Consider the following 113,028-nt stretch of genomic DNA (forward strand, 5'->3'; position numbering starts at 1 on the left):
GAGAAAGGACCAGAGCATTGCTTCTCCCTATTGACCAAAAATGGTGACAGTTCCTGAAATACTCCTGTCAGTCTAGGTTACGCCAGCCTGATGTGACAATCGGTCAACTCTGGTTGTATGCTTTAGCGCGCCATGTACGCCATCTGTAACCTGAGAAACGTTGGGATATTATGAAACCACCGCTACTTTTTATCATTGTGCTGGCTGTTATCGCCGTTTTAGCGACTCGCCAGTTCATCAAACAGCGGCGTGAAGCCGCCGTCAACGATGCCTCGCCGGTTCGCACCCTGACAGTCGAAGTGAAAACCAAACGTGAGTTTTCTGTTTCCAGCCGGCGCTCGCGTGAACGGGAAGTGATCGCCGGTGATGAAATGCGCTATGAGGCCTGGTTTCATCCGCTGAACGGCGAAAGCGATATTAAGATGCGGGTAAGTGAAAGCGACTACCATCTGATGGACAAGGGCACGCAAGGGGAACTGACTCTGCAGGGCTCGCGCTTTATTCAGTTTACGCCCGCCCGGCACTGACGGCGGGCCAGGTGCCCGCCGTGACGACTTACTTACGTGGAAAGTTTTTTTTCTGCCACGCGACCAGTTCGAATACGCCAAACAAAAAGACTTTTATCTGGGTGACACGATCGATCGGCGGCGCATCTTTACCTTGGGTGGTGCGCAGCAGGACCAACTGCAGACCATGCATCAGAATCATAAATATCAGAGCCACATTGATAAACCAGGTCAGTGGCTTAGGATAAGGATGAATCAGGTTAAACAGTAAAAAACCCCATACGCACAGCATCAGCAGGCGTCCTAAATTAAGTAACATCGTGTGTCTCCTGTTGGCGCTGATATAAGCGATAGGCCACCTGGCCGGCAATTTTTTCGCGGTATAGATCCCAGTGTGCTGGAACCGGGGGAGCACCGCGTTCAACTTCACTTTCAACGTAGATGAGTGCGTCAGCAGTCAGCCAGCCGTTATTCTCCAGCAGTTGCAGCGTTTGTTCCAGCAGGCCCTGACGAAACGGCGGGTCGATAAATACGATATTAAACGGCTTACCGCTCTGCGCCAGCCATGTCAGCGTATTGGTCTGCACAACCTGGCCGTTGGCGGCCTGAAGCGTCTGTAAATTTTTGGCCAACTGCTGCGCCACCGGGCGTTCCAGCTCCAGTAACGTTGCCGACGCGGCGAAACGCGACAAGGCTTCCAGCCCCAGCGCACCACTGCCGGCAAAGCAGTCCAGACAGTTGGCCGCCTGAATAGAGGGCGCCAGCCAGTTAAACAGCGTTTCACGCACTCTGTCGGTAGTCGGACGCAGTCCGGCGCTGTCCGGCACCGGCAATTTGCGGCCGCGCCACTGTCCGCCAATAATGCGGATTTGGCCTGCACCACCAGTCTTACGGGGAGGTTTTATCATCTTGCTCACAAATCTTCATAATTTGTTGCGTAGTTTAACGGGCGAAACGATGAGAAGAAACGTTAAAAAAGGGTGCTGTGGTGAGCTGGCTGGAAAGTGTTAGACTACAGCGTTGCTGCTGTTATGCATAATTCTGCGGTTTGACGCTCATCTGGCGTTTATCACCAATACTGTTTTTAACCCTGGGAACATTGTGCTACCGGGATGAAGCCATCGAGGAGTGTGGTTACACAATGGCAAAAGAGAAAAAACGAGGCTTTTTTTCCTGGCTGGGATTTGGCAAAGAAGAAGAGAAACAACCCTCAACGGAAGCGCAGGCATCACAAACTGCACAACCGGAAGTCCAGCAGCCAGAACAGGAAGCCCCGGCAATAAGTCAGGCGGAGATCCACGCGGAAGAGACCGTTGCAACGACTGAAAAAGTCGTTGAACAGCAACACACAGCGGATCCCGATAGCGAAGTAAAGCTGACAGCAATTACCCCATCGGCTGAAAACGTGCCTGATCCGCATGATGGCGTTATCACGCCCGCAGAACCTGCGTCCGAGCCTGTGGACGATGAGGCACCGCTCAGCGATGACGAACTCGCCGCACTGGCGCTGGCCGATGCAGAGATCGTGGAGGTTACGCCGCACGAGCCTGAAATTCTTCAGCACGAACCTGTCCCGGTGGCAGACAAGGCGCCGCTCAGCGATGACGAACTCGCCGCACTGGCGCTGGCCGATGCGGATATCGTGGAGGTTACGACGCACGAGCCTGAAATCCTTCAGTCCGAATCTGTCCCGGTGGCTGACGAGGCACCGCTCAGCGATGACGAACTCGCCGCGCTGGCGCTGGCCGATGCGGATATCGTGGAGGTTACGCCGCACGAGCCTGAAATCCTTCAGTCCGAACCTGTCCCGGAGGCAGACGAGGCGCCGCTCAGCGATGACGAACTCGCCGCACTGGCGCTGGCCGACGCGGATGCCGTTCAGGATGTTCCAGAAAACGCCGATCGGGTGGAGCCAACAGATACCGTCAGCGATCTTCCTTTAGCCGCCGCGCCACTGGTGACGCAGGAGCAGGATCGTCCGACAAAAGAGGGCTTCTTTGCCCGCCTGAAACGCAGCCTGGTGAAAACCCGTCAGAACCTGGGATCGGGTTTTATCGGCCTGTTCCGTGGCAAAAAGATTGATGATGAGCTGTTTGAAGAGCTCGAAGAGCAACTGCTGATTGCGGATGTGGGGGTCGAAACGACGCGCCGTATCATCACCAGCCTGACGCAGCATGCCGACCGTAAACAGCTTCGCGATGCAGAGGCGCTTTATGGCCTGCTGAAAACTGAAATGGCCGACATTCTGGCGAAAGTGGAAGAACCGCTTAATGTTGAAGGCAAAACGCCTTTTGTCATTTTGATGGTCGGTGTTAACGGCGTAGGTAAAACGACCACCATCGGCAAGCTGGCTCGTCAGTATCAGGCAGAAGGCAAGTCGGTCATGCTGGCGGCGGGCGACACCTTCCGTGCAGCGGCTGTTGAACAGCTTCAGGTATGGGGCCAGCGTAACAACATTTCTGTGGTGGCGCAGCATACCGGTGCCGATTCCGCTTCGGTGATTTTCGATGCGATTCAGGCCGCGAAATCCCGTGGCGTTGACGTGTTAATCGCCGACACCGCAGGCCGTTTGCAAAACAAATCGCACCTGATGGAAGAACTGAAGAAAATTACGCGCGTCATGAAAAAGCTGGATGAGCAGGCGCCGCATGAAGTCATGCTGACAATTGATGCCAGCACCGGGCAAAATGCCATCAGCCAGGCCAAACTGTTCCATGAAGCGGTCGGTCTGACCGGTATTACCCTGACAAAACTGGATGGCACGGCCAAAGGCGGTGTGATTTTCTCGGTGGCAGATCAGTTTGGCATCCCTATCCGGTATATCGGTGTCGGAGAAGGCATCGAAGATTTACGGCCGTTCAAGGCCGAGGATTTTATTGAGGCATTGTTTGCCCGAGAGGACTAATTAGGATGATTCGCTTTGAAGAGGTCAGTAAGGCATATCTCGGCGGACGTCAGGCGCTGCAGGGCGTAGATTTTCATCTACGTCCCGGTGAAATGGCGTTTCTGACCGGCCATTCTGGCGCAGGGAAAAGTACCTTGCTGAAGCTGATTTGTGGCATTGAGCGTCCCAGCGCCGGACAAATCTGGTTTAGCGGGCATGACATTTCACGCCTGCGTAACAGCGAGGTGCCGTTTCTGCGCCGTCAGATTGGTATGATCTTTCAGGATCACCACCTGCTGATGGATCGTTCTGTCTATGACAACGTGGCCATTCCGCTGATCATCTCCGGTGCCAGCGGGGAAGATATCCGGCGGCGTGTTTCAGCCGCGCTAGATAAAGTGGGCCTGCTCGACAAAGCGAAAAGTTATCCTATTCAACTTTCCGGTGGTGAACAGCAGCGCGTGGGTATTGCACGCGCCGTGGTGAATAAACCGGCGGTGCTGTTGGCTGATGAACCAACCGGTAACCTGGATGAGGCGCTGTCTGAAGACATCCTGCGCCTGTTTGAAGAGTTTAACCGCGTTGGGGTGACGGTCCTGATGGCGACACACGATGTGGGGCTAATCGGTCGCCGAAATTATCGGGTGATGACGCTAAATAAAGGACGCCTGCACGGAGGCCACGATGGTCAATAAACGCAACAAACGCGCGGCCGCGCCGAAGGCGAAGCAACCGTCGAAAAGCAAAGCGTTACGCGGCGGCTGGCAGGAGCAGTGGCGCTATGCGCTGCGCGGTACGTTGTCTGACATGTGGCGTCAGCCGTTAGCGACGTTGCTGACGGTGATGGTTATTGCGATCTCTCTGACGTTGCCCAGCGTGTGTTACATGGTGTGGAAAAACGTTAGCCAGGCCGCCACTCAGTGGTATCCCGCGCCGCAGCTGACGGTCTATCTCTCCAAAACGCTGGATGATGCCGCCGCCGAAAACGTGACGACTCAGCTGAAGCAGGTCGATGGCGTGGACCACGTTAACTACCTGACGCGCGAAGAAGCCCTGAACGAATTCCGTAACTGGTCAGGCTTTGGCGGCGCGATGGATATGCTGGAGCAGAATCCTCTTCCGGCCGTGGTCATCATTACGCCTAAACTGACCTTCCAGAATTCCGACACGCTACAAACGCTGCGCGACAGGGTGGCGAAAGTGCAGGGCGTTGACGAAGTGCGCATGGATGACAGCTGGTTTGCTCGTCTTGCGGCGCTGACCGGGCTGGTGGGGCAGATTGCCTCCATGATCGGTATCTTAATGATCGTGGCGGTGTTCCTGGTGATTGGTAACAGCGTCAGGCTGAGCATTTTTGCCCGGCGCGATACCATCAACGTGCAGAAGTTGATCGGGGCGACCGACGGGTTTATTCTGCGTCCGTTCCTGTATGGCGGTGCGTTGTTAGGTTTCTCTGGTGCCGTGTTATCGCTGCTTCTTTCCGAAGTGCTGGTCCTGCGTTTGCAGTCCGTGGTGGCCCATGTTGCCTCGGTGTTTGGCACGACCTTCTCGCTGGAAGGGTTCTCCTGGGATGAGGCACTGTTGCTGCTGCTGATCGCGGCGATTATTGGATGGGTTGCGGCCTGGCTGGCTACGGTACAACATTTACGCCGATTTACGCCGCAGTAAACCTCTGCAACATTTTTTTGTTATAATCATCCTCTGCTGCCGACAATGGGTGCAGAGGATATTGCCCCGCTGTCATCTGTGTGTAAAATATTCACTGCTAAAATTGAACTTGTGGATAACTTTGTTTTCCAAGTAGCACAGATTGCTTTTGGTTTTCCTGCGACGTTGACATAATGTGACGTGCGCTTAAGGAAAGATGCGGCAATTCCACTGATTTTGTGAGGGTTTGAATGACCAAAGAAATGCAAACTTTAGCTATTGCTCCTCTGGGCAACCTGGAATCTTACGTTCGGGCTGCCAACACCTGGCCGATGCTGTCGGCAGAAGAGGAAAAGGCGTTGGCTGAACGGCTGCATTACCAGGGCGATCTGGATGCGGCTAAGACGCTGATCCTGTCTCACCTACGCTTTGTTGTTCATATCGCTCGTAACTACTCAGGTTACGGCCTGCCTCAGGCTGACCTGATTCAGGAAGGTAACATCGGCTTGATGAAAGCCGTTCGTCGCTTTAATCCTGAAGTTGGCGTCCGTCTGGTATCCTTTGCCGTACACTGGATTAAAGCGGAAATTCACGAATATGTGCTGCGTAACTGGCGTATCGTGAAAGTGGCGACCACGAAAGCACAGCGCAAGCTGTTCTTTAACCTGCGTAAAACCAAGCAGCGCCTGGGCTGGTTTAATCAGGACGAAGTAGAAATGGTCGCGCGCGAGCTGGGCGTGAGCAGCAAAGATGTGCGGGAAATGGAATCGCGCATGGCCGCTCAGGATATGACCTTCGATATGTCCGCTGATGACGAAAGCGGTGAAGGTAAATCCATGGCGCCGGTGCTGTATCTCCAGGATAAAACCTCTGATTTTGCCGACGGTATCGAAGAGGATAACTGGGAGTCACATGCAGCCGACAAGCTGACGTACGCAATGGAAGGCCTGGACGAGCGCAGCCAGCATATCATTCGCGCCCGCTGGCTGGATGAGGACAACAAAACTACCCTGCAGGAACTGGCCGATCGTTATGGCGTTTCCGCAGAGCGAGTCCGACAGCTTGAAAAGAACGCGATGAAGAAACTCCGAATGGCTATCGAAGCCTGACGAGACAGGGCGACTTCAGGTCGCCCTTTTTTATTGTCTGTTTTTTTATTTTACCCAGCCGTCAACCTGGGCGCGAAAACCACAGGCCTGCATAAACGCCGCCCGAATACGTTGATCGTCACTGCCGTCATCGGCAATCCACCAGTCGTTTAACGATGGATTCTGCTTCATCGTCTCTTCCAGCAAATACTGTCCTACGCCACGTCGCCGGGTAACATCTCTTACAGCCAAATGATGCACTTTGCCGTGAATACCTGAAATTTCAAGTTGTAATGCAGCCAGTAGACGATCGTTGAAGCGCGCCGCATAAAGACGATGGCTTTCATTCAACGCTGTCTCCAGCTTTTCTATATCGATCTCAGGCCAGATTTTCCCCAGATCTATCCGGTCCTGTAGCGTCAACGAGGTGAGACGCAAAATGGTGAGCTTCATAATAAACACCTGTGCGTGTAAAAGTCGTTAGTGTAGTCAATTCCCGTTACCGGAACCCTGGCACATTTTAGGCAATAAAACAGGTCAAAACAGCGACAGAGTGCCAGGATAATAGCTATAAACATGATATCCGCTTTTAAAGGCAGCATAACGCGCTGGCCTGGTGAGTAAAAGCCACGCATTGGCTCCAGAGGATTATGCTGCTTTTGGCTGCGAATCATGAATATGTCAGTTGCTTTACAGAATAAACTTCCTGTTTAATAGACTGAAATATAAAGCCTTATTATTAATAAAAGCCAGAAAAGCGTGCTAACTCATTATTGTTAAATCAGTTTTCCACTTTATCTGGCAGAAAATAAAACCACTCACAACAAACACGACACAACTGATGGGGTAGTTCGCATGAAAATGACAGGTCGCGCGTTACTGGCAGGATGCGTTGCATTGGCGATGAGCCATGCGGCAATGGCGAAAGAGATTAAAATAGCTATCGTAGGCGCCGCTACTGGCCCGGTCGCGCAATATGGTGATATGGAATTTACCGGCGCTGCGCAGGCGATTAAAGATATTAATGCCAAAGGCGGCGTGAACGGCGACAAACTGGTCGGTGTGGAATATGACGACGCCTGCGACCCAAAACAAGCGGTTGCGGTGGCGAACAAGGTGATCAACGACGGCATTAAGTATGTTATCGGCCACCTGTGCTCCTCCTCAACTCAGCCCGCTTCAGATATCTACAACGACGAAGGCGTGCTGATGATTACCCCCGCGGCCACGGCACCTGAACTCACGGCACGTGGCTATGCAGATGTGATGCGCACCACCGGTCTGGATTCTGACCAGGGCCCAACGGCGGCGAACTACATTCTGGATGTGATCAAACCTAAACGTATCGCTGTGGTGCATGACAAACAGCAGTACGGCCAGGGCCTCGCGGAATCCGTACAAAAAACCCTGAAGGCCAAAGGCGGCAACGTGGTGATGTTCGAAGGTATCACCGCGGGCGATAAAGATTTCTCTACGCTGGTTGCGCGTCTGAAGAAAGAGAACGTGGATTTCGTGTACTACGGTGGTTACTACCCGGAGCTGGGCCAGATTCTGCGCCAGGCGAAAGCGGCAGGCCTGAAAGCCGGCTTTATGGGACCAGAAGGTGTGGGTAACGCCTCGCTGTCTAACATCGCAGGCGACGCTTCTGAAGGGCTGTATGTAACCTTACCAAAACGTTACGACCAGCTGCCGCAGAACAAGGCGATTGTTGAAGCCATTAAAGCGAATACCGCGTCTAACCGCAAAGATCCAACTGGCCCCTTTGTCTGGACAACCTACGCGGCGATTCAGTCTCTGGTAACTGGTATTGAACGCAGTAAGAGCGATGAGCCAGATGCGATTGCGAAGAACCTGAAAACCGGTGCGCCTGTGCCGACAGTGATGGGTGACCTGAGCTGGGATCAGAAAGGCGATCTGAAAGGCTTCGAGTTTGGTGTCTTCAAATGGCACAAAGACGGTTCATCCACCGCGGTTAAATAAGGTCATGACGCTTCCCTGCAGCCTTTGCTCGGGGAAGCAGGCCAAAGCGATGCGCCCTGTGGGGCAATGCTTTCGCCTTGCTAACCCTCTCCTGCTGGCAGGAGAGGGGTTTTCTGGTTTCTGAGTAGGTCCTCATTATGTCCGAGCAGTTTCTCTATTTCATTCAGCAGATGTTCAACGGGGTCACCCTCGGGAGCACCTACGCGCTGATCGCCATTGGCTACACCATGGTTTACGGCATTATCGGCATGATCAACTTCGCCCACGGCGAGGTCTATATGATCGGCAGCTATGTCTCTTTTATGGTGATTGCTGCCCTGATGATGATGGGCATTGATACCTCATGGCTCATGATCGCCGCCGGCTTTGTGATGGCAGTGATTATTTCCAGCGCCTATGGCTGGAGCATTGAGCGCGTGGCTTACCGGCCGGTTCGCTCTTCCAAGCGCCTGATTGCGCTGATCTCCGCCATCGGAATGTCCATCTTCCTGCAAAACTACGTCAGCCTCACCCAGGGCTCGCGCGATCTTGCGTTGCCGAGCTTAATTACCGGCCAGTGGACGCTGGGAGAAAGCAATGGTTTCGCGGCCACGCTGTCGACGATGCAGCTGGTGATCTGGGTGGTGACGTTCCTGACCATGCTGGCACTGACCCTGTTTATTCGCTATTCCCGCATGGGCCGCGCCTGCCGAGCCTGTGCTGAAGACCTGAAGATGGCCAGCCTGCTGGGCATTAATACGGATCGCGTCATTTCGCTGACCTTCGTGATTGGTGCCGCGATGGCGGCGGTGGCCGGCGTGCTGTTAGGCCAGTTTTATGGCTCCATCAACCCCTTTATCGGCTTCATGGCGGGCATGAAAGCCTTTACCGCAGCGGTGCTGGGCGGCATTGGCAGTATTCCGGGCGCGATGATTGGCGGTCTGGTGCTGGGCATTGCTGAAGCCCTGACCTCGGCTTATCTCTCCACGGAATATAAAGATGTGGTGTCGTTTGCCTTACTGATCGTGGTGCTGCTGGTGATGCCGACCGGCATTCTGGGCCGTCCGGAGGTAGAGAAAGTATGAAACGCCTTGGTCTGGTCAATGCGCTGATCTCTACGGTCATGTTGCTGGTTCTGGCCGCGTTCTTTATGGGAATGCGCCTCGATCTGAATGGTACGAAGCTACAGGTGGTCAATGCCGGTAGCGTGCGCTGGAACTGGATATTTATCGGTTGTGCGGTGGTGTTTCTGTTCCAGCTGCTGCGTCCGCTGCTTCAGGGCAAGCTGAAGCGCAGCAGTGGCGGTCTGGTGCTGCCTGGGTTTGATGGTTCCACGCCGAAGCAAAAACTTGTCATGGCGTTAATGATCGCTGCTGCCGTTATCTGGCCTTTTCTGGTATCGCGCGGCAGCGTTGATATTGCGACGCTGACGCTCATCTACATCATGCTGGGCCTGGGGCTGAACGTGGTGGTTGGGCTATCGGGGCTGCTGGTTCTGGGCTATGGCGGCTTCTATGCCATCGGTGCCTATACCTTTGCTTTGCTCAATCATTACTATGGTTTCGGTTTCTGGCAGAGCCTGCCGCTGGCCGGATTAGTGGCCGCGGCCTTTGGCCTGCTGCTGGGGTTCCCGGTATTGCGGCTGCGCGGCGATTATCTGGCTATCGTGACGCTGGGCTTCGGCGAAATCGTCCGTATTCTGCTGCTTAACAATACCGCGATTACAGGGGGACCGAACGGTATTGCCCAGATTCCTAAACCCACTTTCTTCGGCCTGGAGTTCGGCCGCCGCGTCAGTGAAGGGGGATGGGGCACGTTTCACGAGGTCTTTGGCATGAAGTACGATCCCAGCGACAGGGTGATTTTCCTGTATCTGGTGGCGTTACTGTTAGTGGTGTTGACGCTGTTTGTGATTAACCGTCTGCTGCGTATGCCGCTTGGACGGGCCTGGGAAGCACTGCGTGAAGATGAGATTGCCTGTCGCTCGCTGGGCTTAAGCCCGACCCGTATCAAGCTGACTGCCTTTACTATCAGTGCGGCTTTTGCGGGGTTTGCCGGTACGCTGTTTGCCGCGCGCCAGGGATTTGTCAGTCCCGAATCCTTTACCTTCGTTGAATCCGCGTTTGTGCTAGCCATCGTGGTTCTGGGCGGAATGGGATCGCAGTTTGCGGTGATTCTGGCCGCCATTCTGCTGGTGGTGTCGCGTGAACTGATGCGCGACCTCAATGAGTACAGCATGCTGGTCCTCGGTGGGTTGATGGTGCTGATGATGATCTGGCGGCCGCAGGGTTTATTGCCGATGAAGCGTCCACACCTGAAACTCAGGCAGGGTAAACAAGGAGAGCAGGCATGAGTCAGCCTTTATTAGCCGTTGAAGGCCTGATGATGCGCTTCGGCGGTCTGTTAGCCGTAAACAACGTCAAACTGGAACTGCGTCCACAGGAAATCGTGTCGCTTATCGGTCCGAACGGAGCAGGCAAAACCACCGTGTTCAACTGCCTGACAGGTTTCTACAAGCCAACAGGCGGCAGCATTACCTTGCGTGACAAGAATCTGGCCGGTTTATCCGGGCAGAAGATCGCGCGCATGGGGATTGTCCGTACCTTTCAGCATGTGCGCCTGTTCCGCGAAATGACGGTGATAGAAAACCTGCTGGTCGCGCAGCATCAACATCTGAAAAGCGGGGTCTTTTCCGGCCTGATTAAAACGCCCGCCTTTCGCCGCAGTGAAGGCGAGGCGCTGGATCGTGCCGCCACCTGGCTCGAACGCGTCGGGTTGCTGGACATGGCCAACCGCCAGGCCGGTAATCTGGCCTACGGTCAGCAGCGCCGCCTGGAGATCGCCCGCTGCATGGTGACGCGTCCGGAGATTTTAATGCTGGATGAACCGGCCGCCGGGCTTAACCCCAAAGAAACGCACGAGCTTGATGAATTGATTGCCGAGTTACGTGGCGAACATAAGGTTTCCGTTTTATTGATTGAGCACGACATGAAACTGGTCATGGGCATTTCCGATCGTATCTATGTGGTTAATCAGGGAACGCCGCTGGCTAACGGCACGCCGGAAGAGATTCGTAACAATCCGGACGTGATCCGTGCCTATTTAGGAGAGGCGTAATATGGCCATGTTAACCATTGATAACGTCAGTGCGCATTACGGCAAAATTCAGGCCCTGCATGGCGTAAGCCTGCATATCGATCAGGGTGAGATCGTCACGCTGATTGGTGCCAACGGTGCCGGTAAAACCACGCTGCTGGGTACGCTGTGCGGCGAACCGCGTGCCACCAGCGGCACCATTACTTTTGATGGCAAAGCCATTACCGACTGGCAAACGGCGCGCATTATGCGTGAAGCCATTGCCATCGTGCCTGAAGGCCGTCGCGTATTTTCACGTATGACCGTGGAAGAGAATCTGGCGATGGGCGGTTTTTTTGCCAGTCGTCAGCAGTATCTGCAGCGCATCGAACGTGTTTACCAGCTGTTCCCGCGTCTGGCTGAGCGTAAAATTCAGCGGGCAGGCACGATGTCCGGTGGCGAACAGCAGATGCTGGCTATCGGCCGGGCACTGATGAGCCAGCCGCGCCTGTTGTTACTCGATGAGCCTTCTCTGGGCCTGGCGCCGATTATTATTCAGCAAATATTCGATACGATTGAGCAGTTACGCAGCGAAGGCATGACGATTTTCCTGGTCGAGCAAAACGCGAACCAGGCACTGAAACTGGCCGACAGGGGCTACGTACTGGAAAACGGTCACGTGGTGCTGGAGGACAGCGGTGAGGCATTGCTTTCTAACGAGGCCGTGCGCAGCGCGTATCTGGGCGCCTAGCTTTCTGGCCTGACGTTCCTGTCAGGCCAGGATCCGGCAGCGCCCCTCCTCGTACAGGTGTGGGCGCTGTTTCTCAGCGCTGCCTTAGCTGCATTCTTCTGCACTCGCTTGTCGTCATCATGCATTAATCCCGCTTATCCCTGTCATCTTCTGACATTCTGCCGTCATTTTTCCGTCATCTGACTGTTATTTTTCCGTCATTTCCGCGTGTCATGTTACTTCGCGAGCAAAAAATGCGTGATAACGCGCGTACCTACCTGAACAGGAAAATTCTATGTCCGTTGTTACTTTTCGTCGTAGCCTGATGAGCGCACTGCTCGGTCTGGCGATCAGTGGTAATGCACTGGCCGTAACTGAGATCCCTTTCTGGCACTCAATGGAAGGCGAGTTAGGCAAAGAAGTTGACTCACTGGCACAACGTTTTAACCAGGAGCACCCCGACTACAAGATCGTCCCGGTGTATAAAGGGAACTACGAACAGAGTCTGGCGGCAGGTATCGCTGCGGTCCGCACAGGAAAAGCCCCTGCGCTGTTACAGGTTTACGAAGTGGGTACGGCAACCATGATGGCCTCCAAAGCCATCGTGCCGGTGTACCAGGTGTTTAAAGATGCTGGCATCCCAATGGATGAGAAGCAGTTTGTGCCTGCGGTCGCCGGTTACTACAGCAACGCACAAGGCCAGCTGATCTCTCAACCCTTCAACAGCTCCACGCCCGTGCTGTACTACAACAAAGACGCGTTTAAAAAAGCGGGCCTGAATCCGGACCAGCCGCCAAAAACCTGGCAGGAACTGGCAAAGGATGCCGACGCGCTGCGTAAGTCAGGCATGAGCTGCGGCTATGCCAGCGGCTGGCAGGGATGGATCCAGATTGAAAACTTTAGTGCCTGGAACGGTCTGCCGGTGGCGACCAAGAACAATGGTTTCGACGGCACTGATGCCGTGCTGGAGTTCAACAAGCCGGCACAGGTTCGTCATATCCAGCTACTGGAAGATATGAACAAGAAAGGTGACTTCACCTATTTTGGTCGTAAAGATGAATCGACCGCCAAGTTCTACAACGGGGATTGTGGTATGACGACGGCCTCATCCGGCTCGCTGGCCGACATCCGTCATTATGCCAAATTCAACTACGGCGTAGGCATGATGCCTTACGATGCGGATATCCCGAATGCGCCACAGAACGCGATTATCGGCGGTGCCAGCCTGTGGGTGATGAAGGGCAAAGATGCTAACACCTACAAAGGTGCAGCGGAATTCATGAAATTCCTCACCGAGCCAAAAATTGCGGCGGAATGGCATCAGAAAACCGGCTACCTGCCGATTACCACTGCGGCATATGAGCTGACGAAGAAAGAAGGCTTCTACGATAAAAATCCAGGCGCGGATATCGCCATTCGCCAGATGATGAACAAGCCACCATTGCCTTATACCAAAGGCATGCGTCTGGGGAATATGCCTCAGATCCGTACCATTCTGGATGAAGAGCTGGAAGGCGTCTGGACCGGCAAGCAGTCACCGCAGGCGGCACTGGATAACGCAGTGAAACGCGGTAACGAACTGCTGCGTCGTTTCGAGCAACAGAACAAGTAATCCGGTGTGCAGGCCAGCTCCGGCTGGCCTTTTTTCCCCAAAGTCAGAGAACGTTATGTCTCCATCTCGCCCGGTGTTTCGCAATCGCCTGTTACCCTATTTGCTGGTGCTCCCGCAGCTCCTGATCACCGCTATTTTCTTTGTCTGGCCAGCGGGTGAAGCGCTGTGGTATTCCCTGCAAAACCTGGATCCCTTCGGTATCTCCAGCACCTTTGTCGGGCTGGATAACTTCAAACGGCTGTTTTCCGATAGCCTCTATCTGGATACCTTCTGGACCACGATCAAGTTCAGCGGGATGGTGGCGTTTTTTGGCATGGTATCGTCTTTGCTCCTGGCGGCACTGGTGGACTATGTCGTGCGGCTGCGCAAGCTGTATCAGATGCTGCTGCTGTTGCCCTACGCCGTGGCGCCGGTTATTGCCGCGGTATTATGGATGTTTCTGTTCAGCCCCGGCCTGGGTTTACTCAGCTATCTGCTTAACCACATGGGCTATAACTGGAACTTTGCCCAAAACAGCGGTCAGGCTATGTTTCTGGTGGTGCTGGCCTCGGTGTGGCAACAGATGAGCTACAACTTCCTGTTCTTTTTTGCGGCATTACAGTCGATACCGAAATCGCTGGTCGAAGCCGCCGCCATTGATGGCGCGGGGCCGGTGCGCCGCTTCTTCTCGATTTCGCTCCCGTTGATCACGCCGGTAAGCTTCTTTCTGCTGGTGGTCAATCTGATCTATGCCTTCTTCGATACCTTCCCGGTGATTGATGCCGCGACAGGCGGTGGTCCGGTTCAGGCAACGACCACGCTTATCTATAAAATTTACCGGGAAGGCTTCACCGGCCTCGATCTCTCCTCTTCAGCCGCGCAGTCCGTGGTGTTAATGCTGCTGGTGATTGGCCTGACGGTCATTCAGTTCCGTTTTGTTGAGCGTAAGGTGCAATACCAATGATTGAAAACCGTCGCGGGCTGGACATATTCAGCCATGTGGTGCTGGTGTTGGGCATCCTGACCATTCTGTTTCCGCTCTATGTCGCCTTTGTGGCGGCTACGCTGGATAACGACGCCGTGTATAACGTCCCGATGACGCTGATTCCCGGCACGCACCTGTGGGAAAACATTTCGAACATCTGGACGCGTGGGGTTAACGGCAACGGTCCGGCCTTTAGCGTGATGCTGATGAACAGCGTCATCATGGCGCTGGGTATTACGATTGGCAAAATCCTGGTGTCGATTCTGTCGGCCTTTGCGCTGGTGTGGTTTCGTTTTCCACTGCGTTCGCTGTTCTTTTGGATGATCTTTATTACCCTGATGCTGCCGGTTGAGGTGCGCATTTTCCCGACGGTGCAGGTTATCGCCGATCTTAATCTGCTGGACAGCTACAGCGGGCTGACCCTGCCCCTGATGGCCTCAGCTACCGCCACTTTTCTGTTTCGGCAGTTCTTTATGTCGCTACCGGATGAGTTAATCGAAGCGGCGCGCATTGACGGGGCCAGCGCGATGCGTTTTTTCTGGGACATCGTGCTGCCGCTGTCGAAAACTAACCTGGCGGCGCTGTTCGTGATCACCTTTATCTATGGCTGGAACCAGTATCTCTGGCCGCTGTTAATCATTGATAACGCCAACCTGGGCACTGCCGTGGCCGGCATTAAAAGCATGATCTCCACCAGCGGTTCGCCGACCCAGTGGAACGAAGTGATGGCGGCAATGTTGTTAACCCTGATTCCACCGGTGGTGGTGGTATTTGTTATGCAGCGCGCCTTTGTGCGTGGTCTGGTTGAGAGCGAGAAATAAAGATGGCAGGCGTAACCCTTCAGGCGGTGACCAAGTCTTACGACGGTAAAAATCAGATCATCCAACCGCTCAACGTCACGATCAACGACGGCGAGTTTATGGTGATGGTGGGCCCTTCGGGCTGTGGCAAATCGACGCTGTTGCGTATGGTCGCCGGACTGGAGCGGGTGACCTCTGGCGATATCTATATTGCCGATAAACGTGTCACTCACGAAGAGCCAAAAGACCGCGGCATTGCCATGGTGTTCCAAAACTATGCGCTCTATCCTCATATGTCCGTCGAAGAGAACATGGCTTACGGCCTGAAAATCCGCGGCATGAGTAAAGAACATGTTCGTCAACGTGTGCTGGAAGCCGCACGGAGCCTGGAGCTGGATCACCTGCTGACGCGCCGTCCGCGTGAGTTATCGGGTGGGCAGCGCCAGCGCGTGGCCATGGGCCGCGCTATCGTGCGTGAGCCTGCTGTGTTTCTGTTTGATGAGCCCCTCTCTAATCTGGATGCCCGCCTGCGTGTCCAGATGCGCCTGGAGCTTCAGCAGCTGCACCGTCGTCTGCAAACCACCAGCCTGTACGTGACGCACGATCAGGTCGAGGCGATGACGCTGGCACAGCGCGTCATGGTCATGAACAAAGGCATACTGGAGCAGATCGGCACGCCGGTAGAGGTCTATGAACGGCCCGCCAGCCAGTTTGTCGCGTCTTTTATGGGCTCACCGGCCATGAATCTGATCCATGGCAATATCAGCCAGGAGGGGACGCGCTTTACGATTGATGCCTCCCACGGGATAGCCATTGGCGAGGGAAAAGCAAAGTGGGCCAACCGTCCCGTCGTCCTTGGCGTACGACCAGAACATATTCAGATCAGCAGCCAGGCGCAGGGCGGAATTCCGTTCCGGGTGGAAACCCTGGAAATGCTCGGGGCGGATAATCTGGCGCATGGCCGCATCGGTGAGGCACGTTTAGTGGTACGCTTGCCCCACAGCGAGCGCCCTGAAGCAGGCAGTACCTTATGGCTGCATCTGCCCGTGAGGTCGCTACATTTCTTCGATTCAACGCACGGGAAACGTCTGGAATGAGCAAAAAACAGTGGCCTTATCCGCCCATCGTCGCCCATCGGGGCGGAGGAAAGCTGGCACCGGAAAATACACTTGCGGCAATTGATACGGGCGCCAGATATGGTCACCTGATGATTGAATTCGACGCCAAACTGTCGGCCGATGCGCATATTTTCCTGCTGCATGACGATACGTTAGATCGTACCAGCAACGGCTGGGGCGTAGCGGGTGAACTGCCCTGGGATAAGCTGTCACAGCTGGATGCGGGCGGCTGGTTTAGCGATGTGTTTCAGGGGGAAAAGCTGGCCCGGCTGGATGAGGTCGCCGCGCGCTGTCGCCAGCATGGCATGATGGCCAATATCGAAATTAAACCTACAACAGGAACGGATGCAGAAACCGGGCGCGCCATTGCCCAGGCAGCCGCCGCGCTGTGGCAGGGACAAACGCTGCCATTGCTGTCATCATTTTCCTTTGAGGCGCTGGAAGCCGCGATGCAGGCTGAACCTCAGCTACCGCGTGGGCTGTTATCCCATAGCTGGGACACCGCGTGGAAAGCGAAAACCCGCGCGCTCGACTGCACCTCCATTCATCTCAATCATAAGGTGTTAACCGAGGCGCGGGTGGCAGAACTGAAAGAGGCCGATCTGCATATTCTGGTTTATACCGTAAACAGCCCTGACCGGGCCAGAACGCTGTTGAAATGGGGCGTTGATGCCATCTGTACGGACAGCATCGACATCATCGGCCCCGATTTCCGCTAATACTGATTCTGTTGATTCTGCTGCTGGCCCGGCTGCGATTTAATCACTCGCTGCTGGGCACTGTCTCGTTGTTCCTGCAGTTTACGCTGTAAATCCTGATTCTGACGCTGCTGATCCTGTTGCAGTTTGTTCTGTTGTTGCTGCGACTGGTTGAGCATCTGCGTTTGCATGCGCTGCTGGCTAGGGTTATAGCCGGGTTGATTAGGATTGTTGGTGTTATTCAGCATGTTCGCCATGCCGCTTAACGGCAGCAGGGCGGCAAAAACCATAAGCCACTTTTTCATTTTTATCCTCCAGTAAACGACCGGGTGCTGTGTGTGCGTGCCCAAATCGGGTCACGAGGTCGTTATCGTCATTCTATGCACGGGTTCAGATTCCTGCTCCAGGAGTGCACTGAATTTGCGTTAATTCTTGATATTCGACTGTGTTTGTAGTCAGTTACATAAAGAATAAAGAAATGTAAATAAAAGTGGAGAGTGGAAACAACATGATGATGCAAGGCAAACTGCGCCAGCTGGGCTGGTCATTATTGATGAGTTTTACTTTTGTGACCGGGGCGGGTGCCGCGCCGGTTCAGGCACCGCCCGTCTCTTATGGTATCGACAGCGATACGTTTCATCCGGTTAAGGCGCATAACGGTATGGTGGCCTCAGTGGATGCGCTGGCAACCCAGGTCGGCGTTGATATCCTGCGCCAGGGCGGTAACGCCGTGGATGCCGCCGTTGCGGTGGGCTTTGCGCTTGCGGTGACGCATCCGCAGGCGGGCAACCTGGGCGGTGGGGGCTTTATGCTGCTGCGCACGGCATCAGGACAGACCACGGCCATCGATTTCCGTGAAATGGCCCCGGCGGCGGCCTCGCGCGATATGTTCCTGGATAAGCAGGGAAATGCCGATAGCAAGCTTTCCCTCACTTCGCACCTGGCCTCAGGTACGCCCGGCACCGTGGCGGGTTTTGCTTTAGCCGTCAATAAATATGGCACGCTGCCGCTCAGCAAGCTGCTGGCGCCTGCTATTAAACTGGCGCGTGACGGTTTTGTCGTCAACGATGCGCTGGCGGATGACCTGAAAACCTACGGTAAGGAAGTGCTGATCACGCATCCCAATAGCAAAGCCATTTTCTATAAGCCCGATGGCACGCCGTGGCAGAAGGGCGACCGTCTGGTGCAAAAAAATCTGGCCCACAGCTTACAGCTGATTGCGCAGCAAGGCCCGGATGCCTTCTATAAAGGGAAAATTGCCGATCAAATCGCTGCCGAAATGGCCCAGCATGGCGGGTTAATTAATAAAGCCGATTTAGCAGCCTATCATGCGGTTGAACGTAAGCCCGTCAGCGGCACCTATCGTGGTTATGAGGTGTTTTCCATGCCACCGCCTTCATCGGGCGGCATTCATATCGTGCAGATCCTGAATATCCTGGAAAATTTTGATTTGGGCAAAATGGGCTTCGGCAGCGCGGACGCGATGCAGGTCATGGCGGAAGCGGAGAAGTATGCTTACGCGGACCGTTCCGAATATCTGGGCGATCCGGATTTCGTTAAGGTGCCCTGGCAGGCGCTGACCAGCAAAGCCTATGCGAAGTCACTGGCGCAGCAGATTGATATTGCCAAAGCCCGCCCGTCCAGCGAGATCAAGCCGGGTAAACTGGCCCCTTACGAAAGTAATCAAACTACTCACTTCTCCGTGGTGGACAAAAGTGGCAATGCGGTCGCTGTCACCTACACGCTTAACACCTACTTCGGCAGCGGTATCGTCGCCGGTAACAGCGGCATTCTGATGAATAACCAGATGGATGATTTCTCTGCCAAGCCGGGCACGCCGAATGTTTACGGGTTAGTCGGCGGCGAAGCCAATGCCGTGCAGGCCGGGAAGCGTCCGCTGTCTTCGATGTCACCGACTATCGTGGTGAAAGACGGGAAAACATGGCTGGTAACGGGTAGCCCGGGCGGCAGCCGCATTATCACCACGGTATTGCAGATGGTGGTGAACAGTATTGATTACGGGATGAACGTGGCAGAGGCGACCAACGCGCCGCGCTTCCATCATCAATGGCTGCCCGATCAGCTGCGTGTTGAAAAGGGATTCAGTCCGGATACCTTGCGGTTACTGGAGGCCAAAGGTCAGCATGTGAAAGTGCTGCCGTCGATGGGCAGTACCCAAAGTATTATGATTGGGCCTGACGGTACGCTGTATGGCGCTTCCGATCCGCGCACCGTAGATGACCTGAGCGCAGGTTACTGATGAAAACGGGCAGCCCTTTGGCTGCCCGTAATCTTATGTTTTCACCCTCGCCATGTAATGTGTATCGATCAGGGTACCCTCACGCATGGCGAAGCCTTGCGCGGTGCCTTCAATTCGGAAGCCGAACTTGTGATACAGCGCTATCGCGTTGTCATTGTCGGCAAACACCGTGAGTTCAATGCGCGTAACCTGTAGCCAGTTGTCGCAGAGATCGATCATCGCGGCCATCAGGGCGCTGCCAATCCCGCGACGATGAAACGCCGGATCGACGCCCATCCCCAGGCTGGCACAATGCCGTCGCCGTGCGGCCGTCATTCCCTCAAGCGTAAGTTGCCCAACGACCTGCTCACCGAGACAGGCAACGAGCATATAAACGCCCGCGCGCGGGCTAGTGAGTTTCTGCTCCCACAGCGAGGGGGAAGGATAAGGCAGGTGCAGGGTAGCCGCCTGCGTTTCGGGCTGGCTGTAAAGACGCGTTAATGCGGATGCGTCAGAAGGGATAGCATGACGAATGGTTACCGTGTTCATAGCGCTTATCCTTGTTGGCAGGGTGATAACCCTTTCAACTTCAAGGTATTTACGCATGACGTCAATAAAAGAATGTGCAAAAAGACTTTACAGATGCGAATGATAATGATTATTATTGTCATGCTTTCTCGCGTGTCATCGACACGGTAGAACGCACGACATTGCTCACATTGCTTCCAGTATTATTTAGCCAGCCGGGTGCTGGCTTTTTTTTTGCTACCTCTTCCCGCCAGGCCTCCTTCAGCCCCTTTCAACAACCCGTCATTTAATGTTCATAATTTTTGAACAGAGAGGTGAAGTTTTTCAGCTATCAATCTTTTACGCCGGATACCACACTATAAAAAACAGTGAGGAGATTTGAACATGATCTATTTACGTAAAGCTGAAGAACGCGGTCACGCGAATCACGGCTGGCTGGACAGCTGGCATACCTTTTCCTTTGCCAACTATTACGATGCCAATTTTATGGGCTTTTCGGCGTTACGCGTCATTAACGAAGACGTGATCGATCCGGGTCAGGGCTTTGGTACGCATCCCCATAAAGACATGGAAATTCTGACCTATGTGCTGTCAGGTACCGTTGAACATCAGGACAGCATGGGGAATAAAGAACAGATACCGGCAGGCGAATTCCAGATTATGAGTGCCGGTACGGGCGTGCGTCATTCAGAATATAACGCCAGCCAAACCGAACCCCTGCACCTCTACCAAATCTGGATTATTCCAGAAAGTACAGGGATAGAGCCGCGCTACGCTCAGCGCCGTTTTCCCGACGTACAGGGACGCCAGTATATTCTGACGCCTGATGCCCGTGACGGATCGCTCAAAGTCTGGCAGGACATGACGTTGTCGCGCTGGGTATTCGCGGCGGGCGACAGCGACAGCGTGGTACCCGACGCGGGCCGCCGTATCTGGATCCAGGTGGTGAAGGGCCAGGTCAAGGTAAACGGTCAGCCAGCGACAAACAGCGATGCTTTTGCCATCTGGGACGAAAGCAGCCTGGTGCTCGAAGCAGACAGCGCCGCGGAAGTCCTGCTGTTTGATCTGCCGCCGGTATAAGCCTGTTGGGGCGGGCATATCTCGCCCCACTGGCAATCTGGCTGCAAAAAAGTGATAGACTCGTCGTAACTTGCTTTCAGGGCTATCCAGGCGCTTACGATGAAGAAGAAAAGACCGGTTTTACAGGACGTTGCCGATCGTATCGGTATCACCAAAATGACTGTCAGTCGTTATCTGCGTAATCCCGAGCAGGTGTCCGTTGCGCTGGGGAAAAAGATTGCCGTGGCGCTGGACGAACTGGGATACATACCGAATCGTGCCCCGGATATGCTGTCGAATGCGACCAGCCGCGCCATTGGCGTGTTGCTGCCTTCCCTGACCAATCAGGTTTTTGCCGATGTACTGCGTGGCATTGAAGCCGTCACCGATGAGGCCGGTTATCAGACGCTGGTGGCGCACTTTGGCTATAACCCGGAAAAAGAAGAGCGTCAGCTACGGTCGTTGCTGGGCTGGAACATCGACGGCGTTATCCTGACGGAACGCACCCACACGCCCGGCACGTTGCGCATGCTGGAAGTGGCGGGGATTCCGGTCATTGAAATGATGGACAGCGTTACCCCTTGTCTTGATATGGCGGTCGGCTTTGACAATGTCGAGGCGGCCCGGCAGATGACGCTGGCCATCATCAATAAAGGTCATCGTCATACCGTTTATCTGGGCGCGCGTCTGGATGAGCGAACGCTGCAAAAACAGCGCGGTTATGAAGCCGCCATGCGTGAGGCCGGATTAACGCCGCGCAGCGTGATGATGGAAGAAGCCTCCTCGTTTAGCGCAGGCGGCGATCTGCTGCGTGAAGCGCAGCGCCGTTATCCTCAGACAGACAGCCTGTTCTGTACCAATGACGATCTGGCGGTCGGCGCGATGTTTGAGTGTCAGCGGCAGGGACTCAAGGTGCCCTCCCAAATGGCGATTGCCGGTTTCCACGGCCATGATATTAGCCAGGTTGTCACGCCGCAGCTGGCAACGGTACTCACCCCGCGCGACCGAATGGGACGTGAGTCTGCTGCATTATTACTGGCGCGTATCGCCGGGGAACACAGCGTTACAACACCGCTGGATATCGGTTTTGAGATTCTGGAAGGTGGCAGTATCTGATTAACGCGATTTTATGAAGCAGCTCACACTTTAACGCTTTGGGATGTAAAAAGGTTGCCAGCATGGAATGCCACCAGGACAATGTGCTCCACCATTGTTATCGGTAACATGGCAGACTGACTGAACTTGCCGGAGTAAAAAATGACCACGCAATCTTCGCCACATCACGTTTTTATTCTGATGGGTGTTTCAGGCAGCGGTAAATCCGTTGTCGCTAACCAGGTTTCTCACCAGTTGAACACCGCGTTTCTCGACGGTGATTTTCTTCATCCGCGCGCCAATATCCTGAAAATGGCAGAAGGCCATCCACTGGATGATAACGATCGTCTGCCCTGGTTGCAGGCTCTGAACGATGCGGCTTTCGCGATGCAACGCACCCAGGCCATTTCCATCATCGTCTGTTCAGCCTTAAAAAAGCATTACCGCGACATTCTTCGTCAGGGCAATGACAACCTGCGTTTTGTGTATCTGAAAGGGGATTTCGATACCATCGAAGCCCGTCTGAAGGCGCGTAAAGGCCACTTCTTCAAGCCGCAAATGCTGGTGACGCAGTTTGCCACCCTGGAAGAGCCGGGCAGTGATGAAAAAGATGTGCTGGTCGTGGATATCGCGAACCCGCTGGATGAGGTTGTGGCGGCGACGGTTGCGACCATCAAGGACGCCATTAATCAAGGCTAGGCCATGAATACCGCAACACTTATTTTAACCGCAGCAGGCTCTGTCCTGCTGCTGCTCTTTCTGGTGATGAAAGCCCGCATGCATGCCTTTCTTGCCTTGATGTTGGTCTCAGTCGGGGCCGGGCTGTTATCCGGTATGCCACTGGATAACATCGCCGAAACCATGCAGAAAGGCATGGGCGGCACGCTGGGCTTTCTGGCAATTGTGGTGGCGCTGGGCGCGATGTTCGGCAAGATCCTGCATGAAACCGGTGCCGTTGACCAAATTGCGATTCGCATGCTCAAGACCTTTGGCGAAAACCGCGCCCACTTTGCCATGGGAATCGCCGGGCTAATCTGTGCCTTACCGCTCTTCTTTGAAGTTGCCGTGGTACTGCTTATCAGCATTGCCTTCGCCGTCGCCCGACGCACGGGGGATAATCTGGTGAAGCTGGTGATACCGCTGTTTGCCGGTGTGGCTGCCGCCGCGGCCTTTCTGCTGCCGGGGCCTGCGCCCATGTTGCTGGCGTCTCAGATGCATGCGGATTTTGGCTGGATGATTTTAATCGGCCTGTGCGCTGCGCTGCCGGGCATGCTGATTGCCGGGCCGCTGTTTGGTAATTTTATCGCCAGACGCGTTTCGTTCAGCGCGCCTCCTGAAGATCATCAGCCGGATATTGATGAAAACAAGCTGCCCTCTTTTGGTTTTAGCCTGGCGTTAATCCTGTTTCCTCTCGTGCTGGTCGGGTTAAAAACCATTGGCGCACGCTTCACCACGGAAGGCACCGCGCTTTATCAATGGCTGGAATTTATCGGCCATCCTTTTATCGCCATTCTGCTGGCCTGCCTGGTGGCTATTTACGGCCTGGCTTATCGTCAGGGCATGGAAAAAGAGAAAGTGATGCAGATCTGCGGCAGCGCACTGCAGCCAGCGGGCATTATTTTGCTGGTGATTGGTGCGGGCGGCGTCTTTAAACAGGTACTGGTCGATTCCGGCGTAGGGCCTGTGCTGGGAAATGCCCTGACCGGTGCCGGGCTGCCCGTTGCGCTGGCCTGTTTTATTCTGTCTGGGGCGGTCCGGGTGATTCAGGGATCGGCCACGGTCGCCTGCCTGACGACAGTGGGATTGATCATGCCTGTGATTGAGCCACTGCATTATAACGGCGCGCAACTGGCGGCCTTGTCCATCTGTATCGGTGGCGGTTCCATTATTATCAGCCATGTTAACGATGCAGGTTTCTGGTTGTTTGGGCGATTTACCGGCGCCACGGAAGGGGAAACCTTAAAGACGTGGACATTGATGGAGACCATTTTGGGCACCGTCGGTGCCGTAGTCGGCATGATCGCCTTTACGCTGCTTTCCTGATGCGTTGTAACCGGGCAGGGCTGCCCGGTTACAATTGACCATGGTTACAACTTCAGATACACGCGAATCCCGTCTAAGAACATCTGCGTTGCCAGCATAATCAGTATCAATCCCATCAGACGTTCCAGCGCATTAACGCCCTTATCGCCCAGCAGCCGAAGAAACAGGCCTGACAACAGCAGAATCATGACCGTTACGCCCCAGGCAATGAGCAGGGCACCCACCAGATGCGACATTTGATTGGGATACTGATGCGACAGCAGCATCAGGGTCGCCAGCAATGACGGCCCGGCCACCAGGGGAATCGCCAGCGGCACCAGAAAAGGCTCTTCTCCCGCCGGTAAGCCCGTGCTACTGCTTTCAGGTGACGGGAAAATCATTTTGATGGCGATTAAAAACAGGATGACGCCACCAGATATGGACACGGTTTCGGTACGCAGGTTGAGAAAGGCCAGAATTCGCTCGCCGGTAAACAAAAACAGCAACATGATGATGAGCGCAATCAGCATTTCACGAATAAGCACGACTCGCCGACGTTTCGGTTCCAGATGCTTTAAAACCGACATAAAAATCGGCAAATTGCCTAAGGGATCCATTATTAACAACAATAATATTGTTGCCGAGATCATTTCAGTCATTCGTTTTACGTCTTCTCGTTATAGATAAAGTCAGGTTATTAGCGGTGTTGCTGAAAAAGTTGGCCTGATTACATTAATTCACTTGCCAGAAAAGCTGCATTTTGTAGAGTAAATCATCACAGGCAGATCTGATTATTACGCAGAGTGGCGTGAGAGTACCACGACACTTTTCCCTTCGATAAGAAAGTCAGGTGTTTATCATCCTGAAACGGACATGACATGAAGAATGTAGGTTTAGTTGGTTGGCGCGGTATGGTTGGCTCAGTGCTGATGTCCCGCATGAGCGAAGAGCGGGATTTTGATGTGATCAATCCGGTCTTCTTCTCCACCTCGCAGCACGGTGAAGCGGCCCCGACGTTTGCAGGCAAGCAGCAGGGTACGTTGCAGGATGCCTTTGATATCGAGGCGTTGAACGCGCTGGATATCATTATCACCTGTCAGGGCGGTGACTACACCTCTGAGATCTATCCAAAACTGCGCGCCAGCGGCTGGAATGGCTACTGGATCGATGCGGCGTCAACGCTGCGTATGAAAGACGATGCCATCATTATTCTCGATCCGGTTAACCATCAGGTTATTCGTCAGGGCATCGACAGCGGCGTAAAAACCTTTGTTGGCGGTAACTGCACCGTCAGCCTGATGTTAATGTCGCTAGGCGGTCTGTTTGCACAGGATTTGGTGGAATGGGCCTCAGTGGCAACCTATCAGGCTGCATCCGGCGGCGGCGCGCGTCATATGCGCGAACTGCTGACGCAGATGGGCATGTTGCACGATCACGTGGCGACTTCTCTGCAAAACCCGGCTTCGGCGATTCTGGATATTGAGCGAAGCGTAACGGATTTCACCCGCTCTGGTACGCTGCCAACGGATAACTTTGGCGTGCCGTTGGCGGGCAGCCTGATTCCGTGGATCGACAAGCAACTCGAAAACGGTCAGAGCCGCGAAGAGTGGAAAGGTCAGGCCGAAACGAACAAAATTCTGGCGACCCCGCGCGTCATTCCGGTTGACGGGCTATGCGTCCGCGTGGGCGCGCTGCGCTGCCACAGCCAGGCCTTTACGCTGAAGCTTAAAAAAGACCTGCCGCTGGCAGAAATTGAGCAACTGCTGGCTTCCCACAATGAATGGGTGAAAGTGGTGCCTAACGATCGTGAACTCACCCTGCGTGAACTCACCCCAGCCGCCGTGACCGGTACGCTGAATACACCGGTAGGACGTCTCCGCAAGTTGAATATGGGGCCAGAATATCTTTCTGCCTTTACTGTCGGCGATCAGCTTCTTTGGGGCGCTGCCGAGCCGCTGCGTCGCATGTTGCGTTTGCTCATCGACTAAATCTGAAAGCATCAAAAGACCGGACTTGTCCGGTCTTATTCCCATAAATCACTGCAAATTGTTCTACTGTTACGATCGCTAAGTGATCCGCTTCCCCTTTTTGCCTGTCCAGAAATAAATTTTTGCTTATCTGCTCTTATAACCGCTGTCATCAAGCTATGATTTAACAAGGGTGTGCCGCGAGTTAACTGTTTTACTTTATTAACTAAATGGTTGTTGTAGATGGGAAAGACATTTTTTCGAGGAACGTACTGGCACTGTTTTTCACCGATGTCCATCCAACCGATGAGGCGGATAAATCATATCTGACTGGCAGCGCTTAACCCGCGATGCTGGCGGCTTCGCTCTGCGCTAAAACCCGGCGGCGCCTGAGATACGCGGTGCGCTGTGCAGCAGCGGGGCGGTAAAACGTCCTCCTCCCGGCCGGTCTTTCCGAAAAAAAGAACGGCTTAAGCGGAATGGCGGGCTCTTAACGAAAAGTGGCCGGTTTTTATTAAATAAGATGAAACGCGAATCTGTTATACATTAATATAATTTAATTTTTTGCGGGGCGGTTCGCAAAAATAAAAGGCGGGTGTTCTCTCTTAAAAACGGCCTTACATCAGATGATGTAGGTGATGACTGCCTTTTTTAGCCAGGGCCGGCTTGCACATGAAAGTAAAAGTTATTTAATGTCTGGAGGCTTGCCGGATGGGCATCTGGCGGTACTACGGGCTTTGCATTGAGCAGACAGGCTTGATGCTAACTGGTTGTGATTTAAGGAGGCGCGTGGTGAGGAGCGTTTCGTTTTGACACCCACGCCGCTGTACTCATGGCTCAATGAAGAGCAGCGCAACAGACCTGCGATAACACGACGTCGTGGTCTTTTCGCCTGCCAACTATCACAGGAAGAAAGTCATGTCAGAGCTACCCGATCGCCAGGCGATCAATGCCCTTTTTGCGGGTAATTATTCCGACCCCTTTTCACTGCTGGGGATGCATAAAACCGAAAATGGTCTTGAAGTGCGTGCGCTGCTTCCGGAAGCCCTGGAAGTCTGGGTCATTGAAACCTCAACAGGACGCAAACTGGTCCAACTGAAGTGTGATGATTCTCGTGGTTTTTTCAGTGGCGTCGTTCCTCGTCGTAAAAATCCGTTTCGCTATCAACTGGCGGTTAACTGGCACGGCCAGCAGAACCTCATTGATGATGCCTACCGCTTTGGCCCTTTGTTGCAAGAGATGGACTTGTGGCTGCTGGCAGAAGGCACGCACCTGCGGCCCTATGAAACGCTGGGCGCCCACGGCGACGTCATTGATGGTGTGATTGGTACGCGTTTTTGTGTCTGGGCACCTAACGCACGCCGCGTATCGGTTGTCGGTGATTTCAACTTTTGGGACGGCCGTCGTCATCCGATGCGTCTGCGTCAGGAAATGGGCGTCTGGGAGCTGTTTGTTCCTGGCGCTGTTAACGGGCAACTCTATAAATTTGAAATCATCGATGCCCATGGACAGCTCCGTATCAAGGCCGATCCTTTAGCGTTTGAAGCACAAATGCGTCCGCAAACCGCATCAATGATTTGCGGCCTGCCCGAAAAAGTGGAGATGTCGGCCTCACGCAAAGCGGCAAATGAGTTTGATAAACCCATCTCTATCTACGAAGTGCATCTGGGATCGTGGCGTCGCCATACTGATGACAACTTCTGGCTCAGTTACAAAGAGCTGGCTGAACAGCTGGTGCCTTACGTTAAAGAGATGGGGTTTACCCATATCGAGCTGCTGCCCATTAACGAACATCCGTTTGACGGCAGTTGGGGTTATCAGCCGCTCGGTATGTATGCGCCCACCCGCCGTTTCGGTACCCGTGATGATTTCCGCTACTTTATCGACAGCGCCCATGCAGCAGGGCTGAATGTGTTACTGGACTGGGTGCCAGGCCATTTCCCGAGCGATGATTTTGGTCTGGCGAAGTTTGATGGCACCGAACTGTATGAGCACAGCGATCCGCGTGAAGGTTACCATCAGGACTGGAATACGCTGATTTACAACTTTGGCCGTCGGGAAGTCAGTAACTTCCTGGCAGGCAATGCACTGTACTGGATGGAGCGCTTCGGTATTGATGGCCTGCGTGTCGATGCGGTGGCTTCAATGATCTATCGTGATTACAGCCGCGCCGAAGGCGAGTGGATCCCCAATCAATACGGTGGTCGCGAAAATCTCGAAGCCATTAATTTCCTGCGCTATACCAACCGTACTTTGGGACATGTCGCCCCAGGTTCAGTGACGATGGCTGAAGAGTCCACAGACTATCCTGGTGTTTCACGACCGCCTGAAGGTGGCGGCCTGGGGTTCTGGTACAAATGGAACCTGGGCTGGATGCATGACACGCTGGACTATATGAAACTCGACCCGGTACATCGCCGCTACCATCATAATCTGATGAGCTTTGGCATCATGTACAACTACAGCGAAAACTTCGTCCTGCCGCTGTCGCACGATGAAGTGGTGCACGGAAAACGCTCTATTCTTGATCGCATGCCGGGAGATGCCTGGCAAAAATTCGCTAACCTGCGTGCCTACTACGGCTGGATGTGGGCGTTTCCGGGTAAGAAGCTGTTATTCATGGGCAACGAATTTGCGCAGGGCAAAGAGTGGAATCACGATGTCAGCCTTGACTGGCACCTGCTTGAAGGTGAGGACAACTGGCATCACGGCGTTCAGCGTCTGGTGCGCGATCTGAACCATACCTATCAGCATTACACCTCCCTGCATCAGCTTGATTTCGATCCAGCGGGGTTTGAGTGGCTGGTTGTTGATGATGCAGAGCATTCCGTCTTTGCGTTTGTACGTCGCGACCGTGATGGCAATGAAGTGATTGTTGTCAGCAACTTTACCCCTGTCCCGCGTCCGGGCTATCGCTTCGGCGTGAACCAGGCGGGCAGCTGGCGCGAAGTGCTTAATACCGACCAGCATGAATACCACGGCAGCGACGTGCGCAATCATCTGGTGCACACCGATCAGCAGGAAAGTCATGGCCGCCCGCAATCGCTGAGCCTGAATTTACCGCCACTGGCGACGGTATGGTTCGTGCGGGAGGGGGAATGATATTACGTGCCGGACATCCCCAACCGCTGGGTGCCAGCTACGATGGGAAAGGGGTCAATTTTACGCTGTTTTCCCATCACGCTAGGCGTGTTGAACTGTGCCTGTTCGATGAGAACGGCCTTGAGCAGCGCGTTGAACTCACTGAGCGAAGCGGCGATATCTGGCACGGCTATCTGCCCGGACTCAAGCCCGGACAGCGTTATGGCTATCGGGTACACGGGCCGTGGGCGCCCCAGCAGGGGCACTTTTTTAATCCTGCCAAACTGTTAATCGATCCCTGCGCCAGAGCAGTGCAGGGCGATGTCCCCGACGATCCGCGCTTTCACTGCGGGTATGGCGAGCCTGATGGTCGTGATAACGCCGCCCTCGCTCCCAAGAGCATTGTCGTGACGGACGATTTCGACTGGCAAGGGGATGTAGCGCCGCGCACGTCGTGGGGCGATAGCGTCATTTACGAAGCGCATGTCCGCGGTCTGACGCAGCTGCATCCCGGCATTCCCGAACCCCTGCGCGGCACCTATGCTGCTCTGGGACATCCGGTGATGGTGGATTACCTGCTGAAAATGGGCATCACCGCCATTGAGCTCCTGCCCATTGCGCAGTTCGCCAGCGAGCCTCGCCTGCTGCGCCTGGGACTGACTAACTACTGGGGTTATAACCCCTTTGCCCTCTGGGCTGTCGATCCCCGCTATGCATCGGGTCAGGATGGCCTGTCTCCTCTGCAAGAGTTTCAGCAGGCGGTAAAGCGTCTGCACGCTGCCGGGATTGAGGTGCTGCTGGATGTGGTGTTTAACCACACGGCGGAACTGGATGACACCGGACCGACGCTTTCCTTTCGCGGCATTGATAACGCCAGCTATTACTGGCTGGACGAACAGGGCGATTATCACAACTGGACCGGCTGCGGCAATACCCTGAACCTCAGCCATCCGCAGGTAATGAACTGGACGCTGGAGGCGCTGCGCTACTGGGTGCGCGTCTGTCACGTCGATGGTTTCCGCTTTGATCTTGCGCCGGTGCTGGGTCGCGAACCGGATTATCACCGCGATGCGGCTCTGTTTGAGGCCATTCGCGCCTGTCCGATACTGTCAAAAGTCAAACTGATCGCCGAGCCCTGGGATATCGGTCCAGGCGGTTATCAGGTAGGCAATTTTCCTGCGCCCTTTGCAGAATGGAACGATCAATTTCGCGATACGACCCGGCGCGCATGGCTGCATGGTGACGTCAGCCTGGGGGAATTTGCCTGCCGGTTTGCCGCGTCAAGCGACCTTTTTCAGCATGACGATCGCAGGCCACACGCGACCATCAATCTGATTACCGCTCACGATGGTTTTACCCTGCGCGACCTCGTGAGTTTCAACAATAAACATAACGAAGTTAACGGTGAAGAAAACCGTGACGGGCATGGTAACAACTATAGCCACAATCATGGTACAGAAGGTCTGGAGAGCAGTGCGGAGGTGGCGCAGCGTCGGCGCCGCAGCATGCAAGGGCTGCTGACCACGCTGCTGCTTTCTCAGGGAACGCCCATGCTGCTGGCGGGAGACGAACGGGGTCAAAGTCAGCAGGGCAATAACAATGCGTATTGCCAGGACAATCCTCTGAGCTGGCTCAACTGGCACGATGACGAAAAAGCGCTGGTCGATTTTACGGCGTCGCTGATTCAACTGCGCAAGCGAATTCCTGCACTCACAGCAGATCGCTGGTGGCAGAACGATGACGGCAATGTTCAGTGGCTGGACGCCCAGGGTAATCCCGTAGATGAAGCTGGCTGGAAGCAGGGCATGTGTAGCCTGCAGATTCTGCTTTCAGACCGCTGGTTAATAACAATAAATGCGACAGATTCGATATGTGATATCGCCTTACCAGACGGAGAATGGCACGTCCTTCCTCCTTTCACCGGGGAATGTCACCCCATCCGGTTAACTGTCTGGCATGGTCCCGCACACGCTGTGTGTGTGTTCCAAAAGCAATGATAAGGAGTCAGACATGGTCAAATTAGAAAGAGCAGAACATCTCATGCTGGCGCGCCAGCTCCCTACACAAACCGTTGCCCTTGTACTGGCTGGTGGACGCGGTACGCGTCTGGTCGATCTTACCGCTAAGCGTGCCAAGCCCGCCGTTCACTTTGGTGGCAAATTCCGCATTATCGACTTTGCACTTTCCAACTGTGTGAACTCAGGGATTCGCCGCATTGGGGTCATTACGCAATACCAGTCTCATACGTTAACTCAACATATTCAGCGTGGTTGGTCTATCTTCAACGAAGAGATGAATGAATTTGTTGACCTGCTACCTGCGCAGCAGCGCTTCTCGACGGAGCAATGGTATCGCGGAACAGCGGATGCAGTAACACAGAACCTTGACGTTATCCGACGCTATGGCGCGCAGTACGTCGTCATCCTGGCCGGTGATCATATCTATAAGATGGATTACTCAAGGATGTTGCTGGACCACGTGCTGAACGATGCGCGATGCACCATCGCCTGTCTGCCCGTGCCGGTGCATGAGGCGACCGCATTTGGTGTGATGGCCGTCGACGAAAACAATAAAGTAATCGATTTCGTAGAGAAGCCGCCGAAGCCACCGACAATGCCGGGCGATGACACCAAATCGCTGGCCAGTATGGGAATTTATGTCTTCGACGCCGAATACCTCTATGGCTTGCTGGAAGCCGACCTGCATGAAGCAGGTTCAAGCCACGATTTCGGCAAAGATATTCTGCCAAAAGTGGTCGCGAGTGGAGAGGGCTACGCCCATTCGTTTGCGATCTCTTGTGTGCAAAACGATCACGAGGCACCGCCCTACTGGCGGGATGTGGGTACGCTGGAAGCCTACTGGCGCGCCAACCTTGATTTAGCCTCTGTTACACCCGAGCTGGACATGTACGACAGCACCTGGCCGATTCGGACGCACATGGAACCTTTGCCACCGGCAAAGTTTGTTCAGGACCGTTCCGGCAGCCATGGTATGACGATGAACTCACTGGTCTCCGGTGGCTGCATTATCTCGGGATCGGTGGTGGTGAATTCGGTCATGTTTTCCCGCGTGCGGGTGAACTCATTTTGCAATATCGATTCAACGGTACTGCTACCTGATGTGGTAGTCGGCCGATCCTGTCGTCTGCGCCGCTGCGTCATTGACCGCGCCTGTGTGCTGCCAGAAGGGATGGTGATTGGTGAAAACCCTGATGAAGACAGCCGCCGGTTTTTCCGTTCAGAAGAAGGCATTGTACTGGTTACGCGCGCCATGCTGGCCAAACTAAATAGCGCGGGATCATAAACGACAAGCGGCACACAACCCATCGGCACGAGGATCGTGCCTGGTAACTTAATGAGGTCGAGGATGCAGGTTTTACATGTCTGTTCAGAACTTTTCCCGCTGCTGAAAACGGGCGGGCTGGCTGATGTAGTCGGAGCATTACCTCAGGCACAAATTGCGGGTGGAACAGATACGCGTGTGTTGTTACCCGCGTTTCCTGCATTACGTAAAGGAATACCCGATACGCAGGTGGTTGCGGAACTGCAAACCTTTGCCGGTCCGGTGCGCCTGCTTTTTGGGCGATTCGATGGGGTAGGTATCTATCTTATCGACGCTCCCGATCTCTACGATCGGCCGGGCAGTCCTTATCATGATGAATCGCAGTTTGCCTACGTCGACAACTATTTGCGCTTTGCTTTACTGGGATGGATGGGCTGTGAGTTAGGCTGCGGGCTGGATAGCTACTGGCGACCGGATATTGTTCATGCACACGACTGGCATGCGGGCCTGACGTGTGCTTATCTGGAGGCGCGTGGCCGTCCGGCTAAGTCTGTCTTCACCGTGCACAACCTGGCTTATCAGGGGCTTTTTTCGGCGCACCATTTGGATCAGATTCAGCTGCCACAATCGTTTTTTAACATGTTTGGTCTGGAGTTCTTTGGCCAGATCTCTTACCTGAAGGCCGGCTTGTTCTACGCCGACCACGTGACGGCAGTCAGCCCAACTTACGCGCGTGAAATTACGACGCCAGAGTACGGCTATGGCATGGAAACGTTGCTGGCACAGCGTATGCGTGAAGGTCGCCTGAGCGGCGTTCTGAACGGCGTGGACCCGGCTATTTGGGATCCTTCTCACGATCTGTTGCTGAGCTCCCGCTACAACCGGGATACGCTGGAAGCTAAAGCGGAAAACAAGCGCCAGCTGCAGGTTGCGATGGGACTGAAGGTTGACGATAAAGCACCGGTGTTTGCCGTGATCAGCCGCCTGACCCGGCAAAAAGGGCTGGATCTGGTGCTGGAAGCGCTGCCGGGTTTACTGGCGCAGGGCGGACAGCTGGTGCTGTTAGGACAGGGTGATGCTGAGCTGCAGCAGGGCTTTCTGGCCGCCGCCGCCGAACATCCCGGCAGCGTGGGCGTGCAGATTGGCTACCACGAGGCATTCTCGCATCGCATCGTTGGTGGGGCCGATGTCATTATGGTACCGAGCCGTTTTGAGCCTTGCGGCCTGACACAGCTCTATGGACTGAAATACGGCACGCTGCCACTGGTCCGCCGCACGGGCGGGCTGGCGGATACGGTCAACGACAGTTCGCTAGAAAATTTAGCGGATGGCATTGCCAGTGGGTTCAGTTTCGAAGACAGTAATGCCTGGTCCTTATTAAGGGCCATTCGTCGTGCTTTTGTGTTGTGGTCTCGTCCTTCACTGTGGCGTTATGTGCAGCGTCAGGCGATGGGAATGGACTTTAGCTGGCAGGTTGCCGCTCAAGCCTACCGCGATCTTTACCAACGTTTGTTGTAACGGATTGGGAAACAGAAAATGAATACACCATTCACTTACGCTTCACCTACGTTGACGGTTGATGCCTTAAAGCACTCAATCGCTTACAAACTGATGTTCACCATTGGTAAAGACCCTTCGATTGCGAACAAACATGAATGGCTCAACGCCGCGTTGCTTGCCGTGCGCGATCGCATGGTAGAGCGCTGGCTGCGTTCTAATCGTGCTCAACTTTCCCAGGATGTGCGTCAGGTTTATTACCTGTCGATGGAATTCCTGATGGGCCGCACGTTGGGCAATGCGCTACTGGCCATGGGGATCTACGACGATCTCAATCTGGCACTGGACGAAATGGGCCTCGATCTGGCCGAACTCATGGAAGAAGAGAACGATCCCGGCCTGGGCAACGGGGGTTTAGGCCGTCTTGCCGCCTGCTTCCTGGATTCTCTGGCTACGCTGGGCATGCCCGGACGCGGCTACGGCATCCGCTATGATTACGGCATGTTCAAACAAAATATTGTGGACGGCGAGCAGAAAGAGTCTCCGGATTACTGGCTGGAATACGGTAACCCGTGGGAGTTTCAGCGCTTCAACACCCGTTATAAAGTTCGCTTCGGTGGCCGCGTTCAGCACGAAGGTGCCAAAGTGCGCTGGCTGGAAACCGAAGAAATTCTCGCTATGGCCTACGATCAAATTATCCCTGGCTACGACACTGACTCGACCAATACGTTACGTTTGTGGGGCGCGCAGGCCAGTAACGAAATCAACCTGGGTAAATTCAACCAGGGTGACTATTTTGCGGCTGTGGAAGATAAAAACCACTCAGAAAACGTGTCGCGCGTGCTTTATCCCGATGACTCGACCTATTCCGGGCGTGAGCTTCGTTTGCGTCAGGAGTACTTCCTGGTGTCAGCTACCGTGCAGGATATCCTGAATCGCCACTGGATGATGCACCGCACCTGGAACAATCTGGCTGATAAAATCGCCATTCACCTTAATGACACACATCCGGTGTTAGCGATTCCTGAGCTGATGCGGTTGTTGATTGATGAGCATAAATTCACCTGGGATGATGCGTTTGATGTGTGCTGCCAGGTGTTCTCTTACACCAACCACACGTTAATGACTGAAGCCCTGGAAACCTGGCCGGTAGATATGATCGGTAAGATCCTGCCGCGTCATCTGAGCATCATCTTTGAAATCAACGACTTTTTCCTTAAAACGATTCAGGAATACTATCCAGACGACTGGGATCTGCTGTCGCGTATTTCGATCATCGACGAGAACGACGGGCGTCGGGTACGTATGGCCTGGCTGGCTGTTGTTGTCAGTCATAAGGTTAACGGCGTTTCTGAACTGCACTCGAACCTGATGGTTCAGTCCCTGTTTGCCGATTTCTCGCGGCTGTTCCCAGGCCGATTCTGTAACAAAACCAACGGCGTAACGCCACGTCGCTGGCTGGCGCTGGCTAATCCGCCACTGTCAGAATTACTGGACGAACAAATTGGCCGTAACTGGCGCACCGATCTAAGCCAGCTCAGTGAACTCAAAAGCTGTGTTGATTATCCTGCGTTTATTGAGAAAGTGGCTGAAGCCAAGCTGGAAAACAAAAAACGTCTGGCGATCTGGGTGGCGAAGAATCTGGATGTCGTTATCGATCCTAACGCGCTGTTTGACGTACAGATTAAGCGCATCCATGAGTACAAGCGCCAGTTGCTTAACGTTTTGCACGTGATTACGCGCTACAACCGTATCAAAGCCGATCCGGACGCCGAGTGGGTGCCGCGTGTTAACATTTTTGCAGGTAAAGCCGCGTCCGCTTACTACGTTGCCAAGCACATTATTCATCTGATTAACGATGTGGCTAAGGTCATCAACAACGATCCTCAGGTTAAAAACAAACTCAAGGTCGTATTTATTCCTAACTACAGCGTGAGTCTGGCGCAGATTATTATTCCTGCTGCCGATCTCTCTGAGCAGATTTCAACGGCAGGTACCGAAGCATCGGGTACCAGTAATATGAAATTTGCGCTCAACGGCGCGTTGACTATTGGTACGCTAGACGGGGCCAACGTTGAAATGCTGGAGCACGTGGGTAAAGAGAACATCTTCATTTTTGGTAACACAACGCCGCAGGTCGAAGCCTTGCGTAAAGCAGGTTATAACCCGCGTAAATACTATGAAGAAGATGCAGAGTTGCATCAGGTGCTGACTCAGTTGGCCTCAGGCGTCTTTAGTCCGCAGGATCCCGGCCGTTACCGTAATCTGTTCGATCTGCTGGTCAACTTCGGCGATCACTATCAGCTGTTGGCAGATTACCGCAGCTATGTGGATACGCAGGATAAGGTTGATGAACTGTATCGCCAGCCGGATGTCTGGCAGCACCGGGCGGCTATGAACATAGCTGGCATGGGCTATTTCTCGTCTGACCGTACGATTCAGGAATATGCGGATGAGATTTGGAATATTTCGCCGGTAAGGTTGTAGTTTGGCGGTAACGTTTCTGCTCTGAGCAGGTTCCGCCGTTCTCTCCTCAGCGCGGCGGATGCCTCCTGAAATCCCCCGCCTGTGAGGGCTTATTCCTCATTGGGTTTGGCTCTGCCTGTGAGGTGGTGAGCATACCGTTATGCTCTGAGCATGTTCCGCCCGCCAGGCGCCGGGGAGTTTCAGCCTGTCCGTGCAGGCGGTCGGGTTAAGGGGCTCGCGCCAGCCCCTTAACAATCCCGGCGTCCGGCAGCCGCCGCTGTACCTTCGTCACTCACTGCGGCCTGACGGACCGTCCGGATGCGCCATCCCTGGCGCAGCCGTCCTCGTCGCGGCTTCCGTGCCGCGCCGTCCTGGCCTCCGTTCTTTCCTCAGCGCGGCGGATGCCTTCTGAAAACCCCCGCCTGTGAGGGCTTATTCCTCATTGGGTTTGGCTCTGCCTGTGAGGCGGTGAGCATACCGTTATGCTCTGAGCAGGTTCCGCCCGCCAGGCACCGGGGAGTTTCAGCCTGTCCGTGCAGGCGGTCGGGTTAAGGGGCTCGCGCCAGCCCCTTAACAATCCCGGCGTCCGGCAGCCGCCGCTGTACCTTCGTCACTCACTGCGGCCTGACGGACCGTCCGGATGCGCCGTCCCTGGCGCAGCCGTCCTCGTCGCGGCTTCCGTGCCGCGCCGTCCTGGCCTCCGTTCTCTCCTCAGCGCGGCGGATGCCTCCGGAAAACCCCTGCCTGTGAGGGCTTATTCATCATTGGGTTTGGCTCTGCCTGTGAGGCGGTGAGCATACCGTTATGCTCTGAGCAGGTTCCGCCCGCCAGGCGCCGGGGAGTTTCAGCCTGTCCGTGCAGGCGGTCGGGTTAAGGGGCTCGCGCCAGCCCCTTAACAATCCCGGCGTCCGGCAGCCGCCGCTGTACCTTCGTCACTTACTGCGGCCTGACGGACCGTCCGGATGCGCCGTCCCAGGCGCAGCCGTCCTCGTCGCGGCTTCCGTGCCGCGCCGTCCTGGCCTCCGTTCTTTCCTCAGCGCGCCGGATGCCTCCTGAAAACCCCTCGCCTGTGAGATTTTCTGTTTTTCCAAAAGGCTGGTTTTGTCTGTTATTAACAGCATGCAATGGAATTCTGATGAAACAAAAAATGAACACTAATGGGGCGGATGCTTTTATGACACCTGAAGCGATACGGAAGTTGGTCTTAACCCAGAGACTGAAGCGGGGGAGTGGGCCGGCCTTCCCGTCCCGCTGAGCGGATGCAGGATTTCCGGATGAGCCGACAGGACGTCGGCGAAAGTCAGGCCGCGCCAGGGACGGCGCGTCCTGGCGGTCCGGCAGAAATCCTGAAGCAGCGAAGGCACCGCGCAGCGGCGGGTGGGCAGGACGGGAGCCCGGGGTCAAGGGGCCGCGGCGACTGGCGGCCCCTTGTCGGTCGCCCGCATGGGGCGGACTGAAACTGCCTGCCGCCTGGCGAGCGAAACCTTCCCGGAGCTTTATGACTGGACGCCGCTCAGGCTGTAAAACCGGGAGCCCGGGGTCAAGGGGCCGCGGCGACTGGCGGCCCCTTGTCGGTCGCCCGCACGGGGCGGACTGAAACTGCCCGCCGCCTGGCGAGCGAAACCTTCTCAGAGTTACATAACTGGATGCCGCTCAGGCAACCAACCAAAAGCCACGTTCATGCAATGAACCTTGACACGCCGCCGCTAAGGCAAAAAAAAGCGGCACAACAGGCCGCAACCTGTTGCACCGCGCTTTCAGCGCTGACGCGCGACTACGATGCCAGCGACAGCGTAGGCTTCGCCTTAGCCGCCAGCCATTCGGCAATGCGTGCCTGCTGGGATTCGTTCAGCCACATACCTTGCTTGGTACGGCGCCAGATAGCATCATCCACTTCACGCACCCACTCATGCTGCACAAGGTAACGTAACTCCGCCTCATAAAACTCATGACCGAAGTTTTCACCCAGGTCTTCCAGCGATGTCGCGTCTTTAAGCAGCACTTCGGTGCTGCTACCGTAAGTGCGGGCGTAGTGACGTGCCATGTTTTCAGTAATGAACGGGTAACGGCGGCGCAGGCTGGCAGCGTAATCGTCGCTGCTGCCGGAAATATTACCGCCGGGCAGCACGCAGTTTTTAGTCCATGCTGCGCCCGCATCAGGATAATACTTCGACAGCTTCTCCAGCGCATGCTCGGCCAGTTTACGGTAAGTCGTTAATTTACCGCCGAAAACGGACAGCAGCGGCGTCTGACCGTTGTCATCGCGGACATCCAGGGTGTAATCGCGAGTGATCGCCTGCGGCGAATCGGACTCGTCATCACAAAGCGGACGCACGCCGGAATAGGTCCACACAATGTCGTCAGGCGTCAGCTGCTTTTTGAAATGGCCGTTGTACACCTTCAGGATGTAGTCGATTTCATTATCATCAATAGCGACGCTTTTCGGATCGCCTTTGTATTCCACGTCGGTGGTGCCGATGATAGAAAACTCATCCATCCACGGAATGACAAACACAATACGGTTATCTTCGTTTTGCAGGATATAAGCCTGCTTCTCATTGTGAACGCGCGGCACCACAATATGGCTGCCTTTGATCAGGCGAATACCGTAAGGCGATTTCAGCTCCAGGCCATCGTCGAAGAACTGCTTAACCCATGGACCGGCGGCGTTGACCAGGCCTTTGGCCTGCCAGGTGAAGGTTTTGCCGCTGTCGATATCCTCAGCTTCTACCATCCACAGGCCGTTCTCACGCCATGCGCGAGTCACGCGAGTGCGGGTACGCACCTCACCACCATGTTTAACCACTTCCTGCGCATTGAGTACCACCATTCGGGCATCGTCCACCCAGCAGTCGGAATACTCAAAACCGCGCTTAATTTCAGGCTTAAGTGCAGACTCTGCACCAAAGCTCAGGCTTTTACTGCCCGGCAGACTCGTGCGCTTGCCCAGATGATCGTACATAAACAGGCCGGTACGGATCATCCACGCCGGACGCAGATGCGGGCGGTGTGGTAAGCGAAAGCGCATTGGGAACGCGATATGGGGTGCCATCTTTAACAGCACTTCGCGCTCGGCCAGCGCTTCGCTCACCAGACGGAATTCATAATGTTCAAGGTAGCGCAGGCCACCGTGAATCAGCTTTGAGCTGGCGGAAGAGGTCGCGCAAGCCAGGTCCCGCGCCTCTAGCATTAACACCGACAGTCCGCGTCCTGCAGCGTCTGCTGCGATGCCAGCACCGTTGATGCCGCCGCCGATAACGATCAGGTCTTTGGTTTCCACGTTGTCTCCTCCGATGTTCGGAATAGTTCACTTATGTTCGTTTTCGAGCATAATCATAATCGCAAACCAACATTGATGCCAGTATTTAACCACCTAAAAACAATTTTGCGTGATATGGATAACATTATCTGGGCGCAAAGGTGAATAGCCGTAGTGATTGTCAGGTTATTGGCGAGGATTATCAGGTTACACTAGACGTCATTTTGATGATGTTATGAGAGACACCATGGAAACTTACCAATGTATTGATGTTCATCAGGCTCAACAGCGGCTGGCACAAGGCGCAGTAATGGTGGATATCCGCGATGCGCAAAGTTTTGCTCTTGGTCATGCCAACGGCGCCTTGCATTTATCGAATAACAACCTTAATGATTTTATCAGTTCAACCGATACAAGCCTGCCGGTGCTGCTGGTAATGTGCTATCACGGCAACAGCAGTAAAAGTGCAGCGGATTATCTGCACGCCCAGGGATTTACCACTGCTTACAGTATTGATGGCGGGTTTGATGCCTGGCGCGCCGCCTTCCCTCAACAGGTGACCAGTGGCGCTGAGTGACTGGTCAGGCGTAACACGGAGAGTGAGTAATGCGCATTACCCAATTTAACCAGCCGCGCATGGCGCAGGCTTTTGTTGACTATATGGCAACGCGCGGCGTGAAATTGCGTATTGAACGTGAAAGTCATTACGTCATTATGCTGGATGATGAAAGCCAGCTTTCGATGGTCGAAAACGAACTTCAGCAGTTTGTGCGCGATCCCAACCATCCGCGCTACCAGGCGGCAAGCTGGCACAGTGGTAAAACCGACAGCGGGTTGCGCTATGAGCGAAGCAATATCTGGGCAAACATCCGTGAGCGTGCCGGGCCGTTGACCATGGTGGTTATGTTTGCCTGTATTGCGGTATTTGTGCTGATGCAGGTACTGGGCGATCGTACCGTAATGTACTGGCTGGCGTGGCCAGATGCCGATCAACATTTTGAGATCTGGCGCTGGTTCAGCCATGTGCTACTTCACTTTTCACTGTTGCACATCCTGTTTAATCTGATGTGGTGGTGGTATCTCGGTGGAGCCGTAGAAAAACGGCTGGGCAGCGGTAAGCTTTTTGTTATTTTTATCATTTCTGCACTGCTCAGCGGCTGGCTTCAGTCGAAATTTAGCGGTATCTGGTTTGGCGGCCTGTCCGGTGTGGTCTATGCGCTGATGGGATACTGCTGGCTGCGCGGTGAACGCGATCCCGACAGCGGTGTTTATCTGGAGCGTGGGTTAATCGGCTTTGCACTTGTCTGGCTGGTGGTGGGCTGGTTTGGTGCATTTGGTCTGGCTATCGCTAACGCAGCACACGTTGGTGGCCTGCTTGTCGGACTGGCAATGGCGTTTGTCGACACACGCAAGCGTAAACGGTAGTCACAACGAATAAGAATAAGCCCGAAACAGGAGAGGAATGTGAAGCAGACGCAACGTCATGACGCCATTATTGATCTGGTTCGGCGTCAGGGATATGTCAGTACTGAGGAGCTGGTCGATCATTTCGAGGTCAGCCCACAAACGATTCGTCGTGATTTAAACGACCTTGCCGATCAAAATAAAATTCAGCGCCACCACGGCGGCGCGGCCTTGCCTTCCAGTTCAGAGAATACCGCCTGGCAGGATCGTAAGATGATGTGGTCAGCAGAAAAAGCGCGTATCGCACAGCGAGTGGCCAGCCAGATACCGGACGGGGCGACGCTGTTTATCGATATCGGTACCACACCAGAAGCCGTGGCACATGCGTTGTTAAACCATAGCGATTTACGCGTGGTGACCAATAACCTGAACGTGGCAATGCTGTTGATGGGCAAGCCGGATTTCAGGGTTATTATCGCTGGTGGAGAAGTGCGTACCCGTGATGGCGCAGTCATGGGGGAAGCGACGCTGGACTTTATTTCACAGTTTCGTCTTGATTACGGCATCCTCGGGATCAGCGGCATCGATATGGACGGATCGCTGCTGGAGTTTGACTACCACGAAGTCCGTACCAAACGCGCCATCATCGAAAACTCCCGCTGTGTCATGTTGGTGGTAGACCACTCGAAATTTGGCCGTAACGCGATGGTCAATCTGGGGAATATGAGCCAGCTCGACTATCTCTACACCGATAAGATGCCGCCTAACAGCATCATGAAAGTTATTGAACAGCATGAGGTTCACCTCGAACTCTGCTGAGACCTGCACGCCAGTCAGATCACTGGCGTTTTTCAAACCTGCCTGTCGCTTTTTTCTCCACTCGCGTATTTAATTAACATGGCCGCCAGCAATATGGCTGGCCCATGCGCATTCCATTTTTGCTTTACCCATATGGATACAAAAGGGAGTGATATGCCACAGCAGAAATTCAACAAATCCCGTTTTCAGGCTGCGTTAACCCGCCACTGGCAGCATCTTGGTTTCTCGTCCGCAAAACAAATGACGCCGCGCCAGTGGTGGCAGGCACTGAGTGCCACGGTCAACGAATTGCTCAACGCCCAACCGGCGGTCCGGGGCGCGCAACCCCAGCGTCACGTTAACTATCTCTCAATGGAGTTTCTGCTGGGGCGCCTTACAGGAAATAACCTGATGAATCTGGGGTGGTACGACGAGGTCAAATCCCTGCTGGCGGAATACCAGGTTGAGTTAAGCGAATTACTGGAAGAAGAAGTTGATCCGGCATTGGGGAACGGTGGCCTGGGCAGGCTGGCTGCCTGTTACATGGACTCAATGGCGACGGTTGGGCAGCCCGCTACCGGGCACGGGCTTAACTACCAGTACGGTTTGTTTCGCCAGCGTTTTGCAGAGGGGAAACAGGTCGAGGAACCCGACGACTGGGCGCGCGAGACGTACCCCTGGTTTCGGCATAACGCCGCGCTGGATGTCCGCGTCGCGATGGGCGGAAAAGTCATTAAGCAGGATGACGGGCGTAAAGTGTGGGAGCCCGCCATTTATCTTCGTGGAGAAGCCTGGGATTTACCGGTAACAGGTTATCGCAATGGCGTCACCCTGCCGTTGAGGCTGTGGAAAGCGACCAGTGAGCATCCCTTTAACCTGACCCTGTTCAACGACGGTCAGTTTTTGCAGGCTGAGAAGCAGGGGATTGATGCCGCCAGCCTGACCAAAGTGCTCTATCCCAATGATAACCATCCACAGGGCAAACGCCTGCGTCTGATGCAGCAGTATTTCCAGTGTGCCTGTGCGGTGGCCGATATTCTGCGTCGCCATCATCAGGCGGGGAGAAGCATTCATGCGCTGCCTGATTTTGAGGTCATTCAGCTTAACGATACGCATCCCACTATCGCCATTCCGGAGATGCTGCGCCTGCTGCTGGATGAGCACCAGCTAAGTTGGGACGAGGCCTGGCACATCACCAGCCGCGTGTTTGCCTATACCAATCACACCTTAATGCCCGAAGCCCTGGAGCGCTGGGATGAGAAGCTGATACGCAGCCTGCTGCCGCGCCACATGATGATCATCAAAGAGATCAACCGTCGCCTCAAACAGCAGGTTAAACAGCGCTGGCCTGATGACAAAGCGCTTTGGAACAAACTGGCTGTGGTCGCCGAGGGGCAGGTCAGAATGGCTAATCTTTGCGTTGTCAGTGGCTTTGCGGTGAATGGCGTGGCGGCCCTGCATTCCGGGCTGGTCGTGACGGATCTTTTTCCCGAGTACCATCAGCTCTGGCCGCAGAAGTTTCATAATGTCACCAACGGCATTACGCCGCGCCGCTGGATAAAGCAGTGCAATCCTGCGCTGGCTGGCCTGATTGATGACACCCTGAAGCGTGAATGGGTCAACAACCTGACCGCGCTGCAGGGCCTGGAGCCTTACGCCGACGATCCCGTTTTCCGTGAGCGTTTTCGCGCGGTTAAGCAACACAACAAAGCGCGGTTAGCCACCTACATTGCTCAGCACACCGGCATTGTGGTTAACCCAAACGCGATTTTTGACGTGCAGATCAAGCGGCTACATGAATATAAACGTCAGCATCTGGGTCTGCTCCATATTCTGCACTGCTATAAAAACGTCCGCGACAACCCCAATGACGCCAGTATCATCCCCAGAGTGTTTCTGTTTGGGGCAAAGGCGGCACCAGGCTACTACCTGGCAAAGAACATTATCTATGCCATTAACAAGGTGGCAGAGGTGGTGAACAACGATCCGCTTGTCGGCGACAAGCTGAAGGTGGTCTTTATTCCGGATTACCGCATCACGGCCGCCGAATACCTGATTCCCGCCGCCGATCTGTCAGAGCAGATTTCCACCGCAGGTTATGAAGCTTCCGGCACCGGCAACATGAAACTGGCACTGAATGGCGCGCTGACTATCGGCACGCTGGATGGGGCCAACGTGGAAATTGCGGAGCAGGTAGGGGCAGAAAATATCTTTATTTTTGGCAATACCGTGGATGACGTTAAAGCCCTCAAGGCCGGAGGCTACAAACCGCAAAAAGTCCGTAAGCACAACAAGGAACTGGATGAACTGTTGAGATCACTGAAAAAAGGAACGTTCAGTCATGGCGATAAGCATGCATTCAACCTAATGTTGGATAGCCTGACAAAAAATGGCGATCCCTGGCTGGTGCTGGCGGATTATCAGGCCTATATCGATGCGCAGAAACGGGTTGAGGCCTTGTGGCGCGATCGGGAAGCCTGGACGCGCGCCGCCATTCTCAACACGGCGCGAACCGGTATTTTTAGTTCGGATCGGTCGATTCGGGACTATCAACAGCGCATCTGGCAGGCGCAACGCTAAGGAATTGCGATGAAATCCACTTCACTTGATAAAGCCGCCCAGGCGGCGGGAATAGCGCTCACGTATTTCGATGCGAACGGTGAACCTGAAGCCATCAGCGATGATACCAAACGCGCCTTACTGGGCATAATGGAAAACCCACAGAAAGCCGGTAAATCTCCGCTGCCCCCCGTTGTGGTTTTTAGCGGTAACCGTAAACGCGAGCTGACGCCTCAGATGGACGGCAGCTTCCGCTGGCAGTTGCAGACAGAGAAAGGCAAAACCCTTAGCGGAACCCTCGAAGGCGGTGCGCCCTTTAAACTGCCTTCGCCTCTGGGGCAGGGTTATCACCAGCTGACCTTGAGCAAGGGCAAGCGTGAGTGGCAGACGCGCGTGATCGTGACACCGCGCCGTTGTTATCTGCCACCGGCCTTGCGCGCCGGAGAGAAACGTTGGGGGGCGCTGGTGCAGCTTTATACCGTGCGTTCAGAGAAAAACTGGGGCATCGGTGATTTTGGCGATCTGGAAATGTTGCTGGAGCAGCTTGCCGCACGCGGCGGCGACTTTGTTGGCCTGAACCCGTTGCATGCGCTCTATCCGTCCAGCCCCGCTTTTGCCAGCCCCTACAGTCCTTCATCGCGCCGCTGGCTGAATATTATTTACATCGATGTGGCACAGGTTGCCGATTTCCAACAAAGCAGCGCGGGTCAGAAGTGGTGGAAAAGTGCCAAAACCCAAAAGGCGTTAAAGCAAGCCCGTGAAAGCGAATGGGTGGATTATGACGCGGTTATGGCACTGAAAATTGCGGCATTACGTCACGGCTGGGCCCGGTTCCAGTCGCGCGATGCGCAAGACGCACAGAAGCAGCAGTTTGCGGATTTCATCCAGCAGGGGGGCGACAGCCTGCGCTATCAGGCGGCCTATGAGGGTCTGCAGGCTGAAATGCAGGGGAAAGGTGCCACGCACGCGGGCTGGCCGGCCTGGCCTGAGCGCTGGCGTAACAGTCAGTCTTCTGACGTTCAGGATTGGTGCGCGCAGCACGCGGATGAGATTGCCTTCTGGCAGTGGTTACAGTGGCTGGCACAGCAGCAGTTCTCTCAGTGTTGGGCACGGAGCCAGGCGCTGGGCATGAGCGTGGGGCTGTATCGTGATTTAGCGGTCGGTGTGGCCGAAGGCAGTGCCGAAACCTGGCACGATCCGGAGCTGTACCGCCTTAAGGCATCAATCGGCGCGCCGCCTGACAGGCTGGGGCCGTTGGGGCAAAACTGGGGGTTGCCGCCAATGGATCCTCACGTCTTGCAGGCCAGGGGCTATCAACCATTTATCGATATCCTGCGCGCCAATATGCGTGACTGCGGGGCGCTGCGTATTGACCACGTCATGGCTCTGCTGCGCCTCTGGTGGGTTCCGGCAGGTGAAACGGCGGATAAAGGCGCCTACGTCGCTTACCCTGTACACGATCTGCTTGGCATTCTGGCGCTGGAAAGCCAGCGTTTGCGCTGTATGGTGATTGGTGAGGATCTCGGTACGGTACCTAAAGAGATCGTCAGCCTGCTGCGCGACAGCGGCGTGTTTTCCTGGAAAGTTTTGTGGTTTGAGCAGGAAAAACAGGGGAATTACCGTGCCCCCCAGGCCTATCCACGCCAGTCCATTGCCAGCGCCAGTACGCACGATCTTCCCACGTTGACCGGCTTCTGGAGTGCAGGTGATTTAGAGCTTGGCGAGAAAATCGGGCTTTATCCAGACGGGCAAATGGTACAGAACCTGCAGCAGCAGCGGATGAAGCAAAAACAGGCCTTACTGGATGCTCTGCATAAAGCGGGAGCCGTACCGTCGCGCCGCGCAAAGCGGGCGGATGCTCTGGCGATGACGGCCGAACTGAATCAGTCCGTTCACCGTTTTCTGGCGGACACGAACAGTGCGCTGCTGGGGCTACAGCCGGAAGACTGGCTGGGGATGACGACGCCGGTGAATGTGCCGGGAACGGTCGACCAATATCCCAACTGGCGGCGCAAGCTCGCGCAGCCGCTGGAACGCATTTTTGCCGACGATAACGTGAATAAACTGCTGGAAACCGTGACTAAACGACGCAAGGCAGGATAACGGATGCGCGCGACAGCCGGGCTGTCGCGCGGAAACATCAGTAGAAAGAGTGCTCGCCACGCTGATGTTCGGTGATATCGCGCACGCCTTTCAGCTGCGGGAACGCCGCCAGCAGTTCTTTCTCAATGCCGTCTTTAAGGGTGACGTCGATCATCGAACAGCCGTTACAGCCGCCGCCGAATTGCAGAATAGCAAAACCGTCGTCGGTGATTTCCATCAGCGAAACGCGACCGCCGTGGCCTGCCAGCTGCGGGTTAATCTGAGCCTGTAACAGGTACTCAACACGCTCAACCATGGGCGCATCATCGGAAACTTTACGCATTTTGGCATTAGGCGCCTTGAGCGTCAGCTGCGAACCCAGGTTATCCGTTACAAAGTCGATTTCAGCGTCTTCCAGATAGGGCGCGCTCAGCTCATCCACATAGGCTGACAGCTTTTCAAATTTCAGTTCAGTATCTGTCGCTTCTACCGCATCCGGTGGGCAGTAGGACACACCGCATTCGGCAGTTGGCGTCCCCGGGTTAATCACGAATACGCGAATCTGGGTGCCATCTTCTTGTTTGGATAGCAGTTTTGAAAAATGCTCTTGGGCAGAATCAGTAATTCGGATCATGTCAGTTGCTCAATAGTTGACTAATTTAGTTGGTTATAATACGCCCATCATTCAGGCTCTACAAGGTACGGCACAGGCACCACACTTGCACGCTGGCTGCGCCTCGCCCCTGTAACAGGCGGCTGATTTCTCTGACCGTGCTGCCGGTCGTCACCACATCATCGATTAAGGCGATATGGCGTCCGTTAACATCCGTTTCAAGGCAAAACGCACCGCGTAGATTGCGGCGCCGCTGACGGGCACTCAACTGATGCTGAACAGCGCCGGCGCGCTGACGGGATAACGCCAGGCTGAATTCACACTCCAGCCAGCGTGCCAGCGGCGTTGCCAACAGGGCCGTCTGGTTGTAACCGCGCCGCCAGCAGCGTCGGGCATGCAGCGGAACACACATCAGTAAGTCGGGACGAACGGTCTGTCCTCTGCGATACGCATTGAGCCAGCTTAGCAAAAGCAGCCGGGCCAGCATCACCCTGAGTGCGGTAATACCCGAAAATTTTAATTGATTCACCCATGTGCTGAGCGGGGGCTGATAGTGGCTGACGCAGATTAGCGCCTGCCAGGGCGGCGGTCTAAGCAGGCAACGACCGCAGGGCAGGGCATCGGATGCGGCAGGCAGGCCGCAGCACGGACACAGTGACGGCAGCCGTGGTAGCTGGCGCAGGCAAATGCTGCAGAGTCCATGCAGGGCAATCCGCAAGGGTAACTGACATAGCCAACACAGGGCGGGCATTGGTAGCATAGTGACCTCCTTATCAATCATGGAATAGTAACGGATGAGCTCACTTTACTGGCATACCTGTGGCGAAGGAGATGACGATCTTGTGCTGCTGCACGGCTGGGGACTGAATGCGGAAGTGTGGCAAAACATTGTGCCGCGACTCAGCGCACAGTTTCGCCTGCACCTGGTGGATCTGCCTGGCTATGGTCGCAGCCGCGGGTTTGCTGCCCTGTCGCTGGAACAGATGGCGCAGGCACTGGTGCCCTTTCTGCCGCCTCGCGCCATTGTGCTGGGGTGGTCGCTTGGCGGGCTGGTCGCCACACAGCTGGCGTTGAGCGAGCCAGAGCGGTTACGCGCCCTGATTACGGTGGCTTCTTCGCCCTGTTTTACGGCCCGCGATGACTGGCCGGGTATTGCCCCCTTAACCCTGCATAACTTCCAGCAGCAGCTCAGCCACGATTTTCAGCGCACCGTCGAGCGCTTTCTGGCGCTGCAGACCATGGGAACGGAAACCGCTCGGGCGGATGCACGTAAGCTCAAGGAGGTGGTATTGTCGCAGCCGATGCCAGACGTGGACGTGCTCAATGGCGGCCTGACGATTCTGAGCGACGATGACTTACGTGACAGGCTTACGGCCATTACGCTGCCCTTTTTGCGCATGTATGGTGCGCTGGATGGTCTGGTGCCGCGCCGGATTGTGCAGCAACTCGATCCGCTGCTGCCCACGTCGCCGTCTGTCGTAACGGACAAAGCGGCACATGCCCCCTTTATTTCGCACCCGGATGCGTTCTGCCAGCACATTGTTTCATTTATCAGCAAATTAGACAGATAACCCTGGCCGTTACTGGCAAATTTCTGCGCAGCGGCAATACTTCATGAGTGAGCAAGGCCGCTGCACTTCTATGCGATTAGTCAGGGAGATGACTATGCCGTTCGATATAGCCTTAAGCGATTTGCGGCTGCTTACATCTCAACAATGGATCATGAATGAGGGTAGACAAATGAAGGTTATGAAATGGGTTGTTGCATCAATGATGATGGGCGCAGTGTCATTCTCTGCTCTGGCGGCGAAAGAAGTCACCAAAGAAGAAGTGCAGAAGATGCATCTGACCAAAATCGGCACCGTAAATACCACGGCCGAAACCACGTCGCCGATGGATGCCAAGAAGAAGCTGTCAAAGGCCGCTGATGAGAAGGGTGGCAAATACTTCCTGGTGATCGCGGGTCGTGAGCACGGTAAGTTCAGTGCGACAGCGGAAGTGTACAAGTAATTATCGTAGCCACATGAATTGCCAGGCATCCAGCGTTACTGGCTGGGTGCCATCAATTTTCTCACCGCTTACCACATCCTGAAAAAGATGCGCCTCCGGTAACGGGGCTTCAATCTGCCTGCCACTGAGATTAAACACACACAGTAATTCATCACCGCCGTTATGCGAATAACGCTTCATGATGAGCAGGGCATTATCGCTCTGAAACAACGTCAACGGGTTGTCGGGATGAAAGGCCGTCTGGCGTCGACGCTGCTGAATCAGTTTGCTCAGCCGGGTATAAACCTGATGGCGTAAGCCGTCGCTGTTCACCAGTGCGTCTTCGATAGCGGAGAGCGAATATTTTTGCCGGTTAATGGCCCGGTTATGGCCTGCCTCCCGTACGCCGTCATAGTCATTACGCGATCCCAGGATGCTTTGAATATAGACGGCTGGAACACCCGGAAAGGCCAGTAAAATAGCATGCGCCAGCATAAAGCGTTTGAGGCGCGTTTCGTCGTCATCGCCTTCACGGTTAAGCGCGTCGAAATAGGTCACGTTGATTTCGTATGGGCTGGTGCTGCCGTCAGGATTGTTTTTATAAGAGATCAGCGCCCCCTCCAGTGCCAGATCGCGCACCAGCGCCGTGATCTCCACCTCCGATAAAATCCCGCGTGCCGGATTAAGACCTATACCATCGTGCGAGGCCAGGAAGTTAAAAAAGGTTGTATTGCCATTGCCCACCTGCAGGGTGCTGGCCCATTGACGCAGAGCGCGAGCCGATCCTGTGTGGATGGCATGTAGCACCAGCGGCGGCAGGGAAAACTGATACACCATCTGGGCTTCGTCTTGCCCGTTACCAAAGTAGCTGATGTTGTCTTTGTGCGGCACATTCGTTTCGGTGATGATGACGGTGCCGGGTGCGACCACGTCGGCAATGGCGCGAAACAGTTTGACCAGCAGATGCGTTTTTTCGAGGTGAATACAGTTCGTGCCCGGCGTTTTCCACATGTATCCCACCGCATCCAGTCGCACATAGTCCGCGCCACGTTTCAGATAGTCGAGTAGTACCTCTACCATGCGCACCAGCACCCTGGGACGGGCAAAGTTAAGGTCAATCTGATCGGCACTGAACGTGGTCCAGACAAAGCGGATTTCACCGTTTTCCAGCGTAAATGGGGTGAGCAACGGTGACGTTCTTGGCCGTGTGACCGCGCTGAGGTCGGTGGTGGGCGGCAGGCTGATAAAAAAATCATCCCAGCCTTCATCCTGAGCAAGATAATGTTTAAACCACGCACTATGCGCTGACATATGGTTACAGACAAAGTCGAACATCAGGCGCGTTTCCTGATGCAGTAAGGCAATGTTCTGCCAGTCGCCACACAGTGGATCGACCTGATGGTAGTTAATGACCGAAAAGCCATCGTCAGACGAATAGGGATAAAACGGCAGGAGGTGCACCAGCGGAAACGTGGCGTGCAAATGCTGCTGGTAGAAACGTGAAAAGGTGTTGAGTGTGGGTTTGCCCGGCTCGCGGAACTGATCGGCATACGTAATCAGCACCACGTCCTGCTCATCCCAGTGGGCCTTTCTCGGCAGCTTAGTGGTGTCACGGGCTTCAACGATCGTGGCGAGCAGGCGTTCGCGCATAGCCTGAGGAAAGGCATCGGCATAAATCTTATCGATTAAAGCAGTGATCTTTTCCATTATCAAAGGGTGCCACAGCAGGTGTCGTTATTATGACGGGCGTCTTTTTAGCGTAGCGTCAGGGCGGGGATTTTCAACTCAAACGTGCCAGGTCGGCCTGAAAAGCCAGTGCAAAGCAGCAGGCGTGAAGCCCCACACCTGCAACCGCGCCCGCGTCAGAAGGTAAACAGGGGCAGCCTGGAACGTTTTTTCTGTTCAGATAAAACGAGCGACCAGCGAGAGAAGGATGACAGTCACCTCCTTCTCCATGGCGGGGATAAGAGGTGACTGCGTGGTGCGTAACTAGCGTTTTTTACCGAATGCCGCCGCCAGCGCGTCGCCCATGGCGCTGTTGCCTGCGGGCTGGCTGGCAGGACGTGCGCGGCCTTTGCTCGCGGCCGGACGTTTTTCTTCGCGTGGCGCACCGCTCTTCGCGCCACGCGCGTTGCCTTCTCCCGGCTGCTCGTCAAGGCGCATGGTTAAGGCAATGCGCTTACGTTGCAGATCCACTTCCATCACTTTAACTTTAACGATGTCGCCCGCTTTCACGACCTGATGAGGATCTTCCACAAACTTGTCCGACAGCGAAGAAATATGAACCAGGCCATCCTGATGCACGCCAATATCAACGAACGCACCAAAGTTGGTGACGTTGGTCACGGCGCCTTCAAGTACCATGCCTGGCATCAGGTCATTCAGGGTTTCCACGCCTTCGGCAAACTGTGCCGTTTTAAACTCAGGACGGGGATCGCGGCCCGGCTTTTCCAGCTCTTTCATGATGTCGGTCACAGTCGGTAAACCAAAGCGGTCGTCTGTGAAGTCCAACGCTTTCAGGTTACGCAGGCTGGTGGGATTGCCCATCAGCTCACTCAACGCCTGCTCGGTCGCGGCCAGAATGCGTTCCACCACCGGATAAGCTTCCGGGTGCACCGTCGAGGCATCCAGTGGATTATCGCCGTGGTTGATGCGCAGGAAGCCAGCGCACTGCTCAAACGCTTTAGGCCCAAGACGGCTGACCTTGAGAAGCTGCTGACGGTTCTGGAAACGGCCGTTTTCATCGCGCCAGCCAACAATATTTTGTGCCATCATGCGGGTTAACCCGGCCACGCGCGTCAGCAGCGGTACCGAAGCCGTGTTGAGATCGACACCGACAGCGTTCACACAGTCTTCCACCACCGCATCCAGTTTTTTCGCGAGCTGGCTCTGGCTGACGTCATGCTGATACTGGCCGACACCGATCGATTTCGGATCGATTTTCACCAGTTCGGCCAGCGGATCCTGCAGGCGACGGGCGATCGACACTGCGCCACGCAGTGAGACATCCAGATCCGGAAATTCCAGCGCAGCTAATTCAGACGCGGAGTAGACTGAGGCGCCCGCTTCGCTGACGATCACTTTCTGGGCGGTGACCTGGGGAAACTGTTTTTGCAGATCCAGAAAGAAGCGCTCGGTTTCACGTGAGGCGGTGCCATTACCGATGGCGACCAGTTCCACCTGATGTTTCACGCACAGCGCCGCGACCGCTGCCGCCGCCTTGGCCGTTTGCCCGGTATGCGGATAAACTGTATCGGTGGCGACCAGCTTGCCGGTCGCGTCAACCACAGCAACTTTCACACCGGTACGCAGGCCGGGATCCAGGCCCATCGTGGCCCTCATGCCCGCAGGTGCCGCCATTAACAGGTCGTGCAGGTTACGGGCAAAGACGTTAATGGCCTCGTCTTCCGCACGCTCGCGAACGGTACCCATCAGCTCGGTTTCCAGATGCAGCATGACTTTGATGCGCCAGGTCCAACTGACCACGGCCTTGCGCCAGCTGTCAGCCGGTGCGTTATTCAGTCGCAGATTCAGGTGTTCCGCAATCAGGGTTTCACCGTGGCTTTCGCGCGGTGGCTCATCAAACTGCGGATCGGCATTCAGCGACAGCTGTAAAATACCTTCATTACGACCGCGCAGCATGGCCAGCGCGCGATGCGAAGGGACGCTGTGCAGCGGCTCATGGTGATCGAAGTAGTCGCGGAATTTCGCGCCTTCTTCCTCTTTGCCTTCCACCACGTTTGAGACCAGATGGGCATTTTTCCACAAATAGTGGCGGACTTTAGCCAGCAGGGCGGCATCTTCAGCAAAGCGCTCCATCAGGATATAACGCGCGCCATCCAGCGCCGCACGAACGTCAGCGACACCGTTATCCACATTCACATAGCCTGTTGCCAACTGCTCAGGGTCCTGTGAAGGATCCTGCCATAAGGTATCGGCCAGGGGTTCCAGCCCGGCTTCAATCGCGATTTGGCCACGTGTACGGCGCTTAGGCTTATAGGGCAGGTAGAGGTCTTCAAGTTCGGTTTTGCTGAGGGTGGTATTGATGGCATTCGCCAGATCGTCGGTGAGTTTTCCCTGTTCCTCTATAGATTTCAGGATGGCCTGCCTACGCTCGGATAATTCACGCAGGTAGCTGAGGCGGGTTTCGAGCTGGCGGAGTTGTGTATCATCCAGGCCGCCCGTCACCTCTTTACGATAACGTGCGATAAACGGCACGGTATTCCCTTCATCCAACAGGCGGACGGCCGCATCAACTTGCTCAGGGCGCGCCTGTAGCTCACTTGCAATTAGCTGGCTAAGAACATTCATCATCGGACTATTATGCTTTCTGGGTTGAGAAATAGCCGATAGTTATACGGATTGATGGCTGAAATTGCCAGAGAAGCGGCCTGCTTTCAGCGATATTCTGAATCAGCCTTCAACATAGCTAATTTCATTGACATACCAGCATGCCGGGCCCGCTGGCGTTTCTACTACCGCCGCGTCGCCGACGGCCTTTTTTAACAGCGCCCGCGCCATGGGCGAGTCAATTGAGATGTAATCCTTGCGGCCAAAAATCTCATCGTAACCCACGATACGGAAGCGCTTCACATCGCCGTCATCGTTTTCGACTTCAACCCAGGCGCCAAAAAATACTTTGCCATCCTGCTGGGGTGAATAATCCACAATGCGCAGTTGCTCAATGCTCTTGCTCAAATAGCGCACGCGGCGGTCAATTTCACGCAGGCGTTTCTTATTGTATTGATAATCCGCATTTTCGCTGCGGTCGCCGAGGCTGGCGGCCCAGGTCACTTTTTTGGTGACTTCAGGTCGCTCTTCACGCCACAGGTGATCGAGTTCAGCTTTTAAGGTGTTGAAACCTTCTCGGGTAATCAGTCGGGTTCTCATGGTACAAGCCGGTCAAATCGAAAGAGGATCAGTGTAAAGCAAATCGTGCGTGGCGAAAAAGAGGTGGGAAAAGGGTTTTTTACCTGTTAAAAAACCCTTATACGGCGATGACAGAGGAGGGAGCTGTCATATCCAGACCGGTGCGGTTCCGTGGCGGCAGGAATTACTTACCGGCTTTGGTCGAGGTGGTCGTCGAGGTGCTGCTGTTGGTGCCGTCACCGCCGCCGCCGCCAGCCGTTGCCAGTCCAACGCCCAGCAGAGCGGCGACTGCGCCAATACCAATCGCGTTGGAGTTACCCTGAGCGGTGGTCGTTGCCTGTGCGCCCGCGGCTTCACCGGTTGCGGTTGCGGCATAAGTCTGACCGACGCTGGCCAAAGCCAGTGCGCTCAGCAGTAAAATCGTTTTTTTCATTATGGTTTCCCCGTAAAGCGGCAAGTTGGTGTCGCTATAGTGTGGGTGAAATCCATTGGGCCGCAAAGCGGGCTTTACTGTTTGATTTATCTCTCTTTACCTGCAGATGGCCTTGTTCGGGAGGCTTCTCAAACTAATCCGAGAGAGGTCGCGTATTAACCTGTTTTTTTTCCGAATATTATGCTGTTATCAGTCTAAAAAACCGGACTATACGGGATTCGTCGTCAGATACGAACGTCATTTAAGTCAAATTTTCCGGCAAGCGCTTGAATTTGCAAGTGCTGTGCCACGGTGTGCCGCGTCTAAACCAGTGAATAGCGGAATTTTACCCAATATTTCAGATTTGCCGTATTCTGTTCAACGCCGTGGTCATTACGCAGCTTGCCCGGCCGTCAGACCAAAATTTAAATATAAGCTGCTGTTTAATATGCTTTGTAACAATTTTGACTAGAATATAAACCATTAAACACTGTCACTGTGCCGCATCTTTTTTTAACAATATCGGCTCAGGCAATAGCGCCTTTGGGAGTTAAAAATGCAAGAAAACTACAAGATTCTGGTCGTCGATGACGATATGCGTTTACGTGCACTATTAGAGCGCTATCTTACCGAGCAGGGCTTTCAGGTGCGCAGTGTCGCCAACGCCGAGCAGATGGACCGTCTGTTAACCCGCGAATCCTTCCATTTAATGGTGCTTGATCTGATGCTGCCTGGCGAAGATGGTCTTTCCATTTGCCGCCGCCTGCGCAGTCAGAGCAACCCGATGCCTATCATTATGGTGACCGCCAAGGGCGAAGAAGTGGATCGCATCGTTGGGCTGGAAATCGGTGCTGACGACTATATTCCAAAGCCGTTCAACCCACGTGAGCTGCTGGCGCGTATTCGTGCGGTATTGCGCCGTCAGGCCAATGAACTGCCCGGTGCGCCGTCTCAGGAAGAAGCGGTCATCGCTTTTGGCAAGTTCAAGCTTAACCTGGGCACGCGTGAGATGTTCCGTGAAGACGAACCTATGCCGTTGACCAGCGGTGAATTTGCCGTTCTCAAGGCGCTGGTAAGCCATCCACGTGAGCCGCTGTCGCGCGATAAGCTGATGAATCTGGCCCGTGGTCGGGAGTACAGCGCCATGGAACGTTCTATCGACGTACAGATTTCCCGCCTGCGACGCATGGTGGAAGAAGATCCGGCCCATCCACGCTACATCCAGACCGTTTGGGGCCTGGGCTATGTATTTGTTCCGGACGGCAGTAAAGCATGAGGCGGCTGCGCTTCTCGCCACGAAGTTCATTTGCACGCACCCTGTTGTTGATCGTTACCTTGCTGTTCGTCAGCCTGGTAACGACCTACCTGGTGGTGCTGAACTTTGCCATTCTTCCCAGCCTGCAACAGTTTAATAAAGTCCTCGCCTACGAAGTGCGTATGCTGATGACCGACCGTTTACAACTGGAAGATGGTACGCAGCTGGAAGTGCCGCCCGCTTTTCGTCGCGAAATTTATCGTGAACTGGGTATTTCGCTTTATACCAATGCGGCGGCAGAGGAGAGCGGACTGCGCTGGGCGCAGCACTACAAATTCCTTAGCGATCAGATGGGCCAGCAGCTTGGCGGCCCGACAGACGTTCGCGTCGAGGTCAACAAAAACTCCCCTGTTGTCTGGCTCAAAACCTGGCTATCGCCCGACATTTGGGTACGGGTGCCGTTAACGGAAATTCATCAGGGTGATTTCTCGCCGCTGTTCCGCTATACCCTGGCGATAATGTTGCTGGCGATAGGCGGCGCATGGCTTTTTATCCGCATCCAGAACCGCCCGTTAGTCGATTTAGAACATGCCGCATTACAGGTGGGCAAGGGCATTATTCCCCCACCATTACGTGAATACGGTGCGTCAGAGGTGCGTTCGGTGACGCGCGCGTTTAACCAAATGGCGGCGGGCGTTAAGCAGCTTGCCGATGACCGCACTTTGTTGATGGCGGGCGTCAGCCACGATTTACGCACCCCTTTGACGCGCATCCGGCTCGCGACGGAAATGATGAATGAACAGGATGGCTACCTGGCAGAGTCGATTAACAAAGACATCGAAGAGTGCAATGCCATCATCGAGCAGTTCATCGATTACCTGCGCACCGGGCAGGAGATGCAGACTGAGCTGGCCGATCTTAACAGCGTGCTGGGCGAAGTAGTGGCCGCAGAAAGCGGTTATGAACGTGAAATTGAAAACGCCGTCATGGCAGAAGAGCTCATGCTGGAGATTAATCCCCTTTCGATTAAGCGCGCCCTGGCTAACCTGGTGGTGAACGCGGCGCGTTACGGCAACGGCTGGATCAAAGTCAGCAGCGGACGCGAGCTGCATAGGGCCTGGTTCCAGGTTGAAGATGACGGTCCCGGCATTAAGCCGGATCAGCTGGCGCATCTCTTTCAGCCATTTGTGCGCGGTGACAGCGCACGTAGCACCAGCGGCACGGGCCTTGGGCTGGCGATCGTCCAGCGCATTATTGATGCGCATCAGGGTTCGCTAGAGATCGGTGACAGTGAACGCGGCGGATTACGTATCCGTGCCTGGTTACCCTTAGCGGAAAGCCCGGAGTCGGGCGCCAACAACAGCAACCTTGCACTGAGTTAAACAGCAGCGGCGCGGCCTGTTAAGCCGCGCCGCTGTGATTAACGCTGAGGACCTGCTTTTACCAACGCGGCACCGGCCGCATTATCGGTATATTTTTCAAAGTTAGTGATAAAGCGCTGGGCTAAATCATCTGCCGCCGCGTGCCACTTCTCTTCGCTTTCCCAGGTACGACGTGGGTCGAGCGTTTCGGCATCCAGATCGCCCAACGTTTTTGGCACCTGCAGGTTAAATACCGGCAGCGTTTCCGTTGGCGCATCGTCCAGTTCACCGGCCAGAATGGCGTTGATGATGGCACGGGTATTTTTCAGTGAGATACGCTTGCCACTGCCGTTCCAGCCCGTATTAACCAGATAAGCCTGCGCGCCCGCCGCTTCCATGCGTTTCACCAACACTTCTGCATACTGTGTAGGATGCAGCGTCAGGAAGGCTGCGCCAAAACAGGCTGAGAAGGTTGGCGTTGGCGCCGTTACTCCGCGCTCCGTGCCTGCCAGCTTCGCTGTAAAGCCCGACAGGAAATGATACTGAGTCTGCTCTGGCGTCAGTCTGGAGACGGGCGGCAGCACGCCAAAGGCGTCGGCGGTCAGGAAAATGACTTTCTTCGCATGGCCTGCTTTGGAAACCGGCTGAACAATATTGTCGATATGGTTAATCGGATAGGACACACGGGTGTTTTCGGTTTTGCTGCCGTCAGCAAAATCGATGCTGCCGTCTTCACGTACCACGACGTTTTCCAGTAAGGCGTTACGACGAATGGCGCGATAGATTTCCGGCTCAGCCTGTTCAGAAAGGTTAATCGTTTTCGCGTAACAGCCGCCTTCAAAGTTGAACACGCCGTCATCGTCCCAGCCGTGTTCGTCGTCACCGATTAACTGGCGGTCCGGATCGGTAGAAAGCGTGGTTTTACCCGTGCCGGACAGTCCAAAGAATACCGCGACATCGCCTGCTTTACCCACGTTGGCGGAGCAGTGCATAGAGGCAATGCCCTTCAGCGGCAGCAGATAGTTCATCACCGCGAACAGCCCCTTCTTCATTTCTCCGCCGTACCATGTGCCGCCAATCAGCTGCATACGTTCGGTCAGGTTAAAGGCAACAAAGTTCTCGGAATGCAGCCCTTGTGCCTGCCAGTCAGGGTTGGTGCATTTAGCCCCATTCATCACTACAAAATCGGGCGTGAAGTTATCCAGCTCAGCCGCGCTCGGTTGAATGAACATGTTTTTGACGAAATGCGCCTGCCAGGCAACCTCGGTAACAAAACGCACGCTCAGGCGTGAATCCGGGTTAGCCCCGCAGAAGGCATCAATAACGAACAGACGCTTCCCTGAGAGCTGCCGGGTCACGCATTTTTTCAGCGCCTGCCAGGTTTCCTGGGACAGGGGCTGATTATCGTTCTTTCCGGTTCCTTGATCGTTCCACCACAGCGTATCGCGCGTGGTGTCATCACGCACAATGTACTTATCCTTGGGCGAGCGCCCGGTAAAAATCCCGGTATCAACGGCGATTGCGCCGCTCTGCGTCAGGGTGCCACGCTCAAAACCTTCGAGCTCCGGACGCATCTCTTCCTGAAATAGCGTAGCGTAATCAGGGTTATGAACCACCTCAGTGGTATCGGTGATGCCCAGATCGGCAAGGGCTTTCGAGGTCAGGCCGTTAACGCGCATTTTACTGCTCCTTAAATCGGTGTCTGTTCTGTAGGGCAAAGAGAGTTTGGGATCGCGTCCTTAAAATGCCACAGAGTGAGGGGCGGAGACGCGATCGCGCGCAGTTTACGCTACTGTGCCAGGCGAGAAAGGCTTGTTCGTTAAAAATGAGACTTAGGGCGCGTTAAGGATATGTTTCGAACGTTTTTAAGATGTTATGAAAGTAAAAAAAGATAATTTGCTAAGTAAATTAATGGCATAGCAGTGAGGCAGGCAGGGCGGCATAACCGCCCTGGTCCGATCAGTGAAGTCGATTGCTGTTCTCAACGGAGTTGCTGCGGATCCCGGCAATGTCTACCGCATCGAATACGTAATGCGATCCACAATAGTCGCAGTTCATATCGATTTTGCCATCTTCTGCAATGATCTCGTCAACTTCTTCCTGCGGCAGGGTTTTCAGCACTTCGCTACAGCGTTCGCGTGAACATGTGCATTTATAAACAACCGGCTGCGGATCGTAAACGGTCACCTCTTCCTGGTGATAAAGCCGCCACAGGACATCGGTTGCAGGCAAATCAATCAGCTCTTCGGTTTTAATGGTTTCTGTCAGCGTCGCCAGATGCTCAAAGTCATCTTTACTCGTGTCCTGAGCCGGTAGGACCTGCAGCAGAATCCCGGCTGCGCCTGCGTCGCTGGTGCGGATAAACAGTCGGGTCGGCAATTGCTCGGAGCGCATAAAGTAGTCTTCCAGACAGTCGCTCAGCGTGTCACCTTCCAGTCCTACCACGCCCTGATAACGCTCGCCCTTTTCAGGCGTGATGGTGATAACCAGATAGCCGTTACCCACCATGCTTTTGAGCGTGCTGTCGTCAGGAATGTCACCTTTCATGCGGGCGATGCCACGTAACTCCTGCTGATTATTACCATTGATCACGGCTAAGGTCAGGGGGCCATCGCCTTGAAGCTGCACGGTAATTTCACCGTCAAATTTAAGCGTGGCAGTCAGCAAGCTGGTTGCCACCAGTAACTCCCCCAGCAGCGTTTGTACGGCTGGCGGGTAGTCGTGATTTTTAAGGATAGCGTGCCAGGTGTTTGAAACATTAACCAGTTCGCCGCGGACGGCAGCATTTTCAAACAAATAGCGGCGCAGTTGATCTTGTACAGACATAGTTTTTCTCTCTTTTGGCGGACGATAACCGGCTCAGTAGCCGGTTTACTCATCGCCCGATAACTTAAACTTCATCAAATCGCGGCGTTCTTTCTTATCGGGCCGGCGATCGGGATGGGGCATGGTCAGCGCATTCATCTTGCGTGCCAGAGCCACTTTTTCACGTTTTTCAATACTGGCTTCGGTTTCGCGGTAAAGCAGCTGTGCTTCACTGGCGGGGCGCCGCTGCTCGCTGATTTTGGCAATGACGACCGTTCGCTCCTCATTGCCCTGACGCAGGGTTAACTCAGCATCCCGTTCGACCAGTTTACTGGGTTTACTCCGCTGACCATTGTAATGAACCTTGCCACCTTCAATCATTTCGCGCGCAATCGAGCGGGTTTTGTAGAACCGTGCCGCCCAAAGCCATTTATCAAGACGAACGCCTTCGTCGGGTTTCTCTTTCATTGCAGCTCCCAGAACGGAATCAGTGTGCGGTAGTCGCTGATCGCACAGTGACGCTGAAAGTGTTGTTCAGGACGGCCAGAGTCAGGATTACTGACGCCCAGGCACCAGCCGATTCCCCATGATTTGGCGGCATCGAGGATGATTTCGCTGTCATCGATGAACAATGTCCGCGATGCATCAAAGCCAGTGTGCTGCTCAACCGCCTGCCACAAACGCTGATCTTCTTTCGGATAGCCAAAGGTATGGGTGGAAAGCAATAAATCAAGGTGTGGTGCTAAAGCTGTCTGTTTGAGTTTCACATCCAGATTCCAGGGATGCGCATTGGTCAGCAGGATGGTGCGCTTACCCGCGCGACGCAGTGCCTGTAGAAAAGGCAGCGTATCCGCGCGGATACTGACCCGGTGACGTTGTTCCCAGGTCATGGCATGAATGTCCAACTGCAACGCCTGTGACCAGTAATCCAGACAATACCAGTTTAGCGTATGCGCTACGGCCTGATATTTTTCTTCAATAATCAGCCGGGCCTGAGCAGCAGGGATGCCGCGTTGGGTGCTCAGGATGTCGGGGACATGCTCCAGCCAGAAAAAGCGGTCAAACGCCAAATCAAGCAGCGTGCCGTCCATATCGAGCAGCACGGTGTCAATGTCGGACCCGTTGAACATCATGGCAATTCACCCGTTGCTTGTCAGCGCAACAGGGTAGCACAGTTGCAGGTGGCTCAGAATATGGAGCGCACGCCCTGTATAGTGTTAAGCGAGGGATTAAAGCACTTATCGTAATACTGCTGGATAGCAAGCATTCGCTGGCGGTTAAGATGGATGCGCCGCAGTGCCAGCAGACCGTTGGTAATGGCGCAGGTCAGCAACACGATAAGCAACAGTGCGGCGCCCAGATAGCGCCATTTTGCCATGGCGTCAGGCTCATTGTGCAGGGCGATATGACGCGTGCCGTTGGCATCGGTATAAATGCCGGTAATGATGCCTGTAGCGCTAAACGGTGTGTGCAGCAACAAGGAGGACAGACGCTGCAGCTCTTGCCACTGCGAACCCGCATCCAGATCAAACAGAGGAACGGCGGGCTGAGGCTGATTGACGAGCTGATGCCCTTCATCACTGGCGATAACAAACCCGCCTGGCGGTGGGCTGTTCAGGTTCTCTGCGGCGCGGCGCGTTTCGCGGAAGAAGAAGGTAGAGGTTGCCGTGTGCACCAGGTTTTCCAGCGCCTCCGCACTGACCGGACGCAACAGGACATTCATCCCGTTTAGCTGGCCAGAATCGGCACGGCTGACTAAGGTGTCCCAGTCTTTGGCATTCCCCAGATTGACCAGCGCATTTTTGAGTCGCATACAGTCCTGTGCCTGATTGCAAAGCGCCTGCGTTTTTAACACGAGGTCCGAAAAGTCATCCAGCAGAATCATGCCTGATTTCTGAATCGCCGACGCTAACTGTGGGTTCAGTTTGGGGTCGGTGTTCGTTTCAGGATGGAGCTGCCTGGTGGTGGTGTCCAGCAACGCCGAGGCTTTCTCAATAATATCTGAGTGGGGCAGCGGCAGCGGTGTGGCGTTATTCCAGTAAATTTGCGAGCAATCGAACGGCATATAAGTATAGGTGCGGTTGCTTTGGTAGTTATCCGGTACCGCACACATACCGGTTCCGGTGACCTTAAGGCTGTCGCCTACTTTAAGATCTTCACGACTCAGTTGGTTTACGCTATTCACATCCAGGCTCTCCGTCCCTTTAGCCCATGCCAGACTGAGTTTAATGGGCATACTGAGGGGGATCCAGGTGATCAATAAGGCCAGAACAATCAGCGAGCCAACGGCAAGAACAACATTTTTCCGCCAGCGCTGTAGCGGAAAATTCCTTACCTCGTCCTGAAGGGAAAGGAAGCGCCCCTGGCGTACTACCTGACGATTCAGATAAATATCGACATCCGTTACCTGACCAAGATCGTGCGCGACGTAAGGCTGCCAGTGTGCAGGATAAGCCAGATCGATGATCCCCAGCGTAATGTTGCTCTGCTCCTGATTTGACTCCCCAAACAGGCCCCAGCGCTTAGGGGCCCCGCGCAGGCAGTGAATTTCGCGCAGGCCATTTTCACCCGGTACGCGATACATCAGCCACAGGCTGGCGACAATCATCATGCCAGCAAGGACGGACAGCCAGATCATCAGGCTCGCGGGCAGCAGCAAACCAATAAAAAACAGCAGCAGGGCAAATGAGATAATTACGGCTTCGCGCGTACCATCGGGACGAGACAGTCGGTATTCTTCCAGCGTTTCTTTGCGTACTCGTACCAGCTCGACGTTTTCACTTTCGGCTTTACGGATCGAGGCGTTGGTGGAGGACGGACGTATCAGATTGGGTAGCGACTGCTGATCGATAGCGTAATCCACCAGAGAATGCCCGTTCAAAGAGATGATCAAGGGGATCGACTGGGTGCGGATTAACTCAACGTAGTTTTCGTCCGTAATATACTGTTCCCACAGCGGCGGCAAATGCACTTCGACTTCATCGAGGTAGTAGCGCCACTTATGCGGATCGTCCGTGGAAAGGCCATAACGAGTTATCGCCCGCGTAACAGGGTAAACGTTGTTGCTTTGTGCCGTGAGCACCAGTTTTTCATGACGACGACGGGTTTCACCCGGGCTGAGGATACGGGGCTGTTTTTCCAGTGCGGCAAGGTATTGTTCAACCGCCTTGCGCTCCCGCTCAGAGAGTTTACGGCAGGGCGGACTAATGAATGGCAGCGGTTTCGCCAACGGCGGCCTGCGCCGCATAGCGTACCAAAATCCAATACCTGCCAGAATTGAACAGGTTAGCACTACGGCCAATATAATAATTATTGTGCTCATGCTTTGCTCAATTCAGCCAAAATACTGCCTTCACTTTAAACTTATTATCCCCAGATGCGCCGGATAGTTAAGACGACTTATGGGAGGTTAAACAACGCTGACAAGTTTAACAATAAACGAAATAGTAATGTAAATCATTTAATTAGGCGTTATTACATCACACATTGCCAGAATAGTAACCACAGTGCACAGGTTATTGTATCGGCATTGTCTGAATTTTGACGTGAGATATTGACTAACACAAATTTTTTGTACCTGAGAAACCAATGTTATCGTAGAAAAACAACATACGCTTCGCGTGCGCCTTGAGAGTCGCACAATGGCGGAGGGTTAGGTATGCTAATTCGTTCCTGAGTGCTGGCGCAGCAAGTTTGAGGCTGATATGAGAAAGTCGTTAAAAAAACCGGACATCCTCAATGTAGAAACCGTGGCGAAGTCACGATTGTTTACTGTTGAAGCGGTAGATCTGGCCTTTAGTAATGGCGCACGGCGTATCTACGAGCGCATGAAGCCCTCGGAACGTGAAGCGGTGATGATCGTGCCGATTATTGACGATCACCTGGTGCTGATTGAAGAGTACGCGGTGGGCCTGGAGAGCTACGAACTGGGCTTTCCAAAAGGCTTAATTGATCCGGGTGAAACCGTAAATCAGGCTGCCGATCGGGAACTTAAAGAAGAAGCGGGATTTGGTGCGGGTCAACTGACCACCCTGGGCAAACTGACCCTGGCGCCGTCCTACTTTTCCAGCAAGATGAATATTGTGGTGGCGGAAGGGCTTTATCAGGAGAAGCTGGAAGGCGATGAGCCTGAACCGCTGGTCGTCCATCACTGGCCGTTGAGCAATCTGCTGGCTTTGCTGCAGGAGCCTGATTTTCGCGAGGCACGTAACGTCAGCGCATTGTTTATGGTGCGTGAGTGGCTGGTGAAGCAGGGACGTATCAGTTATTGATGGGCCGTAAAAGCGGTTTTCGGTGAGCAGGGGCGACTTGCGCCGCCCCTGAAGATTAAAACAGTTCGTGGCTCTCGCCATTATCCATGATGGTTGTCCCTGCATCATGTACCGAATACTCGGTTGGCTGAGTACCATTGATAAAGTATTCTTGGCGCGTATTGCCCCCGCCGTTGGCCAGTTTGCCGGTGCTGCGATCGATAGTAACCGTCACAATCCCCTCTGGTGGCGTCAGCGGCTGCACAGGAACGCCCTCCAGGGCAACCTTCATGAAGTCATCCCAGGCAGGCTGTGCACTCTTCGCGCCGCCCTCGTAACCCGAGATCTGATCGGGAATGGCGCCGGAAAGCGTACTGCGGCCCAGATCGCGGCGCGCATCGTCAAAACCAATCCACACCGAGGTCACCACGCCAGGCCCGTACCCCGAGAACCAGGCATCTTTGGAACTGTTGGTTGTCCCCGTTTTACCACCAATGTCATTACGTTTCAGGTCGCGGCCGGCACGCCAGCCTGTTCCCATCCAGCCCGGTTCGCCAAAAATGTTACTGTTCAGCGCGCTCTTAATCAGGAATGACAGCGGTGTATTAATCACATGTGGCGCATACAGCTGTTCGCCACCTGACTGTGGCTGTGCAGGTACCTGCTCCAGCTCAGGCTGCGGCACCGTCTGGTTTTGCTGCTGAGCGGAAGGCGCAACGTTCTCAACGCTTTCGGCGTTCAGCGCCAACGCTTTTTTGGTTTCACCGTAAATCACGGGCAGGTTGCACTGTGGACAGGCAATTCTCGGTTTTTCTTCGAAAACGGTTTGTCCCTGCTCATTTTCAATCTTGCTGATGAAGTAAGGATCAATCAGGAAACCGCCATTCGCCATAACCGAGTAGCCGCGCACGACCTGCAGAGGCGTAAACGAGGCTGCACCAAGGGCCAGCGATTCGGTATGCACAATATTCTGAGCCGGGAAGCCAAAGCGCTGTAGGTACTCTGCAGCATAGTCCACGCCCATCGCACGCATCGCACGCACCATCACCACGTTTTTCGACTGGCCAAGGCCCTGACGCAGACGAATCGGACCATCGTAGGTCGGCGGGGAGTTCTTCGGACGCCAGTCAGCCCCGGCACCCGCATCCCAGCGGGAAATAGGAACGTCATTAAGAATGGATGCCAGGGTTAATCCCCGATCCATCGCGGCCGTGTAGAGGAACGGTTTGATGTTCGAACCGACCTGGCGCAGGGCCTGGGTGGCGCGGTTAAACATGCTTTGGTTAAAGTCAAAACCGCCCACCAGTGCACGCACGGCACCGTTGGCAGGATCCAGCGAAACCAGTGCCGAGTTAACATCCGGCACCTGGCCCAGCCACCATGTCTCACCGACCTGGCGCACCCAAACCTGCTGGCCCGGCTGCAGAACCTGAGTAATGCTCTTAGGGGTTGGCCCCTGCGCCGTGTCCGACTTAAAGGCACGCGCCCAGCGCACGCCTGCCATGGTCAGCGAGACGTTGCTGCCATCTTTCATCATAACGGTGGCTTCATCGCTCTGGACATGTGTGACCACGGCCGGGTGAAGCGGGCCGTATAACGGCAGGTCTTTTAACGCCTTAACAATTTGCGCCTGTCCCCACGCGGGCTCGCCAACTTTCCACAGCACGCTGGTAGGGCCGCGGTAGCCGTGGCGCATATCGTAGGCCATCACGTTATTCCGAACGGCCTCCTGCGCGGACTGCTGCAGACGACGTGTGACGGTGGTATAAACCTTGTAGCCATCGGTATAGGCGTTGTTGCCATAACGTTTTACCATCTCCTGACGCACCATCTCACTCAGATAAGGCGCAGCGAAGACGATTTTAGGCCCATGATAAGTGGACACTAAAGGCGTATTACGTGCTTCATCGTACTGTTGCTGGGTGATGTAGTGCTGATCCAGCATGCGGGCAAGGACGACGTTGCGGCGTGCTACCGCACGGCTGTGCGAATAAAGCGGGTTAAACGTCGAAGGCGCTTTAGGCAGGCCTGCGATGGTCGCCATTTCACTTAATGACAGCTCATTGACAGGCTTACCAAAATAAACCTGTGAGGCTGCGCCCACGCCGTAAGCCCGATAGCCGAGATAGATTTTATTCAGATACAGCTCAAGAATTTCGTCTTTATTCAGCAACTGCTCGATGCGAATCGCCAGGAAGGCTTCCTTTATCTTACGCATCAGGGAGCGTTCCGGACTCAGGAAAAAGTTACGCGCCAGCTGCTGGGTAATCGTACTGGCACCCTGAGAGGCATGACCTGACACCAGCGCAACGCTGGCAGCACGAAAAATCCCGATGGGATCCACACCGTGATGCTCATAGAAGCGGCTGTCTTCCGTGGCAATGAACGCTTTGACCATTTCAGGCGGAACCTGTTGCAGGCTAAGCGGTATACGGCGCATTTCACCGTACTGAGCGATAAGATCGCCCTCAGCGCTGTAAACCTGCATAGGGGTTTGCAAACGCACATCTTTCAGCGTGTTAACGTCGGGCAGCTGTGGCTCAATGTATTTGTACAAACCATAAATCGAGCCAGCTCCCAGCAAGATGCAACACACTGCAAGGATCAATAAATACTTTACGAACTTCACCTGAGATTTCCCATCTGTTGTCGTTTGGGCAGTTTATAAGCAACCGCGCAGTAGTATAAAGGCAAGCCAGACGCTTTGATATGTCCATTTTTCTGGACGATAAGGAGATCGCGCGCATGACTTTGCACACCTGGCAAATTGGGCTGGATATCCAGAACAGGCAGTGCTGCGCCATTGCCATCCTGCGTCGCCGCCAGGGCTGGCAGTTATGCCACTGGTGGCAGCAGCGGCTGGCGCAAGATACGTTAAGAAACGGCGTGCTGCAATCTTCCCCTGAATTGCTGACCGTGTTAACCCGCTGGCGCAAGCGCTTGCCTCTGCGCTACTCACTGCGTGTGGGCCTGCCTGCCCAGCTGGTATTGCAGCAGCCGCTTTCCCTTCCCGAACTGCCGTTAAAAGAACCCGCATTAAGCCGTTTCATCCAGGCGGCGGCCCAACGCCTTTTTCCCGTTGACGTGCGCGAACTGGCGCTGGATTACCGTCTCGATCCCACCCATAACCAGCTGTGTATTACGGCAGCCCGGCTTGATGTGGTGCAACAGTGGCTGGCCCCGCTGACGCAGGCAGGACTCAAGCCCCGCGTGTTTGAACTGGCTACGCATGCGCTAAAAATGGTGACTGAGCAGGCGCAATTAGCAGCGGGAAGTGTAGTGGTTTTACGACAGGATGCACGTTACCTGTGGAGTGACGGCATCAGTGCAGCATCTTTGGCTGAAGTGGACGGGTTATCGGCTCTGCGTGAGCAGGCCTTTCCGCAGGCAAGCCACCTGTTTTATTGCGATGCCGACAACCTCTCGTCTCCTGAGGGTACGCGTCCTTTTTCACCCTTCCAGCCACTTCGCTATCAGCCGCCTTTACCTGACAATCCCGGTGCGTTCGCGCTGGCAACCGGGCTGGCGCTGCGAAAGGAGGATCGCTGATGGTGGCGGTTAATCTTTTACCCTGGCGGGCGTGGCGCTGGCAGCGTCAACGGTGCCAGAGCATTATCGCGCTGGGCCTGACATTACTGCTCTTAACGCTGGCGGTGCTCCTGTTGTACTGGCAGGAACATCAGGCTCTCATTCATGTCCGGCGGCAGCATGCTCAACTCAGTCCTGTTCTTGAGCGCCTTGTTGCGCGAGCAGAGCAGCAAAAACATCTGCTGCAACAGCTGGACGGGTTGCAGCAACAGCGTATCTGGCTTCGTCAGCAGTCCAGGCAATTCAGCGTCTGGCAGCAGCTTTGGCAGGACCTGCCGGTCATGCTGCCCGATGGGCTGTGGTTAACGCGGCTGGAAAAGCACGATGCGCAGTTGCTGCTGGAGGGCAGGGCACTGCAAATGCAGGCTATCCGCCATTTTCGTCAGCGCTTAACGGGCGTGGCTTTTTTTGCACATATTCGGCAGGGCAATGTGCAGCGCCAGCCAGAAGGGGATTACCACTTCACGCTGCGCATTACACTCAAGGAGGAAGTCAGTGAGTAACGCTATGCAGCACTGGTTACAGTTAACCTGGCCGCTTCGCTATCTCAGCCTGCTTGCGGCAGCCTTTGGGCTGTTCTTTGTTGCCTGGTGGATGCTGTTGCAGCCGCAGCGGCGGGTAACGCACGAAGCCCGGTTTCAGTTGGCGCAGCAGCAGCAGCGGGTGCAACAGCGGCAGTTTCAGCTGGCTCAGCATCCTGACATTGCGACATTACAGGCTCAGTTGGTGCTGGAAACGGCAAGACAACCTGCAGCGCCACGCATGCTGGAGGCCATCATCGCGGAGCGGGGGACGCAGTTAATGCAGTGGCTTACTGATGAAGAGCCGCGGGTGCTGACGTTCCACCTGCAATGGGTGCAGTTTCAACCGCTGTTTTCAGCGTTGTCGCAATCAGCGACGGCATTTCCGGGGCGTTTTCAACTCACCGCACATCCGGCGCATCTGGTCGCGCAACTCTGGCTGCAATCCGATGAAGCCCGTTAGCGTCATCCTGGTATTGCTCTGCTGCGGCGCCGTTCATGCGCGCGATCCTTTTCGTCCTCTTCCCGGTACGGCTTGTCTGGCAGACGTTGAGCCGCTCAGCGAATGGCGCTTACAGGGCATTGTGGGTCGTGCGCCGAGGTTTCAGGGCTGGCTGGTGACGCCGCAGGGTCATGGCGTGAAAGTTCTCAGCGATCGCCCTTTCCCGATGGGGCCGTGGCAAACCGTGCAGTTCACGTCGCGTACCCTTGAGCTGTCAGTACCGGGCAGTTGTTCATCTCAACGTTTCACCTTTCGTCTCAAAGGAAGCCTGCATGATAAGGACAGCGATTCTGACGTGGCTGGTGCTATGCCTGATGCCCGCTCACGCCAGCCACGATGACGGCTTAAGCCTGGCATTTGATGATGCACCTGTTGAACGTGTTTTGCAGGCGCTGGCTGATTATCAGCACATTAACCTGATGATTTCGCCTGAGGTTGAGGGAAGACTGTCATTGCGGCTGGAGAATGTACCCTGGCAACAGGCGCTGTCGCTGGTCGGCCGTATGGCTCGCCTGACCTTACTGGAAGAGGAGAACGTTCTGCTGGTTTATCCTGAGAGCTGGCAGCAGCAACGGCATGAGGCCGAAAAGGCACAACAGGCCGAAGCTTTACAGCAACAGCCGCTCCAACAACGCAGGATCCCCCTGCACTATGCCAGTGCCAGCGACGTCCATCGCAGCCTGCAGAGTGAACGGCCATCGCTGATGACCGCGCGCGGCAGTGCAACGGTTGACAGCCGGACCAACAGCCTACTGCTGCGCGACAGCCCGTCGGCGCTTGAGGAGACTGCGCGCTGGATACGTGCACTGGATGTCCCGCTGGAGCAGGTGGAACTGGCGGCGCATATCGTCACCATCAGCGAAGAGCACTTGCATGAACTGGGCGTCAACTGGCGGCTGTATAACGAAGGCGACGTCATAAATCGTGCATTACGTCATCCTTTACTTGATATTCCATTGGGGCTGAATTCCCACGACGTGTCTGTGGGCGTCACGCTGTCGCGGATTGGCGGCAAACTTCTGGATTTAGAACTCAGCGCTCTGGAGCAGGAAAATCAGGTGGAAATTATCGCCAGCCCGCGCTTGTTTACCTCCCACCAACAAACGGCATCCATTAAGCAAGGCACTGAAATCCCTTATGAAGTCTCTGCCGGCAATAGCGGAGCGACCAGCATTGAGTTCAAAGAGGCGGTGCTGGGCATGGAGGTCACGCCTGCCGTTTTAGGCAATGGCCGCATTCAGCTCAAAATACGCATCAGTCAGAACGTGCCGGGTCGGGCGGTTCAGACCGGCGATTCACAGGTTTTGTCCATTGATAAGCAGGAAATTGAAACTCAGGTCACGGTCAGTGACGGGCAAACGCTGGCGCTGGGGGGAATTTTTCATCAGCAGCGCACTCGCGGGCAGCGCCAGGTTCCGCTGCTCGGTAATCTTCCTGTTGTGGGCAGCCTGTTTCGGCAGCATGCAGAAGAGCAGAGAAAACGTGAGCTGGTCATTTTCATGACGCCGCGATTGGTCAGGGAAGCAGCGCTTTCGGCACGATAAAACGGAAAATGTGCCCATAAAGTCCAACTGCGTTGACGCAGGGCTGGAATTAGCTTACAAGGTTTAGCGATTTTTAACACGTTGTAAGCGTCTTTGTTGGAAAAACCAGGCAAGCAGATGAAAGAATTCCTCTGCTCGCCGTGATGTCACAACGCTGTACTGACGCATTACAGTTTCGCGAACGACGGGCCAATTCAGAAATGGATGTGCTGTAAGCAATATAATCGGTTGCCAAACAGCCTTGAGTGTTGAGATAATTTTTCGTCTGACTCTTGCTAACGCTCATGAGGTCTCAGTTCCTGTCCCGCCAGCAAAATGCTGAAAGCGGGGTATCATTAACGAATTCTTAGTAATACCGACAAAATGGCAGAGAAACGCAATATCTTTCTGGTTGGGCCGATGGGTGCCGGCAAAAGCACTATTGGCCGTCAGTTGGCTCAGCAACTCAATATGGAGTTCTTCGATTCCGATCAGGAAATTGAGCGACGCACCGGAGCGGATGTGGGCTGGGTTTTTGACGTTGAAGGCGAAGCTGGCTTCCGCGATCGTGAAGAAAAAATCATCAATGAACTGACCGAGAAGCAGGGCATCGTCCTGGCGACCGGCGGTGGCTCCGTAAAATCCCGGGAAACACGTAATCGTCTCTCCGCTCGCGGCGTCGTGGTGTATCTTGAAACCACTATTGAGAAACAACTGGCACGTACACAGCGTGATAAAAAACGCCCCTTACTGCAGGTAGAATCACCGCCGCGTGAAGTGCTTGAAGCGCTGGCAGGTGAACGTAACCCGCTTTATGAAGAGATCGCCGACGTCACTATCCGCACTGACGATCAAAGTGCAAAAGTGGTGGCGAATCAGATTATCCACATGTTGGAAAAAAGTTGATCCAACGTTTGAAGGCTCTTTGACAGGTATCGAGCATCATGGAGAAGATCACCGTTTCACTGGGGGAACGTAGTTACCCCATCACTATCGCCGCCGGACTGTTTAACGATCCGGCTTCTTTTTGGCCGTTAAAAGCGGGTGACAATGCCATGCTGGTGACCAACCAGACGCTGGCACCGCTCTACCTGGATAAGGTATCGGCTCTGCTGAAGGCGGCGGGGGTGAAAACGGATCAGGTGATTTTGCCCGACGGTGAGCAGTATAAAACGCTGACCGTGATGGATCAGGTCTTTACCGCACTACTGCAAAAACCCCACGGCCGTGATACTACGCTGGTGGCGCTTGGCGGTGGTGTCATTGGCGATCTTACGGGGTTTGCTGCGGCAAGCTATCAGCGCGGCGTGCGCTTTATTCAGGTACCGACAACGCTGCTGTCGCAGGTTGACTCATCGGTTGGCGGCAAAACGGCCGTTAACCATCCTCTTGGCAAAAACATGATCGGCGCGTTTTATCAGCCCGCCTCGGTGGTGATCGATACGTTGTGTCTTCGTTCACTGCCGCCACGTGAACTGGCTTCCGGTCTGGCTGAAGTCATCAAGTATGGCATTATCCTGGACGGTGAATTCTTTCAGTGGCTTGAGCAGAATCTTGATGGGCTTCTGGCACTGGATGAATCTGCACTGGCCTGGTGTATTCGCCGCTGCTGCGAGTTGAAGGCGGAGGTCGTTGCCGCAGATGAGCACGAGCACGGTCAGCGCGCATTACTGAATCTGGGTCATACTTTTGGTCATGCCATTGAGGCCCATATGGGCTACGGCAACTGGTTACATGGTGAGGCGATTGCTGCCGGGATGGTCATGGCGGCGCGCACGGCGCAACGTCTGGGCCAGTTCAGCGCACAGGACACCGATCGCATCATTGCTTTACTGCAGCGGGCCGGTTTACCGGTGAACGGGCCAGTAGAGATGCAGGCAGAGGACTATTTGCCGCATATGATGCGTGACAAAAAAGTGCTGGCCGGTGAATTGCGTCTGATACTGCCGCTGTCCATTGGTCGCGCTGAAGTGCGCGGTGGCGTGGCTCATGATATGGTGATGGCTGCAATTAATGATTGCCAGAAATCTTGATATTAAGCAGGTAAGTGGTGACGCGGCGCGCAGGTGCGCAGTGCGGGATGCCGCTTTACGGAGGAGGCAAAATGGATGAGTTCAAACCGGATGATGAGTTAAAACCTGACGCCAGCGACCGTCGTCCCTCGCGCCCACGTAAATCGTCTTCTGCGACGAAAGCACCGGTATCGCGCCAGCATGTCATGATGGGCGTCGGGATTCTGGTGTTACTGCTGTTAGTGCTGGGAATCGGTTCTGCGCTCAACGGTTCTGACGACAGTAAGTCCTCTTCGGCCAGCGATAATAAGAACGCGCCTGCCAGCGGAGCCGCGGGAACGGGCAGCGAAAAAAATATTGATCTGAGTGGATCTACCGCCATGAGCGGTGGACAAAATGCCGCAGGGACTCAGCCGTCCTCTTCGACAGCGCAGAATGCACCGGGTACGGATTCTTCTGCCGGAGCGACAAATGCGCCACGCGATATTTCTATGCCGCCGGTTGCTTCAACGCCGACGCAGGCAGCGCCCGTTGAAACCCCAGCAAATCAGCAGCGCGTAACGTTACCCGGCGATCTCAACAACGCCCTGACCAATCAACAGCAGCAGGTTGATGGCGCGGTGCAGGGAGCAGAAAACAGCAGCTCACTGCCTACGGCGCCTGCCACGGTTAGCGGCAAAGCCGGTTCAGCGCCAGCAACAACAGGCCGGGCGCCTTCAGGTCAGACCGCGGTCGCCCCACGTCACATGCGTGAGCAACCGGTCAAAACCGCGACTAAGCCCGCAGCCAGCGAACATAAAACCCACACCACGCCAGCGCACACTGCCGCGCATACTGCGCCAGCTAAAGCCACTGGCAGCGGCGCAGCGGCGAGTAAATCGCTGCCTGGCGGCAATTACACTCTGCAGCTGAGCGGTGCCTCCAAAGCAGAAAGCCTGAATGCATGGGCCAGGAAACAGAATCTGAGCGCGTACCATGTGTATAAGACGACGCGCAATGGCCAACCCTGGTACGTGCTGGTGAGTGGTGCGTATGCAACGCCCGCGGACGCAAAACGCGCTGTAGCAACCTTGCCTGCCGCCGTCCGCGCACAGAACCCATGGGTAAAACCGGTCAGTCAGGTCAGGAAAGAAGCCAGCCAATAAATGATGTGGGACCGGCCGTTGCCGGTCCCGTTTTAAGCGCAGATCTGCTGTCGGTTTAACCACAGCCTCACAATAAGATGTAATTACCACGACAGCATGAAAAAAAATCGCGCTTTTTTGAAATGGGCGGGGGGAAAGTTTCCCTTAGTCGAAGAGATCCACCGTTACCTGCCGCAAGGTGATTGCCTGATCGAACCCTTTGTTGGCGCTGGCTCAGTGTTTCTCAACACCGATTTTGATCGCTATCATCTGGCCGATATCAACAACGATCTCATCAATCTCTACAACATCGTGAAAACGCGTACGGCAGATTTTATCCGCGATGCGCGTTTACTCTTTACGCCTGAAGGGAATAACGAAGCCTGCTATTACCAGCTCCGCACTGAATTTAATCTCAGCCAGGACGCTTATCAGCGTGCGCTGCTATTTCTCTATCTTAATCGCCATTGTTACAACGGCCTGTGTCGCTACAATTTACGCGGCGAGTTCAACGTCCCTTTTGGTCGCTACCGCAAACCATACTTTCCGGAAGCAGAGTTACTGTGGTTTGCCGAACGTGCGCAGAAAGCAACGTTTGTCTGTGAATCATACGATGTTACCCTGAACAATGCCCGGAAAGGCTCTGTGGTATATTGTGATCCGCCGTACGCGCCACTGTCCGCGACGGCTAACTTTACGGCTTACCACACCAATAGTTTCAGTCTGCATGAACAGCAGCATCTGGCACAGCTGGCGGCTAAGCTGGCGTCTGAGAGCCAGATTCCGGTACTGATTTCTAATCATGATACTGAGCTGACGCGTTGCTGGTATCAGGATGCCGTGTTACATGTGGTTAAAGTCCGGCGTTCTATTAGCCGAAGCATAACCGGCCGCACCAAGGTCGACGAACTGCTGGCACTCTATCGCTAGTCTGTTTCGTCCGCGGCCAGGGTATTTCGCCAGCAGCGATGCTGGCGCACAACAGTGGAGAATCGGATGAAACAATATTTGCTGGCCCCTTCCATCCTTTCGGCAGACTTTGCTCGCCTGGGTGAAGACACTGCGAAAGCACTGGCGGCCGGAGGCGACGTGGTTCACTTCGACGTTATGGACAACCACTATGTTCCCAATCTGACCATGGGACCGATGGTACTGAAAGCGTTGCGCGATTACGGTATTACGGCCCCAATCGATGTGCATTTAATGGTGAAGCCCGTGGATGCGTTAATTCCCGAGTTTGCCAAAGCCGGTGCCACCTACATTACTTTCCACCCGGAAGCCAGCGAGCATGTTGACCGTACGCTGCAGTTGATCAAAGAGCACGGTTGCAAAGCCGGCCTGGTCTTCAATCCCGCCACGCCGCTCAGCTATCTTGACTACGTGATGGATAAGCTGGATATCATTCTGCTGATGTCGGTGAACCCTGGCTTCGGCGGGCAGTCATTTATTCCCGGCACCCTGGATAAGCTACGTGAAGCGCGTAAGCGCATCGATCAGAGCGGCTACAGCATTCGTCTGGAAGTGGACGGCGGCGTGAAGATTGATAATATTGGCCAGATCGCCGCAGCAGGCGCGGATATGTTTGTGGCCGGTTCAGCCATCTTTGGCCATCCGGACTATAAAAAAGTAATCGATGACATGCGAAACGAGCTGGAGAAAGCCAATGGCTCATTTCACTGATATACGCGCACTGGCGTTCGATCTGGATGGTACGCTGGTCGACAGCGCGCCGGGCCTGGCTGACGCAATCGATCTGACGCTTGCGGATCTGCGTTTACCGGCTGCTGGCGTGGCGCGCGTGTCCACCTGGATTGGTAACGGTGCGGATATCATGATGGCCCGCGCGCTGACCTGGGCGCTGGGGCGTGAGCCACAGCAGGATGAGCAGCGTGATGCGCGAGTGCTCTTTGACAAGCACTATGCCAGTACCGTGGAAGCCGGCAGCACGCTGTTTCCTCAGGTTAAGGAAACGCTGGCAACCCTGCAGGCGCAGGGGATACCGATGGCGATTGTGACCAATAAGCCTACGCCGTTTGTCGCCCCGCTGCTGAAGTCTTTGGGGATTGATGACGCGTTTTCGCTGATTATTGGCGGTGATGACGTCGTAGCGAAAAAACCGCATCCTGCGGCCATTTTTTTGGTGCTGGGTAAATTTGGCCTGCTGCCCGCGCAGTTGCTGTTTGTCGGGGATTCGCGCAACGATATTTTGGCTGCGCAGTCGGCTGGTGTTCCCAATATTGGTATGACCTTTGGCTATAACTACGGCGAGCCTATTGCGACCAGCCAACCCGATCTCACCCTTGACTCTTTTGACGAACTTTTGCCCGCTATCGGGCGGTAATTTATCAGGACATAAGCATGAGCAAACCCATCGTTTTCAGCGGCGCACAGCCGTCCGGCGAACTGACCATTGGCAACTATATGGGTGCGCTGCGTCAGTGGGTGCAGATGCAGGATGATTTCCACTGCATTTACTGTATCGTCGACCTGCACGCGATCACCGTTCGCCAGGACCCGGCAGCACTGCGTAAAGCCACCTTAGATACGCTGGCGCTGTATCTGGCCTGTGGTATCGATCCCGAGAAAAGCACTATCTTCGTTCAGTCCCATGTGCCCGAGCACACGCAGCTCAGTTGGATCCTGAACTGCTACACCTATTTTGGTGAGCTGAACCGTATGACGCAGTTTAAAGACAAATCCTCGCGCTATGAAGAAAACATCAACGCGGGATTGTTCAGCTATCCGGTGCTAATGGCTGCAGACATTTTGCTTTATCAGACGACGCAGGTGCCAGTGGGTGAAGACCAGAAACAGCACCTTGAACTGAGTCGCGACATTGCGAGCCGGTTTAACGCGTTGTATGGCGATATCTTTAAAGTGCCCGAGCCGTTCATTCCTAAATCTGGCGCACGCGTGATGTCCCTGCTGGAACCGACGAAAAAGATGTCTAAGTCGGACGATAACCGCAATAACGTTATCGGCCTGCTGGAAGATCCAAAATCCGTGGTCAAAAAAATCAAGCGCGCGATGACCGACTCGGAAGAGCCACCTGTCATTCGCTATGACATTAAAGAGAAGGCGGGCGTATCAAACCTGCTGGACATTCTGTCAGGCGTGACCGGCAAGCCCGTAACGGCGCTGGAGCAGGAGTTTGAAGGCAAAATGTACGGGCATCTGAAAGGCGCAGTAGCTGATGCGGTGTCCGGTATGCTGACTGATCTGCAGGAACGCTATCATCGCTTCCGTAACGATGAAGCGCTGCTGGAGCAGGTGATGCGTGACGGTGCGCAGAAAGCCCGTGCTCAGGCGCAGGAAACCCTGAAAAAGGTTTATGACGCTGTAGGTTTTGTCGCTCAGCCCTAATCGGCGAGTCGGGCATGTAAACGGCGAGCATAGGCTCGCCGTTTTGTTTTTACCACCAGCGTAATGTTTCGTGCAGGACAGTCCGACAGCGGCGAATCACCTGTCTGGTGCTTATTGATGTACATCAATCGCAGTACGCTATACCTCTTAAGGGAGTGCTGCACGATTCAGCCCATTACCTTAAGTGAGGTCACTGACTTACAAAGTCATCTGGAGCAGGGCAACGCTATCGTGTTAGCTTTAATCAGCAGCGCTTAACGTATCAGGAGCCCGCAATGACAACCGCACCACTTCGATGGATAAACAATCTGCGTCTGCCCACACGTGACGGACTGTGGCAGATAGAAATTGCTGAAGGGAAAATCGTCCGAATGACGGCACAGCCTCAGCAGATATCTGCGGACGGCGCCTCGCTGGATGCGGAAGGTGGCCTGGCCCTTGCGCCTTTTATTGAACCTCATATTCACCTGGATACCACGCAAACCGCGGGAGAGCCAGCCTGGAACCAGTCCGGGACATTGTTTGAGGGCATTGAGCGCTGGGCAGAGCGCAAAGCGTTGCTGAGTCATGAGGACGTCAAACGGCGGGCAATGCAGACGCTTAAGTGGCAAATAGCGAACGGCGTACAGTATGTCCGTACCCATGTGGACGTATCCGATCCCACCTTAACGGCTCTCAAAGCGATGTTGGAACTTAAAGCGGAGATGGCACCCTGGATTGATATTCAGATCGTGGCGTTTCCGCAGGAAGGCATCCTGTCTTATCCCAATGGTGAAGCGCTTCTTGAAGAGGCGCTTCGGCTCGGCGCAGATGTCGTCGGGGCGATTCCTCATTTTGAATTCACCCGGGAATACGGCGTCGAGTCGTTGCATAAAACGTTCGCGCTGGCTAACCGTTATGACCGGCTTGTGGATGTGCACTGCGACGAAATTGACGATGAGCAGTCGCGCTTTGTTGAAACCGTGGCCGCCTTGGCCCACCGCGATGGCATGGGGGCACGCGTGACCGCAAGCCACACCACGGCGATGCACTCCTATAACGGTGCCTACACATCGCGTCTGTTTCGACTCCTGAAGCTCTCCGGGATTAACTTTGTAGCGAATCCGCTGGTCAATATTCATCTTCAGGGTCGTTTCGACAGTTACCCTAAGCGGCGCGGCATTACCCGTGTTAAAGAGCTTCTGGAGGCGGAGATTAACGTCTGCTTTGGTCACGATGATGTGTTTGATCCCTGGTATCCGCTGGGCACGGCCAATATGCTCCAGGTGCTGCATATGGGGCTACATGTGTGTCAGCTAATGGGCTATGAACAAATTAATGCCGGGCTCGATCTCATCACCCATCACAGTGCCAAAACGATGAATCTTGCAGAATACGGCATTCAACGCGGGCATGACGCCAGCTTGATTATCCTGCCAGCGGAAAACGGCTTTGACGCGGTGAGAAGACAGGTACCGGTGCGCTATTCGCTGCGTCGCGGAAAGGTGATAGCCGAGACTCAGCCTGCGAAAAGCGCAATCTGTTTAGAACAGTGGGAAGACGTGACGTTTAAACGCTGAAAGGCGAGGGCGGCATGGTGGCGCCGCCCAGAGAGATTAATGGGTGTTATGACCGTGGGAGCGGTGTTTGGTCACCAGACCTAACAGCACACACATAATAAACACCACCGCGTACAGGCCGTTTGCGGTTAACAGCGCGCTGTGAACGCCGCTGTTTTTCACAATCGGTGACGTCACAACAAAGGTCAGCATGGTGCCGACCGTGCCGCAGGTCAGAATAAAGTTAACCAGCTTGGGTGAGGCCACTTTGGTTTGCAGCGAGCCCAGGGTGATAATGGTGGTATAAATCGCGCTTGAGCTAAAGCCCAGCGTTAAGATAATCCATCTCAGCATGCTGGCGTCATGGCTGCTTACGAACCAGTACATCAACACCGTTGCCAGGCCTGCCAGCACCATCAAAATACGTTGCAGATCAAAGAAGCGCAGCAGGAAGCTGAACACCCACATACCGACCATGTAGGCGGTCCAGAAACTGCCCACCAGCTGACCGGCGTCGTCAATATTCATGCCCATGACTTTGGTCGCGTACTCTGGCACCCAGGAAATAAAGCCTAACTGGCCCAGGATGTAGCATAGCGCCGCAATGGCCAGAAACAGGACGCCAGCCCCCCATTTCTCTTTCTCAACGGTCGGGCTGTTCTCCGGCTTTCGCAGCACCGGGAATTCAACAAACAGCGTCATGATAAAAATGCCAACATAAATCACGCCAATACAGACGTAAACCCAGTACCACGGCAGATGACGCGCCAGCAGGATACCGGCAAGGATGGGGAAAATGGTGCCTGCCATACTGAAGAACGAATCCGTAAACAGCAGACGTGAACCGCGCTGACGGCCTTCGTACATGTGGGTTATCAGGAAGGTGCCAATCGACATGGTAATGCCGCTGACCACGCCAAGCACGAACATGCACAGAGAAAATACCGACAGATCGCGGCTGGTCATTAAGCCGATGACGGCTAACACCATCAGCACAAAGCCGAATATCAGCTGCCGTTTGAGCGGCACAATCACCATCAGCCAGGCATTAAGGAAAACCGCAGCCAGAATGCCACTGTTCAGGAAGGTGAAGGTGTTGCCCATACTGTCGATAGGAATCTGGAAATCTTTCGCGATATCGCCCATTACCATGCCGGTGACAATCACCAGTGCGCCGGTAAGCGCATACGAGAGAAAGCTAATCCAGGTAAGGCCGATACGATTACGATTTGTCATGTTCTGAACCTGTTAGGAAGCGGGAGAGCCTGAAGCGTCAGAAATTGTAAACGTAACCGTGATCTTAATAAACTAAGAGTGAAAATTGATGTCATTCATTTCATCAATACTGTGATTTTAGTCACGAAGCGCAAGCAACCTTATTCAGGCTCTGGTGGGTGCCTTTAGCGTAAATATAGGTAAAACGCTGGCTCTTGTATTACATGCTCTTTACAATCAATATCGTTTTTGAGCTGGCTCTCCAAAGTAAGGAATTACTCATGTTTAAACGTACTTTGACAGCGGCAGTTGCCCTGTTAGCGCTCTCTTCTGTTTCCGCCTCAGCTTTAGCGGCTAAAGGTGATACGCATGTTCTGCTTACCACCTCTGCTGGCAATATCGAACTCGAACTGAATAATCAAAAAGCACCGGTTTCAGTTAAAAACTTCGTGGATTACGTCAACAGCGGTTTCTATAACAACACGATTTTTCACCGCGTCATTCCTGGCTTTATGATCCAGGGCGGTGGCTTTACCAGTGAAATGCAGCAAAAACAGACCAACGCGCCGATTAAAAACGAAGCAGACAACGGCTTGCGCAACCTGCGTGGCACCATCTCAATGGCCCGTACCGCCGATAAAGACAGCGCCACCAGCCAGTTCTTCCTGAACGTTGCTGACAACGCTTTTCTGGATCATGGTCAACGTGATTTTGGTTACGCCGTATTTGGTAAGATTGTCAAAGGCCAGGACGTGGTGGATAAAATTTCTCAGGTGCCGACAAAAGACGTGGGCCCGTATCAGAATGTGCCAACCAAACCTGTGGTCATTTTGTCAGCGAAAGTCTTACCGTAATTTGATCCCATGCCATCTCGTCTCCGGCAAAGGGAAAATTTGCTCTTATACTTAGAGCAAACCTGAGCAGGAGGCGGTATGGCAAACAAACTCACAGATAAACAAAAAGCAGCGCTCTGGCAACAGCGGCGAAATGCCAGCTATCGGGCAAGCTGTCGGCTCGAAGGCTTTACCCTGACGGAACCGGAAATCAAGGGTGAAGATGCAGAAGCGCGTCTGGCCTCACTGAGGAGGCAATATGGCTGCTAACACTGCCGTCACTCAGGATCCCTACCTGTGGCAAAACGATACCGTACTGAAAAACCTTCTTGATATTCACGATGCCGCGCAGCTGCGTAAAGCCGAGTTAAGCTTTAGTGCCGCGCGCCTTGCCACGCTTGAACTGGGCCCGCGCAAGATCGGATTACCCTACCTCTGCCATATTCACCGTACCCTGTTTCAGGACGTCTATAGCTGGGCCGGCGAACTGCGTACGCTGGACATCTGGCGCGATGAAACCCCTTTTTGTCATTTCGAGTACATCGAAAAAGAAGGAAATGCACTGATGGCGGCGCTGGAAGAGGAGAAAGCCTTGGCCTGTCTGCCTCAGGCTGAGTTTGTGAAACGGATTGCCTGGTACTATTGCGAAGTCAATATGCTGCATCCCTTCCGCGAAGGTAACGGCAGGGCGCAGCGTATTTTCTTTGAACAGCTGGCGCTGCATGCCGGCTACGTGCTGGAATGGGACAACCTGAGCGCCGAAGACTGGGTTGCGGCAAATCAGGCCGGTGCCGCCGGCGCGTTGCAGCCGCTGGAAAAGCTCTTTGCCTGTATCGTCAGTGAAGCCAAAGCCCCCTGATCCGCTTACGCCACAGGGCGGCGCACCAGGTGCGTCGCCCTGCACGAAATCGGTTATCCGGCATCCCCACATCACACTCATCCTGAACAGCATGATAGGATAGCGCTCTGGTCATCACTCTGGATGCTGAACGCTCCGCGCATTCCTCCGGTCTGCCTGAAATCACAATCATGTTGCTGCTTATTGATAACTACGACTCGTTTACCTGGAACCTCTACCAGTATTTTTGCCAACTGGGTGCTCAGGTTCGGGTAGTAAGAAATGATGCTATTACCCTTGATGAAATGCGCACGCTGCCGCTGACTCATTTGGTGATTTCCCCTGGCCCCTGCACGCCCGATCAGAGCGGTATTTCGTTGCAGGCCATCCGCCATTACGCTGGCCGTCTTCCTGTACTGGGCGTTTGCCTGGGCCATCAGGCGATAGCCCAGGTTTTTGGGGCGCAGATCGTTCGCGCTCGCGAGGTAATGCACGGTAAAACCTCGGCGGTGCAGCACAATGGTTGTGGCGTCTTCCGCGGTCTGAATGAGCCGTTGACCGTTACGCGCTACCATTCACTTATTGTCAAAACGGAAACCTTACCTGATGCGTTCGAGGTGACCGCATGGAGCCTGCGTAACGGCCAGCCGGATGAGATTATGGGGATTCGCCATAAAACGCTCGCACTGGAAGGCGTGCAGTTTCATCCAGAGAGCATCCTCAGTGAACAGGGACACCAGCTGTTGGCTAATTTCCTGCACCAGTAAAGTTGTGTTTGCCTTTAAGTGATTTTTTATGCATATTTCATGATTATTATTTCATCGTGACTCAACGAATCAGTTAATGAGGTTGTCAATGACAGCGGAAAATATGGCAGTAACGCGTGAGACGTTCGATCAGGTCATTTTGCCTGTTTATGCACCTGCTCAGTTTGTACCGGTAAAAGGCAAGGGAAGCCGCGTCTGGGATCAACAGGGTAAAGAATATATCGACTTCTCTGGCGGCATTGCCGTGACCGCTCTGGGCCATTGCCACCCGGCGCTGGTTGAGACCCTGAAGAAACAGGGCGAAACCTTATGGCATACCAGCAATGTGTTTACCAATGAACCTGCGCTGCGTCTGGCCAGTAAACTGATCAACGCCACGTTTGCGGAGCGGGTCTTTTTTGCTAATTCGGGGGCAGAAGCCAATGAGGCCGCGTTTAAGTTGGCTCGCTACTATGCCTGTAAACGCCACAGCCCGTTCAAAAGCAAAATCATTGCCTTTCACAACGCCTTTCACGGCCGGACGCTGTTCACCGTAACGGTGGGCGGTCAGCCCAAGTACTCCGACGGTTTTGGCCCGAAACCCGCCGATATCGTTCATGTGCCGTTCAACGATCTGGACGCGGTTAAGGCGGTGATTGACGATCACACTTGCGCCATTGTGGTGGAGCCGATTCAGGGTGAAGGCGGTGTGATGCCTGCAACACCAGCGTTTATGCAGGGGTTACGTGAACTGTGCGACAAACACCAGGCGCTGCTGGTACTGGATGAGGTGCAAAGCGGCATGGGGCGCAGCGGTAAGTTGTTTGCCTATGAGCACTACGGCGTGACGCCCGATATTCTGACCTCGGCGAAGGCGCTGGGCGGCGGTTTTCCTGTAAGCGCCATGCTGACCACCAATGAGGTAGCCTCAACCATGGCGCCTGGCGTGCATGGCACGACTTATGGCGGCAATCCGCTGGCATGCGCGATCGCAGAAACCGCGTTAGATATTATCAATACGCCAGCTGTACTGAATGGGGTAGAAATCCGCCGCCAGCAGTTTGTTGAGGCGCTCAAGGCTATTGATGCGCGTCACGACCTGTTCAGTGATATCCGTGGTAAAGGCCTGCTGATTGGTGCAGCCCTGAAGCCGCAGTATGCGGGCAAGGCGCGCGATATTCTGAATGCGTCAGCTGCGGAAGGCGTCATGGTGCTGGTGGCCGGAACAGATGTGATGCGCTTCGCACCGTCGCTGATTATCGAGCCTGCCGATATCGAAGAGGGCATGGCTCGCTTTGCCCGTGCGGTAGAGAAAGTGCTGTCTGCCTGAGTTATTTGCGGCGCAGACTGCGCAACAGCCAGCGGCCATGATGAGGCCGCTGGTTCCAGGCCAGAGAAGAGATCGTGTGCATGACTTTCAGATGCTCCAGGATGCGCCTGACGTGCTGCTCCAGTACCGTGACCGGCCCCTCATTTATATCTTCCACGCCCTGTAGCAGATCCGTCTGCGAACTTTCCCCATCATATTCCAGCCTTTGCTGACACCGTTGCAGGGCGATCTCGCACCATTGCAGGTAGTGCTCAGCCAGCGTGGGCGGCAGCATGGTATGTTCACGTGCCAGAATGGTCATGGCGTTAATGTGCTCCACGATAAACTGGCAGTGCGTGACCCATAAGCGCATATCCTGCAGGTAGCGTGAATTAAATCCCGGCTCCTGCATGGCCTGATTCAGGGAGTTGAATACGGCGTTATGCGCCTGGTTGACCTTAACCCGCTGGTAAGCCAGCGCATCGGGTGACTGCTCCGGGCCCAGCAACATTCGCAGGGCATCCTGACAGGCCTCCAGCGCATCATGGGCATTCTGGCGCAGCAGGGCACTTTGCCACTGCGGCCACAGCCATAACATGCCCCCAAAGGCGATCAGGCAGCCCATCAGCGTATCCAGCAGGCGGGGCAGTAAAAACTGTGCCCCGTTAAGGGAGAGCAGTTGCAGCGTATAAACGGCCGTAACCGTAAATCCCACTATTGACCAGCCGTAAAACTGGCGGGTAAAACGGTAGCTGATAAAGGTAATCACCAGCATGATGCTCAGCACCAGCGGTTCAGGCACATCCAGGCGTAGCGACGCCGCCGCGATAGCCAGTCCGGCAAAGGTTCCCAGGGCCCGGTGCTGAATACGTACGCGGGTTGCGCTGTAGTTGCTCTGGCTGACAAACATGATGGTCATCAAAATCCAGTAGGGCTTAGGAATCGAAAAGAACACGGCCAGGGCGCTGCCCAGCATCAGCATGACGGAAAAACGCCCGGCCGTTCGCAGTGCGGAAGACCGCAGCGACAGATAGCTCCGCAACGCGGGCAGCAGCGGTAAACGACGCTGGCGATCGGCCATCAGGTCGCGTTGATAAAGCGGCTTTTGGGTTCGAAGCACCCGGGCGATACGGCTGAAATGATAGAGACAGAAGTTACCCACCGGATTGTCCGGATGCTGAAGGGCGATTTTCTCCAGCGCACCCAACTGCTTGTCCATATCGAAACGACCAGAGAGTTGGTGATACAGAATATCGTCGGCCAGCGCGCGCAGCCGGGCTGAAATCGTTCTGGCGTTCCAGCGGATGACGGCTTCAGCATGGCTTTGCTCGACCAGCTTCTGGACCTCTTCCGGCTGATGCAGGCTGACGGAGATATGCTCCTGCAGATCCAGTGCTACCTGAAACGCCCGGGTCAGGCGTTTGTGGCTGTGATCGCGACTCGCAGACAGCATATGCATTTGCTGATAGCAGGTGTTGATCAGATCGATCGCTTTTTGCTGACGCGCCAGCAGGGGCGGCAGGGCTTTTTCCGGATCGGTCAGCTGCGTCAATAAGCTGTACTTGGCGTCACAGTAATTTGCCAGCTCACGGTAGATCAGGCTCAGGCTTTCGCGCATCGGCTGCTCTTTCCACAGCCAGAACCAAAACCAGTTGAACAGGCCATACCAGAGCGTTCCACCGATATAGAGCAGGGGCGGAACGTAAATGGGCATACGGCCAATCAGGCTGAGGGTAAAAATTGACGCGATTAACGTGCCGGGCAGCAGTCGGGCGTGCAGCGGACTGATCTCTCCGGTGACGCCAAGCAGCAAAGGCAGGGCAAACAGGATGAGCGGCAGCGGCACGTCTTTAAGCAGCAGCCACTGCATCAGTAAACTGCCAAGGGCAAACAGGCTGCCGCCGATGATCAGGCGTTTAAAGAAGCGTTTGTGGGGCGTGTCCAGACCGGCAATGTTGCAGCAGGCGGGAACCAATGAGAACAGCAATCCTTTTTGCAGATCGCCGAACAGCCAGCCGAGCGCTACGGGAAGGCACAACACCAGCGTCTGGCGCAGCGCATAGTTAACTTCGGGGTGATAGATTATTCTTCGCCACATCGGCTCAACACAAGACATTCACGGCATAATGTCGCCATCACGCCGTGAACAGTCAGGCTTAGCGTGTGCCGTAAACAACGATGGTTTTGCCGTGTGCGGAGATCAGGTTCTGATCTTCCAGCATCTTCAAAATACGGCCCACGGTTTCACGTGAACAACCAACGATTTGGCCAATTTCCTGACGAGTAATTTTAATTTGCATGCCGTCAGGATGCGTCATGGCATCTGGCTGTTTAGCCAGATTAAGCAACGTTTGTGCAATGCGTCCGGTCACATCCAGGAAAGCGAGATTTCCCACTTTTTCTGACGTCACCTGCAGACGGCGAGCCATCTGAGAAGAAAGACGCATCAAAATATCCGGGTTAACCTGGATGAGCTGACGGAATTTCTTGTAGGAAATCTCTGCCACTTCGCACGCAGTTTTCGCACGTACCCAGGCGCTGCGCTCCTGACCTTCTTCAAACAGGCCAAGCTCACCAATAAAATCGCCTTGATTCAGATAAGAAAGAATCATCTCTTTGCCTTCTTCATCCTTAATCAGTACCGCGACGGAACCTTTCACGATGTAGTAAAGCGTTTCGGCTTTTTCACCTTGGTGAATCAGCGTACTTTTGGATGGATACTTGTGAATATGGCAATGGGACAGGAACCATTCAAGTGTAGGGTCTGTTTGCGGTTTGCCGAGAACCATTCGCTATTATCCTCTATTGTAATCGTGCCCAAAATACAGGGCTCAGTTTCCCTGCCAGGCGATGAAAGCGTTAAGCGTGTTTCCATTCAGGAAATTATTCGGGCTGCATTTGCGCAGAGCGCATCATTCTTCCCGGCTTCGTCTTCGGATGACGAAAAATATTTTCAGCACTGTTTGTAGCACAGCTTTCGCCGACTGTCTTGTGTTGTCTCGCTTCAGCAATAAGGCTGATTTCTCCGGATTGCTGTTTACCAGGCAAAAGCGTACTCTGACGCAAAAACAGGGCATTCTGGGGGCCAGATTATGCAGGCAAGAGTCAAATGGGTTGAAGGGTTAACATTCCTCGGCGAGTCTTCGTCCGGACATCAGGTCTTAATGGACGGCAATTCCGGCGATAAAGCGCCCAGCCCTATGGAAATGGTGCTGATGGCGGCCGGCGGATGCAGCGCCATTGATGTGGTATCAATTTTGCAAAAAGGTCGCAACGATGTGGCTGATTGCGAAGTAAAACTCGAATCAGAACGTCGGGAAGAAGCGCCTCGCATCTTTACCCGCATCAACCTGCATTTTATCGTCAGTGGAAAAGCACTTTCAGATAAAGCCGTCGCGCGTGCGGTCGACCTTTCAGCTGAGAAGTATTGCTCGGTTGCCATTATGTTAGGCAAAGGGGTGGAAATTACCCACAGTTACGAAGTTATCGAGCTGTAATTATTCAGAGGCCAGCGCGGCCTCTGATTTTATTCAATGCGTTTGCCTTCCATGAGCCGTTTTACCAGCGGTGCCATAATTAATTCCATCGCCAGCCCCATTTTCCCGCCAGGTACAACCAGCGTGTTGATATTGGAAATAAACGATCCCTGCAGCATGGCCAGTAGGTAGGGAAAATCAATATCTTCCAGCCCCTGAAAGTGGATGACGACAAAACTTTCATCCAGTGAAGGAATGGTGCGTGCCGCAAAGGGGTTAGAGGTGTCGACGGTTGGAACCCGCTGAAAGTTAATATGGGTGCGTGAGAACTGCGGCGTAATGAAATTGATGTAATCTTCCATTGAGCGCACCACCGAATCCATTACGGCTTCACGCGAATGACCGCGTTCACCGGTATCGCGTACCAGCTTCTGAATCCACTCCAGGTTAACGATGGGGACGACGCCGACCAGTAAATCCACTTTTTCAGCGACGTTGTGCTGAGCCGTCACGACGCCGCCGTGCAGTCCTTCATAAAACAGCACGTCCGTATCCGGTGGCAGCGGCTGCCACGGGGTAAAGGTACCTGGCACCTGATTCCAGGGCACCGCTTCGTCGTAGGTATGCAGGTATTTACGTGACTGGCCCTTGCCCTGATCACCGTATTCAACAAAGGTCTGCTCCAGCAGACCGAAATCATTCGCCTCCGGGCCAAAGTAGCTGATATGGCGACCCAGATCGCGCGCCTTACGGATAGCCATATCCATTTCAGGCCGGGTAAATCGGTGGAAACTGTCTCCTTCCAGCTCGGCCGCGTGCAAATTGAGTTGCTGAAAAATTTTACGGAATGCGAGGCTGGTGGTAGTGGTTCCGGCACCGCTGGAACCTGTTACCGCGATAATCGGATGACGTGCCGACATAGTGAAACTCCCTGTGAAATCAGGCGATGAGCATTGTTAGCACGATTTTTCGTTCTGTGCATCAGCCACGGAACTCACTTTTGCGCATGATGTTGACCGATTCGTGAAGCTCAGACCAGACCAGCACGACTTCACCTTGCTGCAGCTGGCGTCGCACATTGGCGACTTTTTCGGTCAGGCTGAGTTCCTGTTCGCCGTAGTCGGTACCTTCGCGCAGAACAAAGGCTTCAATAACGTTTTCAAGGGTTTCGGGAGAAACCTGTTGCCAGGGAATAATCACAGGGTTAGCTATCCAGATAAGGGGAAATCCACTGCGGCACGCGCTGTTCCAGCCACAATTCAGGCTGACGCAGGGTACCACTCACAAATCCAACATGACCACCGTGTGTTGTCAGCTGATAGGTAATAGTGGCAGATAACTGGTCATTCTGCGGGATCACCTCATCGCTCATAAAGGGGTCATCTTTTGCATGGATAATCAGCAACGGTTTTGTCACCGATCTCAGCAACGGCAGGGCGCTGGCACGGCGATAATAGTCCGTGGCGTCGGCAAAGCCATGCGCCCGGGCCGTGATGGCGTCGTCAAAATCACGCAGGCGACGCAGGGCATTCAGCTGACTGAGATTGACCGGTAAGGTGTCGGGCCATGCGTGCAGCTTGCGCCTGGCATTCTTTTTAAGCTGGCTCAGCAGGTAACGCTGATAAATTTGGGAAAACCCGCGTTCCAGTCGGGCGCTACAGGGTTCAAGCATCAAGGGTGCCGAAACGATAACGCCGGCATCCAGCGCAACGTCACTGCCCTGTTGGCCCAGCAGGCAACCCAGCATATTCCCGCCCAGCGAAAACCCCACAGCTGCAGTAGGAACCTGTCCCCAGCGGGCCTTCAGCCAGGTCAGGAAAAAGCGTGCATCTTCCGTCTCGCCGGAGTGGTAAATCCGGTTTAGCCTGTTCGGCTCGCCGCTACAGCCGCGAAAATGCATCACTACGGCCAGCCAGCCACGTTGCCTGCAGACTTGCATCAGGCCATGGATGTAGGGACTGTGGAAGCTTCCTTCCAGACCATGAAACAGCACCACGCGTGGTTTATGCGCGGCAAACTGTGGATCTTCACTCCAGGCCAGATCGACAAAATCACCATCGGGTAAATCCAGCCGCTGCCAGTGAGGCGTTAACGCTAGAGTACGGCGGAACAGGCGCGGCAGTATGGTTTGCACATGCGGATTGGTCAGGCCGCGCATGGGGCTGAACGCCGCGCCGTCCGGGCCCGAAAATTTCATGTTGTAAAGGCTTGTCTGTTCCATATCACACTGTTAGCTTCGATAAGTTTTCACATAATGGAGGGAGAACCCGGATTAATGGAACTCAGTCTTTTTTTATCAATGTTAGGGTTTCTCTGGGTCGCGGCGATTACACCCGGACCTAATAATATGTTACTCACCGCCTCGGGCGCCAACTTTGGCTTTTTCCGAACCCTTCCGTTAATGGTCGGCATCATGATTGGTATGCAACTGATGCTACTGATGGTGGCGTTTGGCGTAGGGGGATTGATCCTGCTCTATCCCTCACTGCACCTTATCCTGAAAGTTGCCGGGAGCCTCTATCTTCTGTGGCTGGCATGGAAAATTGCGACCGCCGCATACGAAAAGCTGGAGACCGATGCGGCACCGGTCGCGCCCATGCCCTTCTGGCAGGGAGGATTGTTGCAGTTGATCAATCCCAAAGCCTGGTTAATGGCCTTGGGGGCGATAGCCAGCTTTAGCCTGGCCGGTGCCGGATATCGCCGCTCTGTCCTGTTAATCAGCGTAGGGATGGTGATGGTCAATCTGGTCGCGGGCATCATCTGGATGGGGTTTGGCGCGATGATTGGCCGTGTTTTACGCAGTCCGCGCGCGTGGAAGATATTTAACCTCAGTATGGGGCTGTTAACCGCAGCCTGCGTACTGCTCATCTGGCGCTGACGTTAACTGGAGGCGCGTTCCAGGCGCTTCCAGGGCAGCACCTCCCTGACAACCGGCGCATGGGGCTGACGGATTTTTTTCAGCAGCAACTGTACGCTGCGGGCGCCCAGCTCATTCATCGGTTGCTCTATGGTGGTCAAAGGCGGATTCAGGCTGCCGGTAAAGGGAATACCGTCAAACCCGACCACAGCCAAATCCTCGGGTACGCGCAAGCCTGCTTCCAGCGCCGCATGCACGACGCCGACCGCCAGTACATCGGACACGGCAAAGACCGCGTCTGGTCGCTCGGGCGAGTGCAACATCTCCCGTAAAGCCCGACTGCCTTCTTCACAGGAAATATCCGCAGTATAGACGACCTTAGACCAGCCCAAATCCGTTTGCTCAATGGCCTGGCGATAACCCTGCTCACGATACTGGGAATACAGATAACGCATGTCGCCGTTGACCAGTGCAATGCGTTGGCGGCCTCTGGCAGCAAGGTAATGTACGGTATCGCGCGCAGCCTCAAGATGATCGATGGAGACCGAGGATGCCGCAATCTGGGGATCAAACTCTGAGCACTGCACCCAGGGCGCATCTCCAATGATATCGATAAGGCTTTCCAGCCCGGCCGCCGCGTCCATGGTAATGACGCCATCAACGACTTTGCCTGTGAGCAGCGTCAGGTAAGCGGCTTCGCGTTTAAACTGCGAGGCGGAATTACACAACAGGATATGGTAGCCATGCATTTCGGCTTCCGCTTCAATGCCTTGCACCACCCTGGAACAAAAGGGATTGGTGATATCTGAAATCAGCACCAGCAGCATATGGCTTTGTGAGGTACGCAACTGACGCGCTAACAGGTTTGGCTGATAGCCGCTGGTTGAAATGGCATCCAGCACTTTCTGGCGCGTATCCGCTTTCACACCTGGATGAGCGTTAAGCACGCGGGATACCGTGGCTTTAGACACGCCAGCTAACAGGGCAACTTTGTCGATCGACATCGAACTCGCAGGCCTCACCGGGAGCAAATAATAGCGCATATCAATAGCACACCCAGCATGTGAGCGCCTGACAAATTTATGGCTTTTTGTCTGAATTTTAATTTGCATATAACGGCAATCTATTGCAGATGATGATCTAAGAATTTCTTTCTATTAGGGATAACTTTTAATTCCTTTGTGAAATTAATCCTGCCAGCAACACTGCCCACATCATAAAAGTGATGGGGAAAATCATGTTAAAAGGGCAGTCAACCATTTTGGCTACTGTGCTGGCACTGCTGGCGTTTCAGGCCGGCGCGGTCGACGTGACGGTGGCGTATCAAACCTCTGCCGAACCGGCCAAGGTGGCGCAGGCAGATAACACTTTTGCTAAAGAGAGCGGCGCAACGGTAGCCTGGCGCAAATTCGACAGTGGGGCGGGCGTATTGCGCGCCCTGGCATCCGGAGATGTGCAGATAGGCAATATTGGGTCCAGTCCGCTAGCGGTTGCGGCGACGCAGCAACTCCCGATAGAAGCGTTTTTGCTCGCCTCTCAGTTGGGGAATTCAGAAGCGCTTGTTGTCAGGAAAACCATCGCCAGCCCTCAGGATCTGATTGGCAAACGCATCGCCGTCCCCTTTATCTCCACCACGCACTACAGCCTGCTTGCTGCCTTGAAGCACTGGGGAATTAAACCCTCCCAGGTCCAACTGGTGAACCTGCAGCCGCCCGCTATTGTGGCCGCCTGGCAGCGGGGCGACATCGACGGCGCGTACGTTTGGGCACCGGCGGTCAATGCACTGGAAAAGGACGGCAAGGTCCTGACAGACTCTTCTCAGGTTGGCCGCTGGGGATCGCCTACGCTGGATGTCTGGGTCGTGCGTAAAGACTTCGCGCAGCAGCATCCTGATATTGTTACCGCCTTTGCCCGCAGCGCCCTTGAGGCGCAGAAAGCCTATCTGGATGACCCGGAAAAGTGGCTGAAACAGGCTGACAACCTCAGCAAGCTTTCGCGTTTAAGCGGCGTGCCAGAGCAAGCGGTTCCGGAACTGGTAAAAGGCAATACCTACCTTACGGCCGCGCAGCAGGTTAAACAGCTGGATCAGCCGGTGAACAAGGCCATTGTGGATACGGCGCAGTTTCTGAAAGCGCAGGGAAAAGTGCCGCAGGCTGGCAGTGATTACAGCCGTTATGTCACCAGCCGCTTTGTTGCCCCCTTGGCTAAACCCTGAGGAGAACGCCATGTTACGTATCGCTCACCTGAACGCGAGTTATGGCGGCCAGCCTGTGTTGCAGGACATCACGTTACAGCTTGATAAAAAAGCGTTGATGGTCGTGCTGGGGCCGTCAGGCTGTGGCAAAACAACCCTGCTTAACCTGATCGCCGGATTTTTACCGGTTGAGTCCGGCACGGTTTCCCTGGACGGGGAGCCTGTGCGCGGGCCGGGCGCAGAGCGTGGCGTGGTGTTTCAGAACGAAGGCCTGCTGCCGTGGCGTAACGTGCTGGATAACGTGGCTTTCGGCTTGCAGATAGCCGGCATGGCGCGCCAGCAGCGTGAGGAGATTGCACGGGGCTTCATCAAAAGCGTCGGACTCGAAGGTGCGGAAAAACGCCCTATCTGGCAGCTGTCAGGAGGCCAGCGTCAGCGCGTCGGAATCGCCCGGGCGCTGGCGGCCAATCCACAACTGTTGCTGTTGGATGAGCCTTTCGGCGCACTTGACGCGTTTACGCGTGAGCAAATGCAAACCCTGTTATTAACCCTGTGGCGCAACAGCGGTAAGCAGATTCTGCTTATCACTCACGACATTGAAGAAGCCATCTTTCTGGCCAGCGAGCTGGTGCTGCTCTCTCCCGGGCCTGGGCGCGTGCAGGAAAAAATGACGCTTAATTTTGGTCAGCGTTTCGTGGAGGGCGAACCCTGCCGGAGCATTAAATCCGATCCTGATTTTATTGCCCAGCGGGAATATGTGTTGAGTCGGGTATTTGAACAGCGGGAGGCCTTTGTATGAGTGCGCTGATCAACGATGAGCCGGCCACCGTGCGCCACCGTCGCCTGCGCTGGCCTTTTTCCACCTCGTTTACGCTGAGCGCCCTGAGCCTGCTTGTGCTGCTGTTCGTCTGGTGGAGCGTGACCGCGCTGGGCCTCATTGCACCGCTGTTTTTACCTTCGCCGCAGCAGGTAGTAAGTAAGCTGCTGCTGGTGGCTGGCCCGCAAGGATTTATGGACGCCACGCTGTGGCAGCATCTGTCGGCCAGTCTGACGCGGATGCTGATTGCCTTAACCGCGGCGGCGGCGATCGGCATCCCGGTGGGGATCGCGATGGGCATCAGCCCGGTCGTGCGTGCGCTGATCGATCCGCTGATTGAGCTGTACCGGCCCGTACCGCCGCTGGCGTATTTGCCGCTGATGGTGATCTGGTTTGGTATTGGCGAGACCTCGAAAATCCTGTTGATTTATCTGGCTATATTCGCCCCGGTGGTGCTGTCGACGGTGGCGGGCGTGCGTCATGCTCAGCAGGTTCGTCTGCGTGCGGCGGCCTCGTTGGGAGCGACCCGCTGGCAACAGCTGCGTTGGGTCATTTTGCCTGGTGCCCTGCCAGAGATACTGACCGGGTTACGGATTGGTCTGGGCGTGGGATGGTCAACGCTGGTGGCTGCCGAGTTAATCGCGGCAACCCGAGGCTTGGGTTTTATGGTGCAGTCGGCGGGCGAGTTTCTTGCTACGGATGTGGTGCTGGCAGGGATCGCGGTCATTGCCGTGATTGCGTTTGGTTTAGAGCTGAGTCTGCGTGCGTTGCAACGCCGGTTAACGCCCTGGAATGGAGAGCAAAAATGAACGAAAAGTTAGCCATCAAGCCGCTGGGGCCCTTTATCGGTGCCCAGGTCGGCAACCTTGATGTATCACGTCCCCTCAGCGACGCGCAGTTTGAACAGCTTTATCATGCGCTGCTGCGTCACCAGGTGCTGTTCCTGCGCGAACAGGTCATTACGCCCGAGCAGCATCGCGCACTGGCGATTCGCTTTGGCGATCTCCATATTCATCCGGTTTACCCTCATGCCGAGGGCGTGGAAGAGATTATCGTTCTGGACACGCACCAGGATAATCCGCCGGATAATGACAACTGGCATACCGATGTGACCTTTATTCAAACGCCGCCCGCCGTGGCGTTACTTGCGTCTAAAGTGCTGCCTGAGTCTGGCGGCGATACGTTGTGGACCAGCGGCATTGCCGCTTATGAGGCGCTGTCTGCGCCTTTTAAGACATTACTGGTTGAGTTACGTGCAGAGCATGACTTTACCAAGGCGTTTCCTGAATATAAGCATCGCAAGACGGAAGAGGCGCATCGGCAGTGGCAGCAGGCTGTGGCGAAAAATCCCCCTGTTTATCATCCGGTAATCCGCACCCATCCCGTGAGTGGCAAGAAGGCCCTGTTTGTCAACGAGGGGTTTACGACGCGGATTATGGATATCAGTCAGAAAGAGAGCGACGCGCTACTGGGCTTTTTGTTTGCCCACGTGACCCGGCCCGAGTTTCAGGTGCGCTGGCGCTGGCAGCCAAACGATCTGGCTATCTGGGACAACCGGGTGACACAGCACTATGCGAATGCGGACTATTATCCGGCGAGGCGAGTGATGCAGCGGGCGACGGTGCTAGGTGACCAGCCTTATTGATCCGCACCCGGCGCTGGAGCCGGTGCGGAGGAGTAAGGCAAGAGCAAGAAACATCACCGCCTTTATCAGGCGGTGAGCATGGCTTCCAGTTTTTCCTGTGCATCCAGCCAGGCCATCTCCACCTCTTCCAGGGCCGATTTACTCTCGGCCTGTTTTTGTAGCGCGGCGCTGAGATCGGCCTTACGGCTTTGCTCATAGAGGGCGCTATCTGAGAGCAGGGCTTCGGCGTCGGCGAGCTGGCTTTGCCATTTTGCCATCTGCTTTTCCAGCTTCTCAATTTCTTTACGCAGCGGCTGGGTCTGCGTGCGCAGCTCCGCTTCACGGCGCTTCTGGTCCTTGCGCGCCTGAGCGCTGTTGCCGGAATCCTGCCTGGGTGCCGCATCCTGCTGAGACTGCTGTTTTTGCAGGTCGCTCAGCCACTGCTGATAGTCTTCCAGATCGCCGGGAAACACATCTACGCTGCCATCGTGAACCAGATAGAGATCGTCCGTGGTGGCACGTAACAGATGACGATCGTGCGAAACCACCACTAACGCGCCTTCGAAATCGATAAGCGCTTCGGTGAGTGCCTGGCGCATATCCAGATCCAGATGGTTGGTTGGCTCATCCAGCAGCAGCAGGTTAGGGCGCTGCCAGACAATCAGCGCCAGCACCAGGCGCGCCTTTTCTCCACCGGAGAAACGCGCTGTTATCTCTGTGACTTTATCACCCTGAAAACCAAAACCGCCGAGATAGTCACGTAACTGCTGCTCCAGCTCTTTCGGCGCGATACGGGACAGGTGCTGTAAAGGGGACTCGTCGGGGCGCAGGAACTCCAGCTGATGCTGGGCGAAGTAACCCAGCTTGATGCCTTTTGCCAGCCCAATCTCACCCTCTTTGGCACTGAGCTCACCGGCCAGCAGCTTAATCAGGGTCGATTTACCGGCGCCGTTGCGCCCCAGCAGGCCAATACGTGAGCCGGGCACCAGGTTAAGCTTAATGGCATCAAGAATGATGCGATCGCCATAGCCTGCGGTGACTTTTTCCATTTTCAGCAGCGGATTCGGCAGGCTCTCCGGTGCACGAAAGCTGAAGCTGAAGGGGTTATCCACGTGCGCTGGCGCAATCAGCTCCATGCGCTCCAGCATCTTAATGCGGCTTTGGGCCTGCTTCGCCTTGGTTGCCTGAGCACGGAAGCGATCAATATATTTCTGCAGATGCGCCACTTTTTCCTGCTGGCTCTGATATAACGCCTGCTGCTGGGCCAGTTTGGCGCCGCGCTGGCGTTCGAAGGAGCTGTAGTTCCCGGTGTACTCCATCATCGTCTGCTGCTCGATGTGGATAATTTTATCCACCACGGGATCGAGAAAATCGCGATCGTGCGAGATCAGGATCAGGGTACCTTCATAGCTTTTCAGCCAGCGCTCCAGCCAGATAACCGCATCCAGATCGAGGTGGTTGGTCGGTTCATCCAGCAGCAACAAATCTGAGCGGCACAGTAACGCCTGAGCCAGGTTTAGCCGCATGCGCCAGCCGCCCGAAAAGTCGCTTACCGGGCGCTGAAGCTGCTCCTGACTAAATCCCAGTCCATGCAGCAGGCTCGAGGCGCGTGACTGTATGGTCCAGGCCTGAATGGTATCGAGCTTTCCGTGTACCAAAGCAATGGCATTTCCGTCATTTCTGATGTTCGCCTCTGCCAGTTCTGCCTCAAGCTGGCGGTATTCACGATCGCCATCGATCACATAGTCAAGGGCGGCCTGGCTCAGGGCAGGGGTTTCCTGGTTAACCCAAGCAAGCGACCAGTTGCCGGGAAAGGTGAATGAGCCAGCATCGCTGCTGATCTCGCCTTTCAGCAACGACAGCAGCGTGGATTTTCCACAGCCGTTTTTACCCACCAGTCCGACTTTTTGGCCGGGATTGATGGTGGCGGTCGCGTTATCGAGCAGAACGCGAATACCGCGGCGAATTTGTAGGGCAGAGAAGACAATCATAAGCGCCGTATCGTCAGAATATGTTAATTTACCTGCAACATAATTGGGTTTTTGTTGCGTTGTGCATGGTAGCGGAAATCTGCACCAATGACGACGCTTTGGAGGGAAAGGATGTCGCAGCCACCTAAGATTTTGCTGCTTTTTGCTCATCCTGAAGCACAGGATTCAAAGGCAAATCGCATTTTGCTGGAGGCGGCAGAGAAAACAGAACATGTCACCGTTCACGATCTCTATGCTGCCTACCCGGATTTTTTTATTGATGTCTACCACGAGCAACAGCTGCTGCGTGAGCATGATGTGATTATTTTTCAACATCCGCTTTACACCTACAGCTGCCCGGCGCTGTTAAAAGAGTGGCTGGATCGCGTGCTGTCGCGCGGCTTTGCCAACGGCGTGGATGGTAATGCGCTCGAAGGCAAATACTGGCGCAGTATTGTGACCACCGGTGAGCCAGAGTCCGCCTTTCAGCGCCAGGGGCTAAATCGCTACGCCATGAATGACATTTTACGTCCCTTCGAGCTGACGGCGCAGATGTGCCGCATGCACTGGATGCCGCCGATGATTATTTACTGGGCTCGCCGTCAGGATCCCGATTTACTGAAAAACTATGCCCGCGCGTACAGCGACTGGCTGGCAGCACCGCTGCCAAATGGAGGGTTATAAATGGAAGGACAAACGCTACTGACCGCGGGGGTAATCTATCTCGTTGCGGCGGTGCTGATCGTACCGGTAGCGGCGCGTCTCGGTATTGGCGCGGTTTTAGGGTACTTGCTGGCCGGTATTGCTATCGGGCCATGGGGACTGGGGTTTATTAGCGACGTCGATGAGATTCTGCACTTTTCTGAGCTGGGCGTCGTGTTTCTGATGTTTATCATCGGGCTGGAGCTTAATCCGGCAAAGCTTTGGGCGCTGCGCCGTTCTATTTTTGGTATCGGCGCGGCGCAGGTGATTTTTTCAGCGGCCATTCTCGGCGTATTGCTGTGGCTGACCAAATTTGACTGGCGAGCGGCGGTTATTGGCGGCATTGGTCTGGCAATGTCATCCACGGCGATGGCGCTCCAGCTGATGCGCGACAAGGGAATGAATCGCAGTGAAGCCGGGCAGTTAGGCTTTTCAGTACTGCTGTTCCAGGATCTGGCCGTCATTCCAGCTCTGGCGTTGATTCCGCTGCTGGCAGGCAATGACAGCGGCAGTATCGACTGGATGAAAGTGGGCATGAAGGTGCTGGCCTTCGCTGGCATGTTAGTGGGTGGCCGTTATTTGCTGCGCCCCATTTTTCGTTATATCGCGGCATCGGGCGTACGCGAGGTGTTTACCGCTGCTTCACTGCTGCTGGTATTAGGATCGGCGCTGTTTATGGATGCGCTGGGATTGTCCATGGCGCTGGGGACATTTATCGCCGGCATTCTGTTGGCGGAAAGTGAATACCGGCATGAGCTGGAAGTGGCGATTGAGCCGTTTAAAGGTTTGCTGCTGGGGCTGTTTTTTATCTCAGTCGGCATGGCGCTGAATCTTGGCGTGCTCTATACCCATATTATCGCGATTTTGCTGGGCGTACTGGCGCTGGTGGCGGTAAAAATCCTGGTTTTATACGTACTGGCGCGTATTTATGGTCTGCGCAGCTCGGAGCGCCAGCAGTTTGCCGGTGTACTGAGTCAGGGCGGTGAGTTTGCCTTCGTCCTGTTTTCAGCCGCGTCATCCGCCAAACTGTTTTCGGGCGATCAACTTCCGCTTCTGCTGGTAACCGTGACCTTGTCCATGATGACGACGCCACTGCTGATGCAAGGCATTGACCGTCTGTTAGCGCGTCGTTTCAATGAAATCGACGAAGATGCTGAAAAGCCGTTCGTTGAAGACGATCAGCCGCAGGTTATTGTGGTGGGCTTTGGTCGTTTTGGTCAGGTCGTTGGCCGCTTGCTGATGGCGAACAATAAACGTATCACGGTACTGGAGCGCGATATCAGCGCGGTGAGCCTGATGCGTAAATATGGCTACAAGGTTTATTATGGCGATGCCACCGAGCTGGAGCTACTGCGTGCAGCCGGGGCGGCCAGTGCGCAATCCATTGTGATTACCTGCAGTAATCCGGAAGATGCCATGACGATTGTCCATCTCTGCCAGCAGCATTTTCCGCATCTGCACATCATGGCGCGTGCTCGCGGCCGCGTAGAAGCCCACGAGCTACTTCAGGCGGGCGTTACGCAGTTCTCGCGTGAAACCTTTTCCAGTGCGCTGGAACTGGGGCGTAAAACATTGATGTCGTTGGGTATGCATCCGCATCAGGCGCACCGCGCACAGCAGCATTTCCGTCGGCTGGATATGCGCATGTTACGGGAACTGATGCCCGCCCATTCCGACAATGCACAGATTTCTCGTGCGCGTGAAGCCCGTCGGGAACTTGAAGATATCTTCCAGCGTGAAATGCAGCATGAACGGCGTCAGATCCATGACTGGGACGACGATCAGTAATCAGAGAAGGCAGGTAGAGCATCATGCGTAAACGTTTTATTGCCGGTGCGGTTTGTCCGCACTGCCAGGAAAAAGACACGCTGGCCATGTGGCGTGAAAACAATGTCGATGTGGTTGAGTGTGTGAAGTGCGGCCATCAAATGCGCGAAGCGGATAAACAGGCACGCGATCAGGTTCGCAGCAATGAGCAGGTGATCGGAATTTTCCATCCCGAGTAGCGAAATGGCCCAGCTTTTTTTAAGCTTAACCACACAGCGGGATTGAATTCCGTTACAATTGACGCCATTAACGCTGTGGTCGCAAGAGAAAAAGATAACCTCTTGTACTCAGCCCCGAACCTTTCTGGTTGGTGTTATTGCACGCAAGAATAGACCAATGAGACGGGATCTTTGTTCTCAACGGTTAGGAGATATCATGAAAGTAGCAAAAGACCTGGTGGTAAGCCTGGCCTATCAGGTACGTACAGAAGACGGTGTGTTGGTTGACGAGTCACCGGTGAGTGCACCGTTAGACTATCTGCACGGTCATGGTTCCCTGATTTCTGGTCTGGAAAACGCGCTGGAAAACCACGTAGCGGGCGATAAGTTTGAGGTGCACATTCCTGCAAACGACGCTTACGGTCAGTACGATGACAACCTGGTACAGCGCGTACCAAAAGACGTTTTTATGGGCGTTGATGAATTACAGGTTGGTATGCGTTTCCTGGCAGAAACCGATCAGGGCCCAGTACCGGTTGAAATCACCGAAGTTGAAGACGAGCATGTTGTGGTTGACGGTAACCACATGCTGGCAGGTCAGAACCTGAACTTCAATGTTGAGGTGGTTGCGATTCGTGAAGCCACACCGGAAGAGCTGGCCCATGGCCACGTTCACGGTGCCGATGGTCATCATCACGATCATGACCACGATCACGATCACGGCCATGACCACGGTCAGGGTGGTTGCGGTACCGGTGGTTGCGGTTGCAGCCACTAAGTTCAAATCTGCATGTCAAGGCCACCTCCGGGTGGCCTTACTTTTTTCTGCCTGTCGCGGTGCGCGCGTCGATAACCGCCTGAATCAGTAATGAGGCGGTGGCGTTTCTTCAGAAGGATCGGCAATCATCGATGGCGCGCTGGCTTTGAACTTCTCAAGCAGCAGGCGCATATGTTCGCGCATCTTACTCATTTCAAGTTCATGCTGGACCACGGTATTGTTCAGTTGATCGATGGTCATCTCCTGAAAAGCCAGTTTACTTTCAAGCGTTTCAATACGTTGTTCCCACTCTGACTGTTGCATGACCTGTTCTCCTGTTAAGGTGCTACTCAGCGCGCAATTCTAATGGCTGACGTTGCAGAATTGCCCTATTTTTTATCTTTAATTTAGTGTTTAGCTTGAAAATGGCCCAGATGGCAGCATCTCTGGTGAAACTTCCTGATGCAAAAAAGGTCGGAAGTAGACCAGGATAATTACGCTGTGGGAGTGTTCGCCACTGCCACGTAAAGTTATAGTGTGGGCCCGCAGTCCGCAATGATTCCCGAGGTGTCAGGCTTCGGTTTTGGAGAAAGGATGAAATCACTGTTCAAAGTCACATTGTTAGCTACCACCATGGCCGTTGCGCTAAATGCTCCGCTGGCAATGGCCGCAGAAACTGCAGCGGCACCGGCTGCTGCTGATGCACCTCAGACTGCTCCCCAGGCTCCAAAAAACGCTGCCTTCAAAAACGAAGATCAGCAATCTGCATATGCATTAGGTGCATCGCTGGGCCGTTACATGGACAACTCTCTGAAAGAACAAGAGAAGCTGGGCATCAAACTGGACAAACAGCAGCTGATTGCCGGTGTTCAGGATGCATTCGGTGGCAAGAGCAAACTGTCTGACGAAGAAATCGAGCAAACACTGCAGGCGTTTGAAGTGCGTGTGAAAGGCGCGGCTTCAGCCAAGATGGAAAAAGACGCGAAAGAAAACGCTGAGAAAGGGGAAGCTTACAGCGCTAAGTTTGCCAAAGAGAGCGGCGTGAAGAAAACTGACAGTGGTCTGCTTTACAAAGTAGAGAAAGAAGGCACCGGCGATGCGCCGAAAGACAGCGATACCGTGGTCGTCAACTATAAAGGTACGCTGATTGACGGTACTGAGTTCGACAACTCTTACACGCGCGGTGAGCCTCTGTCATTCCGTCTTGATGGCGTGATCCCGGGCTGGACCGAAGGCCTGAAGCACGTTAAGAAAGGCGGTAAGATCAAGCTGGTCATTCCACCGAACCTTGCTTACGGTAAAAACGGCGTTCCGGGTATTCCGGCTAACTCCACCCTGGTGTTTGATGTTGAACTGCTTGATATCAAACCTGCTCCGAAAGCGGATGAAAAAACGCAGGCCCCTGCTGCTGACGCGAAGAAATCGCAGTAATCTGTCTACCGCCACCTTCGGGTGGCGGTTTCTGTTTATGACAAACCTCTGGCATAAGCCCGCGACATTTGCCAGACTATCGCCTGCATAACTATCCCAATATTGAGTCTGCCCGTAAGCCGCTGAGACAGGCTCCAGCCATGTAGGGTGATGTCTTCAATGTCTAATCCATTCAATCCCGGTGAACTGAGCGACTTCGATCTTCTGGAGCAGCATCCGTTCGAGCAAACTGATTACGATATTCTAAAGTCGTATGAGGCCGTCGTAGATGGCCTTGCCATGTTGATTGGCTCGCATTGCGAAATCGTCCTTCACTCACTGGAGGATCTGAACTGTTCGGCCGTGCGCATTGCTAACGGCGAGCACACAGGGCGTAAAGTGGGATCGCCCATTACGGATTTAGCACTGCGCATGCTGCACGATATGCAGGGTGCAGACAGCAATGTTTCCCGTGCCTACTTTACCCGCGCGAAAAGCGGTGTGCTGATGAAGTCAGTGACCATCGCGATTCGTAACCGACAGCAGCGGGTGATTGGGCTGCTGTGTATCAATATGAACCTTGATGTTCCGTTTTCGCAGATTATGTCGACATTTCTTCCCCCTGAGATGCATCAGGTTGACTCCAACGTCAACTTCGCCAGTTCGGTAGACGACCTGGTGATGCAAACGCTGGAATTTACTATTGAAGAGGTGAGCGCCGATCGCAACGTCTCTAATAATGCCAAAAATCGTCAGATCGTATTGAACCTGTATGAGAAAGGTATTTTTGACATCAAGGACGCGATTAATCAGGTGGCGGACCGCTTAAATATTTCTAAACACACCGTGTATCTGTACATCCGTCAGTTTAAAAATGGCGACTTTCAGGGGCAGGATCGCTAATGCGCTATGCGCTGTTAGTGACGGGACCGGCTTATGGCACGCAGCAGGCGACCAGCGCCTTGCTGTTTGCCAACGCGTTGCTGGCAGCCGGCCATCAACTGGAAAGCGTGTTCTTTTACCGCGAAGGGGTGCTGAATGCGAATCAGCTGACGGCACCGGCCAGTGATGAGTTTGATCTGGTAAGGGCATGGCAGACACTCAGTCAGACTCAGGGCGTCGCGCTGAATATCTGCGTTGCGGCGGCGTTACGCCGCGGCGTGACCGACCAGCAGGAAGCGTCACGGCTGGCGCTGCCCGGCGCTAATCTTCAACCCGGCTTTACGCTGGCGGGGTTAGGCGCGCTGGCGGAAGCTCTGCTGCGTTGCGAACGTATGGTGCAGTTTTAATGAATCGTGTTGCATTTGTTTTTACCCGTGCGCCGCATGGTAGCAGCGCGGGGCGTGAAGGACTGGATGCTGCGCTGGCCACCGGCGCGTTAAGCGACGATATTGGCCTGTTTTTTATCGGCGATGGCGTGCTCCAGCTCTGCAGCGGGCAACAGCCAGAAAGCATTCACGCCCGTCATTATGCCGCGACCTTTGGTGTGCTGGCGCTGTACGATATTGAGCAATGTTACCTGTGTCGGGACGCGTTACGGGATCGCGGTTTAGCGGAACGTGCGCCGCGCATGTTGGATGCTGAGATTTTAGATGCGCCGTTGCTGCGTCAAAAACTCGCGAGCTATGACCGTATTGTGACTTTTTAAGAGCGTGTAATGCTGCATACTTTATTTCATTCTCCGGCCTACAGTGATATCGATTCGCTGTCTTTGCTCCTCAGCCCGGACGACGACCTGTTATTGCTGCAGGACGGCGTGCTGGCTGCGATGCAGGGCAGTAAGGCGTTGGAAAAACTGAGCGCCAGTGGGGTAAACGTGTGGGCGTTGGAAGCGGACCTGAATGCACGCGGGCTGGGCGAGCAAATTTCCCCCATTGTGCAGCCAGTAGACTATACTTTCTTCGTTGCGTTAACGGTAAAACATCGACAACAAATGGCCTGGTAATTCGTTAACCCCCTGGTTATTTCTTGACACCCTTTTGACACAGCCCTAAAATTCTGCCTCCTCGTAATTCTACGAGGTGATTTATTACGTGTTTACGAAGCAAAAAGCTAAATCCCAGGAGCTATTTAATGGCAACAGTTAACCAGCTGGTTCGCAAACCACGCGTCCGCAAAGTTGCAAAGAGCAACGTGCCGGCGCTGGAAGCTTGCCCGCAGAAACGTGGTGTTTGTACTCGTGTGTACACCACCACTCCTAAAAAACCAAACTCAGCACTGCGTAAAGTTTGCCGTGTGCGTTTGACTAACGGTTTTGAAGTCACCTCCTACATCGGCGGTGAAGGTCATAACCTGCAGGAACACTCCGTGATCCTGATCCGTGGCGGTCGTGTTAAAGACCTGCCAGGTGTGCGTTACCACACCGTTCGTGGCGCGCTGGACTGCTCAGGTGTTAAAGACCGTAAGCAGTCACGCTCCAAGTACGGCGTGAAGAAGCCAAAGGCTTAATGGTTCTCCGTTAAGTAAGGCCAAACGTTTTAACTTAAATGTCAAACTAAACTCGTAGAGTTTTGGACAATCCTGAATTAACAACGGAGTATTTCCATGCCACGTCGTCGCGTCATTGGTCAGCGTAAAATTCTGCCGGATCCTAAGTTCGGATCAGAGCTGCTGGCTAAATTTGTAAACATCCTGATGGTAGATGGTAAAAAATCTACTGCCGAATCTATCGTCTATACCGCGCTTGAGACCCTGGCTCAACGTGCTGGTAAAGATGGCCTGGAAGCGTTCGAGGTTGCTCTCGAAAACGTACGTCCGACTGTCGAAGTTAAGTCACGTCGCGTTGGTGGTTCAACCTACCAGGTTCCAGTTGAAGTCCGTCCGGTTCGTCGTAATGCCCTGGCAATGCGTTGGATCGTAGAAGCTGCTCGTAAACGCGGTGATAAATCTATGGCTTTACGCCTGGCGAACGAACTTTCTGATGCTGCAGAAAACAAAGGTACTGCAGTGAAGAAACGTGAAGACGTTCACCGTATGGCTGAAGCCAACAAGGCGTTCGCTCACTACCGCTGGTAACAGCTGCGTAGGTGTTATTAACCCAGCGGGCGTCCCAGTGGCTTACCTGCTGGGCTTTATTAACTTAGAACGTCTAAGAATCAGAGGAATCAAATGGCTCGTAAAACACCCATTGAGCGCTACCGTAACATTGGTATCAGTGCGCACATCGACGCCGGTAAGACTACAACTACCGAACGTGTTCTGTTCTACACCGGTGTAAACCACAAAATCGGTGAAGTTCATGACGGCGCAGCAACCATGGACTGGATGGAGCAGGAGCAGGAACGTGGTATTACCATCACGTCAGCTGCGACCACCTGCTACTGGTCTGGTATGGCTAAGCAGTTTGAACCACACCACGTAAACATCATCGACACCCCGGGACACGTTGACTTCACCATCGAAGTTGAGCGTTCTATGCGTGTGCTTGATGGCGCAGTTATGGTTTACTGTGCAGTTGGTGGTGTTCAGCCACAGTCTGAAACCGTATGGCGCCAGGCTAACAAATATAAAGTTCCACGCATCGCGTTCGTTAACAAAATGGACCGCATGGGTGCTAACTTCCTGAAAGTTGTTGACCAGATGAAAGCGCGTCTGGGTGCAAACCCAGTCCCACTTCAGCTGGCTATCGGCGCAGAAGACAGCTTCACCGGTGTTGTTGACCTGGTGAAAATGAAAGCGATCAACTGGAACGATGAAGACCAGGGCGTGACCTTCGTTTACGAAGACATTCCAGCCAACATGCAGGAACTGGCTGAAGAATGGCGTGCGAAACTGGTTGAAGCCGCAGCTGAAGGTTCTGACGAGCTGATGGAGAAATTCTTCGGCGGTGAAGAGCTGACAGAAGAAGAGATCAAAACTTCTCTGCGTAAGCGCGTTCTGAAAAACGAAATCATCCTGGTGACCTGTGGTTCTGCATTTAAGAACAAAGGTGTTCAGGCGATGCTGGATGCGGTTGTTGAATACCTGCCAGCACCGACTGACGTTACCGCGATCAACGGTATCCTGGACGACGGTAAAGACACACCGGCTGAGCGTCATTCCGATGACAAAGAGCCGTTTGCTGCGCTGGCGTTTAAAATCGCTACCGACCCGTTTGTAGGTAACCTGACCTTCTTCCGCGTTTACTCTGGTGTGGTTAACACGGGTGATACCGTATTCAACCCGGTTAAGTCAAACCGTGAGCGTCTGGGCCGTATCGTTCAGATGCACGCCAACAAGCGTGAAGAAATCAAAGAAGTTCGTGCGGGCGATATCGCAGCAGCGATCGGCCTGAAGGACGTGACGACAGGTGACACCCTGTGTGACCCAGATAACGTCATCATCCTTGAGCGCATGGAATTCCCAGAGCCGGTAATTTCTATCGCCGTTGAGCCGAAAACCAAAGCTGACCAGGAAAAAATGGGTCTGGCTCTGGGTCGTCTGGCGAAAGAAGACCCGTCATTCCGCGTATGGACTGACGAAGAGTCTAACCAGACTATCATCGCTGGTATGGGTGAACTTCACCTCGATATCATCGTTGACCGTATGAAGCGTGAATTCAACGTTGAAGCGAACGTGGGTAAACCACAGGTTGCTTACCGTGAAGCCATTCGCTCTAAAGTCACCGGTATCGAAGGTAAACACGCCAAGCAGTCTGGTGGTCGTGGTCAGTACGGTCATGTTGTTATCGACATGTACCCACTGGAGCCGGGCGTTAACCCGAAAGGTTACGAATTTGTCAACGATATCAAAGGTGGTGTAATTCCTGGTGAATTCATCCCGGCCGTTGATAAAGGTATCCAGGAGCAGTTGAAATCAGGCCCACTGGCAGGTTATCCGGTTGTGGATCTGGGTGTTCGTCTGCACTTCGGTTCTTACCATGACGTTGACTCCTCTGAACTGGCGTTTAAACTGGCCGCGTCTATTGCCTTTAAAGATGGCTTTAAGAAAGCGCAGCCTGTTCTGCTTGAGCCTATCATGAAGGTTGAAGTTGAAACCCCAGAAGAGAACACCGGTGACGTAATCGGTGACCTTAGCCGTCGTCGTGGTATGCTCAAAGGGCAAGAATCTAACGCTACTGGCGTTCAGATCCACGCTGAAGTTCCGCTGTCTGAAATGTTCGGATATGCAACTCAGCTGCGCTCTCTGACCAAAGGTCGTGCTTCGTACTCCATGGAGTTCCTGAAGTATGACGACGCACCGAGCAACGTTGCGCAGGCCGTTATTGAAGCTCGTAGCAAATAAGCTACGGTTTAAATTTGAACTGATGCCTTCATCCAGAGTGATGAAGGCATAACGTAAGGAATATCGCCATGGCGAAAGAGCAATTTCAACGTAACAAACTGCACGTAAACGTGGGCACCATCGGTCACGTTGACCACGGTAAAACCACCCTGACTGCAGCGATCACCACCGTTCTGGCTAAAACCAACGGCGGCCAGGCACGTGCGTTCGATCAGATCGACAGCACCCCGGAAGAAAAAGCACGTGGTATCACCATCAACACGGCACACGTTGAGTATGAAACCCCGTCTCGCCACTATGCGCACGTTGACTGCCCAGGCCACGCCGACTATGTGAAAAACATGATCACCGGTGCTGCGCAGATGGACGGCGCGATCCTGGTTGTTGCTGCGACTGACGGCCCAATGCCGCAGACCCGTGAGCACATCCTGCTGGGTCGTCAGGTAGGCGTTCCTTACATCATCGTGTTCCTGAACAAGTGTGACATGGTTGATGACGAAGAGCTGCTGGAACTGGTTGAGATGGAAGTTCGTGACCTGCTGTCACAGTACGACTTCCCGGGCGACGATACACCAATCGTTCGCGGTTCAGCCCTGAAAGCGCTGGAAGGCAACCCAGAGTGGGAAGAGAAGATCGTTGAGCTGGCTGGTCACCTGGATAACTACATCCCGGATCCAGTACGTGCAATCGATATGCCATTCCTGCTGCCAATCGAAGACGTATTCTCAATCTCTGGCCGTGGTACTGTTGTAACCGGTCGTGTAGAGCGCGGTATCGTTAAAGTCGGCGACGAAGTTGAAATCGTTGGTATCAAAGATACCGCGAAATCAACCTGTACCGGTGTTGAAATGTTCCGCAAACTGCTGGACCAGGGTCAGGCAGGCGAAAACTGTGGTGTTCTGCTGCGCGGTATCAAGCGTGAAGACATCCAGCGTGGTCAGGTTCTGGCGAAGCCAGGCTCAATCAAGCCACACACACATTCGAGTCAGAAGTTTACGTTCTGTCTAAAGACGAAGGTGGCCGCCATACTCCGTTCTTCAAGGGCTACCGTCCACAGTTCTACTTCCGTACCACAGACGTGACCGGTTCAGTAGAGCTGCCAGAAGGCGTTGAAATGGTTATGCCAGGCGACAACATCAAAATGGTTGTTACCCTGATTCACCCAATCGCAATGGACGAAGGTCTGCGCTTCGCAATCCGCGAAGGTGGCCGTACCGTTGGCGCGGGTGTTGTTGCTAAAGTTATCGCTTAATTGTGATATCTGATGTGGCCGCGTAAGCGGTCACAGCAAGACAGAAGAGGGCACTTAGGTGCTCTCTTTTTTTTGGGCTTAAACAGGCTACCTGAACGTTTTCCCTACAAAGGGTAGGTTTGAAATAAAAACGATTCGCATTTACACTGTGTGCACGAAATAGACTGAGTGATGAAGAAATGTACGTCTGTCTGTGTAATGCCATTAGTGATAAGACCCTCCGTGAAGTCGTGCGCCGCTACCAGCCGAAATCTATTCAGCAGCTTCGCCAAATCGTACCCGTGGGTAAGCAATGCGGTAAGTGCATTCGTGTCGCCCGTGAAATCATGGATGAAGAGATGCAGCAGGTTCCGCAGTATAAAGAGATCGCCTGAGCGCTTTCTTTCCTGGGACATGATAATACCCACAGTTTTCATCGCGTTTTTTTGACTTCTTTTTAACCGCATCTACGCTCAAATAAACATGAGCGGAGGACGTGAAATGAAGGGCGATGCGAAAATCATAAGTCATCTCAATAAACTGTTAGGGAATGAACTGGTTGCGATTAATCAGTATTTTCTCCATGCGCGGATGTTCAAAAACTGGGGGCTGATGCGTCTTAATGACGTTGAGTACCACGAATCCATTGATGAAATGAAGCATGCGGACAAATACATTGAACGCATTCTGTTTCTTGAGGGCATTCCAAATCTGCAGGATCTGGGACGACTCAGGGTCGGAGAGGATGTGGAAGAGATGCTGCAGTCCGATCTTAACCTTGAACTTGAAGGCGCAAAAGATCTGCGCGAAGCGATCGCGTATGCCGACAAAATTCATGACTACGTCAGTCGGGATATGATGATCGAAATCCTTGCGGACGAAGAGCACCATATCGACTGGATCGAGACCGAACTCGATCTGATCAAAAAAATGGGCATTCAAAACTATCTTCAGGCGCAAATCAGAGACGAATGAGGCTTTGCAGGACGATCATTCCCCAGCCCGCGGCGGCCAGAAAAGGGCCAAAAGGAAGCGGGCTGTTCATATACAAGCGCTTGTGGATGATAGCCCTGACCGCAAAGGCAAGCAGGGCTGACACACTGGCTATCAAGGCAATCCACGGCAGAGCCTGCCAACCACACCATATGCCCAGTGCGGCAAAGAGTTTGATATCGCCGTTACCCAATCCCTCTTGATGCTTTATCTGACGATACAGCCAGGCCAGTAGCCAGAGTGAACCGTAACCTGCGACGGCACCACCGACTGCCGAGGTGACGGAGAGCGGCGCAGCGAAAAAGAAGCGCGACAGTCCCAGCCAGAGTAAAGCGCCCGTCAGCACATCCGGCAGCAGGAAGTGGCGCTGGTCAATAACCGCAAGTAACAGAAGCAGGCAGGACGCCACCAGAATAAATGCTGCGGTGAGGGGGCACGCGTTAAACACGATCACCAGCATCAGGCAAAGCAGGGCGCCCGTCAGCTCAAACAGCAGGGGCAGCACGCCGATAGCCTGGCGACAGGCACGACAGCGCCCCTGAAGACACAGCCAGCTGATTAAGGGGATTTTATCGCGCCACAGGATGGGGGCCCGGCACAGCATGCATCGCGAAGGTGGCGTCCACAGCGCGCGGAACCAGTCGGACGGTGACGCCGTGGGCGAGTAACGTTGGCAGGCCAGGGCAAGAGTGCTACCCAGAGCGGCGCCAAGCGCCGTGACAGTGAACAGGATGATAAGCACCGCATTGCCTCAAATGAACTGACATGTCGCCTCAGCCTGGCGGAAGGCCCATCTGACGTCGCGGGCAAGATGAGCAGAGTGGAGCGCCCCTCACAGAGAAATTGCGGCTTTACATCTCTTATTCATCATTTTGTGCGGGCTGTGCCAGCACATCAGTTTCCACTTTTCACCGGCAAATTCCTGACATGGGTTGCTTCCTGAGCAAATATACGTATAATGCGCGGGCCTACCGATATTGGTAGGCGCGATTCGAGCTGAATCGCAGACGGCAGAATGTTGGGCCGTCTGACAATACTCCCAACTGTGGAGTTATATGCTGAACGATTACACTCTCCCATCAATCGTAATGGGTTCGAGTAGTAATTTTTTTCGTCTATAAAATGTTTGGAGCCTTGGTCTCATGTCGAACCAAAGAATCCGTATCCGTCTTAAAGCGTTTGATCATCGTCTGATCGATCAATCAACCGCGGAAATCGTCGAGACTGCCAAGCGCACTGGTGCGCAGGTCCGTGGTCCGATCCCGCTGCCAACCCGCAAAGAGCGCTTTACCGTTCTGATCTCCCCGCACGTTAACAAAGACGCGCGTGATCAGTACGAAATTCGCACTCACAAGCGTCTGGTAGACATCGTTGAGCCAACTGAGAAAACCGTTGATGCTCTGATGCGTCTGGACCTGGCTGCCGGTGTTGACGTGCAGATCAGCCTGGGTTAATCAGGTCATCGAGCGATTGAGAGGTTGAAACAATGATTGGTTTAGTCGGTAAAAAAGTGGGTATGACCCGCATCTTCACTGAAGATGGCGTTTCTATCCCAGTAACCGTAATCGAAGTTGAAGCGAACCGCGTTACTCAGGTCAAAGGCCTGGAAAACGATGGTTACCAGGCAATTCAGGTTACCACCGGTGCTAAAAAAGCAAACCGTGTGACCAAACCTGAAGCTGGTCATTTTGCTAAAGCTGGCGTAGAAGCTGGCCGTGGCCTGTGGGAATTCCGCACCGTTGAAGGTGATGAGTATGCCGTAGGTCAGAGCATCAGCGTTGAAATTTTCGCTGACGTTAAAAAAGTAGACGTAACTGGCACCTCTAAAGGTAAAGGTTTCGCAGGTACCGTTAAGCGCTGGAACTTCCGTACCCAGGACGCTACCCATGGTAACTCCTTGTCTCACCGCGTTCCGGGTTCTATCGGTCAGAACCAGACTCCGGGCAAAGTGTTCAAAGGCAAGAAAATGGCAGGTCAGCTGGGTAATGAGCGCGTAACTGTTCAGAGCCTGGACGTAGTACGTGTTGACGCTGAGCGCAACCTGCTGCTGGTTAAAGGTGCAGTTCCCGGTGCTACCGGTAGCGACCTGATCGTTAAACCAGCTGTGAAGGCGTAAGGGGATAGCAATGGAATTAGTATTGAAAGACGCGCAGAGCGCGCTGACTGTTTCCGAAACTACCTTCGGTCGTGATTTCAACGAAGCGCTGGTTCACCAGGTTGTTGTTGCTTACGCATCAGGCGCCCGCCAGGGTACTCGCGCGCAGAAAACTCGCGCTGAAGTAACCGGTTCAGGCAAAAAGCCTTGGCGTCAGAAAGGCACCGGCCGTGCGCGTTCAGGTTCTGTAAAGAGCCCGATCTGGCGTTCAGGTGGCGTGACCTTTGCTGCGAAGCCACAAGACCACAGTCAAAAAGTTAATAAAAAGATGTACCGCGGCGCGCTGAAAAGCATCCTGTCCGAACTGGTACGTCAAGATCGTCTGATCGTCGTCGAGCAGTTCTCTGTTGAAGCACCGAAAACTAAGTTGCTGGCGCAGAAGCTGAAAGACATGGCGCTGGAAGACGTGCTGATCATCACCGGTGAACTGGATGAGAATCTGTTCCTGGCTGCGCGTAACCTGTACAAGGTTGACGTGCGTGATGCAGCGGGTATCGATCCAGTTAGCCTGATCGCCTTCGACAAAGTCGTTATGACTGCTGATGCAGTTAAGCAAGTTGAGGAGATGCTGGCATGATCCGTGAAGAACGTCTGCTGAAAGTACTGCGCGCGCCGCACGTATCTGAAAAGGCATCTAGCGCGATGGAAAAAACCAACACCATCGTACTCAAAGTAGCTAAAGACGCGACTAAAGCAGAGATCGTTGCTGCTGTTGAGAAGCTGTTCGAAGTAGAAGTTAAAGACGTAAACACCCTGGTTGTTAAAGGTAAGGTTAAGCGTCACGGACAGCGTATCGGTCGTCGTAGCGACTGGAAAAAAGCTTACGTCACCCTGAAGGAAGGCCAGAATCTGGACTTCGTCGGCGGCGCTGAGTAAGTCGGAGGAGAAAGACAATGGCAGTTGTTAAATGTAAACCGACATCTCCGGGTCGTCGCCACGTCGTTAAAGTGGTGAACCCAGAGTTGCACAAGGGCAAGCCGTTTGCTCCATTGCTGGAAAAAAACAGCAAATCCGGTGGCCGCAACAACAACGGTCGCATCACTACCCGTCACATCGGTGGTGGTCATAAGCAGGCTTACCGTCTGGTTGATTTCAAACGCAACAAAGATGGTATCCCGGCAACCGTTGAACGTCTTGAGTACGATCCGAACCGCTCTGCGAACATCGCACTGGTTCTGTACAAAGACGGCGAACGCCGTTACATCCTGGCCCCTAAAGGCCTGAAAGCCGGCGACCAGATTCAGTCTGGCGTTGATGCTGCGATCAAAGCAGGTAACACACTGCCGATGCGTAACATCCCGGTGGGTTCTACCGTTCACAACGTAGAAATGAAACCAGGCAAAGGCGGTCAGATTGCTCGCTCAGCCGGTGCTTACGTGCAGATCGTTGCGCGTGAAGGTTCCTACGTTACCCTGCGTCTGCGTTCAGGTGAAATGCGTAAAGTCGAAGCTGACTGCCGCGCAACACTGGGCGAAGTCGGTAACGCTGAGCATATGCTGCGCGTTCTGGGTAAAGCCGGTGCAACCCGTTGGCGTGGTGTTCGTCCGACCGTTCGTGGTACCGCGATGAACCCAGTAGATCACCCGCACGGTGGTGGTGAAGGTCGTAACTTTGGTAAGCACCCGGTAACCCCGTGGGGCGTTCAGACCAAAGGTAAGAAGACCCGTAGCAACAAGCGTACCGATAAGTTTATCGTACGTCGCCGTAGCAAATAATATTAGAGGATAAGCCATGCCACGTTCTCTCAAGAAAGGTCCTTTTATTGACCTGCACTTGCTGAAGAAGGTAGAGAAAGCGGTGGAAAGCGGTGACAAGAAGCCTTTGCGCACTTGGTCCCGTCGTTCAACGATCTTTCCTAACATGATCGGTTTGACCATCGCTGTCCATAATGGTCGTCAGCACGTTCCTGTCTTTGTTTCCGACGAAATGGTTGGTCACAAACTGGGTGAATTCGCGCCGACACGTACTTATCGCGGTCACGCGGCTGATAAAAAAGCCAAGAAGAAATAAGTAGGAGGAAGAGATGGAAACTTTAGCTCAACATCGCCACGCTCGTTCTTCTGCTCAGAAGGTTCGCCTTGTTGCTGACCTGATCCGCGGTAAGAAAGTGTCGCAGGCACTGGACATTTTGACCTACACCAACAAGAAAGCGGCTGTACTGGTCAAGAAAGTTCTGGAATCTGCCATTGCTAACGCTGAACACAACGATGGCGCTGATATCGACGATCTGAAAGTCGCGAAAATTTTCGTCGACGAAGGCCCAAGCATGAAGCGCATTATGCCGCGTGCAAAAGGTCGTGCAGATCGCATCCTGAAGCGCACCAGCCACATTACTGTGGTTGTGTCCGATCGCTGAGACTCTGGAGACTAGCAATGGGTCAGAAAGTACATCCTAATGGTATTCGCCTGGGTATTGTAAAACCATGGAACTCTACCTGGTTTGCGAACACCAAAGAATTCGCTGACAACCTGGACAGCGACTTTAAAGTACGTCAGTACCTGACTAAGGAACTGGCTAAGGCGTCTGTATCTCGTATCGTTATCGAGCG

At 54.3% G+C, this 113,028-nt stretch carries 112 protein-coding genes and 1 pseudogene (2 of these 113 running past the window's edge); 83 read left to right on the forward strand and 30 right to left on the reverse strand.

All coding sequences use genetic code 11. The features are described from left to right. Positions 1–18, reverse strand: the start of a protein-coding gene (locus P9J57_RS01575) for a lysoplasmalogenase (protein WP_013027566.1). The gene continues 612 nt to the left of window position 1, outside the view; only the first 18 of its 630 coding nucleotides appear in the window; the start codon lies at positions 16–18; the stop codon falls past the left edge of the window. Positions 19–170: 152 nt separating this feature from the next. Here P9J57_RS01575 and P9J57_RS01580 point away from each other — a divergent pair, with 152 nt between their 5' ends. Continuing rightward, positions 171–527 carry a DUF2500 domain-containing protein gene (locus P9J57_RS01580; RefSeq protein ID WP_013027565.1) on the forward strand — a complete coding sequence of 119 codons (357 nt, stop codon included), beginning with the start codon at positions 171–173 and terminating at the stop codon, positions 525–527. A gap of 28 nt (positions 528–555) precedes the next feature. Here P9J57_RS01580 and P9J57_RS01585 read toward each other — a convergent pair whose 3' ends face one another. Together P9J57_RS01585 and rsmD are read right to left on the reverse strand one after the other, a co-directional pair. Beyond that, complete coding sequence (locus P9J57_RS01585) at positions 556–825, reverse strand: DUF1145 family protein (RefSeq protein ID WP_013027564.1); 270 nt, start codon at positions 823–825, stop codon at positions 556–558. After that, positions 815–1,414 carry a 16S rRNA (guanine(966)-N(2))-methyltransferase gene (gene rsmD, locus P9J57_RS01590; RefSeq protein ID WP_014594808.1) on the reverse strand — a complete coding sequence of 200 codons (600 nt, stop codon included), beginning with the start codon at positions 1,412–1,414 and terminating at the stop codon, positions 815–817. The genes P9J57_RS01585 and rsmD overlap by 11 nt, the downstream gene beginning before the upstream one ends. Before the next feature lie 233 nt (positions 1,415–1,647). Between rsmD and ftsY the strand changes: the two genes are divergently transcribed. From ftsY to rpoH, 4 genes are all read left to right on the forward strand, one after another. Then, positions 1,648–3,411, forward strand: coding sequence for a signal recognition particle-docking protein FtsY (gene ftsY / locus P9J57_RS01595; protein WP_210476304.1), 1,764 nt, complete (start codon positions 1,648–1,650; stop codon positions 3,409–3,411). 5 nt (positions 3,412–3,416) lie between these two features. Further along, complete coding sequence (gene ftsE / locus P9J57_RS01600; protein ID WP_013027561.1) at positions 3,417–4,085, forward strand: cell division ATP-binding protein FtsE; 669 nt, start codon at positions 3,417–3,419, stop codon at positions 4,083–4,085. Further along, on the forward strand, positions 4,075–5,058 hold the full coding sequence (gene ftsX / locus P9J57_RS01605) for a permease-like cell division protein FtsX (RefSeq protein ID WP_014594806.1): 984 nt from the start codon (positions 4,075–4,077) through the stop codon (positions 5,056–5,058). Before ftsE ends, ftsX begins: the two co-directional genes overlap by 11 nt. A 230-nt stretch (positions 5,059–5,288) precedes the next feature. Continuing rightward, complete coding sequence (gene rpoH / locus P9J57_RS01610; RefSeq protein WP_013027559.1) at positions 5,289–6,146, forward strand: RNA polymerase sigma factor RpoH; 858 nt, start codon at positions 5,289–5,291, stop codon at positions 6,144–6,146. 45 nt (positions 6,147–6,191) lie between these two features. On the opposite strand, the gene panM is transcribed toward rpoH, so the two are convergent. Beyond that, entirely contained in the window at positions 6,192–6,578 is a 387-nt protein-coding gene (gene panM / locus P9J57_RS01615; RefSeq protein WP_014604831.1) for an aspartate 1-decarboxylase autocleavage activator PanM, read from the reverse strand. Positions 6,579–6,980: 402 nt separating this feature from the next. Here panM and P9J57_RS01620 point away from each other — a divergent pair, with 402 nt between their 5' ends. The 10 genes from P9J57_RS01620 to ugpQ all read left to right on the forward strand — a co-directional run bounded on the left by P9J57_RS01620 (position 6,981) and on the right by ugpQ (position 17,102). Further along, positions 6,981–8,105, forward strand: coding sequence for a branched-chain amino acid ABC transporter substrate-binding protein (locus P9J57_RS01620; RefSeq protein ID WP_013027557.1), 1,125 nt, complete (start codon positions 6,981–6,983; stop codon positions 8,103–8,105). A 137-nt stretch (positions 8,106–8,242) separates the two neighbouring features. After that, positions 8,243–9,169, forward strand: a complete 927-nt coding sequence (gene livH / locus P9J57_RS01625) for a high-affinity branched-chain amino acid ABC transporter permease LivH (RefSeq protein ID WP_014594805.1) — start codon at positions 8,243–8,245, stop codon at positions 9,167–9,169. Then, positions 9,166–10,437 carry a high-affinity branched-chain amino acid ABC transporter permease LivM gene (locus tag P9J57_RS01630; RefSeq protein WP_013027555.1) on the forward strand — a complete coding sequence of 424 codons (1,272 nt, stop codon included), beginning with the start codon at positions 9,166–9,168 and terminating at the stop codon, positions 10,435–10,437. The genes livH and P9J57_RS01630 overlap by 4 nt, the downstream gene beginning before the upstream one ends. Beyond that, positions 10,434–11,201 carry a high-affinity branched-chain amino acid ABC transporter ATP-binding protein LivG gene (livG, locus tag P9J57_RS01635; protein WP_013027554.1) on the forward strand — a complete coding sequence of 256 codons (768 nt, stop codon included), beginning with the start codon at positions 10,434–10,436 and terminating at the stop codon, positions 11,199–11,201. Before P9J57_RS01630 ends, livG begins: the two co-directional genes overlap by 4 nt. Position 11,202: 1 nt before the next feature. After that, positions 11,203–11,910 carry a high-affinity branched-chain amino acid ABC transporter ATP-binding protein LivF gene (gene livF, locus P9J57_RS01640; RefSeq protein WP_013027553.1) on the forward strand — a complete coding sequence of 236 codons (708 nt, stop codon included), beginning with the start codon at positions 11,203–11,205 and terminating at the stop codon, positions 11,908–11,910. Between the two features lie 274 nt (positions 11,911–12,184). Next, positions 12,185–13,501, forward strand: coding sequence for a sn-glycerol-3-phosphate ABC transporter substrate-binding protein UgpB (gene ugpB / locus P9J57_RS01645; protein ID WP_013027552.1), 1,317 nt, complete (start codon positions 12,185–12,187; stop codon positions 13,499–13,501). 55 nt (positions 13,502–13,556) lie between these two features. Next, positions 13,557–14,444 (forward strand): sn-glycerol-3-phosphate ABC transporter permease UgpA, encoded by an 888-nt coding sequence (ugpA, locus tag P9J57_RS01650; protein ID WP_014594803.1) that lies wholly within the window; start codon positions 13,557–13,559, stop codon positions 14,442–14,444. Beyond that, the gene (gene ugpE, locus P9J57_RS01655) at positions 14,441–15,286 is read left to right on the forward strand and encodes a sn-glycerol-3-phosphate ABC transporter permease UgpE (protein WP_013027550.1); all 846 of its coding nucleotides are present in this window, start codon (positions 14,441–14,443) and stop codon (positions 15,284–15,286) included. The genes ugpA and ugpE overlap by 4 nt, the downstream gene beginning before the upstream one ends. Before the next feature lie 2 nt (positions 15,287–15,288). After that, positions 15,289–16,362 (forward strand): sn-glycerol-3-phosphate import ATP-binding protein UgpC, encoded by a 1,074-nt coding sequence (locus tag P9J57_RS01660; RefSeq protein ID WP_019106691.1) that lies wholly within the window; start codon positions 15,289–15,291, stop codon positions 16,360–16,362. After that, positions 16,359–17,102: a glycerophosphodiester phosphodiesterase gene (gene ugpQ, locus P9J57_RS01665; RefSeq protein ID WP_014594802.1), complete on the forward strand. Its 744-nt coding sequence runs from the start codon at positions 16,359–16,361 to the stop codon at positions 17,100–17,102. The genes P9J57_RS01660 and ugpQ overlap by 4 nt, the downstream gene beginning before the upstream one ends. On the opposite strand, the gene P9J57_RS01670 is transcribed toward ugpQ, so the two are convergent. Next, complete coding sequence (locus tag P9J57_RS01670) at positions 17,099–17,386, reverse strand: DUF2756 domain-containing protein (RefSeq protein WP_019106690.1); 288 nt, start codon at positions 17,384–17,386, stop codon at positions 17,099–17,101. The genes ugpQ and P9J57_RS01670 overlap by 4 nt on opposite strands. Before the next feature lie 203 nt (positions 17,387–17,589). Here P9J57_RS01670 and ggt point away from each other — a divergent pair, with 203 nt between their 5' ends. Further along, positions 17,590–19,341 (forward strand): gamma-glutamyltransferase, encoded by a 1,752-nt coding sequence (gene ggt / locus P9J57_RS01675; protein WP_019106689.1) that lies wholly within the window; start codon positions 17,590–17,592, stop codon positions 19,339–19,341. A 33-nt stretch (positions 19,342–19,374) separates the two neighbouring features. Here ggt and P9J57_RS01680 read toward each other — a convergent pair whose 3' ends face one another. Further along, on the reverse strand, positions 19,375–19,869 hold the full coding sequence (locus tag P9J57_RS01680; RefSeq protein WP_024472405.1) for a GNAT family N-acetyltransferase: 495 nt from the start codon (positions 19,867–19,869) through the stop codon (positions 19,375–19,377). 363 nt (positions 19,870–20,232) lie between these two features. Between P9J57_RS01680 and P9J57_RS01685 the strand changes: the two genes are divergently transcribed. The 4 genes from P9J57_RS01685 to gntU all read left to right on the forward strand — a co-directional run bounded on the left by P9J57_RS01685 (position 20,233) and on the right by gntU (position 24,045). Beyond that, positions 20,233–20,928: a pirin family protein gene (locus P9J57_RS01685; RefSeq protein ID WP_014594800.1), complete on the forward strand. Its 696-nt coding sequence runs from the start codon at positions 20,233–20,235 to the stop codon at positions 20,926–20,928. A 99-nt stretch (positions 20,929–21,027) separates the two neighbouring features. Further along, positions 21,028–22,023 carry a gluconate operon transcriptional repressor GntR gene (gene gntR, locus P9J57_RS01690; RefSeq protein WP_089517759.1) on the forward strand — a complete coding sequence of 332 codons (996 nt, stop codon included), beginning with the start codon at positions 21,028–21,030 and terminating at the stop codon, positions 22,021–22,023. A gap of 141 nt (positions 22,024–22,164) precedes the next feature. After that, positions 22,165–22,701, forward strand: a complete 537-nt coding sequence (gene gntK / locus P9J57_RS01695) for a gluconokinase (protein WP_014604836.1) — start codon at positions 22,165–22,167, stop codon at positions 22,699–22,701. Positions 22,702–22,704: 3 nt separating this feature from the next. Then, positions 22,705–24,045: a gluconate transporter gene (gntU, locus tag P9J57_RS01700; protein WP_013027541.1), complete on the forward strand. Its 1,341-nt coding sequence runs from the start codon at positions 22,705–22,707 to the stop codon at positions 24,043–24,045. Positions 24,046–24,089: 44 nt separating this feature from the next. Here gntU and P9J57_RS01705 read toward each other — a convergent pair whose 3' ends face one another. After that, on the reverse strand, positions 24,090–24,683 hold the full coding sequence (locus P9J57_RS01705) for a YhgN family NAAT transporter (RefSeq protein WP_006121032.1): 594 nt from the start codon (positions 24,681–24,683) through the stop codon (positions 24,090–24,092). Positions 24,684–24,902: 219 nt separating this feature from the next. On the opposite strand from P9J57_RS01705, the gene asd reads away from it, so the two are divergent. The 6 genes from asd to glgP all read left to right on the forward strand — a co-directional run bounded on the left by asd (position 24,903) and on the right by glgP (position 36,338). Beyond that, positions 24,903–26,012 (forward strand): aspartate-semialdehyde dehydrogenase, encoded by a 1,110-nt coding sequence (asd, locus tag P9J57_RS01710; protein WP_013027540.1) that lies wholly within the window; start codon positions 24,903–24,905, stop codon positions 26,010–26,012. A gap of 897 nt (positions 26,013–26,909) precedes the next feature. Beyond that, positions 26,910–29,093 (forward strand): 1,4-alpha-glucan branching enzyme, encoded by a 2,184-nt coding sequence (gene glgB, locus P9J57_RS01715; RefSeq protein ID WP_014604837.1) that lies wholly within the window; start codon positions 26,910–26,912, stop codon positions 29,091–29,093. Next, positions 29,090–31,069 carry a glycogen debranching protein GlgX gene (gene glgX / locus P9J57_RS01720; RefSeq protein ID WP_227008675.1) on the forward strand — a complete coding sequence of 660 codons (1,980 nt, stop codon included), beginning with the start codon at positions 29,090–29,092 and terminating at the stop codon, positions 31,067–31,069. Before glgB ends, glgX begins: the two co-directional genes overlap by 4 nt. A gap of 13 nt (positions 31,070–31,082) precedes the next feature. Continuing rightward, on the forward strand, positions 31,083–32,375 hold the full coding sequence (glgC, locus tag P9J57_RS01725) for a glucose-1-phosphate adenylyltransferase (protein ID WP_014604839.1): 1,293 nt from the start codon (positions 31,083–31,085) through the stop codon (positions 32,373–32,375). 63 nt (positions 32,376–32,438) lie between these two features. After that, on the forward strand, positions 32,439–33,872 hold the full coding sequence (gene glgA / locus P9J57_RS01730; RefSeq protein ID WP_014604840.1) for a glycogen synthase GlgA: 1,434 nt from the start codon (positions 32,439–32,441) through the stop codon (positions 33,870–33,872). A gap of 18 nt (positions 33,873–33,890) precedes the next feature. Beyond that, a complete protein-coding gene (glgP, locus tag P9J57_RS01735; RefSeq protein WP_013027535.1) occupies positions 33,891–36,338 on the forward strand; it encodes a glycogen phosphorylase in 2,448 nt (815 codons plus the stop codon). A 1,753-nt stretch (positions 36,339–38,091) separates the two neighbouring features. Here glgP and glpD read toward each other — a convergent pair. Further along, a complete protein-coding gene (gene glpD / locus P9J57_RS01740; RefSeq protein WP_013027534.1) occupies positions 38,092–39,597 on the reverse strand; it encodes a glycerol-3-phosphate dehydrogenase in 1,506 nt (501 codons plus the stop codon). Positions 39,598–39,823: 226 nt separating this feature from the next. On the opposite strand from glpD, the gene glpE reads away from it, so the two are divergent. The 5 genes from glpE to malQ all read left to right on the forward strand — a co-directional run bounded on the left by glpE (position 39,824) and on the right by malQ (position 46,440). After that, a complete protein-coding gene (gene glpE / locus P9J57_RS01745; RefSeq protein WP_483279373.1) occupies positions 39,824–40,153 on the forward strand; it encodes a thiosulfate sulfurtransferase GlpE in 330 nt (109 codons plus the stop codon). Between the two features lie 29 nt (positions 40,154–40,182). After that, the gene (glpG, locus tag P9J57_RS01750) at positions 40,183–41,001 is read left to right on the forward strand and encodes a rhomboid family intramembrane serine protease GlpG (RefSeq protein ID WP_013027532.1); all 819 of its coding nucleotides are present in this window, start codon (positions 40,183–40,185) and stop codon (positions 40,999–41,001) included. Between the two features lie 39 nt (positions 41,002–41,040). Further along, positions 41,041–41,799, forward strand: coding sequence for a DeoR/GlpR family transcriptional regulator (locus P9J57_RS01755; protein ID WP_013027531.1), 759 nt, complete (start codon positions 41,041–41,043; stop codon positions 41,797–41,799). A gap of 153 nt (positions 41,800–41,952) precedes the next feature. Continuing rightward, on the forward strand, positions 41,953–44,358 hold the full coding sequence (gene malP, locus P9J57_RS01760; RefSeq protein WP_028715881.1) for a maltodextrin phosphorylase: 2,406 nt from the start codon (positions 41,953–41,955) through the stop codon (positions 44,356–44,358). Positions 44,359–44,367: 9 nt separating this feature from the next. After that, positions 44,368–46,440, forward strand: coding sequence for a 4-alpha-glucanotransferase (gene malQ / locus P9J57_RS01765; protein ID WP_014594792.1), 2,073 nt, complete (start codon positions 44,368–44,370; stop codon positions 46,438–46,440). Positions 46,441–46,477: 37 nt separating this feature from the next. Here the strand turns inward: malQ and nfuA are convergent, their stop codons facing one another. Beyond that, on the reverse strand, positions 46,478–47,053 hold the full coding sequence (nfuA, locus tag P9J57_RS01770) for a Fe-S biogenesis protein NfuA (RefSeq protein ID WP_013027528.1): 576 nt from the start codon (positions 47,051–47,053) through the stop codon (positions 46,478–46,480). 58 nt (positions 47,054–47,111) lie between these two features. Then, the gene (gntX, locus tag P9J57_RS01775; RefSeq protein WP_014604845.1) at positions 47,112–47,792 is read right to left on the reverse strand and encodes a DNA utilization protein GntX; all 681 of its coding nucleotides are present in this window, start codon (positions 47,790–47,792) and stop codon (positions 47,112–47,114) included. A 34-nt stretch (positions 47,793–47,826) separates the two neighbouring features. On the opposite strand from gntX, the gene bioH reads away from it, so the two are divergent. Next, on the forward strand, positions 47,827–48,603 hold the full coding sequence (bioH, locus tag P9J57_RS01780) for a pimeloyl-ACP methyl ester esterase BioH (RefSeq protein ID WP_014594791.1): 777 nt from the start codon (positions 47,827–47,829) through the stop codon (positions 48,601–48,603). Between the two features lie 169 nt (positions 48,604–48,772). Further along, complete coding sequence (locus P9J57_RS01785) at positions 48,773–49,042, forward strand: YdgH/BhsA/McbA-like domain containing protein (RefSeq protein ID WP_024471381.1); 270 nt, start codon at positions 48,773–48,775, stop codon at positions 49,040–49,042. On the opposite strand, the gene P9J57_RS01790 is transcribed toward P9J57_RS01785, so the two are convergent. The 4 genes from P9J57_RS01790 to yjbE all read right to left on the reverse strand — a co-directional run bounded on the left by P9J57_RS01790 (position 49,043) and on the right by yjbE (position 54,323). Then, positions 49,043–50,728 (reverse strand): alpha-amylase family glycosyl hydrolase, encoded by a 1,686-nt coding sequence (locus P9J57_RS01790; RefSeq protein ID WP_014594789.1) that lies wholly within the window; start codon positions 50,726–50,728, stop codon positions 49,043–49,045. A gap of 282 nt (positions 50,729–51,010) precedes the next feature. Next, on the reverse strand, positions 51,011–53,335 hold the full coding sequence (locus P9J57_RS01795) for a Tex family protein (protein ID WP_014594788.1): 2,325 nt from the start codon (positions 53,333–53,335) through the stop codon (positions 51,011–51,013). Between the two features lie 99 nt (positions 53,336–53,434). Then, positions 53,435–53,911, reverse strand: coding sequence for a transcription elongation factor GreB (gene greB / locus P9J57_RS01800; RefSeq protein WP_014604849.1), 477 nt, complete (start codon positions 53,909–53,911; stop codon positions 53,435–53,437). 163 nt (positions 53,912–54,074) lie between these two features. Next, entirely contained in the window at positions 54,075–54,323 is a 249-nt protein-coding gene (gene yjbE, locus P9J57_RS01805; protein ID WP_014604850.1) for an exopolysaccharide production protein YjbE, read from the reverse strand. A gap of 535 nt (positions 54,324–54,858) precedes the next feature. Between yjbE and ompR the strand changes: the two genes are divergently transcribed. Both ompR and envZ read left to right on the forward strand, forming a co-directional pair. Beyond that, positions 54,859–55,578, forward strand: a complete 720-nt coding sequence (ompR, locus tag P9J57_RS01810) for an osmolarity response regulator transcription factor OmpR (RefSeq protein WP_001157751.1) — start codon at positions 54,859–54,861, stop codon at positions 55,576–55,578. After that, entirely contained in the window at positions 55,575–56,939 is a 1,365-nt protein-coding gene (gene envZ, locus P9J57_RS01815) for a two-component system sensor histidine kinase EnvZ (protein ID WP_013027520.1), read from the forward strand. Before ompR ends, envZ begins: the two co-directional genes overlap by 4 nt. A gap of 38 nt (positions 56,940–56,977) precedes the next feature. Here envZ and pckA read toward each other — a convergent pair whose 3' ends face one another. The 5 genes from pckA to P9J57_RS01840 all read right to left on the reverse strand — a co-directional run bounded on the left by pckA (position 56,978) and on the right by P9J57_RS01840 (position 63,045). Further along, on the reverse strand, positions 56,978–58,597 hold the full coding sequence (pckA, locus tag P9J57_RS01820) for a phosphoenolpyruvate carboxykinase (ATP) (RefSeq protein WP_019106462.1): 1,620 nt from the start codon (positions 58,595–58,597) through the stop codon (positions 56,978–56,980). A 280-nt stretch (positions 58,598–58,877) separates the two neighbouring features. Continuing rightward, entirely contained in the window at positions 58,878–59,744 is an 867-nt protein-coding gene (gene hslO, locus P9J57_RS01825) for an Hsp33 family molecular chaperone HslO (RefSeq protein WP_013027518.1), read from the reverse strand. A gap of 45 nt (positions 59,745–59,789) precedes the next feature. Further along, positions 59,790–60,191, reverse strand: coding sequence for a ribosome-associated heat shock protein Hsp15 (gene hslR / locus P9J57_RS01830; RefSeq protein WP_210476312.1), 402 nt, complete (start codon positions 60,189–60,191; stop codon positions 59,790–59,792). Continuing rightward, positions 60,188–60,853, reverse strand: a complete 666-nt coding sequence (gene yrfG, locus P9J57_RS01835) for a GMP/IMP nucleotidase (RefSeq protein ID WP_370607164.1) — start codon at positions 60,851–60,853, stop codon at positions 60,188–60,190. The genes hslR and yrfG overlap by 4 nt, the downstream gene beginning before the upstream one ends. Before the next feature lie 56 nt (positions 60,854–60,909). Beyond that, positions 60,910–63,045, reverse strand: coding sequence for an intracellular growth attenuator family protein (locus tag P9J57_RS01840; protein ID WP_013027515.1), 2,136 nt, complete (start codon positions 63,043–63,045; stop codon positions 60,910–60,912). Between the two features lie 382 nt (positions 63,046–63,427). On the opposite strand from P9J57_RS01840, the gene nudE reads away from it, so the two are divergent. After that, positions 63,428–63,994 (forward strand): ADP compounds hydrolase NudE, encoded by a 567-nt coding sequence (nudE, locus tag P9J57_RS01845; protein ID WP_013027514.1) that lies wholly within the window; start codon positions 63,428–63,430, stop codon positions 63,992–63,994. A gap of 55 nt (positions 63,995–64,049) precedes the next feature. Here nudE and mrcA read toward each other — a convergent pair whose 3' ends face one another. Next, positions 64,050–66,602: a peptidoglycan glycosyltransferase/peptidoglycan DD-transpeptidase MrcA gene (gene mrcA, locus P9J57_RS01850; RefSeq protein ID WP_014604852.1), complete on the reverse strand. Its 2,553-nt coding sequence runs from the start codon at positions 66,600–66,602 to the stop codon at positions 64,050–64,052. 116 nt (positions 66,603–66,718) lie between these two features. On the opposite strand from mrcA, the gene pilM reads away from it, so the two are divergent. The 13 genes from pilM to P9J57_RS01915 all read left to right on the forward strand — a co-directional run bounded on the left by pilM (position 66,719) and on the right by P9J57_RS01915 (position 78,165). Beyond that, a complete protein-coding gene (gene pilM, locus P9J57_RS01855; protein WP_145032864.1) occupies positions 66,719–67,522 on the forward strand; it encodes a type IV pilus biogenesis protein PilM in 804 nt (267 codons plus the stop codon). After that, the gene (locus P9J57_RS01860) at positions 67,522–68,064 is read left to right on the forward strand and encodes a PilN domain-containing protein (protein ID WP_014594783.1); all 543 of its coding nucleotides are present in this window, start codon (positions 67,522–67,524) and stop codon (positions 68,062–68,064) included. The genes pilM and P9J57_RS01860 overlap by 1 nt, the downstream gene beginning before the upstream one ends. Further along, positions 68,057–68,545: a HofO family protein gene (locus tag P9J57_RS01865; RefSeq protein ID WP_210476314.1), complete on the forward strand. Its 489-nt coding sequence runs from the start codon at positions 68,057–68,059 to the stop codon at positions 68,543–68,545. The genes P9J57_RS01860 and P9J57_RS01865 overlap by 8 nt, the downstream gene beginning before the upstream one ends. Further along, on the forward strand, positions 68,532–68,924 hold the full coding sequence (locus P9J57_RS01870; RefSeq protein WP_014604856.1) for a HofP DNA utilization family protein: 393 nt from the start codon (positions 68,532–68,534) through the stop codon (positions 68,922–68,924). Before P9J57_RS01865 ends, P9J57_RS01870 begins: the two co-directional genes overlap by 14 nt. After that, positions 68,857–70,128, forward strand: a complete 1,272-nt coding sequence (hofQ, locus tag P9J57_RS01875; protein ID WP_072006666.1) for a DNA uptake porin HofQ — start codon at positions 68,857–68,859, stop codon at positions 70,126–70,128. Before P9J57_RS01870 ends, hofQ begins: the two co-directional genes overlap by 68 nt. Before the next feature lie 363 nt (positions 70,129–70,491). Then, entirely contained in the window at positions 70,492–71,013 is a 522-nt protein-coding gene (gene aroK, locus P9J57_RS01880; RefSeq protein WP_013027507.1) for a shikimate kinase AroK, read from the forward strand. A 38-nt stretch (positions 71,014–71,051) separates the two neighbouring features. Further along, positions 71,052–72,140, forward strand: coding sequence for a 3-dehydroquinate synthase (gene aroB, locus P9J57_RS01885; RefSeq protein ID WP_028724390.1), 1,089 nt, complete (start codon positions 71,052–71,054; stop codon positions 72,138–72,140). A 71-nt stretch (positions 72,141–72,211) separates the two neighbouring features. Next, positions 72,212–73,264: an SPOR domain-containing protein gene (locus tag P9J57_RS01890; RefSeq protein WP_042677748.1), complete on the forward strand. Its 1,053-nt coding sequence runs from the start codon at positions 72,212–72,214 to the stop codon at positions 73,262–73,264. Positions 73,265–73,360: 96 nt separating this feature from the next. Continuing rightward, positions 73,361–74,173, forward strand: a complete 813-nt coding sequence (dam, locus tag P9J57_RS01895; protein WP_013027504.1) for an adenine-specific DNA-methyltransferase — start codon at positions 73,361–73,363, stop codon at positions 74,171–74,173. 66 nt (positions 74,174–74,239) lie between these two features. Next, a complete protein-coding gene (gene rpe, locus P9J57_RS01900) occupies positions 74,240–74,923 on the forward strand; it encodes a ribulose-phosphate 3-epimerase (RefSeq protein WP_014594778.1) in 684 nt (227 codons plus the stop codon). Beyond that, positions 74,907–75,584: a phosphoglycolate phosphatase gene (locus tag P9J57_RS01905; protein WP_019106456.1), complete on the forward strand. Its 678-nt coding sequence runs from the start codon at positions 74,907–74,909 to the stop codon at positions 75,582–75,584. Before rpe ends, P9J57_RS01905 begins: the two co-directional genes overlap by 17 nt. Positions 75,585–75,601: 17 nt before the next feature. Next, the gene (gene trpS / locus P9J57_RS01910; protein ID WP_013027501.1) at positions 75,602–76,606 is read left to right on the forward strand and encodes a tryptophan--tRNA ligase; all 1,005 of its coding nucleotides are present in this window, start codon (positions 75,602–75,604) and stop codon (positions 76,604–76,606) included. 275 nt (positions 76,607–76,881) lie between these two features. Beyond that, entirely contained in the window at positions 76,882–78,165 is a 1,284-nt protein-coding gene (locus P9J57_RS01915) for a cytosine deaminase (RefSeq protein WP_013027500.1), read from the forward strand. Positions 78,166–78,201: 36 nt separating this feature from the next. On the opposite strand, the gene tsgA is transcribed toward P9J57_RS01915, so the two are convergent. Continuing rightward, positions 78,202–79,380 (reverse strand): MFS transporter TsgA, encoded by a 1,179-nt coding sequence (gene tsgA / locus P9J57_RS01920; protein WP_013027499.1) that lies wholly within the window; start codon positions 79,378–79,380, stop codon positions 78,202–78,204. Between the two features lie 260 nt (positions 79,381–79,640). Between tsgA and ppiA the strand changes: the two genes are divergently transcribed. The 5 genes from ppiA (at position 79,641) to argD (ending at position 83,106) form a co-directional block, all read left to right on the forward strand. After that, entirely contained in the window at positions 79,641–80,213 is a 573-nt protein-coding gene (gene ppiA, locus P9J57_RS01925; RefSeq protein WP_014604860.1) for a peptidylprolyl isomerase A, read from the forward strand. Positions 80,214–80,291: 78 nt separating this feature from the next. Then, the gene (locus tag P9J57_RS01930; RefSeq protein ID WP_013027497.1) at positions 80,292–80,462 is read left to right on the forward strand and encodes a YhfG family protein; all 171 of its coding nucleotides are present in this window, start codon (positions 80,292–80,294) and stop codon (positions 80,460–80,462) included. Next, positions 80,452–81,051 (forward strand): putative adenosine monophosphate-protein transferase Fic, encoded by a 600-nt coding sequence (locus P9J57_RS01935; RefSeq protein ID WP_072139094.1) that lies wholly within the window; start codon positions 80,452–80,454, stop codon positions 81,049–81,051. The genes P9J57_RS01930 and P9J57_RS01935 overlap by 11 nt, the downstream gene beginning before the upstream one ends. Before the next feature lie 170 nt (positions 81,052–81,221). Next, the gene (locus P9J57_RS01940) at positions 81,222–81,797 is read left to right on the forward strand and encodes an aminodeoxychorismate synthase component II (RefSeq protein WP_145032854.1); all 576 of its coding nucleotides are present in this window, start codon (positions 81,222–81,224) and stop codon (positions 81,795–81,797) included. 88 nt (positions 81,798–81,885) lie between these two features. Then, a complete protein-coding gene (gene argD / locus P9J57_RS01945; protein ID WP_028715871.1) occupies positions 81,886–83,106 on the forward strand; it encodes a bifunctional acetylornithine/succinyldiaminopimelate transaminase in 1,221 nt (406 codons plus the stop codon). A gap of 1 nt (position 83,107) precedes the next feature. Here argD and P9J57_RS01950 read toward each other — a convergent pair whose 3' ends face one another. Both P9J57_RS01950 and crp read right to left on the reverse strand, forming a co-directional pair. Then, positions 83,108–85,183, reverse strand: coding sequence for a YccS/YhfK family putative transporter (locus P9J57_RS01950; RefSeq protein ID WP_042676635.1), 2,076 nt, complete (start codon positions 85,181–85,183; stop codon positions 83,108–83,110). A 58-nt stretch (positions 85,184–85,241) separates the two neighbouring features. Continuing rightward, a complete protein-coding gene (gene crp, locus P9J57_RS01955) occupies positions 85,242–85,874 on the reverse strand; it encodes a cAMP-activated global transcriptional regulator CRP (RefSeq protein WP_000242758.1) in 633 nt (210 codons plus the stop codon). A gap of 303 nt (positions 85,875–86,177) precedes the next feature. Here crp and P9J57_RS01960 point away from each other — a divergent pair, with 303 nt between their 5' ends. Further along, the gene (locus P9J57_RS01960) at positions 86,178–86,582 is read left to right on the forward strand and encodes an OsmC family protein (protein ID WP_013027492.1); all 405 of its coding nucleotides are present in this window, start codon (positions 86,178–86,180) and stop codon (positions 86,580–86,582) included. A gap of 29 nt (positions 86,583–86,611) precedes the next feature. On the opposite strand, the gene P9J57_RS01965 is transcribed toward P9J57_RS01960, so the two are convergent. From P9J57_RS01965 to P9J57_RS01975, 3 genes are all read right to left on the reverse strand, one after another. After that, on the reverse strand, positions 86,612–87,481 hold the full coding sequence (locus P9J57_RS01965) for a phosphoribulokinase (RefSeq protein WP_013027491.1): 870 nt from the start codon (positions 87,479–87,481) through the stop codon (positions 86,612–86,614). Positions 87,482–87,542: 61 nt separating this feature from the next. Next, on the reverse strand, positions 87,543–87,761 hold the full coding sequence (locus tag P9J57_RS01970) for a YheU family protein (RefSeq protein WP_013027490.1): 219 nt from the start codon (positions 87,759–87,761) through the stop codon (positions 87,543–87,545). 4 nt (positions 87,762–87,765) lie between these two features. Then, entirely contained in the window at positions 87,766–88,782 is a 1,017-nt protein-coding gene (locus P9J57_RS01975) for a hydrolase (protein WP_014594769.1), read from the reverse strand. Between the two features lie 54 nt (positions 88,783–88,836). On the opposite strand from P9J57_RS01975, the gene P9J57_RS01980 reads away from it, so the two are divergent. Further along, positions 88,837–89,439, forward strand: a complete 603-nt coding sequence (locus P9J57_RS01980) for a LysE family translocator (protein ID WP_041457836.1) — start codon at positions 88,837–88,839, stop codon at positions 89,437–89,439. A gap of 2 nt (positions 89,440–89,441) precedes the next feature. On the opposite strand, the gene P9J57_RS01985 is transcribed toward P9J57_RS01980, so the two are convergent. Then, positions 89,442–90,422, reverse strand: coding sequence for a LacI family DNA-binding transcriptional regulator (locus P9J57_RS01985; RefSeq protein WP_014604864.1), 981 nt, complete (start codon positions 90,420–90,422; stop codon positions 89,442–89,444). Positions 90,423–90,643: 221 nt separating this feature from the next. Between P9J57_RS01985 and tauA the strand changes: the two genes are divergently transcribed. Genes tauA through tauD form a run of 4 tightly spaced genes read left to right on the forward strand, consistent with a single transcriptional unit; the run spans position 90,644 to position 94,074 of the window. Then, a complete protein-coding gene (tauA, locus tag P9J57_RS01990; protein WP_014594767.1) occupies positions 90,644–91,633 on the forward strand; it encodes a taurine ABC transporter substrate-binding protein in 990 nt (329 codons plus the stop codon). Positions 91,634–91,643: 10 nt separating this feature from the next. Further along, a complete protein-coding gene (gene tauB, locus P9J57_RS01995; protein ID WP_014604865.1) occupies positions 91,644–92,411 on the forward strand; it encodes a taurine ABC transporter ATP-binding subunit in 768 nt (255 codons plus the stop codon). Next, positions 92,408–93,238, forward strand: a complete 831-nt coding sequence (gene tauC, locus P9J57_RS02000; RefSeq protein ID WP_013027484.1) for a taurine ABC transporter permease TauC — start codon at positions 92,408–92,410, stop codon at positions 93,236–93,238. The genes tauB and tauC overlap by 4 nt, the downstream gene beginning before the upstream one ends. Then, complete coding sequence (tauD, locus tag P9J57_RS02005) at positions 93,235–94,074, forward strand: taurine dioxygenase (protein ID WP_028715867.1); 840 nt, start codon at positions 93,235–93,237, stop codon at positions 94,072–94,074. The genes tauC and tauD overlap by 4 nt, the downstream gene beginning before the upstream one ends. 65 nt (positions 94,075–94,139) lie before the next feature. Here the strand turns inward: tauD and P9J57_RS02010 are convergent, their stop codons facing one another. After that, complete coding sequence (locus P9J57_RS02010) at positions 94,140–96,044, reverse strand: ABC transporter ATP-binding protein (protein WP_145032850.1); 1,905 nt, start codon at positions 96,042–96,044, stop codon at positions 94,140–94,142. A gap of 111 nt (positions 96,045–96,155) precedes the next feature. On the opposite strand from P9J57_RS02010, the gene kefG reads away from it, so the two are divergent. The 4 genes from kefG (at position 96,156) to slyD (ending at position 99,488) form a co-directional block, all read left to right on the forward strand. Further along, positions 96,156–96,707, forward strand: coding sequence for a glutathione-regulated potassium-efflux system ancillary protein KefG (kefG, locus tag P9J57_RS02015; protein ID WP_013027481.1), 552 nt, complete (start codon positions 96,156–96,158; stop codon positions 96,705–96,707). Then, positions 96,708–98,513, forward strand: coding sequence for a glutathione-regulated potassium-efflux system protein KefB (gene kefB / locus P9J57_RS02020; protein WP_013027480.1), 1,806 nt, complete (start codon positions 96,708–96,710; stop codon positions 98,511–98,513). Positions 98,514–98,536: 23 nt separating this feature from the next. Beyond that, positions 98,537–98,731: a YheV family putative zinc ribbon protein gene (locus tag P9J57_RS02025; protein WP_006120567.1), complete on the forward strand. Its 195-nt coding sequence runs from the start codon at positions 98,537–98,539 to the stop codon at positions 98,729–98,731. 196 nt (positions 98,732–98,927) lie between these two features. Next, the gene (gene slyD, locus P9J57_RS02030; protein WP_014604868.1) at positions 98,928–99,488 is read left to right on the forward strand and encodes a peptidylprolyl isomerase; all 561 of its coding nucleotides are present in this window, start codon (positions 98,928–98,930) and stop codon (positions 99,486–99,488) included. Positions 99,489–99,572: 84 nt separating this feature from the next. Here the strand turns inward: slyD and P9J57_RS02035 are convergent, their stop codons facing one another. Next, positions 99,573–99,791, reverse strand: coding sequence for a protein SlyX (locus P9J57_RS02035; protein WP_013027478.1), 219 nt, complete (start codon positions 99,789–99,791; stop codon positions 99,573–99,575). Positions 99,792–100,061: 270 nt separating this feature from the next. Here P9J57_RS02035 and fkpA point away from each other — a divergent pair, with 270 nt between their 5' ends. The 11 genes and pseudogenes from fkpA (at position 100,062) to bfr (ending at position 108,306) form a co-directional block, all read left to right on the forward strand. After that, positions 100,062–100,898, forward strand: a complete 837-nt coding sequence (fkpA, locus tag P9J57_RS02040; protein WP_024471368.1) for an FKBP-type peptidyl-prolyl cis-trans isomerase — start codon at positions 100,062–100,064, stop codon at positions 100,896–100,898. Between the two features lie 159 nt (positions 100,899–101,057). After that, positions 101,058–101,780 carry a helix-turn-helix transcriptional regulator gene (locus P9J57_RS02045; protein WP_014604869.1) on the forward strand — a complete coding sequence of 241 codons (723 nt, stop codon included), beginning with the start codon at positions 101,058–101,060 and terminating at the stop codon, positions 101,778–101,780. Then, positions 101,780–102,166, forward strand: a complete 387-nt coding sequence (gene tusD, locus P9J57_RS02050; RefSeq protein ID WP_013027475.1) for a sulfurtransferase complex subunit TusD — start codon at positions 101,780–101,782, stop codon at positions 102,164–102,166. Before P9J57_RS02045 ends, tusD begins: the two co-directional genes overlap by 1 nt. Then, positions 102,166–102,525, forward strand: a complete 360-nt coding sequence (tusC, locus tag P9J57_RS02055; protein WP_015699398.1) for a sulfurtransferase complex subunit TusC — start codon at positions 102,166–102,168, stop codon at positions 102,523–102,525. Before tusD ends, tusC begins: the two co-directional genes overlap by 1 nt. 9 nt (positions 102,526–102,534) lie before the next feature. Beyond that, positions 102,535–102,822 carry a sulfurtransferase complex subunit TusB gene (tusB, locus tag P9J57_RS02060; RefSeq protein ID WP_013027473.1) on the forward strand — a complete coding sequence of 96 codons (288 nt, stop codon included), beginning with the start codon at positions 102,535–102,537 and terminating at the stop codon, positions 102,820–102,822. A gap of 128 nt (positions 102,823–102,950) precedes the next feature. Then, positions 102,951–103,325, forward strand: a complete 375-nt coding sequence (gene rpsL, locus P9J57_RS02065; protein ID WP_006120575.1) for a 30S ribosomal protein S12 — start codon at positions 102,951–102,953, stop codon at positions 103,323–103,325. Positions 103,326–103,421: 96 nt separating this feature from the next. Then, complete coding sequence (gene rpsG / locus P9J57_RS02070) at positions 103,422–103,892, forward strand: 30S ribosomal protein S7 (protein WP_006120576.1); 471 nt, start codon at positions 103,422–103,424, stop codon at positions 103,890–103,892. Between the two features lie 93 nt (positions 103,893–103,985). After that, complete coding sequence (gene fusA, locus P9J57_RS02075; RefSeq protein WP_013027472.1) at positions 103,986–106,100, forward strand: elongation factor G; 2,115 nt, start codon at positions 103,986–103,988, stop codon at positions 106,098–106,100. A 68-nt stretch (positions 106,101–106,168) separates the two neighbouring features. After that, a pseudogene (gene tuf / locus P9J57_RS02080) lies at positions 106,169–107,352 on the forward strand (elongation factor Tu). Between the two features lie 179 nt (positions 107,353–107,531). Then, positions 107,532–107,726 carry a bacterioferritin-associated ferredoxin gene (gene bfd, locus P9J57_RS02085; RefSeq protein WP_013027470.1) on the forward strand — a complete coding sequence of 65 codons (195 nt, stop codon included), beginning with the start codon at positions 107,532–107,534 and terminating at the stop codon, positions 107,724–107,726. A gap of 106 nt (positions 107,727–107,832) precedes the next feature. Next, the gene (gene bfr / locus P9J57_RS02090; protein ID WP_014604871.1) at positions 107,833–108,306 is read left to right on the forward strand and encodes a bacterioferritin; all 474 of its coding nucleotides are present in this window, start codon (positions 107,833–107,835) and stop codon (positions 108,304–108,306) included. On the opposite strand, the gene P9J57_RS02095 is transcribed toward bfr, so the two are convergent. Further along, complete coding sequence (locus P9J57_RS02095) at positions 108,293–109,066, reverse strand: prepilin peptidase (RefSeq protein ID WP_028715863.1); 774 nt, start codon at positions 109,064–109,066, stop codon at positions 108,293–108,295. The genes bfr and P9J57_RS02095 overlap by 14 nt on opposite strands. Positions 109,067–109,466: 400 nt before the next feature. Here P9J57_RS02095 and rpsJ point away from each other — a divergent pair, with 400 nt between their 5' ends. The 8 genes in view from rpsJ to rpsC are tightly spaced (at most 32 nt apart) and all read left to right on the forward strand, a layout consistent with a single transcriptional unit that may run on beyond the window. Beyond that, positions 109,467–109,778 (forward strand): 30S ribosomal protein S10, encoded by a 312-nt coding sequence (rpsJ, locus tag P9J57_RS02100; RefSeq protein ID WP_006120582.1) that lies wholly within the window; start codon positions 109,467–109,469, stop codon positions 109,776–109,778. 32 nt (positions 109,779–109,810) lie between these two features. Next, positions 109,811–110,440: a 50S ribosomal protein L3 gene (gene rplC, locus P9J57_RS02105; RefSeq protein ID WP_013027467.1), complete on the forward strand. Its 630-nt coding sequence runs from the start codon at positions 109,811–109,813 to the stop codon at positions 110,438–110,440. Positions 110,441–110,450: 10 nt separating this feature from the next. Beyond that, complete coding sequence (rplD, locus tag P9J57_RS02110) at positions 110,451–111,056, forward strand: 50S ribosomal protein L4 (RefSeq protein WP_006120584.1); 606 nt, start codon at positions 110,451–110,453, stop codon at positions 111,054–111,056. Then, positions 111,053–111,355, forward strand: coding sequence for a 50S ribosomal protein L23 (gene rplW / locus P9J57_RS02115; protein ID WP_006120585.1), 303 nt, complete (start codon positions 111,053–111,055; stop codon positions 111,353–111,355). The genes rplD and rplW overlap by 4 nt, the downstream gene beginning before the upstream one ends. 17 nt (positions 111,356–111,372) lie before the next feature. Beyond that, positions 111,373–112,194, forward strand: a complete 822-nt coding sequence (gene rplB, locus P9J57_RS02120) for a 50S ribosomal protein L2 (protein WP_006120586.1) — start codon at positions 111,373–111,375, stop codon at positions 112,192–112,194. A 16-nt stretch (positions 112,195–112,210) separates the two neighbouring features. Further along, entirely contained in the window at positions 112,211–112,489 is a 279-nt protein-coding gene (rpsS, locus tag P9J57_RS02125; RefSeq protein WP_001138115.1) for a 30S ribosomal protein S19, read from the forward strand. A gap of 13 nt (positions 112,490–112,502) precedes the next feature. Then, a complete protein-coding gene (gene rplV / locus P9J57_RS02130; RefSeq protein WP_002919773.1) occupies positions 112,503–112,835 on the forward strand; it encodes a 50S ribosomal protein L22 in 333 nt (110 codons plus the stop codon). 17 nt (positions 112,836–112,852) lie between these two features. Then, a protein-coding gene (gene rpsC / locus P9J57_RS02135) for a 30S ribosomal protein S3 (protein ID WP_006120587.1) crosses the window boundary here: on the forward strand, positions 112,853–113,028 show its 5' portion. The gene runs 523 nt beyond the window's last position; only the first 176 of its 699 coding nucleotides appear in the window; its start codon is at positions 112,853–112,855; its stop codon lies off the right edge, out of view.

This window comes from Pantoea sp. nfd-35 (genome assembly GCF_056892255.1).

Excerpts from the sequence above, each read along its gene's own strand:
- tauB (WP_014604865.1), top strand. The coding sequence starts at position 91,644 with ATGTTACGTATCGCTCACCTGAACGCGAGTTATGGCGGCCAGCCTGTG.
- dam (WP_013027504.1), top strand. The coding sequence starts at position 73,361 with ATGAAAAAAAATCGCGCTTTTTTGAAATGGGCGGGGGGAAAGTTTCCC.
- yjbE (WP_014604850.1), bottom strand. The coding sequence starts at position 54,323 with ATGAAAAAAACGATTTTACTGCTGAGCGCACTGGCTTTGGCCAGCGTC.
- P9J57_RS01965 (WP_013027491.1), bottom strand. The coding sequence starts at position 87,481 with ATGTCGGCACGTCATCCGATTATCGCGGTAACAGGTTCCAGCGGTGCC.
- tusD (WP_013027475.1), top strand. The coding sequence starts at position 101,780 with ATGCGCTATGCGCTGTTAGTGACGGGACCGGCTTATGGCACGCAGCAG.
- P9J57_RS01670 (WP_019106690.1), bottom strand. The coding sequence starts at position 17,386 with ATGAAAAAGTGGCTTATGGTTTTTGCCGCCCTGCTGCCGTTAAGCGGC.
- ugpE (WP_013027550.1), top strand. The coding sequence starts at position 14,441 with ATGATTGAAAACCGTCGCGGGCTGGACATATTCAGCCATGTGGTGCTG.
- P9J57_RS01790 (WP_014594789.1), bottom strand. The coding sequence starts at position 50,728 with ATGGAAAAGATCACTGCTTTAATCGATAAGATTTATGCCGATGCCTTT.
- ftsX (WP_014594806.1), top strand. The coding sequence starts at position 4,075 with ATGGTCAATAAACGCAACAAACGCGCGGCCGCGCCGAAGGCGAAGCAA.
- glgC (WP_014604839.1), top strand. The coding sequence starts at position 31,083 with ATGGTCAAATTAGAAAGAGCAGAACATCTCATGCTGGCGCGCCAGCTC.
- pckA (WP_019106462.1), bottom strand. The coding sequence starts at position 58,597 with ATGCGCGTTAACGGCCTGACCTCGAAAGCCCTTGCCGATCTGGGCATC.
- P9J57_RS01620 (WP_013027557.1), top strand. The coding sequence starts at position 6,981 with ATGAAAATGACAGGTCGCGCGTTACTGGCAGGATGCGTTGCATTGGCG.
- P9J57_RS01795 (WP_014594788.1), bottom strand. The coding sequence starts at position 53,335 with ATGATGAATGTTCTTAGCCAGCTAATTGCAAGTGAGCTACAGGCGCGC.
- rpsG (WP_006120576.1), top strand. The coding sequence starts at position 103,422 with ATGCCACGTCGTCGCGTCATTGGTCAGCGTAAAATTCTGCCGGATCCT.
- tsgA (WP_013027499.1), bottom strand. The coding sequence starts at position 79,380 with ATGACAAATCGTAATCGTATCGGCCTTACCTGGATTAGCTTTCTCTCG.
- glgA (WP_014604840.1), top strand. The coding sequence starts at position 32,439 with ATGCAGGTTTTACATGTCTGTTCAGAACTTTTCCCGCTGCTGAAAACG.
- glpG (WP_013027532.1), top strand. The coding sequence starts at position 40,183 with ATGCGCATTACCCAATTTAACCAGCCGCGCATGGCGCAGGCTTTTGTT.
- ugpQ (WP_014594802.1), top strand. The coding sequence starts at position 16,359 with ATGAGCAAAAAACAGTGGCCTTATCCGCCCATCGTCGCCCATCGGGGC.
- tauA (WP_014594767.1), top strand. The coding sequence starts at position 90,644 with ATGGGGAAAATCATGTTAAAAGGGCAGTCAACCATTTTGGCTACTGTG.
- bfr (WP_014604871.1), top strand. The coding sequence starts at position 107,833 with ATGAAGGGCGATGCGAAAATCATAAGTCATCTCAATAAACTGTTAGGG.
- bioH (WP_014594791.1), top strand. The coding sequence starts at position 47,827 with ATGAGCTCACTTTACTGGCATACCTGTGGCGAAGGAGATGACGATCTT.
- ftsE (WP_013027561.1), top strand. The coding sequence starts at position 3,417 with ATGATTCGCTTTGAAGAGGTCAGTAAGGCATATCTCGGCGGACGTCAG.
- tauD (WP_028715867.1), top strand. The coding sequence starts at position 93,235 with ATGAACGAAAAGTTAGCCATCAAGCCGCTGGGGCCCTTTATCGGTGCC.
- pilM (WP_145032864.1), top strand. The coding sequence starts at position 66,719 with ATGACTTTGCACACCTGGCAAATTGGGCTGGATATCCAGAACAGGCAG.
- P9J57_RS01870 (WP_014604856.1), top strand. The coding sequence starts at position 68,532 with ATGAAGCCCGTTAGCGTCATCCTGGTATTGCTCTGCTGCGGCGCCGTT.
- yrfG (WP_370607164.1), bottom strand. The coding sequence starts at position 60,853 with ATGTTCAACGGGTCCGACATTGACACCGTGCTGCTCGATATGGACGGC.
- kefB (WP_013027480.1), top strand. The coding sequence starts at position 96,708 with ATGGAAGGACAAACGCTACTGACCGCGGGGGTAATCTATCTCGTTGCG.
- rpsJ (WP_006120582.1), top strand. The coding sequence starts at position 109,467 with ATGTCGAACCAAAGAATCCGTATCCGTCTTAAAGCGTTTGATCATCGT.
- hofQ (WP_072006666.1), top strand. The coding sequence starts at position 68,857 with ATGATAAGGACAGCGATTCTGACGTGGCTGGTGCTATGCCTGATGCCC.
- P9J57_RS01940 (WP_145032854.1), top strand. The coding sequence starts at position 81,222 with ATGTTGCTGCTTATTGATAACTACGACTCGTTTACCTGGAACCTCTAC.
- fkpA (WP_024471368.1), top strand. The coding sequence starts at position 100,062 with ATGAAATCACTGTTCAAAGTCACATTGTTAGCTACCACCATGGCCGTT.
- panM (WP_014604831.1), bottom strand. The coding sequence starts at position 6,578 with ATGAAGCTCACCATTTTGCGTCTCACCTCGTTGACGCTACAGGACCGG.
- ggt (WP_019106689.1), top strand. The coding sequence starts at position 17,590 with ATGATGATGCAAGGCAAACTGCGCCAGCTGGGCTGGTCATTATTGATG.
- glgX (WP_227008675.1), top strand. The coding sequence starts at position 29,090 with ATGATATTACGTGCCGGACATCCCCAACCGCTGGGTGCCAGCTACGAT.
- P9J57_RS01680 (WP_024472405.1), bottom strand. The coding sequence starts at position 19,869 with ATGAACACGGTAACCATTCGTCATGCTATCCCTTCTGACGCATCCGCA.
- tauC (WP_013027484.1), top strand. The coding sequence starts at position 92,408 with ATGAGTGCGCTGATCAACGATGAGCCGGCCACCGTGCGCCACCGTCGC.
- P9J57_RS01580 (WP_013027565.1), top strand. The coding sequence starts at position 171 with ATGAAACCACCGCTACTTTTTATCATTGTGCTGGCTGTTATCGCCGTT.
- bfd (WP_013027470.1), top strand. The coding sequence starts at position 107,532 with ATGTACGTCTGTCTGTGTAATGCCATTAGTGATAAGACCCTCCGTGAA.
- P9J57_RS01935 (WP_072139094.1), top strand. The coding sequence starts at position 80,452 with ATGGCTGCTAACACTGCCGTCACTCAGGATCCCTACCTGTGGCAAAAC.
- rplW (WP_006120585.1), top strand. The coding sequence starts at position 111,053 with ATGATCCGTGAAGAACGTCTGCTGAAAGTACTGCGCGCGCCGCACGTA.
- P9J57_RS01890 (WP_042677748.1), top strand. The coding sequence starts at position 72,212 with ATGGATGAGTTCAAACCGGATGATGAGTTAAAACCTGACGCCAGCGAC.
- kefG (WP_013027481.1), top strand. The coding sequence starts at position 96,156 with ATGTCGCAGCCACCTAAGATTTTGCTGCTTTTTGCTCATCCTGAAGCA.
- ompR (WP_001157751.1), top strand. The coding sequence starts at position 54,859 with ATGCAAGAAAACTACAAGATTCTGGTCGTCGATGACGATATGCGTTTA.
- aroB (WP_028724390.1), top strand. The coding sequence starts at position 71,052 with ATGGAGAAGATCACCGTTTCACTGGGGGAACGTAGTTACCCCATCACT.
- P9J57_RS01630 (WP_013027555.1), top strand. The coding sequence starts at position 9,166 with ATGAAACGCCTTGGTCTGGTCAATGCGCTGATCTCTACGGTCATGTTG.
- P9J57_RS01660 (WP_019106691.1), top strand. The coding sequence starts at position 15,289 with ATGGCAGGCGTAACCCTTCAGGCGGTGACCAAGTCTTACGACGGTAAA.
- P9J57_RS01985 (WP_014604864.1), bottom strand. The coding sequence starts at position 90,422 with ATGTCGATCGACAAAGTTGCCCTGTTAGCTGGCGTGTCTAAAGCCACG.
- rsmD (WP_014594808.1), bottom strand. The coding sequence starts at position 1,414 with ATGATAAAACCTCCCCGTAAGACTGGTGGTGCAGGCCAAATCCGCATT.
- ugpB (WP_013027552.1), top strand. The coding sequence starts at position 12,185 with ATGTCCGTTGTTACTTTTCGTCGTAGCCTGATGAGCGCACTGCTCGGT.
- P9J57_RS01975 (WP_014594769.1), bottom strand. The coding sequence starts at position 88,782 with ATGGAACAGACAAGCCTTTACAACATGAAATTTTCGGGCCCGGACGGC.
- tusB (WP_013027473.1), top strand. The coding sequence starts at position 102,535 with ATGCTGCATACTTTATTTCATTCTCCGGCCTACAGTGATATCGATTCG.
- nudE (WP_013027514.1), top strand. The coding sequence starts at position 63,428 with ATGAGAAAGTCGTTAAAAAAACCGGACATCCTCAATGTAGAAACCGTG.
- trpS (WP_013027501.1), top strand. The coding sequence starts at position 75,602 with ATGAGCAAACCCATCGTTTTCAGCGGCGCACAGCCGTCCGGCGAACTG.
- slyD (WP_014604868.1), top strand. The coding sequence starts at position 98,928 with ATGAAAGTAGCAAAAGACCTGGTGGTAAGCCTGGCCTATCAGGTACGT.
- P9J57_RS01705 (WP_006121032.1), bottom strand. The coding sequence starts at position 24,683 with ATGACTGAAATGATCTCGGCAACAATATTATTGTTGTTAATAATGGAT.
- P9J57_RS01915 (WP_013027500.1), top strand. The coding sequence starts at position 76,882 with ATGACAACCGCACCACTTCGATGGATAAACAATCTGCGTCTGCCCACA.
- tusC (WP_015699398.1), top strand. The coding sequence starts at position 102,166 with ATGAATCGTGTTGCATTTGTTTTTACCCGTGCGCCGCATGGTAGCAGC.
- P9J57_RS01585 (WP_013027564.1), bottom strand. The coding sequence starts at position 825 with ATGTTACTTAATTTAGGACGCCTGCTGATGCTGTGCGTATGGGGTTTT.
- P9J57_RS01785 (WP_024471381.1), top strand. The coding sequence starts at position 48,773 with ATGAAGGTTATGAAATGGGTTGTTGCATCAATGATGATGGGCGCAGTG.
- rpoH (WP_013027559.1), top strand. The coding sequence starts at position 5,289 with ATGACCAAAGAAATGCAAACTTTAGCTATTGCTCCTCTGGGCAACCTG.
- livF (WP_013027553.1), top strand. The coding sequence starts at position 11,203 with ATGGCCATGTTAACCATTGATAACGTCAGTGCGCATTACGGCAAAATT.
- gntX (WP_014604845.1), bottom strand. The coding sequence starts at position 47,792 with ATGCTACCAATGCCCGCCCTGTGTTGGCTATGTCAGTTACCCTTGCGG.
- hslO (WP_013027518.1), bottom strand. The coding sequence starts at position 59,744 with ATGTCTGTACAAGATCAACTGCGCCGCTATTTGTTTGAAAATGCTGCC.
- P9J57_RS01930 (WP_013027497.1), top strand. The coding sequence starts at position 80,292 with ATGGCAAACAAACTCACAGATAAACAAAAAGCAGCGCTCTGGCAACAG.
- gntU (WP_013027541.1), top strand. The coding sequence starts at position 22,705 with ATGAATACCGCAACACTTATTTTAACCGCAGCAGGCTCTGTCCTGCTG.
- P9J57_RS01960 (WP_013027492.1), top strand. The coding sequence starts at position 86,178 with ATGCAGGCAAGAGTCAAATGGGTTGAAGGGTTAACATTCCTCGGCGAG.
- gntR (WP_089517759.1), top strand. The coding sequence starts at position 21,028 with ATGAAGAAGAAAAGACCGGTTTTACAGGACGTTGCCGATCGTATCGGT.
- P9J57_RS01980 (WP_041457836.1), top strand. The coding sequence starts at position 88,837 with ATGGAACTCAGTCTTTTTTTATCAATGTTAGGGTTTCTCTGGGTCGCG.
- livH (WP_014594805.1), top strand. The coding sequence starts at position 8,243 with ATGTCCGAGCAGTTTCTCTATTTCATTCAGCAGATGTTCAACGGGGTC.
- asd (WP_013027540.1), top strand. The coding sequence starts at position 24,903 with ATGAAGAATGTAGGTTTAGTTGGTTGGCGCGGTATGGTTGGCTCAGTG.
- rplV (WP_002919773.1), top strand. The coding sequence starts at position 112,503 with ATGGAAACTTTAGCTCAACATCGCCACGCTCGTTCTTCTGCTCAGAAG.
- P9J57_RS01905 (WP_019106456.1), top strand. The coding sequence starts at position 74,907 with ATGGCTCATTTCACTGATATACGCGCACTGGCGTTCGATCTGGATGGT.
- P9J57_RS02035 (WP_013027478.1), bottom strand. The coding sequence starts at position 99,791 with ATGCAACAGTCAGAGTGGGAACAACGTATTGAAACGCTTGAAAGTAAA.
- fusA (WP_013027472.1), top strand. The coding sequence starts at position 103,986 with ATGGCTCGTAAAACACCCATTGAGCGCTACCGTAACATTGGTATCAGT.
- ppiA (WP_014604860.1), top strand. The coding sequence starts at position 79,641 with ATGTTTAAACGTACTTTGACAGCGGCAGTTGCCCTGTTAGCGCTCTCT.
- envZ (WP_013027520.1), top strand. The coding sequence starts at position 55,575 with ATGAGGCGGCTGCGCTTCTCGCCACGAAGTTCATTTGCACGCACCCTG.
- greB (WP_014604849.1), bottom strand. The coding sequence starts at position 53,911 with ATGAGAACCCGACTGATTACCCGAGAAGGTTTCAACACCTTAAAAGCT.
- aroK (WP_013027507.1), top strand. The coding sequence starts at position 70,492 with ATGGCAGAGAAACGCAATATCTTTCTGGTTGGGCCGATGGGTGCCGGC.
- hslR (WP_210476312.1), bottom strand. The coding sequence starts at position 60,191 with ATGAAAGAGAAACCCGACGAAGGCGTTCGTCTTGATAAATGGCTTTGG.
- ugpA (WP_014594803.1), top strand. The coding sequence starts at position 13,557 with ATGTCTCCATCTCGCCCGGTGTTTCGCAATCGCCTGTTACCCTATTTG.
- rpe (WP_014594778.1), top strand. The coding sequence starts at position 74,240 with ATGAAACAATATTTGCTGGCCCCTTCCATCCTTTCGGCAGACTTTGCT.
- rplD (WP_006120584.1), top strand. The coding sequence starts at position 110,451 with ATGGAATTAGTATTGAAAGACGCGCAGAGCGCGCTGACTGTTTCCGAA.
- gntK (WP_014604836.1), top strand. The coding sequence starts at position 22,165 with ATGACCACGCAATCTTCGCCACATCACGTTTTTATTCTGATGGGTGTT.
- malQ (WP_014594792.1), top strand. The coding sequence starts at position 44,368 with ATGAAATCCACTTCACTTGATAAAGCCGCCCAGGCGGCGGGAATAGCG.
- P9J57_RS01840 (WP_013027515.1), bottom strand. The coding sequence starts at position 63,045 with ATGAGCACAATAATTATTATATTGGCCGTAGTGCTAACCTGTTCAATT.
- glgB (WP_014604837.1), top strand. The coding sequence starts at position 26,910 with ATGTCAGAGCTACCCGATCGCCAGGCGATCAATGCCCTTTTTGCGGGT.
- glpE (WP_483279373.1), top strand. The coding sequence starts at position 39,824 with ATGGAAACTTACCAATGTATTGATGTTCATCAGGCTCAACAGCGGCTG.
- P9J57_RS01860 (WP_014594783.1), top strand. The coding sequence starts at position 67,522 with ATGGTGGCGGTTAATCTTTTACCCTGGCGGGCGTGGCGCTGGCAGCGT.
- rpsS (WP_001138115.1), top strand. The coding sequence starts at position 112,211 with ATGCCACGTTCTCTCAAGAAAGGTCCTTTTATTGACCTGCACTTGCTG.
- rpsL (WP_006120575.1), top strand. The coding sequence starts at position 102,951 with ATGGCAACAGTTAACCAGCTGGTTCGCAAACCACGCGTCCGCAAAGTT.
- P9J57_RS02045 (WP_014604869.1), top strand. The coding sequence starts at position 101,058 with ATGTCTAATCCATTCAATCCCGGTGAACTGAGCGACTTCGATCTTCTG.
- P9J57_RS01685 (WP_014594800.1), top strand. The coding sequence starts at position 20,233 with ATGATCTATTTACGTAAAGCTGAAGAACGCGGTCACGCGAATCACGGC.
- malP (WP_028715881.1), top strand. The coding sequence starts at position 41,953 with ATGCCACAGCAGAAATTCAACAAATCCCGTTTTCAGGCTGCGTTAACC.
- crp (WP_000242758.1), bottom strand. The coding sequence starts at position 85,874 with ATGGTTCTCGGCAAACCGCAAACAGACCCTACACTTGAATGGTTCCTG.
- P9J57_RS01950 (WP_042676635.1), bottom strand. The coding sequence starts at position 85,183 with ATGTGGCGAAGAATAATCTATCACCCCGAAGTTAACTATGCGCTGCGC.
- rplC (WP_013027467.1), top strand. The coding sequence starts at position 109,811 with ATGATTGGTTTAGTCGGTAAAAAAGTGGGTATGACCCGCATCTTCACT.
- rplB (WP_006120586.1), top strand. The coding sequence starts at position 111,373 with ATGGCAGTTGTTAAATGTAAACCGACATCTCCGGGTCGTCGCCACGTC.
- P9J57_RS02025 (WP_006120567.1), top strand. The coding sequence starts at position 98,537 with ATGCGTAAACGTTTTATTGCCGGTGCGGTTTGTCCGCACTGCCAGGAA.
- argD (WP_028715871.1), top strand. The coding sequence starts at position 81,886 with ATGACAGCGGAAAATATGGCAGTAACGCGTGAGACGTTCGATCAGGTC.
- nfuA (WP_013027528.1), bottom strand. The coding sequence starts at position 47,053 with ATGATCCGAATTACTGATTCTGCCCAAGAGCATTTTTCAAAACTGCTA.
- ftsY (WP_210476304.1), top strand. The coding sequence starts at position 1,648 with ATGGCAAAAGAGAAAAAACGAGGCTTTTTTTCCTGGCTGGGATTTGGC.
- livG (WP_013027554.1), top strand. The coding sequence starts at position 10,434 with ATGAGTCAGCCTTTATTAGCCGTTGAAGGCCTGATGATGCGCTTCGGC.
- P9J57_RS02010 (WP_145032850.1), bottom strand. The coding sequence starts at position 96,044 with ATGATTGTCTTCTCTGCCCTACAAATTCGCCGCGGTATTCGCGTTCTG.
- glgP (WP_013027535.1), top strand. The coding sequence starts at position 33,891 with ATGAATACACCATTCACTTACGCTTCACCTACGTTGACGGTTGATGCC.